Annotated in this window: 129 protein-coding genes, 4 pseudogenes and 2 riboswitches (2 of these 135 cut by a window edge); of the genes and pseudogenes, 22 read left to right on the forward strand and 111 right to left on the reverse strand. The window is 42.8% G+C overall.

All coding sequences use genetic code 11. The features are described 5' to 3' along the window. The 18 genes from aroB to AAHT65_RS18750 form a co-directional block, all read right to left on the reverse strand. Positions 1-605, reverse strand: partial view of a 3-dehydroquinate synthase gene (gene aroB, locus AAHT65_RS18665; protein WP_343310666.1) — the 5' portion only. 484 nt of this gene lie to the left of the window's left edge; 605 of the gene's 1,089 nt are visible here — the first part of the coding sequence; its start codon is at positions 603-605; the stop codon falls past the left edge of the window. Continuing rightward, positions 605-1,777: a chorismate synthase gene (aroC, locus tag AAHT65_RS18670; RefSeq protein ID WP_151290494.1), complete on the reverse strand. Its 1,173-nt coding sequence runs from the start codon at positions 1,775-1,777 to the stop codon at positions 605-607. Before aroC ends, aroB begins: the two co-directional genes overlap by 1 nt. 71 nt (positions 1,778-1,848) lie before the next feature. After that, positions 1,849-2,619, reverse strand: a complete 771-nt coding sequence (locus tag AAHT65_RS18675; protein WP_094232285.1) for a protein-glutamate O-methyltransferase — start codon at positions 2,617-2,619, stop codon at positions 1,849-1,851. A 223-nt stretch (positions 2,620-2,842) separates the two neighbouring features. Next, complete coding sequence (gene ndk / locus AAHT65_RS18680; protein WP_004429759.1) at positions 2,843-3,289, reverse strand: nucleoside-diphosphate kinase; 447 nt, start codon at positions 3,287-3,289, stop codon at positions 2,843-2,845. A 122-nt stretch (positions 3,290-3,411) separates the two neighbouring features. Beyond that, the gene (hepT, locus tag AAHT65_RS18685) at positions 3,412-4,374 is read right to left on the reverse strand and encodes a heptaprenyl diphosphate synthase component II (RefSeq protein ID WP_010789066.1); all 963 of its coding nucleotides are present in this window, start codon (positions 4,372-4,374) and stop codon (positions 3,412-3,414) included. A gap of 28 nt (positions 4,375-4,402) precedes the next feature. Further along, a complete protein-coding gene (gene menG / locus AAHT65_RS18690) occupies positions 4,403-5,104 on the reverse strand; it encodes a demethylmenaquinone methyltransferase (protein WP_094232287.1) in 702 nt (233 codons plus the stop codon). A gap of 5 nt (positions 5,105-5,109) precedes the next feature. Continuing rightward, positions 5,110-5,865 carry a heptaprenyl diphosphate synthase component 1 gene (gene hepS / locus AAHT65_RS18695; RefSeq protein WP_004429753.1) on the reverse strand — a complete coding sequence of 252 codons (756 nt, stop codon included), beginning with the start codon at positions 5,863-5,865 and terminating at the stop codon, positions 5,110-5,112. Between the two features lie 165 nt (positions 5,866-6,030). After that, positions 6,031-6,258, reverse strand: a complete 228-nt coding sequence (gene mtrB / locus AAHT65_RS18700) for a trp RNA-binding attenuation protein MtrB (RefSeq protein WP_003230576.1) — start codon at positions 6,256-6,258, stop codon at positions 6,031-6,033. 22 nt (positions 6,259-6,280) lie between these two features. Beyond that, positions 6,281-6,853, reverse strand: a complete 573-nt coding sequence (folE, locus tag AAHT65_RS18705) for a GTP cyclohydrolase I FolE (RefSeq protein ID WP_004429751.1) — start codon at positions 6,851-6,853, stop codon at positions 6,281-6,283. Between the two features lie 197 nt (positions 6,854-7,050). Then, entirely contained in the window at positions 7,051-7,329 is a 279-nt protein-coding gene (hbs, locus tag AAHT65_RS18710) for a non-specific DNA-binding protein Hbs (RefSeq protein WP_003153447.1), read from the reverse strand. Between the two features lie 363 nt (positions 7,330-7,692). Next, positions 7,693-9,171: a stage IV sporulation protein A gene (gene spoIVA / locus AAHT65_RS18715; RefSeq protein ID WP_010789069.1), complete on the reverse strand. Its 1,479-nt coding sequence runs from the start codon at positions 9,169-9,171 to the stop codon at positions 7,693-7,695. A gap of 194 nt (positions 9,172-9,365) precedes the next feature. Further along, a complete protein-coding gene (locus AAHT65_RS18720) occupies positions 9,366-10,097 on the reverse strand; it encodes a hypothetical protein (RefSeq protein ID WP_343310667.1) in 732 nt (243 codons plus the stop codon). Between the two features lie 21 nt (positions 10,098-10,118). After that, positions 10,119-10,322, reverse strand: coding sequence for a DUF2768 domain-containing protein (locus tag AAHT65_RS18725; protein WP_004429748.1), 204 nt, complete (start codon positions 10,320-10,322; stop codon positions 10,119-10,121). Between the two features lie 339 nt (positions 10,323-10,661). Continuing rightward, positions 10,662-11,699 (reverse strand): NAD(P)H-dependent glycerol-3-phosphate dehydrogenase, encoded by a 1,038-nt coding sequence (locus AAHT65_RS18730; protein WP_061670085.1) that lies wholly within the window; start codon positions 11,697-11,699, stop codon positions 10,662-10,664. A gap of 17 nt (positions 11,700-11,716) precedes the next feature. Next, on the reverse strand, positions 11,717-13,027 hold the full coding sequence (gene der, locus AAHT65_RS18735) for a ribosome biogenesis GTPase Der (protein ID WP_004429746.1): 1,311 nt from the start codon (positions 13,025-13,027) through the stop codon (positions 11,717-11,719). Between the two features lie 157 nt (positions 13,028-13,184). Then, on the reverse strand, positions 13,185-13,379 hold the full coding sequence (locus tag AAHT65_RS18740) for a capping complex subunit for YIEGIA (protein WP_199680781.1): 195 nt from the start codon (positions 13,377-13,379) through the stop codon (positions 13,185-13,187). Further along, positions 13,376-14,269 carry a YIEGIA family protein gene (locus AAHT65_RS18745; protein ID WP_004429744.1) on the reverse strand — a complete coding sequence of 298 codons (894 nt, stop codon included), beginning with the start codon at positions 14,267-14,269 and terminating at the stop codon, positions 13,376-13,378. The genes AAHT65_RS18740 and AAHT65_RS18745 overlap by 4 nt, the downstream gene beginning before the upstream one ends. Continuing rightward, the gene (locus AAHT65_RS18750) at positions 14,266-14,868 is read right to left on the reverse strand and encodes a YphA family membrane protein (protein ID WP_216413578.1); all 603 of its coding nucleotides are present in this window, start codon (positions 14,866-14,868) and stop codon (positions 14,266-14,268) included. The genes AAHT65_RS18745 and AAHT65_RS18750 overlap by 4 nt, the downstream gene beginning before the upstream one ends. A gap of 80 nt (positions 14,869-14,948) precedes the next feature. Between AAHT65_RS18750 and AAHT65_RS18755 the strand changes: the two genes are divergently transcribed. After that, the gene (locus tag AAHT65_RS18755; RefSeq protein ID WP_004429742.1) at positions 14,949-15,080 is read left to right on the forward strand and encodes a YpzI family protein; all 132 of its coding nucleotides are present in this window, start codon (positions 14,949-14,951) and stop codon (positions 15,078-15,080) included. Positions 15,081-15,132: 52 nt separating this feature from the next. Here AAHT65_RS18755 and fni read toward each other — a convergent pair whose 3' ends face one another. The 17 genes from fni to AAHT65_RS18840 all read right to left on the reverse strand — a co-directional run bounded on the left by fni (position 15,133) and on the right by AAHT65_RS18840 (position 31,144). Then, positions 15,133-16,182 carry a type 2 isopentenyl-diphosphate Delta-isomerase gene (gene fni, locus AAHT65_RS18760; RefSeq protein WP_343310668.1) on the reverse strand — a complete coding sequence of 350 codons (1,050 nt, stop codon included), beginning with the start codon at positions 16,180-16,182 and terminating at the stop codon, positions 15,133-15,135. A 12-nt stretch (positions 16,183-16,194) separates the two neighbouring features. Next, positions 16,195-17,343 carry a 30S ribosomal protein S1 gene (rpsA, locus tag AAHT65_RS18765; protein ID WP_004429740.1) on the reverse strand — a complete coding sequence of 383 codons (1,149 nt, stop codon included), beginning with the start codon at positions 17,341-17,343 and terminating at the stop codon, positions 16,195-16,197. 220 nt (positions 17,344-17,563) lie between these two features. Further along, positions 17,564-18,250, reverse strand: a complete 687-nt coding sequence (cmk, locus tag AAHT65_RS18770; RefSeq protein WP_004429739.1) for a (d)CMP kinase — start codon at positions 18,248-18,250, stop codon at positions 17,564-17,566. 78 nt (positions 18,251-18,328) lie between these two features. Continuing rightward, on the reverse strand, positions 18,329-18,505 hold the full coding sequence (locus AAHT65_RS18775) for a YpfB family protein (protein WP_010789076.1): 177 nt from the start codon (positions 18,503-18,505) through the stop codon (positions 18,329-18,331). A gap of 46 nt (positions 18,506-18,551) precedes the next feature. Continuing rightward, complete coding sequence (locus tag AAHT65_RS18780; RefSeq protein WP_094232291.1) at positions 18,552-19,208, reverse strand: flagellar brake protein; 657 nt, start codon at positions 19,206-19,208, stop codon at positions 18,552-18,554. A gap of 95 nt (positions 19,209-19,303) precedes the next feature. Further along, positions 19,304-20,653 (reverse strand): germination protein YpeB, encoded by a 1,350-nt coding sequence (gene ypeB / locus AAHT65_RS18785; protein ID WP_094232292.1) that lies wholly within the window; start codon positions 20,651-20,653, stop codon positions 19,304-19,306. Positions 20,654-20,688: 35 nt separating this feature from the next. Continuing rightward, entirely contained in the window at positions 20,689-21,618 is a 930-nt protein-coding gene (gene sleB / locus AAHT65_RS18790; RefSeq protein ID WP_010789078.1) for a spore cortex-lytic enzyme, read from the reverse strand. A 144-nt stretch (positions 21,619-21,762) separates the two neighbouring features. Beyond that, on the reverse strand, positions 21,763-22,419 hold the full coding sequence (gene prsW, locus AAHT65_RS18795) for a glutamic-type intramembrane protease PrsW (protein WP_088117482.1): 657 nt from the start codon (positions 22,417-22,419) through the stop codon (positions 21,763-21,765). Between the two features lie 131 nt (positions 22,420-22,550). Then, positions 22,551-23,525, reverse strand: coding sequence for a YpdA family putative bacillithiol disulfide reductase (locus tag AAHT65_RS18800; RefSeq protein ID WP_010789079.1), 975 nt, complete (start codon positions 23,523-23,525; stop codon positions 22,551-22,553). Between the two features lie 107 nt (positions 23,526-23,632). After that, positions 23,633-24,907: an NAD-specific glutamate dehydrogenase gene (gene gudB, locus AAHT65_RS18805; RefSeq protein ID WP_004429726.1), complete on the reverse strand. Its 1,275-nt coding sequence runs from the start codon at positions 24,905-24,907 to the stop codon at positions 23,633-23,635. Between the two features lie 167 nt (positions 24,908-25,074). After that, positions 25,075-25,659 (reverse strand): genetic competence negative regulator, encoded by a 585-nt coding sequence (locus AAHT65_RS18810; RefSeq protein WP_004429724.1) that lies wholly within the window; start codon positions 25,657-25,659, stop codon positions 25,075-25,077. A gap of 167 nt (positions 25,660-25,826) precedes the next feature. Next, entirely contained in the window at positions 25,827-26,615 is a 789-nt protein-coding gene (locus tag AAHT65_RS18815; protein ID WP_063638485.1) for a metallophosphoesterase, read from the reverse strand. A gap of 83 nt (positions 26,616-26,698) precedes the next feature. Then, on the reverse strand, positions 26,699-27,157 hold the full coding sequence (locus AAHT65_RS18820; protein ID WP_061670078.1) for a YpbF family protein: 459 nt from the start codon (positions 27,155-27,157) through the stop codon (positions 26,699-26,701). Positions 27,158-27,222: 65 nt separating this feature from the next. Beyond that, positions 27,223-28,023, reverse strand: a complete 801-nt coding sequence (locus AAHT65_RS18825) for a LysM peptidoglycan-binding domain-containing protein (protein ID WP_343310669.1) — start codon at positions 28,021-28,023, stop codon at positions 27,223-27,225. Next, positions 27,983-28,588: a CPBP family intramembrane glutamic endopeptidase gene (locus tag AAHT65_RS18830; RefSeq protein WP_285977918.1), complete on the reverse strand. Its 606-nt coding sequence runs from the start codon at positions 28,586-28,588 to the stop codon at positions 27,983-27,985. The genes AAHT65_RS18825 and AAHT65_RS18830 overlap by 41 nt, the downstream gene beginning before the upstream one ends. 14 nt (positions 28,589-28,602) lie before the next feature. Then, positions 28,603-30,093, reverse strand: coding sequence for a RecQ family ATP-dependent DNA helicase (locus AAHT65_RS18835; protein WP_094232297.1), 1,491 nt, complete (start codon positions 30,091-30,093; stop codon positions 28,603-28,605). Then, complete coding sequence (locus AAHT65_RS18840) at positions 30,086-31,144, reverse strand: helix-turn-helix domain-containing protein (RefSeq protein ID WP_343310670.1); 1,059 nt, start codon at positions 31,142-31,144, stop codon at positions 30,086-30,088. The genes AAHT65_RS18835 and AAHT65_RS18840 overlap by 8 nt, the downstream gene beginning before the upstream one ends. Positions 31,145-31,411: 267 nt before the next feature. Between AAHT65_RS18840 and AAHT65_RS18845 the strand changes: the two genes are divergently transcribed. Next, a complete protein-coding gene (locus AAHT65_RS18845; protein ID WP_004429710.1) occupies positions 31,412-31,660 on the forward strand; it encodes a ferredoxin in 249 nt (82 codons plus the stop codon). A 71-nt stretch (positions 31,661-31,731) separates the two neighbouring features. Here the strand turns inward: AAHT65_RS18845 and AAHT65_RS18850 are convergent, their stop codons facing one another. After that, positions 31,732-32,310: an ECF transporter S component gene (locus tag AAHT65_RS18850; RefSeq protein ID WP_004429709.1), complete on the reverse strand. Its 579-nt coding sequence runs from the start codon at positions 32,308-32,310 to the stop codon at positions 31,732-31,734. 152 nt (positions 32,311-32,462) lie between these two features. Next, positions 32,463-32,598: riboswitch (FMN riboswitch) on the reverse strand. Positions 32,599-32,820: 222 nt separating this feature from the next. Between AAHT65_RS18850 and serA the strand changes: the two genes are divergently transcribed. Beyond that, the gene (gene serA, locus AAHT65_RS18855) at positions 32,821-34,398 is read left to right on the forward strand and encodes a phosphoglycerate dehydrogenase (RefSeq protein WP_094232298.1); all 1,578 of its coding nucleotides are present in this window, start codon (positions 32,821-32,823) and stop codon (positions 34,396-34,398) included. Positions 34,399-34,447: 49 nt separating this feature from the next. Here the strand turns inward: serA and aroD are convergent, their stop codons facing one another. From aroD to AAHT65_RS18930, 15 genes are all read right to left on the reverse strand, one after another. Continuing rightward, positions 34,448-35,203: a type I 3-dehydroquinate dehydratase gene (aroD, locus tag AAHT65_RS18860; protein WP_010789086.1), complete on the reverse strand. Its 756-nt coding sequence runs from the start codon at positions 35,201-35,203 to the stop codon at positions 34,448-34,450. 138 nt (positions 35,204-35,341) lie between these two features. Further along, positions 35,342-36,442: a sigma-X negative effector gene (locus AAHT65_RS18865; protein ID WP_088117489.1), complete on the reverse strand. Its 1,101-nt coding sequence runs from the start codon at positions 36,440-36,442 to the stop codon at positions 35,342-35,344. After that, positions 36,378-36,962 (reverse strand): RNA polymerase sigma factor SigX, encoded by a 585-nt coding sequence (gene sigX / locus AAHT65_RS18870; protein ID WP_004429700.1) that lies wholly within the window; start codon positions 36,960-36,962, stop codon positions 36,378-36,380. Before sigX ends, AAHT65_RS18865 begins: the two co-directional genes overlap by 65 nt. A gap of 183 nt (positions 36,963-37,145) precedes the next feature. After that, positions 37,146-38,933, reverse strand: coding sequence for an ATP-binding protein (locus AAHT65_RS18875; RefSeq protein WP_004429699.1), 1,788 nt, complete (start codon positions 38,931-38,933; stop codon positions 37,146-37,148). Beyond that, positions 38,930-39,652, reverse strand: coding sequence for a DNA-binding response regulator ResD (resD, locus tag AAHT65_RS18880; RefSeq protein WP_004429698.1), 723 nt, complete (start codon positions 39,650-39,652; stop codon positions 38,930-38,932). Before resD ends, AAHT65_RS18875 begins: the two co-directional genes overlap by 4 nt. Before the next feature lie 82 nt (positions 39,653-39,734). Further along, entirely contained in the window at positions 39,735-40,910 is a 1,176-nt protein-coding gene (gene ccsB / locus AAHT65_RS18885; protein WP_094232301.1) for a c-type cytochrome biogenesis protein CcsB, read from the reverse strand. A 21-nt stretch (positions 40,911-40,931) separates the two neighbouring features. Continuing rightward, entirely contained in the window at positions 40,932-42,560 is a 1,629-nt protein-coding gene (resB, locus tag AAHT65_RS18890) for a cytochrome c biogenesis protein ResB (protein WP_258729431.1), read from the reverse strand. Next, positions 42,557-43,096, reverse strand: coding sequence for a thiol-disulfide oxidoreductase ResA (resA, locus tag AAHT65_RS18895; RefSeq protein ID WP_010789090.1), 540 nt, complete (start codon positions 43,094-43,096; stop codon positions 42,557-42,559). The genes resB and resA overlap by 4 nt, the downstream gene beginning before the upstream one ends. An 89-nt stretch (positions 43,097-43,185) precedes the next feature. After that, entirely contained in the window at positions 43,186-43,920 is a 735-nt protein-coding gene (gene rluB, locus AAHT65_RS18900) for a 23S rRNA pseudouridine(2605) synthase RluB (RefSeq protein ID WP_004429689.1), read from the reverse strand. A gap of 92 nt (positions 43,921-44,012) precedes the next feature. Next, the gene (spmB, locus tag AAHT65_RS18905) at positions 44,013-44,549 is read right to left on the reverse strand and encodes a spore maturation protein SpmB (RefSeq protein WP_004429687.1); all 537 of its coding nucleotides are present in this window, start codon (positions 44,547-44,549) and stop codon (positions 44,013-44,015) included. Between the two features lie 4 nt (positions 44,550-44,553). Further along, on the reverse strand, positions 44,554-45,144 hold the full coding sequence (spmA, locus tag AAHT65_RS18910; RefSeq protein WP_088117491.1) for a spore maturation protein SpmA: 591 nt from the start codon (positions 45,142-45,144) through the stop codon (positions 44,554-44,556). Further along, positions 45,132-46,283: a D-alanyl-D-alanine carboxypeptidase family protein gene (locus AAHT65_RS18915; RefSeq protein WP_343310671.1), complete on the reverse strand. Its 1,152-nt coding sequence runs from the start codon at positions 46,281-46,283 to the stop codon at positions 45,132-45,134. The genes spmA and AAHT65_RS18915 overlap by 13 nt, the downstream gene beginning before the upstream one ends. Positions 46,284-46,407: 124 nt before the next feature. Then, complete coding sequence (locus AAHT65_RS18920) at positions 46,408-46,947, reverse strand: YpuI family protein (protein ID WP_063638488.1); 540 nt, start codon at positions 46,945-46,947, stop codon at positions 46,408-46,410. A 49-nt stretch (positions 46,948-46,996) separates the two neighbouring features. Further along, a complete protein-coding gene (gene scpB, locus AAHT65_RS18925) occupies positions 46,997-47,590 on the reverse strand; it encodes an SMC-Scp complex subunit ScpB (RefSeq protein WP_061572939.1) in 594 nt (197 codons plus the stop codon). After that, the gene (locus AAHT65_RS18930; RefSeq protein ID WP_004429676.1) at positions 47,580-48,335 is read right to left on the reverse strand and encodes a segregation/condensation protein A; all 756 of its coding nucleotides are present in this window, start codon (positions 48,333-48,335) and stop codon (positions 47,580-47,582) included. The genes scpB and AAHT65_RS18930 overlap by 11 nt, the downstream gene beginning before the upstream one ends. A 207-nt stretch (positions 48,336-48,542) precedes the next feature. Between AAHT65_RS18930 and AAHT65_RS18935 the strand changes: the two genes are divergently transcribed. Next, positions 48,543-48,638, forward strand: a complete 96-nt coding sequence (locus AAHT65_RS18935; protein WP_088117493.1) for a YjcZ family sporulation protein — start codon at positions 48,543-48,545, stop codon at positions 48,636-48,638. A gap of 91 nt (positions 48,639-48,729) precedes the next feature. Beyond that, complete coding sequence (locus tag AAHT65_RS18940; protein WP_088117494.1) at positions 48,730-49,254, forward strand: DUF309 domain-containing protein; 525 nt, start codon at positions 48,730-48,732, stop codon at positions 49,252-49,254. A 15-nt stretch (positions 49,255-49,269) separates the two neighbouring features. Here AAHT65_RS18940 and ribT read toward each other — a convergent pair whose 3' ends face one another. The 13 genes from ribT to AAHT65_RS19005 all read right to left on the reverse strand — a co-directional run bounded on the left by ribT (position 49,270) and on the right by AAHT65_RS19005 (position 60,298). Continuing rightward, positions 49,270-49,644 carry a GNAT family N-acetyltransferase RibT gene (gene ribT / locus AAHT65_RS18945; protein WP_004429673.1) on the reverse strand — a complete coding sequence of 125 codons (375 nt, stop codon included), beginning with the start codon at positions 49,642-49,644 and terminating at the stop codon, positions 49,270-49,272. A gap of 115 nt (positions 49,645-49,759) precedes the next feature. Next, positions 49,760-50,224, reverse strand: a complete 465-nt coding sequence (ribH, locus tag AAHT65_RS18950; protein WP_004429671.1) for a 6,7-dimethyl-8-ribityllumazine synthase — start codon at positions 50,222-50,224, stop codon at positions 49,760-49,762. A 30-nt stretch (positions 50,225-50,254) separates the two neighbouring features. Beyond that, positions 50,255-51,451 (reverse strand): bifunctional 3,4-dihydroxy-2-butanone-4-phosphate synthase/GTP cyclohydrolase II, encoded by a 1,197-nt coding sequence (locus AAHT65_RS18955; protein WP_088117495.1) that lies wholly within the window; start codon positions 51,449-51,451, stop codon positions 50,255-50,257. Between the two features lie 14 nt (positions 51,452-51,465). Next, the gene (gene ribE, locus AAHT65_RS18960) at positions 51,466-52,113 is read right to left on the reverse strand and encodes a riboflavin synthase (protein WP_343310672.1); all 648 of its coding nucleotides are present in this window, start codon (positions 52,111-52,113) and stop codon (positions 51,466-51,468) included. 10 nt (positions 52,114-52,123) lie between these two features. Beyond that, positions 52,124-53,215 (reverse strand): bifunctional diaminohydroxyphosphoribosylaminopyrimidine deaminase/5-amino-6-(5-phosphoribosylamino)uracil reductase RibD, encoded by a 1,092-nt coding sequence (gene ribD, locus AAHT65_RS18965; RefSeq protein WP_343310673.1) that lies wholly within the window; start codon positions 53,213-53,215, stop codon positions 52,124-52,126. 133 nt (positions 53,216-53,348) lie between these two features. Further along, positions 53,349-53,494, reverse strand: a riboswitch (FMN riboswitch). Between the two features lie 120 nt (positions 53,495-53,614). Further along, positions 53,615-53,959, reverse strand: a complete 345-nt coding sequence (locus AAHT65_RS18970; RefSeq protein WP_268364723.1) for a hypothetical protein — start codon at positions 53,957-53,959, stop codon at positions 53,615-53,617. A 242-nt stretch (positions 53,960-54,201) separates the two neighbouring features. Further along, positions 54,202-54,756 carry a signal peptidase I sipS gene (gene sipS, locus AAHT65_RS18975; protein ID WP_061670061.1) on the reverse strand — a complete coding sequence of 185 codons (555 nt, stop codon included), beginning with the start codon at positions 54,754-54,756 and terminating at the stop codon, positions 54,202-54,204. Between the two features lie 113 nt (positions 54,757-54,869). Further along, positions 54,870-55,076, reverse strand: a complete 207-nt coding sequence (locus tag AAHT65_RS18980) for a zinc ribbon domain-containing protein (protein ID WP_004429659.1) — start codon at positions 55,074-55,076, stop codon at positions 54,870-54,872. A gap of 567 nt (positions 55,077-55,643) precedes the next feature. Further along, the gene (locus AAHT65_RS18985; RefSeq protein ID WP_004429658.1) at positions 55,644-55,844 is read right to left on the reverse strand and encodes a cold-shock protein; all 201 of its coding nucleotides are present in this window, start codon (positions 55,842-55,844) and stop codon (positions 55,644-55,646) included. Positions 55,845-56,103: 259 nt separating this feature from the next. Further along, a complete protein-coding gene (locus AAHT65_RS18990) occupies positions 56,104-57,072 on the reverse strand; it encodes a sugar phosphate isomerase/epimerase family protein (RefSeq protein WP_088117500.1) in 969 nt (322 codons plus the stop codon). After that, entirely contained in the window at positions 57,069-58,097 is a 1,029-nt protein-coding gene (locus tag AAHT65_RS18995) for a Gfo/Idh/MocA family protein (protein ID WP_088117501.1), read from the reverse strand. Before AAHT65_RS18995 ends, AAHT65_RS18990 begins: the two co-directional genes overlap by 4 nt. 48 nt (positions 58,098-58,145) lie before the next feature. After that, positions 58,146-59,174, reverse strand: coding sequence for a Gfo/Idh/MocA family protein (locus AAHT65_RS19000; protein ID WP_151290481.1), 1,029 nt, complete (start codon positions 59,172-59,174; stop codon positions 58,146-58,148). A 134-nt stretch (positions 59,175-59,308) separates the two neighbouring features. Then, positions 59,309-60,298 (reverse strand): LacI family DNA-binding transcriptional regulator, encoded by a 990-nt coding sequence (locus AAHT65_RS19005; RefSeq protein WP_240515883.1) that lies wholly within the window; start codon positions 60,296-60,298, stop codon positions 59,309-59,311. Positions 60,299-60,647: 349 nt separating this feature from the next. On the opposite strand from AAHT65_RS19005, the gene AAHT65_RS19010 reads away from it, so the two are divergent. The 4 genes from AAHT65_RS19010 to AAHT65_RS19025 all read left to right on the forward strand — a co-directional run bounded on the left by AAHT65_RS19010 (position 60,648) and on the right by AAHT65_RS19025 (position 65,980). After that, entirely contained in the window at positions 60,648-62,402 is a 1,755-nt protein-coding gene (locus AAHT65_RS19010; protein ID WP_094232311.1) for a glycoside hydrolase family 13 protein, read from the forward strand. Positions 62,403-62,469: 67 nt separating this feature from the next. Further along, positions 62,470-63,777: a maltose ABC transporter substrate-binding protein gene (locus AAHT65_RS19015; protein WP_343310674.1), complete on the forward strand. Its 1,308-nt coding sequence runs from the start codon at positions 62,470-62,472 to the stop codon at positions 63,775-63,777. Between the two features lie 23 nt (positions 63,778-63,800). Then, positions 63,801-65,144, forward strand: a complete 1,344-nt coding sequence (locus tag AAHT65_RS19020; RefSeq protein WP_106271151.1) for a carbohydrate ABC transporter permease — start codon at positions 63,801-63,803, stop codon at positions 65,142-65,144. After that, complete coding sequence (locus AAHT65_RS19025) at positions 65,141-65,980, forward strand: sugar ABC transporter permease (RefSeq protein WP_151290479.1); 840 nt, start codon at positions 65,141-65,143, stop codon at positions 65,978-65,980. Before AAHT65_RS19020 ends, AAHT65_RS19025 begins: the two co-directional genes overlap by 4 nt. Before the next feature lie 126 nt (positions 65,981-66,106). Here the strand turns inward: AAHT65_RS19025 and AAHT65_RS19030 are convergent. Beyond that, a pseudogene (locus tag AAHT65_RS19030) lies at positions 66,107-66,380 on the reverse strand (peptidylprolyl isomerase); the annotation flags it as partial. A gap of 316 nt (positions 66,381-66,696) precedes the next feature. Here AAHT65_RS19030 and AAHT65_RS19035 point away from each other — a divergent pair. Beyond that, positions 66,697-67,137, forward strand: a complete 441-nt coding sequence (locus AAHT65_RS19035) for a YfmQ family protein (RefSeq protein WP_094232315.1) — start codon at positions 66,697-66,699, stop codon at positions 67,135-67,137. Between the two features lie 111 nt (positions 67,138-67,248). Here AAHT65_RS19035 and AAHT65_RS19040 read toward each other — a convergent pair. The 4 genes and pseudogenes from AAHT65_RS19040 to AAHT65_RS19055 form a co-directional block, all read right to left on the reverse strand. After that, a pseudogene (locus AAHT65_RS19040) lies at positions 67,249-67,427 on the reverse strand (family 1 glycosylhydrolase); the annotation flags it as partial. 59 nt (positions 67,428-67,486) lie between these two features. Further along, entirely contained in the window at positions 67,487-68,893 is a 1,407-nt protein-coding gene (locus AAHT65_RS19045) for a right-handed parallel beta-helix repeat-containing protein (protein ID WP_343310676.1), read from the reverse strand. 351 nt (positions 68,894-69,244) lie between these two features. Further along, positions 69,245-69,742, reverse strand: coding sequence for a hypothetical protein (locus AAHT65_RS19050; RefSeq protein WP_425524834.1), 498 nt, complete (start codon positions 69,740-69,742; stop codon positions 69,245-69,247). Between the two features lie 213 nt (positions 69,743-69,955). Further along, positions 69,956-70,387, reverse strand: coding sequence for a peptidylprolyl isomerase (locus AAHT65_RS19055; RefSeq protein WP_010789102.1), 432 nt, complete (start codon positions 70,385-70,387; stop codon positions 69,956-69,958). Positions 70,388-70,646: 259 nt separating this feature from the next. On the opposite strand from AAHT65_RS19055, the gene AAHT65_RS19060 reads away from it, so the two are divergent. Next, positions 70,647-71,546, forward strand: coding sequence for a DUF1002 domain-containing protein (locus AAHT65_RS19060; RefSeq protein WP_343310677.1), 900 nt, complete (start codon positions 70,647-70,649; stop codon positions 71,544-71,546). 31 nt (positions 71,547-71,577) lie between these two features. Here AAHT65_RS19060 and lysA read toward each other — a convergent pair whose 3' ends face one another. From lysA to AAHT65_RS19175, 23 genes are all read right to left on the reverse strand, one after another. After that, a complete protein-coding gene (gene lysA / locus AAHT65_RS19065; RefSeq protein WP_088117513.1) occupies positions 71,578-72,897 on the reverse strand; it encodes a diaminopimelate decarboxylase in 1,320 nt (439 codons plus the stop codon). A gap of 122 nt (positions 72,898-73,019) precedes the next feature. Further along, positions 73,020-74,501 carry a spore germination protein gene (locus tag AAHT65_RS19070; protein WP_003325581.1) on the reverse strand — a complete coding sequence of 494 codons (1,482 nt, stop codon included), beginning with the start codon at positions 74,499-74,501 and terminating at the stop codon, positions 73,020-73,022. Further along, complete coding sequence (locus tag AAHT65_RS19075) at positions 74,446-75,063, reverse strand: stage V sporulation protein AE (protein WP_088117515.1); 618 nt, start codon at positions 75,061-75,063, stop codon at positions 74,446-74,448. The genes AAHT65_RS19070 and AAHT65_RS19075 overlap by 56 nt, the downstream gene beginning before the upstream one ends. Before the next feature lie 7 nt (positions 75,064-75,070). Further along, complete coding sequence (gene spoVAE / locus AAHT65_RS19080) at positions 75,071-75,421, reverse strand: stage V sporulation protein AE (protein WP_003325579.1); 351 nt, start codon at positions 75,419-75,421, stop codon at positions 75,071-75,073. Next, the gene (spoVAD, locus tag AAHT65_RS19085) at positions 75,421-76,437 is read right to left on the reverse strand and encodes a stage V sporulation protein AD (RefSeq protein ID WP_088117516.1); all 1,017 of its coding nucleotides are present in this window, start codon (positions 76,435-76,437) and stop codon (positions 75,421-75,423) included. Before spoVAD ends, spoVAE begins: the two co-directional genes overlap by 1 nt. 12 nt (positions 76,438-76,449) lie before the next feature. Next, positions 76,450-76,902 carry a stage V sporulation protein AC gene (spoVAC, locus tag AAHT65_RS19090; RefSeq protein ID WP_003325577.1) on the reverse strand — a complete coding sequence of 151 codons (453 nt, stop codon included), beginning with the start codon at positions 76,900-76,902 and terminating at the stop codon, positions 76,450-76,452. A 12-nt stretch (positions 76,903-76,914) separates the two neighbouring features. After that, complete coding sequence (locus AAHT65_RS19095) at positions 76,915-77,340, reverse strand: stage V sporulation protein AB (protein ID WP_003325576.1); 426 nt, start codon at positions 77,338-77,340, stop codon at positions 76,915-76,917. After that, positions 77,330-77,950, reverse strand: coding sequence for a stage V sporulation protein AA (locus tag AAHT65_RS19100; RefSeq protein WP_003325575.1), 621 nt, complete (start codon positions 77,948-77,950; stop codon positions 77,330-77,332). Before AAHT65_RS19100 ends, AAHT65_RS19095 begins: the two co-directional genes overlap by 11 nt. A 126-nt stretch (positions 77,951-78,076) precedes the next feature. Continuing rightward, positions 78,077-78,844, reverse strand: a complete 768-nt coding sequence (sigF, locus tag AAHT65_RS19105; RefSeq protein WP_003325574.1) for an RNA polymerase sporulation sigma factor SigF — start codon at positions 78,842-78,844, stop codon at positions 78,077-78,079. A gap of 11 nt (positions 78,845-78,855) precedes the next feature. Beyond that, positions 78,856-79,296, reverse strand: a complete 441-nt coding sequence (spoIIAB, locus tag AAHT65_RS19110) for an anti-sigma F factor (protein ID WP_003325573.1) — start codon at positions 79,294-79,296, stop codon at positions 78,856-78,858. Next, positions 79,293-79,646: an anti-sigma F factor antagonist gene (gene spoIIAA / locus AAHT65_RS19115; RefSeq protein WP_010789112.1), complete on the reverse strand. Its 354-nt coding sequence runs from the start codon at positions 79,644-79,646 to the stop codon at positions 79,293-79,295. The genes spoIIAB and spoIIAA overlap by 4 nt, the downstream gene beginning before the upstream one ends. A 94-nt stretch (positions 79,647-79,740) precedes the next feature. Next, entirely contained in the window at positions 79,741-80,910 is a 1,170-nt protein-coding gene (locus tag AAHT65_RS19120; protein WP_003325571.1) for a D-alanyl-D-alanine carboxypeptidase family protein, read from the reverse strand. Positions 80,911-81,050: 140 nt separating this feature from the next. Next, positions 81,051-81,866, reverse strand: coding sequence for a purine nucleoside phosphorylase I, inosine and guanosine-specific (locus AAHT65_RS19125; RefSeq protein ID WP_061670055.1), 816 nt, complete (start codon positions 81,864-81,866; stop codon positions 81,051-81,053). 12 nt (positions 81,867-81,878) lie between these two features. Continuing rightward, entirely contained in the window at positions 81,879-83,063 is a 1,185-nt protein-coding gene (deoB, locus tag AAHT65_RS19130) for a phosphopentomutase (RefSeq protein WP_035175196.1), read from the reverse strand. 161 nt (positions 83,064-83,224) lie between these two features. Continuing rightward, positions 83,225-84,115 (reverse strand): site-specific tyrosine recombinase XerD, encoded by an 891-nt coding sequence (xerD, locus tag AAHT65_RS19135; protein ID WP_003325568.1) that lies wholly within the window; start codon positions 84,113-84,115, stop codon positions 83,225-83,227. 6 nt (positions 84,116-84,121) lie between these two features. Beyond that, a complete protein-coding gene (locus AAHT65_RS19140) occupies positions 84,122-84,349 on the reverse strand; it encodes a YqzK family protein (protein WP_003325567.1) in 228 nt (75 codons plus the stop codon). A 120-nt stretch (positions 84,350-84,469) separates the two neighbouring features. After that, positions 84,470-84,919 (reverse strand): ferric iron uptake transcriptional regulator, encoded by a 450-nt coding sequence (gene fur, locus AAHT65_RS19145; protein WP_003325565.1) that lies wholly within the window; start codon positions 84,917-84,919, stop codon positions 84,470-84,472. Positions 84,920-85,046: 127 nt separating this feature from the next. Beyond that, on the reverse strand, positions 85,047-85,688 hold the full coding sequence (spoIIM, locus tag AAHT65_RS19150) for a stage II sporulation protein M (protein WP_106033494.1): 642 nt from the start codon (positions 85,686-85,688) through the stop codon (positions 85,047-85,049). A gap of 176 nt (positions 85,689-85,864) precedes the next feature. Next, positions 85,865-86,074 (reverse strand): hypothetical protein, encoded by a 210-nt coding sequence (locus AAHT65_RS19155; RefSeq protein ID WP_343310678.1) that lies wholly within the window; start codon positions 86,072-86,074, stop codon positions 85,865-85,867. A 193-nt stretch (positions 86,075-86,267) separates the two neighbouring features. Then, positions 86,268-87,587 carry an NAD-dependent malic enzyme gene (locus tag AAHT65_RS19160; RefSeq protein WP_106033493.1) on the reverse strand — a complete coding sequence of 440 codons (1,320 nt, stop codon included), beginning with the start codon at positions 87,585-87,587 and terminating at the stop codon, positions 86,268-86,270. Positions 87,588-87,604: 17 nt separating this feature from the next. After that, positions 87,605-89,011, reverse strand: coding sequence for a Na+/H+ antiporter NhaC (gene nhaC, locus AAHT65_RS19165; RefSeq protein WP_343310679.1), 1,407 nt, complete (start codon positions 89,009-89,011; stop codon positions 87,605-87,607). Positions 89,012-89,146: 135 nt separating this feature from the next. Then, positions 89,147-90,577 carry an aspartate ammonia-lyase gene (gene aspA / locus AAHT65_RS19170; RefSeq protein WP_003325560.1) on the reverse strand — a complete coding sequence of 477 codons (1,431 nt, stop codon included), beginning with the start codon at positions 90,575-90,577 and terminating at the stop codon, positions 89,147-89,149. 43 nt (positions 90,578-90,620) lie between these two features. Continuing rightward, on the reverse strand, positions 90,621-91,607 hold the full coding sequence (locus AAHT65_RS19175; protein ID WP_061670053.1) for a type I asparaginase: 987 nt from the start codon (positions 91,605-91,607) through the stop codon (positions 90,621-90,623). Between the two features lie 190 nt (positions 91,608-91,797). On the opposite strand from AAHT65_RS19175, the gene AAHT65_RS19180 reads away from it, so the two are divergent. Beyond that, positions 91,798-92,151: a helix-turn-helix domain-containing protein gene (locus AAHT65_RS19180; RefSeq protein ID WP_010789122.1), complete on the forward strand. Its 354-nt coding sequence runs from the start codon at positions 91,798-91,800 to the stop codon at positions 92,149-92,151. A 54-nt stretch (positions 92,152-92,205) separates the two neighbouring features. On the opposite strand, the gene AAHT65_RS19185 is transcribed toward AAHT65_RS19180, so the two are convergent. Next, positions 92,206-93,369, reverse strand: coding sequence for a TIGR00375 family protein (locus AAHT65_RS19185; RefSeq protein ID WP_088117521.1), 1,164 nt, complete (start codon positions 93,367-93,369; stop codon positions 92,206-92,208). Beyond that, positions 93,366-93,923 carry an NUDIX hydrolase gene (locus AAHT65_RS19190; RefSeq protein WP_010789124.1) on the reverse strand — a complete coding sequence of 186 codons (558 nt, stop codon included), beginning with the start codon at positions 93,921-93,923 and terminating at the stop codon, positions 93,366-93,368. Before AAHT65_RS19190 ends, AAHT65_RS19185 begins: the two co-directional genes overlap by 4 nt. A gap of 72 nt (positions 93,924-93,995) precedes the next feature. Here AAHT65_RS19190 and mciZ point away from each other — a divergent pair, with 72 nt between their 5' ends. Beyond that, a complete protein-coding gene (gene mciZ, locus AAHT65_RS19195) occupies positions 93,996-94,118 on the forward strand; it encodes a Z-ring formation inhibitor MciZ (protein WP_003325554.1) in 123 nt (40 codons plus the stop codon). Between the two features lie 61 nt (positions 94,119-94,179). Then, positions 94,180-95,100: an aldo/keto reductase gene (locus AAHT65_RS19200; protein ID WP_343310680.1), complete on the forward strand. Its 921-nt coding sequence runs from the start codon at positions 94,180-94,182 to the stop codon at positions 95,098-95,100. A gap of 35 nt (positions 95,101-95,135) precedes the next feature. Here the strand turns inward: AAHT65_RS19200 and AAHT65_RS19205 are convergent, their stop codons facing one another. Continuing rightward, positions 95,136-95,363 carry a YqkE family protein gene (locus AAHT65_RS19205; RefSeq protein ID WP_010789126.1) on the reverse strand — a complete coding sequence of 76 codons (228 nt, stop codon included), beginning with the start codon at positions 95,361-95,363 and terminating at the stop codon, positions 95,136-95,138. A gap of 194 nt (positions 95,364-95,557) precedes the next feature. Between AAHT65_RS19205 and AAHT65_RS19210 the strand changes: the two genes are divergently transcribed. Continuing rightward, a complete protein-coding gene (locus AAHT65_RS19210; protein ID WP_343310681.1) occupies positions 95,558-96,469 on the forward strand; it encodes an alpha/beta hydrolase in 912 nt (303 codons plus the stop codon). Positions 96,470-96,514: 45 nt separating this feature from the next. Here AAHT65_RS19210 and AAHT65_RS19215 read toward each other — a convergent pair whose 3' ends face one another. From AAHT65_RS19215 to AAHT65_RS19245, 7 genes are all read right to left on the reverse strand, one after another. Beyond that, positions 96,515-96,754 carry a DUF2552 family protein gene (locus AAHT65_RS19215; RefSeq protein ID WP_003325550.1) on the reverse strand — a complete coding sequence of 80 codons (240 nt, stop codon included), beginning with the start codon at positions 96,752-96,754 and terminating at the stop codon, positions 96,515-96,517. A 14-nt stretch (positions 96,755-96,768) separates the two neighbouring features. Continuing rightward, the gene (locus tag AAHT65_RS19220) at positions 96,769-97,092 is read right to left on the reverse strand and encodes an iron-sulfur cluster biosynthesis family protein (RefSeq protein ID WP_010789128.1); all 324 of its coding nucleotides are present in this window, start codon (positions 97,090-97,092) and stop codon (positions 96,769-96,771) included. 77 nt (positions 97,093-97,169) lie between these two features. Further along, the gene (locus AAHT65_RS19225; RefSeq protein WP_088117525.1) at positions 97,170-98,129 is read right to left on the reverse strand and encodes a GNAT family N-acetyltransferase; all 960 of its coding nucleotides are present in this window, start codon (positions 98,127-98,129) and stop codon (positions 97,170-97,172) included. Continuing rightward, the gene (locus tag AAHT65_RS19230) at positions 98,126-98,470 is read right to left on the reverse strand and encodes an antibiotic biosynthesis monooxygenase family protein (protein WP_088117526.1); all 345 of its coding nucleotides are present in this window, start codon (positions 98,468-98,470) and stop codon (positions 98,126-98,128) included. The genes AAHT65_RS19225 and AAHT65_RS19230 overlap by 4 nt, the downstream gene beginning before the upstream one ends. A 12-nt stretch (positions 98,471-98,482) precedes the next feature. Further along, a complete protein-coding gene (locus AAHT65_RS19235; RefSeq protein ID WP_010789131.1) occupies positions 98,483-98,953 on the reverse strand; it encodes a GNAT family N-acetyltransferase in 471 nt (156 codons plus the stop codon). A gap of 268 nt (positions 98,954-99,221) precedes the next feature. Continuing rightward, positions 99,222-99,566, reverse strand: a complete 345-nt coding sequence (locus AAHT65_RS19240; RefSeq protein WP_061572903.1) for a YolD-like family protein — start codon at positions 99,564-99,566, stop codon at positions 99,222-99,224. Continuing rightward, on the reverse strand, positions 99,563-100,801 hold the full coding sequence (locus AAHT65_RS19245) for a DNA polymerase IV (protein WP_088117527.1): 1,239 nt from the start codon (positions 100,799-100,801) through the stop codon (positions 99,563-99,565). The genes AAHT65_RS19240 and AAHT65_RS19245 overlap by 4 nt, the downstream gene beginning before the upstream one ends. 167 nt (positions 100,802-100,968) lie before the next feature. On the opposite strand from AAHT65_RS19245, the gene AAHT65_RS19250 reads away from it, so the two are divergent. The 4 genes and pseudogenes from AAHT65_RS19250 (at position 100,969) to AAHT65_RS19265 (ending at position 103,548) form a co-directional block, all read left to right on the forward strand. Next, positions 100,969-101,175: a YqzH family protein gene (locus tag AAHT65_RS19250; protein WP_343310682.1), complete on the forward strand. Its 207-nt coding sequence runs from the start codon at positions 100,969-100,971 to the stop codon at positions 101,173-101,175. A gap of 79 nt (positions 101,176-101,254) precedes the next feature. Then, on the forward strand, positions 101,255-102,349 hold the full coding sequence (locus tag AAHT65_RS19255; RefSeq protein WP_063638501.1) for an AI-2E family transporter: 1,095 nt from the start codon (positions 101,255-101,257) through the stop codon (positions 102,347-102,349). 651 nt (positions 102,350-103,000) lie between these two features. Continuing rightward, positions 103,001-103,329: pseudogene (locus tag AAHT65_RS19260) on the forward strand (MDR family MFS transporter); the annotation flags it as partial. Between the two features lie 51 nt (positions 103,330-103,380). Then, entirely contained in the window at positions 103,381-103,548 is a 168-nt protein-coding gene (locus AAHT65_RS19265; protein ID WP_343310683.1) for a hypothetical protein, read from the forward strand. Here AAHT65_RS19265 and AAHT65_RS19270 read toward each other — a convergent pair. The 6 genes and pseudogenes from AAHT65_RS19270 to AAHT65_RS19295 all read right to left on the reverse strand — a co-directional run bounded on the left by AAHT65_RS19270 (position 103,543) and on the right by AAHT65_RS19295 (position 107,245). Further along, positions 103,543-103,926: a VOC family protein gene (locus AAHT65_RS19270; protein WP_219947819.1), complete on the reverse strand. Its 384-nt coding sequence runs from the start codon at positions 103,924-103,926 to the stop codon at positions 103,543-103,545. The genes AAHT65_RS19265 and AAHT65_RS19270 overlap by 6 nt on opposite strands. A 27-nt stretch (positions 103,927-103,953) precedes the next feature. Then, positions 103,954-104,913, reverse strand: a complete 960-nt coding sequence (gene coaA / locus AAHT65_RS19275) for a type I pantothenate kinase (protein ID WP_003325537.1) — start codon at positions 104,911-104,913, stop codon at positions 103,954-103,956. 84 nt (positions 104,914-104,997) lie between these two features. Then, positions 104,998-105,324: pseudogene (locus AAHT65_RS19280) on the reverse strand (D-serine ammonia-lyase); the annotation flags it as partial. Then, positions 105,308-105,436, reverse strand: a complete 129-nt coding sequence (locus AAHT65_RS19285; protein WP_343310684.1) for a hypothetical protein — start codon at positions 105,434-105,436, stop codon at positions 105,308-105,310. The pseudogene AAHT65_RS19280 and the gene AAHT65_RS19285, both read right to left, overlap by 17 nt. Before the next feature lie 61 nt (positions 105,437-105,497). Continuing rightward, the gene (locus AAHT65_RS19290) at positions 105,498-106,277 is read right to left on the reverse strand and encodes an SDR family oxidoreductase (protein ID WP_315915302.1); all 780 of its coding nucleotides are present in this window, start codon (positions 106,275-106,277) and stop codon (positions 105,498-105,500) included. A 14-nt stretch (positions 106,278-106,291) separates the two neighbouring features. Then, positions 106,292-107,245, reverse strand: a complete 954-nt coding sequence (locus tag AAHT65_RS19295) for an MBL fold metallo-hydrolase (protein WP_010789140.1) — start codon at positions 107,243-107,245, stop codon at positions 106,292-106,294. Positions 107,246-107,663: 418 nt separating this feature from the next. On the opposite strand from AAHT65_RS19295, the gene proC reads away from it, so the two are divergent. After that, positions 107,664-108,497 (forward strand): pyrroline-5-carboxylate reductase, encoded by an 834-nt coding sequence (gene proC, locus AAHT65_RS19300; protein WP_343310685.1) that lies wholly within the window; start codon positions 107,664-107,666, stop codon positions 108,495-108,497. 94 nt (positions 108,498-108,591) lie between these two features. On the opposite strand, the gene AAHT65_RS19305 is transcribed toward proC, so the two are convergent. Continuing rightward, positions 108,592-110,208 carry a M20/M25/M40 family metallo-hydrolase gene (locus AAHT65_RS19305; RefSeq protein WP_327853767.1) on the reverse strand — a complete coding sequence of 539 codons (1,617 nt, stop codon included), beginning with the start codon at positions 110,206-110,208 and terminating at the stop codon, positions 108,592-108,594. Between the two features lie 175 nt (positions 110,209-110,383). Between AAHT65_RS19305 and namA the strand changes: the two genes are divergently transcribed. Together namA and AAHT65_RS19315 are read left to right on the forward strand one after the other, a co-directional pair. Further along, the gene (namA, locus tag AAHT65_RS19310; RefSeq protein ID WP_003325529.1) at positions 110,384-111,400 is read left to right on the forward strand and encodes an NADPH dehydrogenase NamA; all 1,017 of its coding nucleotides are present in this window, start codon (positions 110,384-110,386) and stop codon (positions 111,398-111,400) included. A gap of 121 nt (positions 111,401-111,521) precedes the next feature. After that, the gene (locus AAHT65_RS19315; protein WP_343310686.1) at positions 111,522-112,295 is read left to right on the forward strand and encodes an alpha/beta fold hydrolase; all 774 of its coding nucleotides are present in this window, start codon (positions 111,522-111,524) and stop codon (positions 112,293-112,295) included. A 332-nt stretch (positions 112,296-112,627) separates the two neighbouring features. Here AAHT65_RS19315 and rpmG read toward each other — a convergent pair whose 3' ends face one another. After that, the gene (gene rpmG, locus AAHT65_RS19320) at positions 112,628-112,777 is read right to left on the reverse strand and encodes a 50S ribosomal protein L33 (protein WP_003325527.1); all 150 of its coding nucleotides are present in this window, start codon (positions 112,775-112,777) and stop codon (positions 112,628-112,630) included. Between the two features lie 80 nt (positions 112,778-112,857). Further along, on the reverse strand, positions 112,858-112,888 hold the final stretch of the coding sequence (gene rnz / locus AAHT65_RS19325) for a ribonuclease Z (RefSeq protein WP_003325526.1). The gene runs 896 nt beyond the window's last position; only the last 31 of its 927 coding nucleotides appear in the window; its start codon lies off the right edge, out of view; its stop codon occupies positions 112,858-112,860.

A 112,888-nucleotide genomic window follows, 5' to 3' on the forward strand; every position in this document is an offset into this window, starting at 1 on the left:
CTCAATAGCTCCTCTAAAAACGCTTTATCATAAATAAAAGCGTGCTTAATGACCTCTGCCATCCCTGATCTCAGCTCTTTTTGAGGAAGTGTGTGTAATAATTCTGTATCGTATAGCACGGCTTTCGGCTGATAAAAAGCACCGATCAAATTTTTCCCCATCGGATGGTTAACGGCTACTTTTCCTCCTACCGCGCTGTCATGGGCCAAAAGCGTCGTCGGCATTTGAATGAAGTCGATCCCCCGCATGAACGTGGCTGCCACAAATCCGGCTAGATCTCCTACAACCCCGCCGCCAAAAGCGATGATACAGGAGGAGCGATCCATGTGAAATGAAATGGCTTCCGTCTGAAGCCGGGTATACACCTCTAAGGATTTAGCCTGCTCGCCGCTTGGCACCGTCACTTTTTTCACGGACCATTTCTCCTCTAATATACGACACATTTCCTCACCGTACAGGCGGTCCACTTCTTCATCCGTAATGAGCAAAATACTGGTCAACGGCCTGTTCAATGAAGACAAAAGCGCGGAAGCCTGTTTTCTAATGCCTTCGCCGATAAAAACAGGATATGAAGAGGAAGCTGTTTCCACATGCAGTGTTCTCATTAAAATTCCCTCGACAGCTTTTTCATGTTCTCCACATTTTCTTTAATTCGGTCAATCTGATCCAAGCCGAATTGTTCAACGACGGCATTCGCAATTTCCCATGCCACAGCTGCTTCAGCCACTACGCTTGCTGCCGGCACCGCACAGCTGTCTGACCGTTCGATACTTGCAGAAAACGGCTCTTTTGTTTCGATATCTACGCTCTTCAGCGGTTTATACAATGTAGGGATTGGCTTCATCACACCGCGGACGACAATCGGCATTCCTGTCGTCATACCGCCTTCGAGTCCTCCAAGTCTGTTGGTTGCGCGTGTATAGCCTTTTTCCTCATCCCAAATGATTTCGTCATGCACTTCACTTCCGTTTTTGCCTGCCGCCTCAAAACCGATGCCAAACTCTACACCTTTGAAAGCGTTGATTGATAATACAGCGGCAGCAAGTTTGCTGTCGAGTTTCCGGTCATAGTGAACATAGCTGCCGACACCTACAGGCATGCCTTCGACAATAACTTCTACAATACCGCCGATTGAATCTCCATTGGCTTTCGCTTCATCAATGGCATCCATCATTTTACGGCCGGCTTCTTCGTCATAGCATCTGACTGGCGATTCCTCAGTAACTCGCTTCAGGTCTTCAATAGAGGTATAATCGGTTTTTTCAGCTTTTACGCCTCCAATTTCCAATACGTGGCCCGCCACTTTAATGCCGAGCGCTGAAAGAATTTGTTTCGCTACGGCACCAGCAGCCACTCTTACCGTCGTTTCTCTCGCAGAAGAACGTTCAAGCACATTTCTCATATCACGATGATTATATTTAATCGCACCGTTCAAATCGGCATGCCCCGGTCTCGGTCTTGAGATCTGCCGTTTCATTTCATTTTCTTCTTCCTCAGTAATGGGAGCAGCCCCCATAATCTTTGTCCAGTGGGTCCAATCCTTGTTTTCTACAACAAGCGCGATTGGTGAACCTAGTGTGCGTGCGTGACGTACACCGCTCATAATTTTCGCCTGGTCTTTTTCAATCTGCATCCGGCGGCCCCGTCCATGGCCTTTTTGGCGTCTTGCAAGCTCAAAATTGATGTCTTCTTCTGTTATGTAAAGCCCCGCAGGCACACCTTCTATAATGGTTGTCAATTGCGGACCGTGTGATTCTCCAGCTGTTAAATATCTCATGACCTCTTCTCCCTTCATCACATTAACGCTTTTAAGTAAAACTATAACATATTTTTTAGTGAAAAGTCATTCTATCTTTTTTGATAAAAGAATGTATCAGCAGAAACCAGACCGTATTTCTCAGGGTTGAAGATTTGCTCTGTGCTGCCGACGAATAAAATTCCGTTCTTTTTCAGGCTTTGCGCCATTTTTAAGTACAGCTCTTCCTTCGCCTGTTCTGTAAAATAAATAAAAACGTTTCGGCAGACAATTAAGTCAAAATCCTGTTCATAGCGATCAGCGAGCAGGTTGTGCTTTTTGAACCTGATATTTTTTTTAATATCCGCTTTCACTTGATAGCTTCTGTCATCATTCTGTTTAAAAAACCTGTCTTTTACCGACGCGGGAACCTCCTGTAATGAACGTTCCTGATATATTCCTGTTTTTGCTTTTTCGAGCGCTTTCTCATCAATATCTGTCGCCAAAATCTGAAAACCGGACAGCCCTTTTTGCTGCTCGAGAATCATGGCCAGCGTATACGGTTCCTCTCCCGTGGAACATGCCGCACTCCATATGTTTAACGGTTTTTTATGTTTTATTAATGGTAAAATCGAGGTTTCAAGAACCTCCCACCTTTTATAATTACGGTAAAATTCTGAAACATTAATCGTCATCCTGTCTAATGTTTCATTTAAAAGCCGCTGATCCTTCTCAAGAGCCTCAGCAAATTCCTTAAAGTTCTGATAACCCTTTTTTTCATATAATGAGGTAAGCCTTCTCTTCATTTGTGCTTCTTTGTATAAAGTAAGATCTACTCCAGTTAATTGTTTCCATTTGCTGATGAATATATTGTATGCTTCCATTGATTCTCTCCCAGCCTTGCTTTCTTTTGTCCTAGTATAGCTTTTTTTCTAGGGGAATTGTATCGTTTCAACAAAAAAATCAGCCTTTCAGCTGATTTCAAACGGGAAATGGCAGGGTTTTGCAAACCCTGCCATTTGTTAACACATTATTGAAAACCCTTACAATCGAGAGAAAGCTGAAACCAATAAAATTGTCTTAAAGCATGAGCCTTTCAGCTGATGTTTAATAAATCCAATTGGTCATGAGTTTTTGATAAGGCACTAATTCCTCTTGTTTAAAGAAAATATTAATCTCGCGCTCTGCGCTTTCTAAAGAATCAGATCCATGGATAATATTTTTTCCTACAAACATTCCGAAGTCTCCGCGAATCGTGCCCGGCAATGCTTCTTGCGGATTTGTTTTTCCGATCAGCTGCCTTGTCACTTCAATTACGTTCTCACCTTCCCATACCATCGCAAATACGGGACCTGAAGTGATAAATTCCACGAGTTCTCCGAAGAATGGTTTACCTTTATGTTCTGCATAATGATTTTCTGCCATTTGCTCAGAAACGGCCATCAATTTGGCTCCGGCCAATTGTAAGCCCTTACGTTCAAATCTAGACAAAATTTCACCGACTAGCTGGCGTTCTACACCGTCAGGTTTTACCATGATAAACGTCTTTTCCATAAGATTCTCCACCCCATCATTATGTATGTATAGGCTTTCACGTTGTACAACGAAATCGTAACATCTTTCTGACAATTAATCAATCAGGGGAGGAGAAAATTCACATCTTGTTCGAAAAAAACTTAAAATTTTCGTTTTCCGATATATTTTGCGATGGAAGCAAGGGATGAGCGCGCGCGCCCTCTCGGCAAAGTATTTAGTTTTTGGAAAGCCTTCTCCAAATACATTTCACTGACGGCCATTGATTTTTTGATCGCATTTGTTTTCTTAATTTCTTCAATAATAGGATTAAGCTGTTCCTGTGTCGTCTCGCTATTTATCAATTTAAGCTGATTTCGCAATCCGGGATGCTCCAATGCATATAAAACCGGGAGTGTGATATTTCCTTGCAGCAAATCTCCTCCGACCGGTTTCCCAAGCTCTTCTTCTGTTGAAGTGAAATCTAAAATATCATCGATAATCTGATAAGACATCCCCACATAATAGCCAAACCAATACAACGCTTTATGAACCTTTTCATCCGCACCGGAAGCAATGGCTCCCAGCTGACAGCTGACGGCAATGAGGATAGCGGTTTTTCTTTTTATACGCCGCAAATACGTTCTTAGGTTTTGTTCCATGTTGTATTTATCTTTAATCTGCTCGATTTCACCGAGGCATACTTCAACAATTGTTTGAGACAGAATACGGTGAGCTTTCGGTTCGTTAATTCTTGTCATCATCTCAAGAGAGCCGGCAAGCATATAATCGCCCGTATACATTGCGATACGATTGTCCCACTTTGCTTTGATCGTAGGCTTCCCTCTTCTAAGCTCAGCATCGTCTATCACATCATCATGAACAAGAGACGCCATGTGAATCATTTCTAATGTGACGGCGACATATTTGATCTTGTTAATGTCGTAGTTTCCAAACATTCCGGAAAGCAAAACAAAAACCGGGCGGATTCGTTTGCCTCCCGCTTGGAGCAGATGAAGCCCCGCTTCACTTAATAACGGATAGTCGGAACGTACGGTTTGTTCAAGTTCTTTTTCGATTATATCAATATCGTCATTTAAAAAAGAATAGGCCATTTTAAATTTCATATCATTCACCCAAACATCTGTGTATTCGTTATTTCCATCCGATATGCGTGGCAGCGACACCGCCAGTAAACGAATGATACTTGACACTTTTAAGGCCCGCCTCTTCAAACAGGCGCGCAAGTTCCTTCATACCGGGAAATTCTCTTGCTGATTCTTGAAGCCAAGAGTATTCTTTATAGCTTTTCGCAAACAGCTTGCCGAAAAACGGCATAATATATTTAAAGTACATAAAATAGGCTTGCTTAAAACCAAACATTTCAGGCTGGGACGTTTCAAGGCAAACGACCTGTCCGCCTGGCTTTACCACACGCTTCATCTCTTTCAAAACCGTTAAATAGTCCGGAACGTTGCGAAGTCCGAAACCTATTGTGACATAATCAAATGAATCATCATCAAAAGGAAGTTCCATCGCATTTCCGTGCAGCAGTTCGATTTGGCTGTATCCGCCGTCTTTTACTTTTTTTTCGCCGATGCTCAGCATATTTTTGCTGAAATCCAAGCCTTTTACCTCGCCTGTTTTTCCGGCAGCTTCCGCAAGCGCGATGGTCCAGTCCGCTGTTCCGCAGCACACATCCAGTGCTTTGGCGCCTTCTTTCACATCCATAATGCGCATTGTTTTCTCACGCCATTTTTTATGCTGCTGAAAACTGATGACAGAGTTCATCTGGTCATAATTTTTATATATTTTCTCAAATACGCCGTGTACTCGCTGTTCTTTAGACTCCTGCATAATGGTTACCCTTCTTCCACTTTCTGATGATAAGTTTTGTCTTGGCTGATTGTTTTCAGACGATTTAATAACATATTTTGAATAGGTGAATTCACAGGCAGGATCGTTTCAATGCTGTGCTGTGCTTTTTTGCGGCTGTCTTCCAATATCTCTGCCATTGTTTTGCCTGAATGAACGAAACCGCCGATCACATCAAGAAATGTATCATGCCCGTTCATAAGCCGTTTATATACAAAAAAGTCACTTGATAGTATTTTCCAGCGAGGAAGGTTGAAGTGTTCCGATACTCTATGGAATAATGCCGCCTCCACAATAGCAACACTCTCAAAAAAATGGTTTGCATCCCGTACAGAACGGTCGTACAGACGTATTTTATGCTCATTGATCTCTTTAATTGCTGTAGCAAGCGTCCGGATCATGTATATATCCTTCATTTCTGACAGGAGAGAATAGTACAGCCCGCTGAAATAGTCGCCGGCAAGGACGGTCAATTGCCGATTTTTATTTTCGTCTCGCTTTATTGCTCTGGCAGTTGTCACTTCATCGTGGGTATCAAGGGCGCTTTGGACAAGCATCGCTGTTACAATATAATTTTCTTTGTCTTCAGGCTTAATGTCCGCCTCTTCAAATAACGCATGAAAAAGAAGAAGCTTATCCTCATCAATTTTAGGCGCGGAAATATGTTTCGCTAAATAAGGATGTGACAGCTTTTGTTTTAATTTCGTATTCAGATTCGCTAAAGTTCCGTAGATGTCTTGCAAAAATATCACCCTTGTCCCCAAATTCACATTTATTCTAAATCATATATGTAATACATTCTTTTTTGTCATTTTTATACGCAGATATCATTATAGCATAAAAAAAAGAAATTAGCTGTATCATCCCGCTGTTTGCGAGCATTTGCGGCAACAGCGGGGACAGCCAGTTTATTTTTTCTCGCTTTTCATTTCTCCATACGCGGTTTGAATGAGGGCCTCGCCTCTGACTTTAATCGCAGATGTATGCTCAGTAAACTGAGCAATGATCACTTCGCCTTTGTCCAGCTTTTCGGAATGATGAAACTTTGTATCTGTTCCTCTTGTCAGGCCGATTACATTCACTCCGTCCTCAACCGCTTTAATGACGACAAAATCGCTTGAATGCTTTTGGTTCATATAAGAGCACCCTCTATCTTATTTAGTCATGTCGTTTAATATGATCTAACACTTCAGAACGGGCAGCAGCATCGTTTTTGAAAATGCCTCGCACAGCAGAAGTGACTGTTTTTGCCCCCGGCTTTCTGACGCCTCTCATTGTCATGCACATGTGCTCCGCCTCAACAACGACCATCACGCCGTGCGGATCGAGTGTTTCCACAATGCTTTCTGCAATCGTTGATGTAATGCGCTCCTGAAGCTGAGGACGCTTTGCTACGGCTTCGACGGCACGAGCCAATTTACTGAGGCCTGTGACCTTTCCGCCGCGCGGTATATAAGCAATGTGCGCTTTTCCGTAAAAAGGAACAAGATGATGCTCACACATAGAATGAAAAGCGATATCCTTCACAAGAACAAGCTCTTCATGGTCCTCACCGAAGACGGTTTGAAAATGTTCTTTTGGATCTTCATTCAGTCCGGAAAAAACTTCGGCGTACATTTTTGCGACTCTTTTCGGAGTATCCAACAGCCCTTCCCGGTTTGGGTCTTCTCCAATCGCTTCTAAAATTTGGCGAACCGCTTGTTCAATCTGTTCTTTATTAACTTCTTTCATCTTCTATGTCCTCCACCAATGAATACATTTAATTTCGATTCTAGCACACATATCACGCCAAAAGCAAAACGAAAGCCCTAAATGGGTCACGAAAAGATCGGGGCGTTTTAAAAAATGAAAAGCCCCTTAAAAAGGGGCTTTTCTGTGAAGAAATAAAGTGTATGTAAGCTAGATGCATACACGATCTATATTCACAATTATTTTCCTGCAACAGCGTCTTTAAGAGCTTTACCTGGTTTGAAAGCAGGTACCTTGCTTGCCGGAATTTCGATTTCTTCACCTGTTTGCGGGTTACGTCCTTTACGTGCTGAACGCTCACGCACCTCAAAGTTACCAAAACCGATCAGTTGGATTTTATCACCATTTTTAAGTGCATCTAAAATCGTATCAAAAACAGAGTCAACTGCTTTTGTAGCGTCTTTTTTAGACAATTCGCTTGCTTCCGCAACTGCATTGATTAGTTCTGTCTTGTTCATGCCTTTCACCTCCTCCCAAAAGTAATAAATTCAGGTAGATTATTATCATTTCTTCACAGTTCAGCCTGATTCTAAACCTCTCTGAAAAAAATTCAGAGGAAGGGCACATACGGCTTCTTATAGAGAAATCTGCGCTCTGAGGAATGTTTGTCCAACAGAGTGAAGATTTTCTGTATGTAGAGTAACACATATAAAAAGCCATATCAAGCATTTTAAAGCTTCAATCCCTTGCTCGTCAAGGATTTAGGGTGATAAACCGAACAAATATTCCTTTTTTTACTTATATCATCCTATTCCTTGATCTATTTCCATTATCTGCGGACAATAAAAAAAGACCTCCCATTTCTAAAGAGGTCTTCCATATTACAGGATAATCGCTATCAAACCGCCGGAGCCTTCGTTAATGATTCTTTCCAGCGTTTCTTTCAGTTTATACCTCGCATTCTCAGGCATGAGAGATAATTTGGCCTGTATGCCTTCCCTCACGATGGAGCTTAACGATCTTCCGAAAATATCTGAATTCCAAATGGAAAGCGGATCATCCTCAAAGTCCTGCATTAAGTAGCGGACAAGTTCTTCGCTTTGTTTTTCAGTCCCGATGATCGGAGCGAATTCGCTTTCTACATCAACTTTGATCATATGAATGGATGGCGCGACCGCTTTCAGCCTGACACCGAATCTGGAGCCCTGCCGTATGATTTCAGGTTCATCTAAACTCATATCCGACAATGCCGGCGCAGCGATCCCGTATCCGGTCTGTTTCACCATTTTCAAAGCGTCGGAGACCTGATCATACTCTGTTTTCGCATGGGCAAAATCCTGCATAAGCTCAAGCAAGTGGTCTCTTCCTCTGATTTCAACACCGACTACTTCTTTTAAAATCTGATCGTATAGGTGATCCGGCGCATACAAGTCAATTTCAGCTATCCCCTGCCCCATTTCAATCCCGGCGAGTCCTGCACTTTCAATAAAGTCGAACTCGCTGAATTGACCGACAACCCGATCAACATCCCGCAGCCGTTTGATATCTTTTACCGTTTCCTTGACAGAGTCTTGATAGCTTTCCCGCAGCCAATGGTTCTCTTTCAGCACCATGACCCAGCTTGGGAGATTCACATTCACTTCAAGCACCGGAAACTCGTAAAGCGCTTCTCTGAGCACGCTGAGTACATCTGTTTCTCTCATGCTTTCAACACTCATCGCCAGTACCGGGATATCATACTTTTCCATTAAACTGTGGCGCAGCGCCTCTGTTTCAGGATGATACGGCTTCACCGAGTTAATGACCATAATGAAAGGTTTGCCGACTTCTTTCAGCTCGTCAATGACTCGTTCTTCTGCTTCGACATAGTCGTTTCTGGCGATATCGCCGATAGAACCGTCTGTGGTAATGACTACCCCGATTGTCGAGTGTTCTTGAATCACTTTTCTCGTACCGATTTCAGCAGCCTCATGGAATGGAATCGGCTCTTCGTACCAAGGCGTGTTAATCATTCTCGGTCCGTTTTCATCCTCATAGCCTTTAGCTCCGGGCACGGTGTACCCTACGCAATCTACCAGCCTTATATTGACATCAAGTCCGTCTGATACATGGACAGACATCGCCTGATTAGGAACAAACTTAGGCTCTGTTGTCATAATCGTTTTTCCGGCAGCGCTTTGCGGCAGCTCATCCTGTGCACGTGCACGGTCAGCTTCGTTGCTGATATTCGGGAGCACCACAAGCTCCATAAATTTCTTAATAAACGTAGATTTCCCTGTACGGACAGCTCCAACGACCCCTAAATATATATCGCCTCCTGTTCGTTCAGCGATATCCTTGAAAATATCGACCTTTTCCAAGTGATCCCCTCCCGGACTTCCTATCCTAATCATTTTTATTCACCATTCATTTCACCTTCATCAATCAAATACAGGACACTATATGTGTATGACGTTGTCCTATTTCAATATGACACCTTTAGAAAATTTTCAATCCTCATTCTAGTAAAGTATGAAAAAACCTTTCTCCCTATTTGTATGCGAGGGAGAAAGGTTCATTCCTGTTTCATATCATTTTCTAAAAAAACGGGTTCTTGTTTTTCATTAACGGTATACTTGACGGAAAACGCGGGTACAAAGGGTGTCTCTTCCCAAATGATATCCTGGATTTCAGCGCCGGGCTTGAGGTCTTTTTTGCTTTGTTTCATACAATCGGCCAAATCAATCCTGTAATCAGCATAGATGTCTCCATCGCCTCCGATCATAAGCGGCAGAGAGGCTCCCGATATGGGGCTTGTGACGGTGAGCGCATGCTTCACACCCAATTTCTTCTCGTCTAAGGTGAATAAATCACGGGATAATACATCCTCATAAGGGGGATAGCCTTGCTGTTCCTTGTACATTTTTACCCGAAGTTTGATATCACGGATTTTTTCAGCCATCTTTAAATCTATCAGCTTTACGGAAGGATTGTTCTCCACATCCACGAGCACATATTGGTAGTCTCCTCCGCTTTCAAAAGCTGAGCTTGGCGGTTCAGCGATATATCTCGGGGCCAAGCGATTAAAATCAATCGGATACTTTTGATAAATCGGTGTTTTCATATCCTTTGTCTGAATCGGAAGAAGCCCTCCATTCGCCTCTTTAAACTTGTCAACCGCAGACTGAACCTGTTTTAATTGCTCCTCATAAGGAATGGCATTTTCAACTTTGCGCTCCTCCGGGTATAAGCACCCTGATAAAAGAATCGCAGAAAAGAAAATGAAGGCGCATTTCAGTTTGACCATACCACACTTCCTTTTGCACATTTATTCATTGACAGGGCCGCTGAAAACGACAATGATCACGATCAATCCCGATATCAGCATACAAGCGTAGGCAAGTGAAGACACGCCAGCTTTCAAAAAAGCATTTTTACATTTGTATCGGCTCATATAAATAGCTGCAACGGCGATGAACATTAAACCCATGGCTCCAAGTGCAAACCACATTTTCATTAATGCCAGACTCAAACGATCCGCCCCTTCCCCTGTATATATGTTATGTAAGCGTTATATTTCATTTTAATATACAAAGGTTGAAAAGATCAACAGATTTTCCAACCTTTGAAAGCACAAAAAAACTGAAGCAAAGGGGGGTCTTCGCTTCAGTCATATGACTATATTTACCTACACGTTTTAGATCCAGCTCTCTTGGACTTCGATGCTATAGTATGCAAGTGTCCGTACAGATGCATCCTCTCCTGCCTAAATCGCCAAAATGTTTCAAGCGATTCCGGGCCGGGAAGCTCCATTTTTTCGTGATAATCGTTCAACCCAGAATATGCAGGCTGTCAGCGGATTGTCACTTTTTTACTTCACTTGATTTTCAAACGTATTCACTAAATCCTCCATTTCGTGGGTTTTCACCCGCGCCATTAGAGATTCGACTGCTGTTTCTACTGTTTGCCCGTTAAAAAGAACCTGATGAAGAGCTTCTGTAATCGGCATTTTCACCTGATACTTTTCAGACAGCTGATAAGCCGCTTTTGTGGTGCGGACCCCTTCAACCACCATTCCCATTTCTTCAAGAACAGCTTCGAGTTTGTAACCTTTTCCAAGCATATTGCCGGCGCGCCAGTTTCTTGAATGAACGCTTGTACACGTCACAATCAGGTCCCCTACACCCGCTAAGCCTGAAAAAGTCAGCGGATTGCCGCCCATTTTCGTTCCGAGTCTGGCGATTTCGGCAAGTCCCCGCGTAATCAGGGCCGCCTTTGCATTATCTCCGTACCCTAAGCCGTCAGTGATCCCTGCTGCAAGGGCGATAATGTTTTTCAAAGCACCGCCGATTTCCACGCCGATAATATCCGGGTTTGTGTATACGCGGAAATTATGATTCATAAATAAATCCTGTACCTCTTCCGCCGACTGTATGCTTTTTGAAGAAGAAGTCACCGTAGTCGGGTGCCGCAGGCCGACTTCCTCTGCATGACTCGGTCCGGAAAGCACGACGATATCTTTTCTGATATCGGCAGGCAGCTCTTCTTCCATAATTTCAGAAATACGAAGAAGCGTGTCCGGTTCAATCCCTTTGCTGACGTGGACAAAGACAGCCTTTTTAGTAATATAAGGGACAGCTTGGCTTAATACTTCACGGATTGCTTTTGTCGGGACAGCGACAATAATAAAATCAGCATCCTTCAATGATTCCTGCAAATCTGTTGTTCCTGTAATTTCTTCAGGAAGCTTTACATCCGGCAAATAATCCTTGTTTTCATGACGTTCATTAATTTGACTGATAAGCTCAGGGCGGTGACCCCACATACACACTTGATGTCCGTTATCTGCAAGGACCAAAGCGAGTGCGGTTCCCCAGCTCCCAGCTCCGAGCATCGTCACTTTTTTCATAGTTGAATCACACCTTTTTATTTTCTCGCTCTTGCAAATATTTTAATTGGTGTCCCTTCAAAATCAAACGCATCTCTGATCCGATTTTCTAAAAACCTTTCGTAAGAGAAGTGCATAAGCTCCGGATCATTTACGAAAACGACAAAACTCGGCGGCTTTACAGCGACCTGTGTCGCATAGTAAATTTTCAGGCGCTGCCCATTATGCGTCGGTGTCGGATTCATCGCTACCGCGTCCATGATGATATCATTTAAAACATTGGTCTGCACACGGAGCGAATGATTTTCGCTCGCCTTAATTATAGCAGGCATCAGCGTATGAATGCGTTTTGTTGTTAAAGCCGACATGAATAGTATCGGCGCATAATCAAGAAATTGAAAATGATCGCGGATATTTTGCTCGAATTCTTTCATCGTCCGCTCATCTTTATCAACAGCATCCCATTTGTTCACAACAATGACTACAGCCTTGCCCGCTTCATGGGCATAGCCTGCAATACGCTTGTCCTGCTCAATGATGCCTTCTTCCCCATCAAGCACAACGGCAACCACTTCTGAGCGGTCAATCGCTTTTAGCGCACGCAGCACACTGTATTTTTCGGTTGTTTCGTATACTTTTCCTTTTTTTCTCATACCTGCAGTATCGACAATCACAAAATCCTGCTGATTGTAGCTGAACATTGTGTCCACTGCGTCTCTTGTTGTTCCGGCCACGTTGCTTACAATGACCCGCTCTTCTCCGAGCATAGCGTTAACAAGAGAAGATTTTCCGACATTCGGGCGTCCGATAAGGCAAAATTGCACAACTTCTTCGTTGTACTTTGTCTCCGGAATGTTTTTGAAATGTTCCGCTGCAGCGTCAAGCAAATCACCTAACCCCAGTCCATGGGTGCCTGAAATCGGATATGGCTCTCCAAAACCAAGCGAGTAAAAATCATAAACATTCGCTCTCATTTCAGTATTATCCAATTTATTCACCGCAAGAACAACCGGCTTTTTCGTCCGGTACAGAATTTTAGCGACCTCTTCATCGGCTGCCGTCACTCCTTCACGGCCATTCACCATAAAAATGATGACATCCGCTTCATCCATGGCGATTTCAGCCTGCTGGCGAATCTGTGTCATAAACGGTTCATCACCGATATCAATACCGCCCGTATCAATCAGGTTAAAATCATAGTTCAGCCATTCAGCTGAGCTGTATATCCGGTCCCTGGTCACTCCAGGGGTATCTTCTACTATTGAAATTCTTTCACCCGCAATCCTATTAAAGATTGTGGACTTCCCTACATTCGGTCTCCCGACTATGGCTACGACAGGTTTACCCATTGTACCCTTCCTTTCAATCCAGCCGCTTTCATTTTTTACATAAATTTTCAACCGGTTATTAGAATTCTTATTTTTACTTTTTATGAAAAGAAACCCTTCACACTGAAGGGCTTAACTCATTTATTATATCAGTTTTCAGTAAGATCACAACGTATTCTTAAAAATGTTTCACAATCAAATATAAGTCGTCCCCAATACGATGGGCAATTCCGTCAAGAATGGCTTCAAGATTTGTAGCGTAAAGCTCCATTTCCTTTTGATCTTCACAAAAAAAGATGGTTGTCCCGCCGCTCGCCCGGTTTCGGTTGGTCGTTATGACAGCCAATACAAAATTCGTTAAGGAATCGCTCATTTTATCACCTTATCTTGCTTTTTAATAAATTCAGTCGGCATTCTGATCGCATTCTCAAGGGTCGGAACATTGCTGATAATCTGAAGCGCGGTATCCGGATGATGCACTTGCGGCAGAACGAAGATGCCGACTCGGCCGTCATTGAGATCCCGTTTTGCCAGCGGCGTAAGTGACGGTTCCCCTGAATCGCGATAGACGCCGAGCACATTGGAAACATCGAATAAAATAGCCTGCCGCTGTCCTAAGTTGGCAATTGTAGTAGCTGAATTAAAGTTTTTCGGTGTTAAAATAAATCCCATTCCATGCTTTAAAATCAGCTCTTGTTTCTCAGGCAGCCCGATATTCATAATATAAATATTATCAACATACAAACCCGGTCCTTCAAAACGGGGCTTTATGTATTCAATATCCACTATATCTTTCAATACACTTCCAGACATGAATTTCATCGCGAGCAAGAAGCAAACAACCGCCGCAATTACAGCTGCCCATAAAGAGAAAAACACATAAGCTGAAGTTGTGAGAAGCGCGGTGAATATAACAATATAATTTCTGCTTTCAAACGCGATCGCAATCCCCTCGATATATGTGCTGCCTCTGGACACAAGCTCATAAGAATCCATTTGGGTCAGCGTGTTCCGCTCCATATTCCGTACATCTCGAAATTGCGTTGCCGCTAATGTCAGAAAGGTAATCGCGGTAAATTCTTCTTCCAACAAAGCCGGCATAATAATTGCACCGAGGCCAGCAGCAATTAACCCAAGCGCGATATGAATCACTTTTCCATGGATATAGGTAGGATATTGGCGGTAATCAGTTTTCAGCATATAAAGCCTTGTCAGCACTCCTGCAATGACTCCCGCAATAATGGGATATACATAATTACTCATGACATTTTTGTGGCTCCTTTGTTGGATCTTTTACCTTTTTGACTTAGTTGGCCGGCAAGCTGTTCACATTTTGAGATACCAAACAGCAAAATCGTGCCTGCTGAGCATGCATACAGCCATTGAAAATCACCAATGTTGACTGCACCCGCAAATCTTTGAATGATGAAAGAGTACAAAAGCTCCCCCTGGCACATTCCAAGAACAAATAATGCAAGCCGCTCGCGAAAGTTCCTTTCAACCGCGGCTGTCACGACCGTAAAAACCATCACAACAACCCACTCAGGTTCTATGATGAACCAAACCGGATCATATAATGCAAAAAGAAAGACAAAAGCATACGCAAACACCAATGTCATATGCAAAACGATGTAACGGAGCCGTTTATACATACCCAAATAACCGCCAAAGGCACATGCAGCTATATAAAACATCACGTATGCCGCATTCAGCGTAAAATAAAAAGTAAAGTGATGTATGCTTAAGATGATATTTGTCAAAATAAAAACAGATACGATAAACCGGCTTTTTGTCTTTTCGAGGATAAAAGTCGTCAGTATCCACAAAAACCACATTGACCAATAATAATAAAATGGTTCCATTTCGCGTTCCTCCATCTACACACAGTATGGGGCCGGAGAACGTTTTTTAAACCAGCTGATAAACGAAAAGGAGAATGATGATGGGAAGAGACAGACAGGAAAGAAAACTCAAAGCTTCTCACCGAGTGGAGTCAGACAGAGATCAGTCCATTCACCATAACGGCGCGACAGCCCTTGAGAAAAACGGGGAATTCAAAAAGAGGAAATCATAGGCATTAAAAAAAAGCATACGAAAAGGATGACAAAGATTTTTTTGTCATCCTTTTAACGTACGCTAAAAGCGGATGTATTCACGCCTCTCTCCTTCAGCCAATGGTGGGTATCTCCTTGTATGACGAGAGGAGCCTGCTGTAATTCAGGGATGGTTTTGACCCCTAGCACAGTCATGATCACCTTTAGTTCTTGCAGAAGTTCACGGATCTCATCAATTAATCCGTCTTCCCCTTTAGCGGTAAGCGCCTTTAAGAAGTAGCCTGCCATTCCGGCAAAGGAAGCGCCGAGAGCGATCGCTTTGGCCACATCAAGCGCATGCTGCAGACCGCCGGAAGCGATAACAGCCTTATCTTGAAACTGTGATGTGATTTCAGCTAAGCTTGCAGCTGTTGAAATGCCCCACGAGTTAAAAAAGTTCAGTTGCTTATCTCTGCGGAGATTTTCAATTTTTGAGAAATTCGTGCCGCCGTAACCGCCGATATCAACGGCTGCCGCACCCGACTCATACAGCCTGGCAGCCGATTCTTTACTCATTCCAAATCCGACTTCCTTTACAATGACAGGCACTTCGAGCTCCTTGCACATCTGCTCAATTCGTCCAAGCGCACCGCTGAAGCTTCTGTCCCCTTCCGGCATGACAATTTCCTGAATGACGTTCAGATGGATTTGCAGAGCATCCGCCTCAAGCATTGAAACAGCCCGTTTCGCCTGTTCTGCTGTCGCTTCACTGCCTAAATTAGCAAAAATAAGCCCATTAGGATTTTCTTTTCTCGCAATTTCATAAGAAAAGCGTTCAGAAGGGTCTTTAAGAGCCGACATTTGCGAACCCACAGCAAGAGGAATATCCGCCTCCCGCGCCGCTCTCGCCAGCGATTTATTAATTTCATATGTATGTTGTCCGCCGCCGCCTGTCATTGCATTGATAAAAATCGGCGAACTGCTCGTAAGTTCGCCGATTTTTGTTGTTATATCCACTTGTTCTAATGCAAGATCGGGAAGACTGACATGAACAAACGTTATATCGTCAAGACCTGTCTCTCGTTTTTGTCCGGTAGACAGCGCGTGATCTATATGTTGTCTTTTTCGTTCTGCTCGTGTCACGTTCATCACCAATTATTTTAGTTTATTAAGTTTATCACCAATTAGATCTCCAAGCTGGAAACCGGAGCTTTGTTCTTCTTTGGCCTGATACTGGCGATAGTCTTCTTGACCGCCTTGAGGCGCTTCTTCCAGTTCACGCATGCTAAGTGAGATGCGTTCCTCGCCTTCATTCACATCAAGGACTTTCACTTTTACATCTTGCCCTTCTTCCAAAACTTCATGCGGTGTGCCGATATGTTTATTGGAAATTTGTGAAATGTGCACAAGGCCTTCCACTCCGGGGAGAATCTCGACAAACGCACCGAAGCTTACGAGGCGCTGAACCTTTCCTTCAAGAACATCGCCTTTTTTGACTTTTTCGCCAATCTGGCTCCAAGGTCCCGGAAGCGTCTCTTTAATAGATAAAGAAATACGCTCATTATCGCGGTCTACAGAAAGGACTTTCACCTTCACTTCCTGGCCTTCTTCCACCACATCAGATGGCTTTTCCACATGAGAATGGGAAAGCTGCGAAATGTGGACAAGACCGTCGATCCCGCCAATATCTACAAACGCTCCGAAGTCAGTCAAACGCTGCACTTTACCTTCAAGCACACTTCCGACTTCTAGAGTTTGCAGAAATTCTTGTTTTTTATTTGTTTGCTCTTTTTCTACGACAGCACGATGTGACAGGATGACTCTGTTTTTATCCCTGTCAAGCTCCACTACGATTAAAGTAAGCGTTCTTCCTTTATAATCAGTGAAATCCTCGACAAAGTGAGCCTCAACAAGCGACGCAGGAATAAAACCGCGAACGCCGATATCAACCACGAGCCCGCCTTTTACCACATCTTTCACTTCAGCTTCAAACACTTCTTTTGTTTCAAATTTTTCCTCAAGGTCTTCCCAAGCGCGGTCTGCATCAACAGCACGTTTAGATAAAATCAAAGCATCGTCTTCCACTTTCGTCACTTTCAGGTCAAGCTCGTCGTCAGCCTTTACGACATCCGATGCTTTCTCTACATGAAGACTTGATAATTCACTGATTGGAATAATGCCGGACTGCTTGACGTTGATAATCTCAACATCTACATGCTTGTCCTCCACTTTTGTAACAATTCCTTTTACTACATCTCCAACCTCTGGCACTTGAACATCAATTTGATTCATTTCCTCTGTCATTTGAATAACCTCCTTGGTCCAAACCTACACAGCTTAATTAAAACGGTTTGAAAGCTGAACATGCAACATGCCCGCTTTTAGCCGAATATGTATTAAAGAATCATTCAAAAAAAGATTTTGAATGACCAATAAAAAGTTTTATTAGTATTAACTTCTAATAAAAGGACAGGTTTGTCAAGCAATAACATCTTGTCTTTGTTGAAAAATTTCAAAAAAGAAGTTACTTATCGGCTGGACGGGACTTTTGATCTGCAATCTCGAGTATTCTGCCCGCCACTTCGTCAATTGAGAGTGATGTCGTATCAATTTCGACCGCATCATCCGCTTTGCGAAGGGGCGAAACTTCCCGCTCGGAATCCAGCTTATCTCTTCTGGCGATTTCTTCAATCAACGTTTCGTAATTTACGTCATAGCCCTTTTTTACGTTTTCTTCAAAACGGCGATTGGCCCTCTCTTCAACAGACGCCAAGAGAAAGATTTTCACTTCCGCATTCGGCAGCACATGAGTGCCGATGTCACGCCCGTCCATGACAACGCCGCCTTTGTCTCCCAGCAGCTGCTGTCTTCTGACCATTTCTTCTCTGACTGATCTGTGCTTGGCTACGATAGAAACTTGATTGCTGACTTCATCTTTTCTGATATCTTCTGTCACATCATTTCCGTTTACTAATACTTTTTGTCCTTCTTTTGATGTGATCAATTCAATAGTTGTTTTCTTCAGCAGCTCTGACAGCATTTTTTCATCCGTTAAATCTGCTGATTCCTTGAGCGCTACATATGTAATAGCCCGGTACATCGCTCCTGTATCAATATAAACATATGACCTTTTTTCAGCTACAATTTTTGCTACAGTGCTTTTCCCCGCAGCTGCCGGTCCATCAATAGCAATTGATAATTTCTTCTCCATAATCTCTCTCCTTGCTCTTTTCTCCTCTATGGATTGTATCATGAACTATACAAAAAAGGGTGAAAAAATTGACGATACTTACGGCTTTAATGTCTCTATCCATTCTTCAATTTCCATTTTATCGACCCCTTCATATCGAACGGCTTTTGATACATATGGTTCAATATGTTGATAATGAAAAAGACACTGGACACCGATCAATATCACTGCCTGGACGAGCAATAATTTAACCAGCAGGCGTTCAAAAGTTTTCATTACGGCGCACCTCCAATACAAATAGTATGGAAATGTTTACCCCTGTTTATTCCGCGAGCCCCTTTCTTCTATTTTCAAGCTGGCGCCGAAAGCAGTATTGCAGTACGAGCTGCTGCTGATCTGAGGCAATATTAGAGTATTCCAGCGTCATTTTATATTTTGTTGATTTGGTATCATAAAAGACGCGTTTGACGATTGCGTCTGTGTCGACCTGAAGCGTTTTTTTCTCTTCAGGAAGGCAGATTCGCAAATGCAGCTCTTCCTCAGGCATAAAGGACAGGTTTTCCGGCAATAGAAGCGCAATTCCTCCGGCACTGATATTGTATGAAAAAGTTTGAAACGTTTTTTGATCGCTGTTCCTTTGAACATATACATCTAATATGGCGCTGATCCGCAGATATTGCCGCCTTTGTATTCTTTTTATCTGTTCTTGGCTGGGAAGCGACAGGCAAATCATCGGAATTTTGTCCTTCTTTCTTCCTTTCACGCTGCTTTTAAACTGATACGGCATTTCATCTTTTCCGACAAATTCCACCATCACCTCAGTGCCGTTATGTAAAAATGCCGTCCGGCCTGTATGCTGATCGACTGGGTATGCAATAAACAGCTCACCGTTTTCCACACTCACGGCTTTACTTTTTACTGTTTTCAATTGGTTTTCTTCTTTATATTCAATTGTTACACTATCCCCGACATCTATCATGAAATTCACTCTTTCATTTTCATTATGCTTCACTTTTTTATTAAAGCATGTTATGTAAAAAAGGAAAAGACATTTAGTCCTTTCCTCCTTGTTTTTTATAGGTCTTTGTATATAGGTTCAGCATTTTTTAGTTTTTCGACATTTTCTTCTGTTCCGTCATCGGCATTAATAAACATCCTGTACGTATCGTTTTCAATCGTACCGAGCATCTCGTAGCAAAGCACTTCCTTCCCGAGCTCGTTTGTGATAATTGCAAGCCTTGTTTCTTTCACATCCACGTTTTTGTTCAGTTTTTCTTTTGCTTCGTCAACAGAAAGAGCCGGCTTAGGAATATCTCTTGTGCGGTGTGCCGCTAAAAAGTCACGCGCTGAAAAACCGACGACCTCACCATCATCAAGCGCCACTTTCATACGAATGGCTTCCGGATAAAGCCGCACATTCTTTTCAACCGGGACATATGAAAATACACCGATTTTGTCATACTGGGCACTTTCATCTATTTCAAGGTCCTTTGTCTCATATCCATTTTTCTTCAAGAACGCAAGCGCTTTGTTTGAGGCTTCATTCAAACTGATTTTCTGTTTGTTTACTTCTCTGTTTTGAATGAGATAAACAGGATGTCCGCCTTTTTGGGTAATGTCCATGTAGATTGCTGCTTTTTGGTCCGGGTCTTTCATACTGACGCTATAAACGTCCCGATTTGTTTTTTTGCCGCTTTTATTCACTTTAATTGAATAGTTATCGTCCGGAGCAAAGCGCTGAGCGATGTTCTTTGCTTCTTGTTCAGTTATTTGTTTTCCTTTCAGATGGGTGAATCCTTTGTCTTCTTTTTTCGTGCTTGTGAAGGTCGGGCCGAACTCGGATTCAGAGAATGACCCTACGTTTTTTTCAACTGTTTTAAAGCTGTTTATGATCGTATTGTCACTCTGTTTTTCATCGGACGCTAGCGCCATCTCAACATCCATCCAGCGTAAGTTTTTGCTCATAACGAGATGCTGGACATGGCGCAATTCATTTTGAATATCCTCTGACTTCTGATACAACTTATTGAGGGATGAATATTCTTTTTCATCGAGCGGTTTTTGATCTAAATCCCTGATAGATGCTTTGTAACTGAAATCCCCGATATTGGATAAAAACTCTTCCGTTTTATTAAACGGCATTAAGGTAAGCGGAAGCTGGCTCACATTGTTGTGGGCTTCCGCGGTAATCCGCCATACGTCTACCAAAGCGGGAGACAGTGATTTTTTGCTGTTCATGGCCAATGTCGTTCCGATTTTATCATGAAGCTGGTCAACTTGATACGTCAGGTCATGGAATGCTCTCTGGTAGTTATTTTCAGCATGGAGAAGCACAGCGTCTTTTTCTTGGTGCTCTTTATATCCCCAGTAGCTTGTGCCGACGATGGCGATTCCCAGTACGGCGATTAAAATTCCTCTAATCATTTGTCACACCTCTTTTTTATGCTTTTTTCATGCTCTTACTCACAGAAAATGTGTTTTCCGATTCTTTTAATCTGCGGTCGTCCCCAAATCCATGCGCTTGTCGCTGTATCCGGATTAAAATAGTAAAGGGCTTCTTCAGTTGGGTCCCAGCCATTAATCGCATCAAGCACTGCTTCTTTGGCCCGTTCATTCGGCTGCATATAAATCTGGCCGTCGGCAACCGCTGTAAAGGCGAGCGGTTCAAAAATAACTCCCGCTACCGTATTCGGGAACAATGGACTGTTAATACGGTTTAAAATAACGGCTGCGATCGCCACCTGCCCCTCGTATGGCTCGCCCCTTGCTTCACCATATACTGCTTGAGAGAGAAGCTGAATATCATTATTTGAAAACCCTCCCGGCATATTTGCCGCAACAGCATCCGGTTTTTTTTCCGGTGTCTTTTGTGCCGGTGCGTTATTTTGTGCTTGCTGATTGCCAGCTGATTTGTTCTGCGCTTTTTGGTTTTGGTCAGGCTGGGTTTGCCGTGCCTCCGCCTTCTGCCTTGCTTGTTGGGTAGCTGCTTTAGACGGCTTTGTTTGATACTTTAACGGAATTTTTCCGTAGTGTGTAAATGTATTTCCTTTTTGAAGCTGCTCAACCACATATTCCCGATAATATTTGGATTTTGAAATTAAGATTTGTTTTGTTTGTGCTCCGACAAGACCGTCAATTTCTTTTAAACCGAACTGGTTTTGAAAGTTCCGTACCGCCCAGTACGTTCCCCATCCATAGACCCCGTCTATCTTGCCATTATAGTATCCGTTGTATTGAAGACGCGCTTGTAATTCAATAACGTCATCTCCCGTCGCCCCTCTTTGAATCACTTGATTTGAAAAGGCATAAATCTTCTCGCAATTTGAAAAAGCGGTTATTGTAAAGGAAAAAAGGATGAGACATACCATGATCGCACCTTTGGACTTCATCTTTTCAAGCCTCCTACAGCAAATTTTTAGTGTAGTCGTATTTTCTGTAGCAAGGTTATTTTTATACACTCTTTCCTTCTTATCCCTCTTAACATTCTTCCTGCAGGCATAAAAAAAAGCTGCACGAGTGGGCAGCTTCCAACATTATAATTGCATCATATTGACGGTGCGGGCTTTCTTCGCTTTCCTTAAACCAAACCACCATAAAAAAAGCATAAAGGGGATCATGTAATAGCCCCAATTATGAAGGGCTGTCAGAATAAAATCATACGACCCGTGAAGAGTTGAAGGAATTACCAATGAGAGAAGCAGCCATTTCAAGCGGGCTTTCTGATCCGAAAAACGTGCTTTTCCAAGGTAAAATCCCATAATAACACCAAGGAGAGCATGACATGAAACAGGTAAAAGCGCTCTCACAAAAGCATGTTCCACTCCATGGCCGACTAAATAGAGAATATTTTCAAGGGTTGCGAATCCAAGGGAGACGCTGGCTCCGTATACAATCCCGTCATAATGTTCATCAAAATGGGCGTGAGGATATACACTTACCATCAGGATAAACCATTTTAACGATTCCTCTAAAACACCTGACGATAAGAAAGAAACAAACAAATTTCCGGATCCCACATTTTCTTTTTCTAATACATATTGGATAAACATGGTAGGGAATACTAGTACAACACCCAGAAAAAAAGAACGCAGTACCATGTGTACAGGTTCATTGTCATACTGATCTTTTAGATAAAAATAGCTTAACAGCGCGATGCCTGGAGCTATTCCTGCAGAGATGATTGCAAACATCAGGCAACCTCTTTCCTTTAAATTCCTATAACTATCGTATCATGTTGTTTATCATTTTACATCTGCCTTTTATGAAAAACCGCAAAAAGAGCATATGAATCTTTTTCATATGCCCCAATCTTACAACCTGTTTAATGATGATTTCTTTTTGAGATTTCAGATGCGATTAATCCGCCGTGGAAACGCCCGTTTTCAATAAAAATCTCATTGGCATTATTGCCGGCAGCGATAACCCCTGCAATAAAAACACCTTCCACATTTGTTTCCATCGTTTCTTCGTTAAAATAAGGGCGGCCTGATTCTTCGTCTATCTTCACGCCGATTTTTTTAAGAAAACCGTGATCCGGATGGTAGCCTGTCATGGCAAATACAACATCATTTTTTATGCTCACCAATTCGTTTTGTCCGGTACGGAACATTACTTTATCTTCCGTGATTTCTTCAACACATGCACCAAACTCCATACGGATTGTTCCGTTTCTCACAAGTGCTTCAAACTCCGGCAGTATCCAAGGCTTAATGCTTGATGAGTACTCTTTCCCTCTGTACAATACCGTAACCCGCGCTCCGCATTTCACTAACTCCAGCGCGGCGTCAACACTTGAGTTTTTCCCGCCGATGACCACAACATCTTTATCAAAGTATGGATGGCCTTCTTTGAAATAATGAAAAACTTTAGGCAACTGTTCCCCCGGAAGGTTCATATAATTCGGATTGTCATAATAGCCTGTTGCGATAATGCAGTACGGTGTCACATAAGTTCCTTTCGATGTCTCGATCAGAAATTTGTTTCCGTCTGTTTTCGTAACGGTCTGCACCGTTTCAAATGCATTTACGCGTATGTCTTTGCGTCTGACAACTTCCCGGTAATAAGACAATGCTTGAATTCTAACGGGTTTTCTGTTTTCAGTGATAAACGCCACATCACCGATTTCAAGCTTTTCACTTGAGCTGAAAAAGGTTTGATGGGTCGGATAATTGTATATACTGTTGACCACATTTCCTTTTTCGATAACAAGTGCATCAATGCCAATTTGTTTTAGGTGAATGGCTGCTGATAACCCGCATGGCCCCCCGCCAATAACTATTGCTTTTTCTTCAATCATTTCCTTCAACTCCTGCGATTGGCAATTCCATCAAGATATTCCGTTCATAAATAAAAAATCTCCTATATCATCATAGGAGATTTTTTATTTTTATGCAAATGATTGACTTAGATCCAGCCTCTGAAACGAGAAGCTTCAGCCATTTTTCGAACACCGACCATGTAGGCTGCAAGCCTCATGTCAATTCTCCGGTTCTGCGCCATATCATAGATATTATTAAATGATTTGACCATCATTTTTTCAAGTTTTTCTTCAACTTCTTCTTCGCTCCAGTAAAAGCCTTGATTATTTTGCACCCATTCAAAATAGGAAACCGTAACGCCGCCTGCGCTTGCAAGCACGTCAGGAACAAGCAGAATATCCCTGCCTGAAAGGATTTTCGTCCCTTCCAGCGTTGTCGGACCATTAGCCGCTTCGACAACGATTTTAGCTTGAATGTTATGGGCGTTTTCTTCTGTAATTTGATTTTCAATCGCAGCGGGAACGAGAATGTCACATTCTAATTCAAGCAGCTCTTGGTTCGTAATCGTATCATTAAACAGTTTCGTTACTGTTCCAAAGCTGTCCCGGCGGTCTAGCAAATAATCAATGTCAAGTCCGGACGGATCATAAAGTCCGCCGTATGCATCGGAAATCCCGACGACCTTGGCTCCCGCATCATGCATGAATTTCGCCAAATAGCTTCCCGCGTTTCCGAAGCCCTGAACGACTACACGCGCACCTTGAATGTCAATGCCTTTTTTCTTAGCCGCTTCTTTTATGCAGATGGTTACGCCTTTTGCAGTTGCTGATTCTCTTCCGTGAGAACCTCCAAGCACAAGCGGCTTACCTGTAATAAAACCTGGTGAATTAAATTCATCAATTCTTGAATACTCATCCATCATCCAAGCCATAATTTGAGAATTGGTAAACACGTCTGGTGCAGGCACATCCTTTGTCGGCCCTACAATCTGGCTGATCGCTCTGACATAGCCTCTGCTCAGTCTTTCCAGTTCTCTGAATGACATATCCCTTGGATCACAAATAATTCCGCCTTTACCCCCGCCATAAGGAAGATCAATGATTCCGCATTTTAAACTCATCCAAATTGAAAGCGCCTTCACTTCTTTTTCTGTCACATTCGGGTGAAAACGAATTCCGCCTTTTGTCGGACCGACTGAATCATTGTGCTGGGCGCGATAACCAGTAAAAATCTTCACAGACCCGTCGTCCATGCGAACGGGTATTTTCACCGTTAATAATCTCATCGGTTCTTTTAATAATTCATAAACTTCCTCTGGATACCCCAATTTTTCAAGAGCCTTATGTATTACGGTTTGGGTTGATAATAATACATCAAGTTTGTCTTCTTCATTATGACCGGTGTTTCGATCGGCTACCATTAAGTTAACCTCCTAGAATCTTCTGTTTCTCACATGCTCCCTTTCAGAGAATAGTATACACCTTCATATCAGCTATGCATAGGTTAAACGTTAGTTTTTTGATGATTTTTACCTAAATTATCTAATAAAAAAAACCGCTGTCATAAACAGCAGTTTTTTTATATGTTTTATGAGAAATGAGTCCGGATCGTTTCAACAGCATTTCCGTCCATAATGACTTTCCCGTACTCTTGCAAGCGATAGATCGTTAAAGTGGTCGGGCTTCCGTATTCAGCCAATACTGCGACAACCCCTTCGGATGAACGGGAACCGAGATCGTCAAGGCTTAAAAAGTACTGGCCTTCATAATGGTAAACGGTCCCTCCCAAAATGCCGATGCGCTGCAGGCTTTCAGAAAGCTGGATAATATCTTCAAATGAATGGAATTGATAAATAATATCTGCACTTTCATCCAGCTTCACCTGCATCTCAATGTAATCGTCATCGTACTCCTCGTCCTCTGAATCCGCTTCCTGATTCTTTGTTACGATGACAACCATGCCTTGTGCTTGGAGAGAATACACTTCGACTGCGATAGGTCCATTCGCTTCAAATCCGAGCTCTGTATTTGCTTCATTCATCATATCTTTAAATAACTGGTGGACTTTAAATGAGTCCTTCCAGAGATCTTCTTTTGTCAGCCCTCGATCTGTCAAGTCATCGAGTGTCAAAAAGATTTTTATCTTATTATAATTCAGACGCTCAAGCCGCATAACGTTCCCTCCTGCCTCTTCTTGCACACAAATCATATAACACATTATATGAGATGATGAGTCATAGGTTCTTAATTTGTTATCAGTTTACACTGTGTTCACTGGTAAGACAAGCACAATGCAGTCTTTTCTTGAAGTGTCCGGCTGTTTTTAGTAAAAATTGCATTTTATACAGAAGGATCTGGCGGTGCGGCAAGTGTCACAATGTGCGTTTCCGGCTTAGCTCCGAACCGAAGCGGCACCTTCGTTGTGCCATAGCCGTTGCTGATGAGATAGCGCGCATTTTTCACATGGCCGGTCGTCCCCAATTCATAAGGCCCGAACTTGCCAAACCGAATCTGTCCGCCATGTGTGTGTCCGCTGAAAATGACATCTATGCCGTCAGATTCGTTTACTTGTTCATGAATCGCAGGGTTGTGAGAAACAAGTATATTAAGCTGCTGTTTATCAACGTCCTTAATGGCAGCGGCATAATCGTCCATTTCCATCCTGATATCATCCACACCTGCAATTGTTACGGTATGCCCATTATAGAAATACGGTACCGATTCATTGCGTAAAGGAGTGACTTTGTATTTTTCACAGATCAAAAGAAGCTTTTGCTGGCTGACCTCATAATCATTATTTCCCCATACCAGCATGACAGGAGCAAGATCCGCAAGCCGTTTTATATTTTCTTCGATTCTTGCATAAGGGACGCCCCCCTCCGCTAAATCACCGCCAATAATGACAAGGTCAGGATGATGGCTTTCAGCTTCATGTAACAAGCCTCTGTCAACCATACGTTTATGAATGTCAGAAATAAAAAAGATCGTAAGCGGGGTCATGCCTTTCATTTTTGGTAAAGCAAATGTGTGGGTTTTAAGGTGGTTACCTTTAGCAAGAGTATACATTTTCACCGTCATTGCCGCTGCTGCTGCAGTCAGCGCGCCGGCCATTGCAACTGTAAGCTTCATAAAAACTCTCCATTCTTTATGACTTATCAATAAGACGGCCAATAAAAAAAAGACGTTTCTATCGTTTGAGAAAACGCCGCAATTTATTTACTTTCAAAATATAGATTGATGTCATATTGGTGCTTCATCATTTGAAAAACAGATTCTCTCGCCTTCCATTTTTCAGGCTGAGGCCACAGATCAGTGCTTTTTTGTATGATTTCACATCTCAGCTTGTGATACTCTCCCTCGGCTTTTTCTTCCTTCTTTTTAAAATAGTAAGACGTACAATATGCAAAAGCGGCCGCCATCATCCAAAATAAATAAACCGTATGGTTCAGAAACTCTTCAAGCATGATCTGAGGCGCTTGCTGATTTAGGCTGAAACCTTTAAAAATGAAAAATAAGCATAACAAACCAAAACAGATAAGCGAGGTCCACTGCCACCTTCGGCATTGCTTGGCGTAATTTTCATACTTTACTTTCCGTTTCACCAGCGCTTGAAGCATCTGTTTTGTCGGAGCGTCAGTAAAACGGTCTAATTGATCCCATATTCGTTCCATGCGCTTCACACCTTGTCCATCATTCATTGGTACAATATATGAGAGGCCTGCAAAATACATGCCTGTTAATTGGTCAAGGGAATGTTAAGAACTTGGCCGGTGTACACTTCATTGCCGTTTAGGTTATTATAATTGCGGATTTTATCTTCGCCGGCTCTGCTTTTATAATACTTCATGGAAATACGATATAAGGTTTCTTTCTTTTTGACCGTATGTTTCACAACTCGAGTTGCATCTTCTTTAGTCTGCGCTTGCTGAGTATCCTTTTGCACCGTCTTTGTTTCCTCTGGGGCAGCGGCAGCAGAAGCCTTGCTTTCTGACTTCTCATTGGCCTTGGTATCAACTTTTTTATGTATAGAGGACTCTTTCTCCTCTGTTGGTTCTTTTTTATTCTCCGAAGGCTTATTGCCCTTCACTTGTTCTTTTTTACTCACAGAGGATTCGAGATCCTCTGTTTTTTTATCTGTTTCTTGATCTTTTGTCTTTTTTGCGGAATCCTGCAATGCAACAGTATCTTCTGTTTCTTGTTGTTTTGCAGCCTTGGGCAGAGATTCATACTTGCTTTGGCTGCTGTCGATAAAGACATCTTCATAATCTTTATTCGGATTAAACGGATCGCTTTTTGTGAAATACAGCAGACTGACAAACACGATAATCGGAACAAATACAAACAGTACGGCAAGAACCGTAAATAACGGTGTTTTGGTTTTGGCCTTTTCCTGCTTCTTTTTTCTCTGATCTTTTACTGACTGTCTTGACGGAAGAGTTTCATCCTGTTGGTCAACATGCTCTTCTTCAAAAACGTCTTTTTGCTGTTCATAAAGATTATGGGCTTTTCTTCTCTCTACTCTTGACATTTTCGTCATGCATTTCCCTCCTAACCTGTTGAAAACGAATCTGACAGGCAAACACTACATCAATGATAAAATGCGCCATAACCGGTACAAATAAATTACCGGTCCATTCATAGATAAGGCCAAGCAAAAAGCTGATCGCCGTCACCATGATAAAAAGCAGCCATTTTGTCAAATATCGAAAATGAAGAACGGCAAACACCAGACTTGCAGTCCATAAACCGATATGTGTCTGCAATACGCCCCTAAATAAGATTTCCTCTGTAAAGGCAATCAGAAGCGTTAAAAATATAATATGAGGGACTGACCTCTTACTGAATAACTTTTTATTTATCCCGCCATCATCATATAAGTGAGGCGGACACCATTTCATCACTGCCAGATCCAATATAATAACAATAACAGCAAGCGAAACACCATACCATATAATACGGGGGTCCCAAATATTCCAAAGCTTAAAAAAGGCATTTGCATGCTGAAATAAAAACAGTCCTGCTACAGCCGACACAATTATAACAATTAACTGTGTCATATATAATTGCTTTAGCATATCCCCATCTGACAGCTGGTCAATCAAATCTTTTTGTTGTTTCAGCACAGCTCACCTTCAGACTGCAGGCCGAATATTCGATTCAATTCTGATCGCCAGTTGTCAAACTGTTCCATTTTGTTACCTTCTCCTTTTTGTTCATAGGCGGTAAGATCGATACCGCAGCGGCTGCAGCATTGATTTTGCGTATGCTCAGGCTTGTAAGCTTCGGAAAAATAAGAAAGCAGCGACTCCCTTAAACAGCTCTTTTGTTCCAGCAGTGCAGAAAGATGATACATTTTATCCAGCTTCAATTCCATGCGGTGCGACAATTCCTGAGTCATAAGCTCTATAGACGTCTTTCCGCTTAAAAAAAGGTGGATGATGGTACGGGCTTGAGTCTCTGAAACGCCATGGCTGATTAGGAGTTCCCTCAGCTTTTTTTCATCCCGCTCTTCAGTTGCTGTCAAAATGCTTAAGATCGAACTGATTTCATGATCAGCCAAATATTCCATCTGGATGATTTGCTGCTGCAGCTCAATATCTCCCGGCGCTCTTAATAAAATGCTGATGCTCGGCTTCCCGTCCCGCCCTGCTCTGCCGATCTCCTGCATAAAGGCTTCAGCAGTCTGAGGCTGGTGAAAATGAATAACAAATCTGATATCCGCTTTATCTACGCCCATCCCAAAAGCGTTCGTACTGCAAATCACGTCCAGCTGATGATTGATAAATTGCTGCTGTATTAAAATTCTGTCGCCGGACTCCATTCCGCCGTGGTAAAAATCCGCTCTGCTGTTGGTTTTCGCTTTGATTTCAGCCGATAATTCTTCAGCCCACTTCCTTGTCGGACAATATACAATACCAGGACCCTGAAGCTGTTCGACGAGCTGGATCGTCCTGTGTATTTTTTCGGCAGTATCCGCCGCATTTTCAACCTTTAAAGCAATATTGGGGCGATTCACTGAATAGAGATGGCGGTCAGCATGCTGCAGGTCAAGCAAATTCATGACATCTAGCAAAGTATTCTTTGTGGCCGTAGCCGTTAGCGCAAGTACCGGCGGATGGCCAAGTGTCTTCCTGAGCTGTCCGAGCTTCGAATAATCCGGTCTGAAATCATGGCCCCATTCGGATATACAGTGGGCTTCATCAATAACGAAAAGACTGATCGGCACTCTTTTCAGCCTGTCTAAAACGTAATCTGACTGAAGAGTCTCAGGGGATAAATATAAAAATTTATAACGTCCAATGTTCTCCAAAATAGCATTTCTCTCATTCCGGCTCAGCATGCTGTTGAGAGCGGCTGCCCGTTTTTCTCCCAGCGCTTTCAGCTGCTGTACCTGGTCTTCCATTAAAGAAAGCAAAGGTGAAATGATAAGAACCATTCCGTCCAGCAAATACCCCGGCAGTTGATAGCAGAGCGATTTCCCTCCGCCAGTCGGCAGCATAGCAATCGTATCTTTTCCATTCAGCACACTTTGGATGATTTCCTCTTGCCCTTTTTTAAAGGTATGAAAACCAAAATTTTGATATAAGGCTTGTTGTAATTTATTCATATTGACTCACCGTTTTTGCCAGTGCCAGTCTAATTTGAAAGTAGCTAAACTGCTGATGCAACCCTTCCCAAATTCGTTTCATTTTATTGGTCTGCATATTCTTTGCAAACTCAACGATTCGCTGCTGTTCCTCTTTAGAAATATACTGTTCAATAAAAAATGAGGGCTGATGCAAAGAAATTTCCACGATATGATCTTCAATTGTCGCTGTTTTCAGGTTTCTTATATCCGCTATCCGTTCAATCGGAAAACCTTTTTGAACCAGATGCAGCGTTTTTCTTGCCGACTGTGTAAGGGCGCTCTCAAGCACCGTATCAGAAAGAAGATCCGCTAAAACAGAATGTTCACAATGCGGGATGGATTGAATAAAATAATGTACAGCACCCCAAAACAGAATATAAACATACCGCTCATCCTCACGAAGTGAATCGGCAAGCTGCCTGTTTGTATAACCTATTCTTTCATATGAAGTTAATGAGTACACAAAGATAAGCGCCTGTTTTTCACTGAGTTTGTTCAAATGATCTGTTATCATGCCCCACACGCTGGCACTAAGGGCGTTATGGTCGGGATGGCGGCGCAAATAGCGTTTCACCCATTGCAAAATTTGAGTGTCTTTTGTAATGGGTGTATATCGCTGGCAATGATGCTGCTTATTTGATAACACCTGAACAAGAAGGGAGAACCTTTTCCAAAATATTTTTGCAGCCTGCTGGTGATAAGCCCCGTGGCAATGAGCGGGCCAAGGTCTGGCAAAAAGCGCCCGCTTCAATTCTTGTGTTCCCTCCGCTGTCACCCTGTATGTATCTCTTTCATTCATCGCTTTCACGAATGCGAGCTGTTTAAGCTTTTTCAGTGATGCTGTGATGTCACTCCTTGAACAGTCCGGAACCATTCCAAAATATTTTGCGATCTGAAATAATCCGGCATCTTGTATCGTTTGAGACGATCTTTTTCCTTTTAACAAATGAAAAACAGCGCTTTGAGACCGTTCTGCATCTATTTTTTCCAGACAGTCAAGTACCATAATATCGAAGTAATTTAATGACAACTGCCTCACCCACATTCTTTCTGACAAAAATCGATGTTTTCTTCTTTTTATTTTAACAGATTTTAAAGATAAATCGATGTTTAAAGTCGACATTCAAGGGGAGGTTATGTAGATAACCCCTTATGTGATAAGCATTCTCATTCATTTTTCTGTTGAAATGTAGCATCAACATCATTACAATAGGTAAAGGGAATAGGTGTTATATTAAAAAAATATAAAAGATTAATCCATTTGTTCCAATAAGAACAATCTGGGAGGTTTATTTTTATGGCAAAGTACACAATTGTAGACAAAGATACGTGCATTGCATGCGGAGCTTGCGGTGCTGCTGCACCAGACATTTATGATTATGATGATGAGGGCATTGCATTCGTCACGCTTGATGAAAATAAAGGTGTTGTCGAAGTTCCGGATGTGCTTGAAGAAGATATGATCGATGCATTTGAAGGATGCCCGACTGATTCCATCAAAGTTGCGGATGAGCCGTTCGAAGGCGACCCGCTTAAGTTCGAATAGAAAAAGCTCCCTGTCATTGGGAGCTTTTTTAATATGTTGCGCCAGGTCTTTTAACAGACCTGGCGCATTTTTTATGAATCAATGGTTTGAAGGTTTCTTTGCTGTTCAATCCAAGGTTTAAGCTTCGTAAAGATTAAAGTGAAGACGATCGTGATAATGATCCCTTTTACAATATTAAACGGCAATATTCCCGCGACAACCGCTGTTTTCAAAGCGCTGTCTGATAATGCCGGCGAATGTAAAAACCATGTGTAAGCAGGTAGAATGAGAACATAATTCAAAATACTCATTAAGGCCGTCATGGCTGCAGTTCCCGCAAGCAGGCTCACAGCCAGTCCCTTTGCCGAATTTAACCTTTTAAATAAGAAAGCAGTCGGCAGAATAAACAGCGTTCCTGCAATAAAGTTTGCAACCTGCCCCACAGGTACGCCGGCCATGCTTCCCTGAATCATATATTGAAGAACATTTTTTATCCCTTCAACGGCAATGCCCGCTGCCGGTCCGTATAGAAGAATGGCGATAATGGCAGGAACATCACTGAAATCAATTTTTAAATAATCAGGAAGACCCGGAAACGGGAAATTTAACAGCATTAATACAAACGCGATGCTGCTAAGCATACTGATAACCACTAATTTTTTCACTTTCATTTTGAGCTCTCTCCTTTTCGATCATATCTCTCGAAAAGTGGAAAGGTTCGTTCTGTCCAGCCCAATAAAAAAACCGCTTTATGATAAGCGGGGTTTAGATTTGGACTCGGCAAAGAAACGTTTGAAAATCTTATTTCAAAACGCTGCTGAACCTCCATCTTCTCCCATCCAGACTATACTGTCGGCTTCGGAATCACACCGAATCCTGCTGTAAAAACAGCTCGCGGGCTTAGAGCACTTAGACTCATCACCGCCGGTAGGGAATTACACCCTGCCCCGAAGATTGATCATATGAATTTATTCACATTATAAATGATATAAATCGTAATGTATAGATAAGAGCTTAAAATCTTTATTTTTAAATAAATATTTATACTCCTCAATGTGATAAACAGCGCATTTATAAGCTTTACTTTCGCCCTTTACTGCGGCAATACACGTTGACACTCTATTAAGAATATGATAAATTATCAGATATTTATGTTAGTAAATTTAGGAGGAAATCTTACGATGTTTCGAGTATTGGTCTCAGACAAAATGAGCAACGACGGCTTACAGCCGCTAATTGAATCAGACTTTATTGAAATTGTTCAGAAAAACGTGACAGAAGCAGAAGATGAATTACATACTTTTGATGCTCTTTTGGTGCGCAGCGCGACAAAAGTAACGGAAGACCTTTTTAAAAAAATGACTTCCTTAAAAATTGTCGGCAGAGCCGGTGTCGGTGTCGACAACATTGACATTGATGAGGCCACAAAGCATGGGGTGATCGTCATTAATGCTCCGAACGGAAATACCATTTCCACAGCAGAGCATACATTTGCGATGATCTCTTCTTTAATGAGACACATTCCTCAGGCCAATATTTCTGTGAAATCCAGAGAGTGGAACCGCACAGCTTATGTCGGTTCTGAGCTTTACGGAAAAACACTTGGAATCGTAGGATTGGGCCGAATCGGAAGCGAAATTGCACAGCGTGCGAGAGCCTTCGGTATGACCGTGCATGTTTTTGATCCCTTCCTAACAGAAGACAGAGCAAAGAAAATCGGTGTAAACAGCCGTACATTTGAAGAAGTTCTCGAAAGCGCGGATATTATCACAGTTCATACGCCTTTAACGAAAGAAACAAAGGGCTTACTGAACAAAGAAACCATTGCGAAAACGAAAAAGGGTGTTCGCCTGATTAACTGTGCAAGAGGCGGCATTATTGATGAAGCTGCGCTTTTAGAAGCTTTGGAAAACGGCCATGTCGCAGGTGCGGCACTTGATGTATTCGAGGTTGAACCGCCTGTTGAATCAAAGCTTCCTGATCATCCTTTAGTAATTGCCACTCCTCACTTGGGTGCATCAACAAAAGAAGCCCAGCTGAATGTTGCAGCTCAGGTATCTGAAGAGGTATTGCAGTTTGCAAAAGGCCTTCCTGTTATGTCAGCGATCAACCTGCCGGCGATGACAAAGGATGAGTTCAAAAAAATTCAGCCTTACCACCAAATCGCAGATAAAATCGGAAGTCTCGTTTCACAATGTATGAAGGAACCTGTAAAAGATGTGGCGATTCAATACGAAGGAACCATTTCTAAACTTGAAACATCGTTTATCACTAAAAGTTTGCTGTCAGGCTTTTTAAAACCGCGCGTTGATTCAACCGTCAACGAGGTAAATGCCGGCGGAGTTGCTAAGGAACGCGGAATCAGCTTCAGCGAGAAAATTTCATCTAATGAGTCTGGTTACGATAACTGCATCAGTGTTAAAGTTACGGGAGACCGCAGCACATTTACGGTAACAGCTACGTATATCCCTCATTTCGGAGAGCGTATTGTTGAATTAAACGGATTTAATATTGACTTCTACCCAACCGGACATCTGGTATACATCCAGCATCAAGATACAACCGGTGTTATCGGCCGCGTTGGACGTATTCTCGGCGACAATGATATCAATATCGCCACAATGCAGGTTGGCCGTAAAGAAAAAGGCGGAGAAGCTATTATGATGCTCTCCTTTGACAGACATTTAGAAGAAAAGGTTGTTACTGAACTATCAGACGTTGCTGACATTGTTTCTGTCAAACTGATTGATCTTCCTTAATCAATACACAAAAAACTCAAGCCATTGAAGGCTTGAGTTTTTTTGATCATTACGCGTTTTTATGTAAAATGTCTAAAACACTTCTCAATTCTTGGACTGGGATCTGTCCTGGTGCAGACGCTTCTTCTCCTGCGCCAAATGTGCAGGCTGAACCAAAAACTTCTCCTGCAAGACGGCTGACAAGTCCTGTTGCTGCCATTGACATTGTAATGATTGGACGATCTGCATATTTTGTTTTCATGGTGAGCGTGGCATCGAGCAGAGTCAATACATCTTCAGCGCTATTCGGCATTACCGCGATTTTAGGGATATGAGCTCCGTACTCTTGCATTTGGCGCAAACGTGAAATGATTTCTTCTTTTGCTGGTGTTTTGCGAAAATCATGATTAGACATCACGACATACACACCATTTTCTTCCGCACACGCAACTAGTGCTTTTGCTTGTCCTGAAAACAGTTCAACGTCCGCCAGATCAATTTTTTTTGTCCTAATAGCCGTTTCCAGCAGTTGCGCATAGTAACGATCTTCAACTTGTAAGCTGCCGCCCTCTTTATGGCTTCGGAATGTAAAAAGAAAAAGGGTGTCTGCCAACGTCTTTCTCAGCTTTGAAATCATGTCTTTTACCGCTTCTAAATCTTCAGCCTTTTGGTAAACATCCACTCGCCATTCCACAATGTCCGGCTTTAAGGCTTTTATAGCTTCTGATTCTTGAAGAATTTGTTTTTCTGTCGTCCCCATTAAAGGAATAATAATCTTAGGAATCCCTTCTCCTATTGAAACATTTTTGATAGTTAATGTATTCATAGACTTTCAACCCTTTCTTCAATCGTCTTATTATTATATAACACTTACAAGGCGAAAGCGGCAGTCCCTTTTCAAAAACCGGCGGCTGTCCGCATAAAAAAGAACTCTTCCCTTACTGCCCGAAAAGAGTTCTTTGTCTTAATTTATATGAATCGGGTTTGGAGCAGACGGAACCGATACGGGTTCTGTTACATCATACTTCCCAACCTGATGTGTTTTCGTATTTTTAAAGGTCACTTTGGTAAAACCAAAATCTTTCGCTGTCAAAAGCAATCCTTCAAGCATTAAAATACTGCTTATCGAATTCTCAACAACCGACTTTTCTGAGAAATATATCAATAAGGAATCGTTTTTTTCTGTTACAGATTTGACCGTTCCGCTTTTAATAATAGGTCTCGTATCTGAATTGCTGCTGTTTTCCATTCCCTTTATTGCGTCACTTATATTATGATAGGTTTTTTCAGAAGGGACGAGGAAATAATGCCCTTCTTCATCCTGATAGGCATAGTAACCCCTTTGGGTCTGTTTGTGAACGGGAAGTTCCGTTAAAGTGCCGTAGGATCCTATGTCTGCACCTGAATCGCCTTGGTCTGTCGTGAATTTGATGCGGTCATAGGGGCTCCATTTCATTGTTTCGTTCAGCATTTTTTCCAATAACTTTGCCTCTTTAGAAGAATCGACCGTGATTTGTTGTTTGACCTGTATCAACAGCTCCTTCTGATTTTCCGTGACTTTCACGTCATCAATAAATGATGGGACAGATATGCCGGTATCAAATAAATCTGAGTGGTCGTAGGCAAACAGCATGTCCTGAATGTTTTCGCCTGAGTTTGTTTTTTCGATGCTTACGGGTATGATCGTGGACGTTTTTGCATTGGCAAATGCTACGGTTATGTACTTGTTTTGATCTTTGTCAGAAACGACAAACGTTTTTTGAATGCGGGCTGCTTCTGATTTTTGGCTGTCTGCCAGCTTCATTTCAGCGGCAGCACTGTCATCAGCCGTTTCTTTGTTCTCAAACTGTGATTTGGGAAATAAATGAGGAGAAATAATGAAAGCAATATATACAACAATCGCTGTTGCAACTGCGGGACCAATCCAGCTTACAGGCAGTTTTTTCTTATGCTTTGCCTTCAGCAGACACGCGTAAATGTCGTTTGCCGAGCGTTGGTCTTTAACTATGGGAAGTTGATTTAACAACTCCTTTATCCGTTCTTCGTTCCAATCTGACTTCATCATCCATTAGCTCCTCCCTCAAAAGCTCCATATGTTTCCGAAGTACTTTGAGCGCCCTGTGCTGGGTCGTTTTCACTTTACTTTCCGAGAAGCGCAGAGCTTTGGCTGTTTCCTGAATAGAATATCCTTGAATAAATCTTAAGATAATAACAGCTCTTTGATCTATCGTGCATTGATCCAGCGCGGCATAGATTTCCCGGACATTTTCATGCTGAACGGCGAGTTCATCCGGAAGCAAATGCTGATCTCTGACATCCTGTGTATCCCAATCAAATGTCCCCATTATCCGCTGTCTGATCGTCTGCTGCTTTCGGAACCAATCAATTGCGACATGGCGGGCTATTGACAGCAGCCATGTTTTTTTACTGCTTCTTCCTTCAAATGTATGATATGAATTCAGCACACGGATATAAACCTCTTGAAGAAGGTCCTCTGCTTGGCTTTTGTCTTTTACCATATAAAATAAGAATTGGTACAAATCTTGATGATATGTATCATACAATATCTGAAAGGTTTCTTCCATGGGAAACCCCTCCGTTCACTTTTTTGTCGTAAGAATAGGTAGAAAAGTTACATTACAACTATATTACGAGAAACTGGAATTTGGAAGGGAATTTATATTAACTTATTCTTAAATTTTGTAAGCGTAAAAGGAAAAAAACACCCGCATAAACAGCGGGTGTTTCGTATGGAACAAGATTCTTCGTCAAATTTGGACTTCATCCAACGGTTTTGTCGGAATGTAAAACGTAAATGTCGTTCCTTTATCAATACGGCTGTGCACTGTGATAGAGCCATTGTGTGCTTCTACGATATTTTTCACAATCGCAAGTCCGAGCCCTGTGCCCGCCCGGCCCCTTGTACGTGCTTTATCCGCTTTGTAGAAACGCTCGAAGATAAACGGCAAATCTTCTTCCGGTATTCCTGAACCAGAGTCCTTCACGTCAATTTTCAATCCGTCTTTGACAGATTGGACCGCAATATGGACGGTTCCGCCCGATTGAGTATGACGCAGCGCATTGTCAATTAAATTTGTAAATACCTGCTCCATTTTGTCCTCATCAAATGCAAACTCTGTTTCATTAAGAGAAATGTCGTCCGTTAAAGAGATGTTTTTCTCTTTTGCAACTCCGGAAAATTTTCTGAAGATCTTTTCTAAAAATTCATCGAGATTTACTTTTACGTAATGTAATGCGGTATGGCCGGATTCCATTCTCGCTAAATCCAACAAATCATTGACAAGACGGCCCATTCGTAATGACTCGTCGTAAATGATCTGCGCAATTTCTTTTCGGTCGTCCTCTGAGCTTGCGATATCGTCAACGATGGCTTCACTATAGCCTTGAAGCATAGAGATCGGCGTTCTGAGCTCATGGCTCACATTGGCGATAAAATCTTCCCGCAATTTATCAAGCCGGCGCTCTTCCGTCATGTCACGCAGCACGGCAACGGCGCCCCGCACATGAGACTGCGCGTAAAGCGGCGACATTAAAAGCACCCACGACCGCCCTTGCAGCGTCATTTCGATCATTTGTTCTTTTTCTGTATTGACCGTGTTTTGGAAAAGTTCTTTCGCCTCCGGCGGAAGGTGATCGTCTGCCTGTACATTCATGTTCTGCTCATAATACCACGCTTGCAGAAAACGCTCCGCCGGCGGGTTTGTGACCAGAATTGTTCCGTCTATATTAATTGTAATGACCCCGTCGGCCATACTGCTCAATATGTTGGAAAGCTGTTCTTTTTCCTGATTCAGCGCGTTAATATGGAAGTTGAGCTGTCTCCCCATTTGATTAAAGGCAGTCGCAAGTTCACCGATTTCGTCATGCGTCAGAATCGGAATCTTTGTGTCGAACTTTCCTTTCGCCAGATCCTGAGCACCTTCCCTCATTTTTCGAAGCGGATAGGTTACCCGGCTTGACAGAAAGAAGGCGAAAAATGTTGTCAGCACGATCGCAATGCCTGCAGCCAGAAAAATATAGCGGGTCGTGTGTTTTGTTGTATCCTTCACGGCTAAAAGAGACTGCGATAAAAATACCATCCCTTTTTTTCCGTCTTTTTCATAAGGGACTCCGACGACGAGCCGCTCATTATTCGTATTGGTGTCGTTGACTCCGGTGCGTTTACTCACTTTTTGGTAGTTCGACAGCGCCTTATCTAACTCTGGGTCACGCTTAATTTGTTCCAGCGTAATCGAGGATAATTGATTTTTGTCATTAGGCGAATACCAGTGTTTCTTCTCATCCTGCACAATCGCAATGCTTGTTAAGTTATCTGCCAGCTCCCATGTGATGGATCTAGCCAGTGCTTGATCCTCATGGTTTTCTAAAATAACCGCTACTTTGTTGGCGAGCTGGGTTAAGTCATTTTCCGCTTCTTCTACGTGATAATTTTCGATAAATTCCAGCAGCAGGACCGTTAAAATAAATAAAACGATCAGAACAAGCGAAAGGATTGTGAACCATAGCTTGCCTACTACGCTTTTCCAAAATTTCATTCAGCGCCTACCTCAAATTTATAGCCGACGCCCCAAACTGTAACGATTTTCTTTGCCGCGCCCGGTGATACTTTGTTTAGCTTTTCCCGCAGCCGTTTGACATGTGTATCGACCGTTCTGAGGTCTCCGAAAAATTCGTACTGCCATACTTCTTTCAGAAGCTTTTCCCTGTCATAGACTTTGTCCGGCGTTTTCGCCAAGAAGTAAAGAAGCTCATACTCTTTTGGGGTTAAGCTCACTTCAGTTCCATCGGCGGTCACGCGGTGTGCGTCATGGTCAATGGACAGATGCGAGAACACGAGCACATCCTTCGTTGTCGTATTGGCATTGAAGTAAGATGTTTGTGATGCTCTGCGCAGCAGCGCTTTTACACGCAGCACGACTTCCCTTGGGCTGAAAGGCTTGACGATATAGTCATCTGTTCCCGCTTCAAAGCCCTGCACGCGGTTTGCTTCTTCTCCTTTTGCCGTCAGCATAATGATCGGTGTAGCCTTTTTTTCCCGAATTTGGCGGCAGACTTCGATTCCGTCTGTGCCTGGCATCATTAAATCGAGTAAGATCAGATCGTAATCGGTTTCAAGCCCCTTGACGATTGCTTCGTCTCCATTTTCCGCTTCCTCAATTTCATATTCTTCCCGTTCAAGATACATTTTTAAAAGGCGGCGAATTCTGGCTTCGTCATCTACTACTAATATTTTTGTTTCTTTAGATTGATCCATCGTTTTCCCCCTGCTTTCCTTCTGTTACTTTCATTTTATCAAAACCTGTGAAAGATTGAGAACTGAATAGGTTTTTAGGAACTTATGCGTAGGAGTGCAGTCCGGCAAGCACAAGATTCACGAAAATTAAGTTGAACATAATGATGGCAAATCCGATGACGGCAAGCCATGCTGATTTCTCGCCATGCCATCCTCTTGAAAGCCTTAAATGCAAATAAGCGGCGTAGAACAAAAACGTAATCAGCGCCCATACTTCCTTCGGGTCCCAGCCCCAGAATCTTGTCCAAGCGAGCTGAGCCCAAATCATCGCAAAGATCAGCGCCCCAAGTGTAAATACGGGGAATCCGATGGAAACAGCTCTGTAGCCGACTTCATCCACCAGATCAAGATTCGCACTTTTCACCAGCGGCTGTAAAAACGCACTGATCCTTTTTCTGATGATCAGACGCAACGCGCCATATAGGAGAAGCCCGGCGCCAAATGACCAGATGACTGTATTTACTTTTCTGCCTGAAAAGATTGCCGGAAGTTCTATGAATGGCTCCATTTTGCCGTTTGTCACCAGCTCGCCTTGATGCGGTCCGGCAAGCGCAGGCATTTCATACACCATTACGCTTTTTTCCTTGTTTTTATCCACCCAATTGAATTCCGCTTTGTAATCTGCGAAGCGGAATGCTGACGTGACAGCAATAAACGCGATGGTTGTCACCAGTATAAACATGATCATTTCCAGCCAAAAGGTTTTTTTGCCCGGCTTTGTCTGATCCACATCTTTCAGCAGAAAAATAACGCCCGCCACAAAGCTGATCGCAAGTATAGCCTGCCCAAGCGCAGCGGTTGTGACGTGGATATACAGCCAATTACTCTGCAATGAAGGAATTAATGGCGAAATATCCGTCGGAAACATGCTCGCATATGCAATGAGAAGCAAAGCGATCGGCAGCGTAAACAGCCCTAATGAAGGCAGCTTATAAATAAAATAAATAATGATAAAGGCTAGAACCAGCATCATGCCAAAGGCTGTGGTGAATTCAAACAGATTGCTGACAGGCGCGTGACCGCTCGCAGCCCACCTTGTGATGAAATATCCGAGATGGCAAAGAAAACCGACACAAGAAAGGGCAATTCCGATCGCAGCCCAACGGTTTTTACCGTCCTTCCTGTCTCTTTTCCCGCGAATAGCCCCGCCGAAAAACGCGACGGCTATTAAATATACAAGAAAGGCCGCATAAAGAAAATTTCCGCTCAGCTCCGCCATTACAACACTCCCTTTTTATAACTATTCCTGCGATTTCACTAATTCTTTTTGATCTGCCGGCTCAGCCAGCCCTGTATCAGTCAGGACATATTTCAAATCCTGCTTAAGTCCGTACCAGTTTTTGTTGGTATGCCCGGCTATAAGCACCTTACCATCCTGCGTGTGCAGCCAGATTCTCCGATGCTGCCAGTACATGCCCTGAATAACACCGATCATAAAAATAGCTCCGCCTAAAGCTAGCACCCATAGCGTCAAATCTTTTCTGACGGTAAGACCGGAGATGTTTTTCGTTTCGACATGATCAAATTTCATTTTATATTTGTTGCTGTCTGATCCTTCTATCGTCTCCTGGATCGCCACGAAGCTTTTTTCACCTTTTGGCTTGTCTGGTGTAATCATATTAAAGACAAATGCAGGATTGTTAGGGATTTTTGTTTTGGTGCTCGGCTCTCCGTCTTTATTAAAATAAAAATCCGGCAGGTAGCTTGCTACTTCAACCTTGTAACCGTTACCAAGATCATAGTCCGCATCTGGATCCAGAAGATTAATCTTAATACTTCCAAAGGATTTTTCGGTTTTTTTATCAATCAGCTGAAATACCATCTGATCGAGCTGATTCTCTTTATAGTCTAATTGATAAACCGAATAGGAATCAAAACGCAGAGGTTCATTGACAATGATGTTGTCCTCTTTTATTTTCTTCAGCTTCGGTTTTTCTCCGTAAACAATCTTGCCTTCGCGTTTGAAAAGCTCTGCCTTTGTCTGAAAGCTTTTGGCAACTTTTCCGTTTCCGACCCGGTCAATGGCTTCCGCAAAGACTTTTTTTTCATTTTTGCTATTGTAGGTTTCCACACTGAATTGATTGTTTTTCAAATAATATTTGCCGCCAGTTCCCGGGATCGTCGCTGTCTCGCCTTCACGAATCCACAGAGTTTCGTCAACGTACATTCCGGGGACAAATCTTAGCATCGCGCCGATGAGAAAGATAATCAGACCGATATGGTTGACATATGGACCCCATCTGGAAAAACGGCCTTTTTCAGCTAAAAGGCTTCCCTCTTTTTCTCTTATTCTATAACGCTTCTTTTTTAAATGAGTGATGATTTTTTCCTTTGTTTGTCCTGTCAGCTCTGTCTCTGATTGGCTGAACAGCCGCTGCCTTCTCAAAAAAACAGGATTCCGTTTGACACCTTGGTTCTTCAAAGCCTTATAAAGCGGGATTACCCGATCAAGACTGCAAATCACAAGAGAGATGCCGATGGAAGCGATCAGAAGCAAAAACCACCAAGACCCGTAAAGGTGATGAAGGCCTAACAGATAATAGATATGGCCGAATGTGCCGTATTGATCTTTATAATATGTATCAGCTTGAGCCCCTGGAGGCAAGTAGGCTTCCTGCGGAAAAATAGTGCCGAATGCAGAGGCAGCCAGTGTAATGATGATAAGCCATATCCCTACCTTGACCGAAGAAAAGAAGTTCCAAATTTTATCGATGATGGTCTTGTTATAGGTTTGGGAGCGCCTAGCACTGCCGTCATACCTCATATCAGCAAGCGCCGGCTGTTTTTCCTGAAGCGTTCTGCCGCACGATTCACATAAGACGGTTCCGATTGGATTGATATGTCCGCACTCGCATTTTACCCGCTTCATCCTGAAGACTCCCCGGGTTTAATCAGATTCATATAATCATGAATCATGCTTTCTGTCATTGTGCCGGTCACCACCTTGACAATTTTCCCCTCCGGATTAATTAAAAATGTTGTTGGGATCGGACTCACGCCATACGCATTAAGCACTTGTCTGTCACTATCCAGCACAACTGGAAAATTGACTCCGTAGGAATTCATAAAATTATGTACTGCTAATCTTGACTCGCCTACATTCACTGCAATAATTTCGACTCCCTGGTCTTTAAAGTGTTTGTATTGGTTCGCCATATAGGGAAACTCTTTTTTGCACGGTTCACACCATGTTCCCCAAAAATTCAAAAAAACACCTTTGCCTTTCAACCCATTCAGTTCAATACGGTTCCCTTCCGCATCTTTCAGCACAAAATTCGGTGCTTGGGACCCTTCAGATATACTTTCTTTGTCTGCAAATACGGCATTGTAAATCGTATATCCCAGCGCACAGATTAATATGAGAAGGATGCCGGTCCGAATGAATAAACGCCTTTTTTTCTTCATTGCACAGCCCCCTTCCCCTATTGCATACCATTCCATTATACCATTGCCAATTCTATTCACATTTGTTTTTTTTGAAGGTTATGTGAAAATTAGAAAGCGTTTTTACCGTGTTCAGCCAATGCCCTGAGTCTTTTTACCTCATGCGGCGTCAGTTCTCTCGCATCTCCGGTATGAAGTCCGCGCAGGTCTAAAAATGCGTATTCTTCCCTCTTCAGCTTCAGCACCTCATGGCCGATTGCTTCAAACATGCGGCGAACTTGTCTGTTTCTGCCTTCATGAATGGTCAGCTGAATAATGCTTGTCTGTTTTCTCTTATCTAAAGAGAGCAGCTTCGCTTTGGCGGGCGCTGTTTTGCCTTCTTCCAGCTGTACGCCCCGTTCGAGTTTTCTGACCAGCTCTTTTGACGGAATTCCTTTTACCTTCGCCACATATGTTTTATCAATTTGATATTTAGGATGCATAAGCTTGTTGGCAAAATCGCCGTCATTCGTCAAAAGCAATAATCCGCTTGTATCATAGTCAAGGCGTCCGATCGGATAAATGCGCTGCGGAATTTCTTTAAAAAAGTCAGTTACCACTTTTCGCCCTTTATCATCGTCAGCAGCAGAAATGACGCCTCTCGGCTTGTAGAGCAGAAAATATACGGGCTCTTCGCGTTCTATCTTCATCCCATTTACTTCAATTTGATCAGAACCGGTCACCTTTACACCCAGCTCTGTTATAATTTTGCCGTTCACCTTTACTTTTCCTTCTTTAATCAGCTCTTCTGCCTTTCTGCGTGACGCAACTCCGGCGTGAGCAATAACTTTTTGCAGTCTTTCCATGTCTTTCACCTCAAGTATTATCTTACTTTTTTCAACCTGAACAAACAAGCTTTTTCAAGAGCTTACTGTTTCGAAACAAAAAAGCGCCATTTTCAGGCGCTTCCAAATAATAACGTAACGATGATGATGGATGCAACTACTCCGATCAAATCAGCGAGAAGTCCTACCTTTAAAGCATCACCCATTTTTTTAATTCCAACCGCCCCAAAATAGACAGTTAAAACGTAAAGTGTCGTATCGGTCGAGCCTTGCATAACCGACGCGAGCCTGCCGATAAAGGAATCCGGTCCGTAAACGGCAATTAAATCTGTTGTCATGCCAAGCGCCGCCGTTCCTGAAATCGGCCGGATCAGAGCGAGCGGCACTACCTCAGCGGGCATGCCAAGCGCGGAGAAGACGGGTTTTAAAAGTCCCATAAAAAAATCGAGCGCGCCTGAAGCCCGAAAAACGGTAATAGCGACAAGCATCCCGACTAAATACGGAATAATGGAGAACGCAATCTCTATTCCTTCTTTTCCGCCTTCTACGAAAGATTCATATGTCGGAACGTTCTTGAAGGTTCCGTAAAGAAGTATTCCGGCAATAATAATCGGAATCATTGCCAAAGACAGCCAATTGATGATTTCCATGCGCTCATCTCCCCTTCTTTTTCCGGCGATAATAAAAATAACGGTCGATCATGATGGCGCCGATGCCTGAGATAAGAGTCGCCAAAATAGTGGGGCCGACAATATCAGTCGGCGACTTTGAAGAATAAGCCATTCGGACTGCAATCACTGTTGTCGGAATGAGCGTAATACTCGATGTATTAACGGCCAGAAACGTGATCATTGAGCGGCTTGCTTCAGAACGGTTGCCATTCAGCTTTTTCATTTGTTCCATCGCTTTTATGCCAAGCGGTGTCGCCGCATTGCCCAGACCGAAAAAGTTGGCCATGAGATTTGATAAGATGTAGCCCATTGCGGGATGATCCGGCGGAATATCTGGAAACAGCTTTGATATAAACGGCCTGCACATACGGCTGAAGATATCAAGCAGCCCGGACTGTTCAGCTATCTTCATCAAGCCGAGCCAGAAGACAAGGACGCTCATGAGCCCGAGTGAGATCGTAACGGCCTCTTTTGCCCCTTTAAAAACAGCTTCATTCACCTCTTGAAGGGTCCCGTTGCACATTGCGAACACAAGCCCGATCACAGTTAAGCCGACCCAAATTAAATTGACCATTCTGACCCGCCAGCCGCATTCGAGAAAATTGCTTTGAAGGTTTCAAAGAAGCGTTTTTTCGGTTTTTTATTCCGTTCATTTTCATAATAGATCGGCAATTTCACTATGGTTTCGTCATTAACGGTGACCGTCATTTGTCCGACAACATCAGGAATGGCTGAGCGATCCTTTTTCCATGCTTTTTTCGGCTTGAGCAGGGTTGTATTAATTTTCACTTCGTCTTTTTCAGCTTCATTGAGTAAATAAGTAACATCTCGTTTTATAAAAGCGCGGCTGCCATAAAAGGTTTCTTTGAGCTTTGGAATGTCTCCTTTTTTTGCGACAATGTAGGTTTTATAATGGTTAAATACATACTCAAACATATTCATATGATCATCCCAATCGTTAGGGTCATTAATGGTGACGGCAATTAAGTCTGTGCCGTCTTTTGATGCGGTCGAGACCAGCGTCCGTTTCGCAAGCTTCGTATAGCCTGTTTTACCGCCTGTGCTGTATTGGTAAAGTCCTGTCAGAAGCTTGTTTTTATTCTTCCATACACTTTCCATCGTTTCCGCTTTATACACTTTAGTGCCTGAAATGGTTTGATAGTCTTTCAGATTCATGGCGTATTTGGTTAAAATCGCCATGTCATAGGCTGTTGAGTAATGATTCTCATGGTCATCGAGTCCGTGAGGGTTTTGAAAACGTGTATTTTCCATGCCGATCTGCTCAGCTTTTTGGTTCATCATATACACAAATCCACCTAGGCTTCCTCCGACATGTTCGGCAATGGCCGCAGCCGCATCATTTCCTGAACGCAGCATCAGCCCATATACAAGATCTTTCAGCTTTACCTTTTGTCCTTCTTTTAAATAGATGGCTGAACCTTCCGTTCTGACCGCGTTTGCCGACACTGTCACAGTCTCTTCCATTTTTCCTGATTCTATAGCGAGAACGGCCGTCATGATCTTTGTTATGCTCGCAATTCGCCGTTTTTCGTGCTCGTCTTTAGCAAATAACACTCTGCCTGACGCACCGTCAATGACAATAGCGCTTTTTGCGCTGACATTTATTGCTGCATATGCTTTATGCTCTTTAATAAAGGTGAGTAGAAAAGCAGTGACCAGAATGATTACGGCAGCTTTTTTCAGAAAGCGCATGTTTGCTCACGTCCTTGTTGTGGTTTGTACAAGTTTATGCGCATGTCCACCAGTTATGAATACCAATTGTTTGTTAGGCCCTTTTCAACAATAAAAAAACTCTCCCTTTAAGGGAGAGTTCATCTTATCTGATTTGCGCCATGTTTGATCCTGACGTTTCATAGTGCGCCAATTCTTCCCGCATATGCAGGAAATCGGGGCTGAGAGCCGTCAATAATTCCTGCAGAGAGGCAGGCACAGCCTGATAAAATTGGATCGCGCTATTACCGGTGTAGGCTGCCCGGCTATTTTCAAACCATGTATCTTTTTTCGGCATAAAAAATTCTTCAATACACTGATGATACACTTTGTACAGCGTGTTTTCCGCTCTTTTATCCTGAAATGGCTCATGCTGAAGAAGCAGGCGGCATGCTTCAGCGCCTCCTTCACAAAATACTGACATCCTTCTCAGCGTACTGAGCACATCTCGGCAATATTCCTCCTCAAGAGGCAAATCGGCCTGCATAGATGATAAAGTGGTTTGATTTAAATAATTGTTGACGGTTGTGACAACCTTTGATAAGAATTCGCCGGTTTCCTTAGTCTGGGTTTTCACCATCGAATTTCCCATTCCGTTCGTTACCTTCCCCTCATATCTTTGTGCATCTTGTACTGCTTCTTTCATCACTGGCCTTTTCTTTACTATCGTATGATGAAAAAGCAAAAATAATCTTCTATTTTATATCCTCGAATGTTTGGTTAAAGTTTTCAAAAAACAAATCAGCTTCTTCTTGGAACACGTCTTCTTCCGCATTTTCAGGCAGCGGAGGAAGCTCGTCCAGCGTTTTCAAGCCGAATTGTTCCAAAAAAGTCGCCGTTGTGCCGTACAAAATCGCACGCCCGGGTCCATCGGCCCGTCCGACTTCACATAAAAGCGCCTTTGAGACTAGGCTGTGCAGAATCCGTTCTGATTTCACACCTCTGATATCTTCAATCTCCGCTCTCGTAATCGGCTGTTTATACGATACAATCGCCAATACCTCCAGAGAAGCTTGAGAAAGGCCTTTTGACGGTACCTCGATAAGCTTTTTTAAATACGCCGCAAACTCTTTCTTAGTAGAAAGCATATACGTATCCGCAAATTCAATTAATTCGATTCCTCTATCGTCCTTACGATATTCGCCGGCCACGTCCGCCATAATATCTTGCAGCTCTGCTTCCTCTATATCAAGCACAGTCAACAGCTGCTTTTTAGTCAGTCCTTCATCACCCGCCGCATACAGCAGGGCTTCTACTATTGCTTTCCATTTCACGATGTCAAGCTCCATGAATGGATTCACTCCCCGTAATGTAAATATCTGAAAAATTTTGCTCCTGTTCAATCAGGATCAGCTGATTTTTCATCAGCTCGAGAACTGCTAAAAAAGTAACGACTAAGTGTTCTTTTTGTTCATACGGAAAAAGCGCCATAAAATTGATTCTTGTTCCGGTTGTTTTCAAGCTTTTCATTATTTCGTTCATTCTGTCTTCTATCGGTATTTCTTGTCTTGTAATGGTCGTTTCCGTTGGCCTTGCTATTTTTTTTCGGTTTAACACTTTTTGAAAAGCGCCGAGCATATCATAAACGGTGACTGACAGCTTTTGTTCTGTTTGTTTCACTTCTTTTGCATATTCGCTCAAGTCACTCGGCGGTTTTGTAAAGGATTTTTGTCTCTCTTCTTCCCGTTCCTTTAAATCCTTCGCCGCATCTTTGTATTTTCTATACTCAATTAGCTTTTCAATCAGTTCCTCACGCGGATCTTCTTCTTCAAGTAATTCATCTTCAAACAGCTCTTCCTCTTGTTTCGGAAGCAGCATCCTGCTTTTGATGCTGAGCAGCGTTGCGGCCATGACTAAATACTCGCTGGCAATATCAAGCTCAAGCTCGCGCATCGTATGTACATATAATAAATATTGTTCAGTGATTTTTGCCACAGGTATATCGTATATGTCAATTTCAAGACGATTTATTAAATGAAGCAGCAGGTCCAAAGGCCCTTCAAACGAATCAATTTTCACTTGATATTCTAACATCATCTCACCATTTTCAGTATCACTTTCATTGCCGGAAAAACTGGCTACCCTTTAGTATAAGCCACCCAAAAGCTCTCGTCCAATACTATTTATTACGTGATTTCCAAACAATTTGTACAGAAAATACTGAAAGATAAGATAATCGCCTATACACAAGAAGGCGAATACACATAAGATACCCATGTATAAAGAAGAAAGGGAGGCTGAATGCCCATGGGAGAAAAAGGATTCAGCGGCAGCTTTGCATTAATTGTCGTCTTGTTCATTTTGCTGATTATCGTAGGAGCTGCCTGGATTTGCTAGAACACAGGACTACGAGCGTTCGAGTGAGGACGCTCCTTTTTCCTTTTATTTTTCCTATGGTACACTGAGGAGAGAGAAAGGGGGAGACGTCTTGTATCCAAAAGCATATATTGATTTCCTCATTGAATTTCACGCTACACGCGATTATTTTGAGTGCCATGAAATATTAGAAGAATACTGGAAAGAAGACCCTCCGGAAAAACGGAAGCAATATTGGGTAGGGTTTATTCAGCTTGCCGTTGCCTTGTATCATCAGCGGAGGTCTAATATGCGTGGGGCAAAGCGCCTTCTTGCAAACAGCATCCGTATTCTCCAGGCAGAAAAGCAGGCGGTGGAAGCTCTTGGGCTTGACTATACGCGCTTAATGGAGCTCATGCAGTCATTGTATGAACGGATCAACACGGGAGCTTCATACGAGAGCATCATGCTGCCGATGAAGGACAAGCACTTGGCAGAAGCTTGCCGCAAGCAGTGTCAGCACAAGTCTTACACATGGGGCCAGCCCAGCGTACTTACCGATACCTATCTTGTAAATAAGCACCGCTTGCGTGACCGGACAGATGTCATTCTTGAACGAGAACAAGAAATCGAACGCAGAAAAAAAAGCAGAGGCTAACACTGCAGCCTCTGCTTAATTATTATATGTGATGTCTTGATCTTTTTGATGTTGACAGCGTTCAAAAAAGCTCTGCGTTAATTCATTCGGAACCAGTACTTGTGTTTTAAACAAATGCTTTAATGCATCCATCATTTGTTTTCCGATTCCTTGATGGCGATGAGAAGGATTTACACTGATATGCCGGATTTCGACTTCAGAATCTTTTTTTTCGACTCCGATTGCTCCGACAATGTCCTCATCCTCTTTCCAAAGAAAGAGCTGGCGGTCAGTATCCGTTTCGTAGGCCTTAATTGTCTGCTGAAGCTGCTTAAGATCTTTTTCATTCGGCATGAATGAAAGAAGCCCCATCGCAATCTTTTCAAACGATTTCTTATAACGAATTAACATAAAAACCCCTCTATATCCAAAATATCCAGTCTTGTCTGTCAAACGGATGAATAAAGGTGATCCGCTTTCTCACATTATATCATTTTCGCCATGTTTTTAAACTCTTTTCAACAAATTATTCAAATGAGCGGTTTAAATTTGCCATTTCTATGGCAGATACGGCGCAATCAGAACCTTTATTCCCTGCTTTTGTGCCAGCGCGTTCAATCGCCTGCTCAATGGTCTCCGTAGTGACAATTCCAAAAATGACCGGCACTCCTGTTGTATTTCCTGCTTGCGCGATGCCTTTGGCGGCTTCGTTGCAAACATAATCATAATGAGTCGTAGCGCCCCGGATAACGGTTCCGAGTGTGATAATCGCATCGTATTTTTTTGTTTCCGCCATTTTTTTTGCTGCAAACGGAATTTCAAATGCACCCGGCACCCAAGCCACATCGATATCATTTGTATCTACTCCGTGTCTCAGTAAAGTGTCCTCCGCACCGCTTAACAGCTTGCTTGTGATAAAATCATTAAATCTTCCTACGACGATTCCGATTTTAAGACCTGTGCCAACTAAATTTCCTTGTATAATATTCATATGATTCCCATCCTTTTTTGTGAGTTTGTTTTAGAAATGAAGTAAATGTCCTAGTTTATCCATTTTTGTTTCCAAATATTTTTTATTATGCTCTTTTGCCTCCATTTGCAATGGCACTCTTTCAGCAATTTGCAAGCCATAGCCTTCAAGCCCGGCAATTTTCCGGGGGTTATTTGTCAGCAGTTTCATTTCACGGACCCCCAGATCGCGTAATATTTGCGCACCGATACCATAGTTGCGCAAGTCAGGCAAGAAGCCGAGCGCTTCGTTGGCTTCGACTGTATCATAGCCTTCTTCCTGAAGCTTGTACGCTTTTAATTTATTGATTAAGCCGATTCCCCGTCCTTCTTGGCGCAGGTATAGCAGAACGCCGCGCCCCGCTTCAGAAATCTGTGCAAGCGCTGCATGAAGCTGCGGACCGCAATCACATCGGTGTGAGGCAAACACGTCTCCTGTGAGACATTCAGAATGCACCCTGACCAGCACAGGCTCTTTATCAAACGGCTCTTCTCCCATGACGAGCGCCACGTGCTCTTTGCCGTCTATTTCGTTTGTATACCCGTATACTTTAAATATGCCGAAATCTGTCGGCAGACTGATTTGCACTTCCCGCTCTACGAGTGTTGTTAAGTTGTAGCGGTACTCGATCAATGCCTTGATTGTAATCATTTTCAGCTGATGCTGCTTGGCAATTTCAATCAGTTCGGGCACTCTCGCCATTGTTCCGTCTTCATTCATAATTTCGCAAATGACGCCTGCTCCTTGTGAACCGCAGGCTTTTGCTAAATCAACCGCTGCTTCTGTGTGACCCGCTCTTTTGAGCACGCCGCCCTTTTTCGCAATTAAGGGAAAAATATGACCAGGGCGCTGAAAGTCAGTCGGAACCGCTTGGCTGTCAAGGAGCGCTTTAACAGTAAGCGATCTTTCCTGCGCGCTGATTCCCGTTTTTGTAAGACGGTGGTCAATACTTACCGTAAAAGCTGTATGGTGTGAATCTGTATTGTGGTCAACCATCGGGTGTAGATCAAGCTTATTGGCGATGTCTTCTTCCAAAGGCGTGCAGATCAGCCCTCTCCCGTGGGTTGCCATGAAATTAATGACTTCCGGTGTGGCATGCTCGGCCAGCGCCACAAAATCACCTTCGTTTTCTCTGTCTTCATCATCTACTACAATAATGACTTCGCCCTTTTTTAAAGCGTCTAATGCTTCTTCTATCGGATGAAACATGTTAATCTTCCTCTCTAAAAACCATTCTCGCTTAAGAACGCTTTTGTAATGGATTGGTCATTCATTTTTTGATCAGCTTTGTGTAAAAAGCGGTACATATATTTTCCGATCATATCGCATTCGATATTCACCGTGCTGCCGATCGTCTTTGTTGAAAAAATCGTCTCGCTGATGGTATGCGGGATAATCGACACTGTCACTTGGTCTTCCGTCAACCCGAAAATTGTTAAACTGACGCCGTCAACAGTGATGGAGCCTTTTAATACAAGAGTCTTCGTTAAAGAAGGGTCCATCTTCAGATCATAATATACAGCGTTGCTTTTTTCTTCGATACGCGTGATTTCCGCCGTTCCGTCCACATGTCCGGAAACAAAATGTCCGCCGAAGCGCCCGTTTGCCGCCATTGCTCTTTCCAGATTGACTTTGCTTCCTTTAGATAAACCGTTTAAAGAGGTAGATTTTACCGTTTCCGGCATCACATCGACCGTAAATTGTGTTTTCGTAAACGCAGTGACGGTGAGACAAATGCCGTTAACCGCAATGCTGTCGCCGAGTTTTACATCATCTAATATGTGTGAACACTTAATCGTCAGAGCCATAGAAAGGCCTGCCTTTTTCATGGACTCAATTGTGCCTGTTTCTTCAATTATTCCTGTGAACATTGTCACCATCCTACTCATGTACAGGTTTTGGTTTTGCTTCCAGTTTTATATCTTGACCAATATGGGTAATTGCAGTGAATTGTAATAAGGGGACATCTTTCATCGATTGAAAGCCTTCACCGGAGATCAAGCTGGGAGCATGCGTTCCTCCGATTAGTTTAGGGGCAATATAGAAGATGATTTCTTGGTAACAGCCTTCCTTGACAAAGCTTCCGTGAACAGCGGCTCCGCCTTCAACATAAACCGACATAATACCTTCTTCTGCGAGAATCTTCAGCACATCGGGAATATGGATATGTCCGTTTTCCAGTGTGAATATTTTCACTCCGAAATCAGAAAGGCGTTTTTTCTTTTCCGCGTCCGCTTGCGACGTTGTAAAAATCCATGTCGGTGCCGCTTGGTCTAGGATTACATTTGCTTCTTCAGGAATAGTAAGGCTCGTATCCAGAATGACTCTGACCGGCTGTTTTACTGTGTTCGGAAGCCTGCAGGTTAAGCTTGGATTATCTGCTTTCACTGTACCAACTCCGACAAGAATGCTTTGATGTGTTTTCCGGTATTGCTGGGCATCCTGTCTGGCCGCCTCTGAGGTAATCCATTTGCTGTCGCCTGTACTTGTGGCTGTCTTTCCATCAAGGCTTGCAGCTGCTTTTAACGTAACGTACGGAAGTCCGGTACGCATGTAGTGAAGAAATTTTTCGTTCAGCTTTTCTGCCTGATCTGTCAGAATGCCTTCTTTCACTTCAATGCCCGCAGCCTTTATCATGCAGATTCCCTTTCCCGCCACAAGGGGGTTTGGATCTCTCATCGCAACAAAGACTCTTTTAATGCCTGATGTTATAATCAGCTCGGCGCAAGGAGGCGTTTTTCCGTAATGGCTGCATGGTTCCAGAGTGACATAGATGTCAGCATCTTTTACGTGTTTTCCCGCCATTTTTATGGCATGGACTTCCGCATGCGCTTCACCGTACTTTAAATGAGCGCCCATCCCGATGATTTCGCCGTTTTTTACAACGACAGCGCCAACAAGCGGATTAGAACCGGTTTGGCCTTCGCCTTGCTTTGCAAGCTCTAACGCCGTATTCATGTAATACTCTTCCATTCATTTTCCCTCCTTTCTCTATTGTGAATTTGGCCGTCAAAAAGCCCCGAATTTTAAAATAAATTCGGGGCTGTCCATTTTTTAACCATACGAAATAACACTATGCGTTTTTCATTCTTTTGCATAGCTGTCTTTCATCCTTCTCCCATCCAGACTTTCACTGTCGGCTTCAGCTTATAACTGAATCCACCGTATGCATATGCACACGGGTCACGGGCTCTAAAGCGCATTGGCTTTACTACCGCCGGTCGGGATTTCCACCCAGCCCCGAAGGATACAATCGATATTTTTTTGTCCTTAGTGGCTATTATAACGATCCTTCCGAGAGTACGCAATGAAATAAACTTACAATTTGAGAAAACAAAGAAACACCTTTTGTAAAAAAAGGTGTTTTCTTCGTTAATCATTCACTTTTGCAACCTTGATTAAACCGTCAATCCGTTTTGATTTACTGAAATATGCTTTGACCTTGTCCCCTTTTTTAATATCCGATAAGTCTTGGTCCAGTTTTTTTCCGTTGAATATAATTTTTGTTCCATTATCCGCTTCACCATAATATTCCGTTCCCTCAATTTTTATAATTTTATATTCATGGATCGTATATTCTTCTTCTTCAGAGGAAAGGGTTTGTCCGATCGCCGTCGGCACATCCTTCAATTCAATGTCATTTATGTACATATAACCGCCTGCAAGTAAGATCAGCAGCACTAATAGAATGGTAATCTTCGTTTTTATTCTCCCCATCTTCACAACCTCCAGCACATATGAATCTATTCATTCTTATGAGTTATTCCTCTTTTTCATGAATAAAAAACCGCTATTTCTCGTAAATTATTAATATAACGATACATAACGGGGATATGTTTCACATTCTGCAAAATTTTCTTTTCAATAGATATACGAATTTATGTTCTGTTTTACGGGTGTAGGTTTCAGAAAAGGAAATAAAAAAATCAGCTTTCTTATTTTGAAAGCTGATTGTCATTCTACTTCGTTTGACGGATTTCGTTGAAAGGAAAGAAGACAAATTGTGATGTTCCGGCAATTTGTTTTTTCGTAAAGAGACCGAGTCCGTTTCGGCTGTCCATGGAGTCTAAGCGATTATCCCCCATTACGAAATACTTATCATCAGGCACTTTGACCGGACCGAAATCAGCGGTTAAATTCGCCGCCCCTTCTTGTTTTGCTTTCTTTTTATTGGCGGCAAGATAAGGCTCGGCTGCTTTTTTCCCATTGATATAAAGCTGGTCGTCTTTCATCTCTACTGTGTCCCCCGGCAGCCCGATCAGCCGCTTGACGTAGTGGACATGATCTCCATTAAGAACGATGATATCACCGCGCTTAAATTCGCCGATGTATTTGACCGTCATATTGACAAAAACCCTTTCACGGTTATGCAGTGTCGGGTCCATTGATTTCCCGTCAACTACATACGGAGCAAATAAAAAATTTCGAATAAGAAGCGCTAATACAACAGCAATAATGATGGCTTTTGCCCATTCTAATACTGAATTTTTTCTAGATTTTTTTTCTGTTTTCAACTGCTTTCCTCCAATAAACTCGCGGTGTCATCCCGTCTTATTTTAACATGAGCCGCAAAAGAATTCATGCCCAGACTTCCCCATTAGAAAGACATAGAATGTGGGCAGCATGCTTATCCGCCGAAAAACAAATCAAGAATATTTCCGGCTTTTGAAGATGCTTTATTGTACAGTTCTGAATATCCGCAGTTTTTGCAGTAAACGACCAGAAAGCGATTATTCTGTACATCGAATAATTTTGAGAACCCGGTTCCCGTTGTTGCTATTTCTTTTTGTCCAGCCTCGGTGCTTCCGCATTTTAAACAACCTTTTTTGTCCATCTTGTAAAACTCCTTTTCTTTATTCTATAACAATTTTTCTTTATACATAAGGGAATTTTTACTATTTCCTAGAAAATTCATAACACTGCCGAATCGCTATAGATAACAAAGCGCAGTTGCATTGTTTCTGCAAAGTCTTTTGCGAACACAAGTATTCACCTTACTGTTCATCTAGGGGTTACTTGAGCTTTGAATTTACCTCTACTTAAATGTTATATCAATTTACGCCGATAACGCAAAAAAATGATGTCGAGATATCCTTCTAAAGCGTATACGGCTTCTCTGCGTTAACAATTCCCGATGGGTTCACCGTTATTTTCCTCTATCCATCTGACGCGGATAAGAATCGGTCTAAAATGAAACATCATTCTAACAGAATTCTTCACCCCACATATTTATCAATTATTTTTTTGCATTCATCCAAAAGTATGTTATGATGAATGCAACCATTTTAGTTTGTCTTCTAGCCCCCTTGCTCAGAAATTGTGAGCAAGGGTTTTTTTATGCCTTTATTTGTGCAAATAAAAAAGCAGGCTCTATTGAGCCTGCTTTTTATATGAACACGGATTATGCTTTTTGGACGTTTGAAGCTTGTGGTCCACGTTGGCCTTGTTCAACATCAAATGAAACAGATTCGCCTTCTTCTAAAGACTTGAATCCTTCTCCTTGAATAGCTGAGAAATGAACGAATACGTCGTCTCCAGCTTCGCGTTCGATAAATCCAAATCCTTTTTCTGCGTTAAACCATTTTACTTTACCTTGTTCCATTTTTGTTGCCTCCCAGTGTGCAAAGCACACATTATAATACTATCCCTGCTCTTTATACCCAGAAGTTAAGTTATTATACTCTGTCTGTCATTAGATACCGAACAAAAATAATTCACCTTTATAATACCATTAAAGAAAATAAAAAGCAAGCGCATATCTTTAACTTTTCATGTTATGGATTATCTAATGCCCAAAAGGGGTTTACATCCTTTTCATAATAGATGGAACAAAATAACAAACATTAAATGATTTTTGTATTTTATGTCCACCACATTTGAGAGGGTGACTCCTCTATCAATATGGTTTTTAAATTCTTAACAGCACGTTTAAACCCTTCATCAATTGACATAATCGGATCCTCATGCTCAATACTTATTACATAATCATAACCATAAGTACGTAAAGTACTCATCATATCCGACCACTCTTTAAGATCGTGCCCACACCCAACTGAACGAAATGTCCAAGCACGCGTCTGCACGTTCCTATAAGGCTGCATATCTGTAAGTCCGTACATGTTTATATTCTCTTGATCTAAATACGTGTCTTTTGCATGAAAATGATGAATTGCATTTTCTTTGGCTAAAATTTTTATAGCGGCAACAGGATCAATTCCTTGCCACCATAGATGACTTGGATCCAAATTTGCCCCAATTGCATCGCAGGTTTGTTCACGAAGCTTTAACAGCGTGTAAGGTGTATGCACCAAAAAGCCTCCGTGTAGTTCTAAGCCGATTTTCACTTTATGCTTTTGAGCGTACATCCCCAGCTCTTTCCAATAAGGAATGAGCTTTTTTTCCCATTGCCATTTTAAGACGTCTCCATATTCATTCGGCCATGAAGCAACCGGCCAGTTTGGGTGTTTAGCATCTTCATGATCACCCGCTGTTCCTGAAAAACAATTGACAACTGGAACACCAAGAAAAGATGCCAGTTTTATGGTTTTTCGTAATGTCTCATTGGATTCTTTTGCAAAGCTGTCCTCTGGTGAAATAGGATTGCCATGACAGCTAAATGCACTAATGGTTATTCCTCGGTCAGTTACCTTTTTTTTATAACTTTCACGCGCCTCCGCACTTTCTAATAACTCATCTAATGGACAATGATGATTGTTTGGATAGCAGCCTGTTCCAATTTCAACTGCATGTAAACCAGCTTCTTGAACTTTATCTAACATCTCTTCAAATGTATAATCTGCAAATAATACTGTGAATACCCCTAATTTCATATTATTTCCCCCTTTATTTTAGCATTTTCATTATTTTTATAAATGTCATCAATAATTGAAGATACCTGAAGAGCTTCTTCTGGCTTAACGACAAGTTCGTCAGTTCCCTTACAAGCATCAATAAAATTTCTTGCTTGTGCTCGGCTGAAGTCATTATCCCCAACCATCCAGGCTGCATTGCTATTCAGTAAAACACCATTTTTTGTTGTGTAAAATTCTAAAGGGAAAAGTTTCATTCCGCCATCAACTCCAGAAATGCTCACTTCTTCTTCATCTTCTTTTATATTCGCGGCCCAAGAAGTCTCAAGCAAAAGTGATGAACCATTGTTAAATTTAATGTATGCCGTTACATGATCATCTACATTAAATGTTTGGTGATCAAAAGTTCCCCATTCATTTAATTGATTTGGTGTTTTACTTAGTTCATTATAAGTGGTCCCCACTACTTGAATATGTTGCGGATTGCCCATTAACCATAGAGCCAGATCTAGCAAATGACAGCCATAATCAATTAAACTGCCGCCGCCTTGAAGGGCTTTATTGGTAAATCCCCCCCAACTAGGCACTTTTCGGCGACGTAAAGCTTTTACACGGACAACAAGAGGACATCCTACTTCTACTATCATTCGTTTCGCTGCTTGTGCTTCTTTCATAAAACGATAATGATAAGCGATTGCCAGTATTTTATTTGCTTGTTTAGAAGCAGCTAACATTGCTTCACATTCCTTTTTAGAAAGTGCCATCGGTTTTTCGCATAAGACGTGAACACCAGCTTGTAATGCTTCGATTGTATATTCAGCATGAAACTTATTTGGCGTACAAATACACACTGCGTCTATCTCTTTAAACATATCTTTATAGTCTAAAAACACGTGACAAATGTTATGCTCGTTCGCGACTTCAGTCGCACGTTTACTATTGATATCACTTATTGCCCAAATGACACACTCGTCACCAAATTGCATGAATGCAGGAATATGACGTGCTACAGCAATACCTCCCGCGCCAATAATACCAATTTTCAAACAACTCACCTCAATTTTTAATTGGCTTCTGAGCAAACAGAAGATAGCTTATAGTAATGAAACGATTTGTTTTGTTTTATTTGATTCTAATGCTGCTAAAATAACAGATAGAGATTTTAACCCTTCTTCTCCTGAAACAGCAGGTTTTTTGTCCTCCACAATGGCATTGATAAATTGATTAATGGTCTGTGAATTAAATTGGCCGTCATCATCGTTCGATTGAATCTTGCCAAGCTCATAATTTGTCACTTCTCCTGTTGCGTATTGTGCAATTAAGGAATACGTTGAATGATCTTCTAAGCGAAGAATCCCCTTTTCCCCATAGATAATCGTGGAGTTATCTTCCTTACCTTTATAATTCCAGCTAGCTGCAAGTGTACCTATAATACCGCTTTCAGTTTTCAACACACACACTGCGTTGTCATCAACATTCGCAAAATCCTTTGCACTTGTTTCTACAAATGCACCTACTTCAATAATTTCCTCGCCAAGAATGTGGCGAATGACATCCGTTTTATGTACGCCTAAGTCTCCCAATGCTCCAATAAACGCTTTATCTTTTTTAAAGAACCAGCTCTCCTTTCCGTCTGCACTCCACCCTTCTGGTCCGCTATGGCCAAATGTCGAGCGGAAGCTATATATCTTTCCGATTTCGCCGCTTTTGATCAGTTGACGTGCTTTTTGATGGGATGATACAAACCGCTGATTGTGACCGATCATTAACTTTTTACCGGTTTCCTTTGAAGCTTCTATCATGGCTTCTGCTTCTTCTTTGGACGTGGCCATTGGTTTTTCACATAATACATGCAAACCGCTCTTTAATGCAGCAATAGAAATGGGGGCGTGTAAATAGTTAGGAGTACAGACGCTTACTGCATCTATGGCTCCGCTTGCTAATAATTCTTTATAGTTCACATAGGCTTTTGCCCCAAATTGCCCGGCAACTTTATTCGCCCGTTGTTGGTTGCTATCACAAACTGCTATAATCTCTGCTTGTTTATTCATATGATATTCTGGCAAATGACGATATTGGGCGATACTTCCGCAACCAATCACGCCTACTTTTATTTTTTTCATCTTCATTTTCCCCCTTGTCTTCACTCAAACTTCCATAATATTTGTCATCAAAAATTAAGAACGCAAACGTTTGCGTAAAAGTGAAGAAGTGAAAGTCATCACTCCTTAGCTTCCGCCCTGTTTTATAACATTTCTTACTGACTAAATGAACGGACTGTCTCACGCTCGACGATATGATGAGGATACAAATTTTCTATTTTTGCCGAAGAACTCAGCAAAAGATCAATTGATGCTCTCCCCATGTCGTATAATGGTTGAGCTAACGTCGTTAGAGGCGGAACAGTCTTTTCAGCCATTGCAGTATTATCATAACCAACCACTGATATCTCAGATGGAATTTTTATACCCTTTTTGTGCAAAAGCGACAATGCGCCTGCAGCCATTTCATCACTTGCACAGAAAACAGCTGTAATTGTCGGTTCATTTTTTAACAATTGAGACATTGCTTCAATCCCGCTTTTAAAATCAAAATATCCGTAAGCAATCATTTGATCGGTTACAGTTATTCCAGCGTCACTTAAAGCTTCTTTAAAGCCTTCTACACGGGGAACTGTCGAGATGACATCCCCTTTTGTTCCGGCAATCATACCAACCTTGGAATGACCTTTTTGTACTAAATAGGAGGCAGCATCATAAGCCGCTTGATAATCATTTACCTTTATAAACGGGAGCGGAAAATCTGATTGTGTTGCCACTAAAGCAACTGGCACATCCATTTTTTCAATCTTTTTGTAGCACTCTGATGTAATTCCTTGACTGACAATAACAATTCCATCAACACGTTTTTCAGAAAGGGTTTGCAGATAGTTTATCGTACGCACCCCATCAAAATTCGTTTTGCAAACCATCACACTGTAATCTAAATCATGCGCTGAATCCTCAATTCCTGCTAATACTTCACTTGCAAATAAATCTGATACTTTAGGAACCAGCACGCCAATTGTTTTTGTTTTACGATTAATCAAACCTCTTGCTACAGCGTTAGGCTGATAACCAATCTCTTTAATCACTTTTTCAACTCGTTTTTTTGTTTCTTCAGAATAACCCGGTAAGTTATTCATAATGCGAGAAACAGTTGAAACAGACACTTCTGCTCGCTTTGCTACATCTTTAATTGTAACCAATATCTTTTCCCAACTTTCTGCGCAAACGTTTTCTTAAAAACATTAGCACAAGTTTAAAGCGCTTTCAATATATTTTAAAAAGATTCAAAATTTTTGATTTCACTTGATCTTTTACACTTATATTCTGTTATAAAGACTTTAATACAATTTTGCGAGTTAAAATTTTCTGAAAATTTTTTAAATAATATGTTGACTTTGGAATTTATAGAGATATAAAATGCAATTAATAATGTAAGCGTTTTATTAAATGCCATGTCTTAATATCTTATATCTTTTACGCAAACGTTTGCTCTAAAGGAAAACGTTTGCGTAAAAGAATACTTCATATCAAAAGAAGGCGGGGATAGATTTGTTTAAAGAAGCAATTTTCCACAGACCTAAAAATAATTTTGCCTATATTTATGAAAAAGATCTGATTCATATTAGATTTCGGGCTCAAAAGGGTGATATAAAATCTGCTGAAGTAATATATGGTGATCCATACGAATGGAATGAAGAGAGCTGGATGTTTTTGACTGCACCAATGAAATTAGAAGGTTCTGACGATCTGTTTGACTATTGGTTTACTGAATTAAAGCCTCCCTATCGCAGGTTGCGTTATGGTTTTAAGGTAGATGATGGTCAACAAACTCTTATTTATGGGGAAAATGGATTTTTAAATGAAGTTCCTAAAGATACGGCATTTTACTTTTGTTTTCCTTTCTTAAACGACATTGATATGTTCAAAGCACCAAGTTGGGTAAAAAATACAGTCTGGTATCAAATTTTCCCTGAACGCTTTGCCAATGGCGATTCAACAAATGATCCGCCATCGACATTACCGTGGGGAAGTGAATCTCCAAAAGTAAATAGCTTCTTTGGCGGAGACTTTCAAGGTATTATTGACCATTTTGATTATCTTGTCGACCTTGGCATTAACGGAATTTATTTCACGCCTATTTTTAAAGCAGAATCAAATCATAAATATGACACAATTGACTATTTTGAAATAGACCCTCAGTTCGGAGACAAGGAAACATTCAAAAGATTTGTAGATACTTGTCATGAAAAAGGCATCCGTGTAATGTTAGACGCCGTGTTTAATCATAGCGGTTATTATTTTGAAGCGTTTCAAGATGTATTAAAAAATCAGGAAAGATCAGTTTATAAAGATTGGTTTCATTTAAGAGAATTTCCTGTCACCCCCCTGCCGAAACCTAATTATGATACGTTTGCATTTACTCCATTCATGCCTAAATTAAACACTGAAAATCCCGAGGTGAAAGATTATTTATTAAGAGTGGGAGCTTACTGGATTGAAGAATTTAATATTGACGGCTGGCGGCTTGACGTAGCGAACGAAGTGGATCATCAGTTTTGGAGAGAGTTTAGACAAATGGTTAAAAGAATTAAACCCGACGCCTATATTTTGGGAGAAATTTGGCATGATGCAATGCCATGGCTTCAAGGCGATCAATTTGATGCAGTAATGAACTATCAATTTAGAGAAGCTGCGCTAAACTTCATAGCCAAAAATGAAACCAATGCTGAAGAATTTGCCCAACTGCTGACAAAGGTAATGACCTCTTATCCAAAAAATACAAATAAAGTAGCTTTTAATTTGTTAGGAAGCCATGATACTCCTAGAATTGCGACGATTAGCCAAGAAAACCGGGATAAATTAAAACTTCTTTTCTTGCTTCAATTGACGTATACAGGGACTCCTTGTATTTATTACGGAGATGAAATTGCCATGACAGGAGAAAATGATCCAGATTGCCGAAAATGTATGGTATGGGATAAAAGTAAACAAGATCAGGAACTGCTTGGCTTTGTGAAAAAAGTCATTAGTCTTCGGAAAAATAATTCTCTTCTTGCCAATGAAGGTACATTTCAATTTTTAGAAGCAAACTCGACTTCCAATTATGTTATGTATGTGAGAGAAAATGCGAAACAAGCAGTCATCACAATTATCAATAATTCTCATTTAAAGCTCCATCTGTACATTCCATATGAACTTACAGGAAAACAAGCAACTAATTTATGGACAGACGAGTCAGTTTTAACGAATAGTGTAGAAATAAAACCCTGCGGCTTTTGTTTGATACGAGTGAATAAGCAGTAAGCAAACGTTTTCGCATGTGATGAAGATGTATCCAATCATTATATTAAAAGCTAAGGTGGGAAAATGTATGAGAAAAACAGCTTGGGTTGTACTTGTTATCACGTTACTCGTGATTATGGCAGCTTGTAACAAACCCTCCGGAACAAAGCAGGGAACTGAAACAACTGCTAATGCAGAAGCTATTACAGACCATAACGAAATTAAACCGGAAAAAGGCGCCTCCCTCCTCCTATGGGATAATAAAGACGAAGAAGGTGAATGGGCAACTTATGTAGCAAAAGAATTCACAAAAAAATACGGTGTCCCTGTTAAGTATGAACATGTCAATCATACTGACGTTCCTGAGAAATTAAAAGTGGATGGACCTGCAGGGCTTGCAGCCGACGTGTTCAATGCACCCCATGATCATACAGGCAGCTTGGCAAAATCCGGTTTACTGTTTGAAAATATGGTGGCCGAAGATTATCAAAAAGATTTTATGAAAACAGCAATTGATGCTACATCTGTCATTGAGAGAGGAAAAAGAGTGCTATACGGATTCCCTATTGCCATTGAAACATATGCCCTCTACTACAACAAAGATTTAGTTGATAAACCGGCAAAAACGTGGGAAGAGCTGTTTGCACAAGTAAAAGAGTTTAATAAAGGAGCGACCAAAGCTAACCCCAAATATGGATTTATGATGGACCCAGGCAATTTCTATTATACTCATGCCTTTTTAGCTGGATATGGAGGGTATGTGTTTGGAAATAAAAATACAAATCCCAACCTGCTTGGATTAAATAACAATGGCGCAGTGAAGTCAGGTGAATTTGTACGTCGGATTCATAAAGAGCTGTTGTCGTTGAAAATAGAAGACATTTCTCAAGATATAATTAGTACTTTCTTTAATGAAGGAAAACTAATGTATCATGTATCAGGACCCTGGGATGTTAAAAATCATTTGGATGCAGGAATTAACCTGGGTGTTTCTCCTTTGCCTAAACTGGATAACGGAAAATCACCGAAAAGTTTTGCCGGTATCAAATCTTACTTCGTAAACCCTTACACTAAATATCCAAAAGCAGCCACTCTGCTCGCACAATTTGCAACATCCGAAAAAATGCTGGAAAAGCGCTATGAATTGACGGGACAAATTCCACCTCATAATGGGTTAGTGAAAACTGATGTATTTACAAAAGACGCGATTTCAATGGCCTTTTTAGAACAAGTCCAAAAAGCTGTTCCAATGCCAAACATTCCAGAAATGGAAACAGTTTGGGAACCGATGGGAACTGCTTATTCAACGATTTGGAATAACAATCAGGACCCTCAAAAAGCGTTTGAAAAAGCTGTCAAGCAAATTAAAGAAACCATTAAAATACATAAACAATAATAACAAACGGAAGGTGGGAAAAGATGAAAATTCAATCAGATATTCAAAGAAAAATAAAGCTTAATTCGTCTTCGCATACAAAAGTTGGCGTAATGCTATCACTATTATTCATGGGACTGGGGCAGCTTTATCATAAACAAATTGTCAAAGGAATTCTTTTTATTACATTAGAAATTTATTTGATTGTATTTTGGACATTACCTTTCAGATGGGCAATGTGGGGACTTACAACATTAGGAGATACGCCGTTAACGCGAAAAGGGTTTGACGTGGTCCAAGGAGATCATTCCATTTTTTTAATGATTGAAGGGATTATCTTTTTGATCCTCTTCCTCCTTTTTGTTTGGTTATACTATTTAAACATACTTGATGCTTATAAAGTAGGAAAGCTTAGGGATCAAGGAATTGATGCAAACAGCTTTAAACAAACGGCTCTCTATGTGTGGGAAAAAGGATTTCCTTACCTCCTATTAACGCCCTCTATTCTATTCACAGCTTTTTTAACCATTTTACCGCTATTATTCGGTGCTTTGATTGCGTTCACAAACTATTCTGGGCCTAACCATCTGCCACCCAAAAGTTTAGTGAACTGGGTGGGGATTCAAACATTCACCGATTTATTTCAATTATCAATGTGGAGTCATACGTTTTACGGGGTATTCAGCTGGACGGTTATTTGGGCAATTTTATCGACAGTTACTACTTTCTTTTTAGGATTATTTTTTGCGATATTAATTAATCGAAAAGGAATTCGTTTCAAAAGATTTTGGAGAGGCATATTTATCTTGCCTTGGGCCATACCGGCATTTGTCACCATATTAATTATGCGTAACCTTTTTAATGGTGAATTTGGCCCTTTAAATCAATATTTACAAGCAATCGGCCTCCATGCAATCCCCTGGTTATCAGACCCGGTGTGGGCGAAAATCACATTAGTAACCGTTAATATGTGGATTGGATTCCCTTTTTGGATGGTCTTAATGAGCGGCGTTATGACATCCATTGATAAAGAAATATATGAAGCAGCGGATGTAGACGGAGCGACACCCCTTCAGCGGTTCTGGAAGATTACGATGCCGCTTATCATGTTTTCAACAGCACCCCTTTTCATTATGAGTTTTGCTGGCAACTTCAATAATTTTAATATTATTTATTTGTTAACTCAAGGAAAACCAGTGAACGATACTTATAGTTATGCAGGTTCAACCGATATTTTAATCAGCTGGATTTATAAAATGACACTTGAACAAAATCAATTCGCAATGGCTTCAGTCGTATCAATTTTAATTTTTATTGTTATTGCCGCATTGTCAGTTTGGAACTTCAGAAAAACCAAAGCCTTTAAAGAAGAGGATTTGATGTCATGATACTTAAAAAGTTCCGCGGAAACCTTATGATAACGCTTATTTATATGATTCTTGCCATTACCGCCATACTCATCTTGTATCCAGTTTATTGGATTATAATCGGTTCTCTTAATCCAGGTGATTCACTTTTTTCAACAAAATTACTTCCTGATTCTCTAACACTTGATCATTTTAATTATTTATTCAAAGAAACAAATTACTTAATTTGGTATAAAAACACGTTTAAGATTGCGTTTTTCAATATGATTATTTCCACATTCTTAATTGTGACAGCTGCTTATGCTTTTTCTAGATTTCGTTTTCCAGGAAGAAAACAAGGTTTAATGGCCATGCTCGTTCTGCAAATGTTCCCTAGTTTTATGGGGATGATTGCAATATATATTTTACTTTTGCAAATAGGTTTATTAGACAATCACTGGGGGTTAATTTTAGTCTATGCAGGAGGATCAATTCCTTTTGGAACTTGGTTAGTGAAAAGTTACTTTGATGGTCTGCCAAGAAGTTTAGAAGAAGCAGCTAAAATTGATGGTGCCAGTAATATCACTATCTTCTTTAAAATCATGCTGCCCCTATCGCGTCCCATTTTAGTATTTATTGCGGTAAATAACTTTATTGGACCTTGGATGGACTTTATCTTTGCAAGACTTGTTTTACGTTCAAGTGAAAACAAGACGCTTGCTATTGGTCTGTTTGAATTCGTAACCGGTCGGGGAAATACAGAATTTACAACGTTTGCTGCAGGCGCTGTCCTTATTGCTATCCCTATTACTGTTTTATTTATTACTTTTCAAAAAAGTATTGTGGAGGGATTAAAAGCTGGAGCAAACAAAGGATAAATAAAAAAAACTGATTGCAGAGAGGCCTGTCGGACTTAATAATAAATGAAGAAGCCCAAATGAGGGCTTTTTTAAAGGAAATTATTATCGTAGTGAAATTCAGGCACACAACATACAGTTAGTTTGTTAGTAATAAAAAAGTTTATCCTGTTTAGCATAAGCTTCATGGTTTATTAACTTGTACAGTACTTCCTTCATCATGCCATTAGTCTTATCTTTTGCAAATTTAAAACCTCTTGTCACTTTGCCAAAAACAGTGTGAACATCGTTTAGATGCGGCTGAAGTTGTGAAGGCTTTAAACCTGTGTCTTTTCCTGCTTTAGCCATTGATAATGTGGCGCTTCATTTGTATGCGGATTCCTTCTGTTTCACATCTAATTGTGCAGCCTGGACCGCCTGTTCGGCGGAAAAAGGGTCAATCTTGACATTATTACTACTACGCCTTGGTTTCACCACCATATGGTGATTCAATTTCCAGCTTCATTTTTAACGGTTTTTCAATTAAACCAAGAAGGCGCCGCTTATATCGACAAAGCCGCCGTTATAGAGACCAACATGACAATAAAGTTGCAAACCTTGAAGTAAAAGAAATTTCTCGATTATCAAGTTTCACATGATGTACAAAAAGTTTCACATAATGTACAAAACCAAAAGCCCGTCCTAATGCTAGTATAAAATTAGAAACGAATATTTAAAATGTAACGGAGTGGATAAACATGTCATGGGCGATTGTGCTGTTAATTCTCATGAGTCTTGTTAAAATATTATTGACGTCTCTTCCAACAGGTGTTGTGGAATGGCTTCTCAGCAAATTTGCAGTGCATTCAAAACTTAGTGACGCGAATGCCACCTTATCTATCAATGGCAAACGCTTGGAAGGTGAAGAGAAAAGTCAAATTCTTGATTTTTTTAACGAGGCTATATTTATGGAAAAATATTATATATATCCAGGTGACGAAAAGCGTTATTTACATCCAGAAAACAACGGGACTCCATTGGTCATTGATACCAAAAAAGGTAAAAACGATGTTAGGTTATTTGTGTACAGTTACAACGATCACGTTGATGTAGTCAAACAGTACAAGAAGAAAGTAATCGCGTATTGTCTGCATTCTGATAACCTTCAAAAACGTTCTATGTCAGCAACCGGGTTTTAGTTTAAAGGATCATAAAAGAAAAGGTCTTTTTTATAATACCGTTTTAGACTTCAAAAAAGCTTGCCGGCAAATCCATTAATGGACTTCGCCGGCAGGCTTTCATTCTTTCGATTACCAGTTAAAGCTTTTCTTTGGTTTTCTTGCTAAGATGCCGTTTCCCATTTCTGAAGAAAAGTAACTGATCAGGTCAATCATTCCCCAACCATTAATTCAACCCCATCCTCGATTGCTTCCAGCATTTGTTTTAGAAGTTTCTCATGGTAACTAATACGGTAATCATCTTGAATACTGGCACACCTTTTCTATTTTGCCATAGTCCCACCTTTTTCTGCTGACAAATGTCCTTAGCTTACTCGATAATAGAATGTGCTGGTGAACCCGGCTTTAGCGTAAAATCATAAGAAGCTTCGTCACTATACATCGGATCGGCATAAATAGAATCCAGATCGTTTTTCGTTGCTTTTTGATACGTTGAAAACGAGTCATATTCATGCTTTTTCCAAATCCATATGCCGTCTTTATCAGCTTCCTTGTGGTAGACGTTGTAATTCACCACATTACCTTCGTTTGTCGTAAAATCGTTTGCGATAAATACCCTCGAATCACTTGCAGTCACAATGTTCTTTTCGATCTTGTTATCTTTTGTATCATGCTGTAAGAGCAGCTGTCCGCCATAAAGCCCTTTTGTGTCATTGCGGTAAATAACGTTGTGAGCAATCACAGAATTAATGGTGCCGCCCCGCTGTTTATCGTATCCTCCGATTGAAATACCAGTGTAAGCATTATCGTACACCTTGTTTTCGGTTATTTGAATATCCTCAGCATATTTTCCTTTGTGTTCAGAGGTTGCTTCAATTCCGATATCGTTGTTGTAAACCGTGTTTTTCTTGATCTCAATATGTTGTCCTCCATCGACGTATATTCCGCCTGCGGAGTAATCATCTCCATAAGCAGGATTTCCGTAAGTCGAGTTATGGTAAACTGTATTGTTTTCTACGACGCCGTTTCGCACATAATCGTTTTGATCCGCTGTTCCTTCATATCCAATCAGATCGATACCAATATTGTTATTGTCACGGACCACATTGCCAGCAATCGTGAAGCCGTCAATGTTTCCGTTTAGCACAACCGCTTCACTCGCTCCGAGCGTCAGCTTTTCAACCGTATTATCCGTGATCTTAATGTCTTTCATGCTGCCCGTTCCATAGACCGCAATTCCGTGAGCATTACCTTCATCCGCTGTCGTCTTTATGTTCCGAACATGGTTATTCTGAATGGTGATATGGCTGCTGGAGCCAGTAACAAAAATCCCCATAGCGGTTGCTTCCTCCGATGAAACAGAAAGATTCTCAAACCTCAAACCGCTGATTGTGATGTAATTCTTATTGTTAATCTGAATTAATGGTATTTCATATTCTTCATCCGCGGCGGATTCTCCGCTGATAACGACCTGTTCATTTTGATAGTTTCGGAACGTGATGGGCTTTCCATTGGTACCGCTATGCTTCACTTCGAGTGTTTCTTTATACGTACCTTTCCGAATAAGTACGGTTGTTCCGGCCACAGCCTTTTCAGCCGCGTGCTTCAGTGTGCGAAACGGCTTTGTTTTCGTTCCTTCATTCTGATCATTTCCATCAGAAGAAACGTATAAGCTGTTTACTGGTTCTTGTTCATTGGCCCCCGTCTTATCATAAGCTAAGGCGGTGATCACAGAAGTTAAAACAACTACAGAAAAAATAAAAAATATCACTCTCATATTGGATTCTCATTTCTATTTAGGATGAATTGCTTTATTCATTATACATTATCCATTTATGGAAAAACATAGCTTGAAAGACTATATTCATAATCTCAACTTCTTGCTCAAAGCTTCTATCAGCCTACCCATTTAAAAGTTCAAATGATTAAAATGATTATTTTGTTTTGATTTAATAAAACTTACGAATGTATAGAGAATCGAAAATGGAATTATACCGTCAAAAACATAGAGCTGCCAAGTTCGTCTCCTCCTAAATCAAACGTCTTTATATGTATGATAAAGGAGATCTTAATATTCTTCTGCTTTAAAATACGGAAAAGGACTGTCGATTTGACAGCCCGCTTTCAATTAATTAACACCATTTTCAGTGAATCTAAAGGTTTCTTTTAAATCTCTGCCTTCTTGCCCCTTCTGAGTCCATATAATATCCACTTCTAATTCTGTTGCTTCCTCCGCTAGCATAAAGTTGAGATATTGAACAGGATTTCCGTTATTCAAGCTCCTGGCAAGAGATTGTGCATCCTCAATTTGTTTTTTACACTTGCCATCAGGACAGCCAAAAAGTGAGAGCCTTGTAGTTGAATCTGGTTCATTTCTATACATTTGGATTTCAGCGGTTGCTGCATCGTTACCAACGTTTTTGATTTCCATTGAATAAGTATTATATTTCCCTTTTTCAGGCCATGATACATTCTTATCTACTTTAGCTTTACTAATCTCAACTGACCATTGCTTTGTAACTTGTTTGATTGGTAAGACGTTAAAAGTTAAAGCTTTCGTATCTAATGCGGGTATCATGATGCTCACGGCAAGTATCACACACGAAATAAACCTCATTTTTTTCATCTCAATTACCTCCCTTCTATGTTTATCAAAAGTATTTTGTCCCTAAATGAAATTTACTTTGCATTTATTTATTTTTTTACATTAGAGTCCATAAATCAAAAAAAGGACTCCCAAAGGAATCCGGTTAATTAGATCACATGCTGAAAATTCAGTACACGATACAGTTAGTTCTTATAAAAAAGCTTATCCTGTATAGGATAAGCTCATGATTTATTAACCTTGTACACGTACTTCCTTCATTACATCGCCATTAGACATGCCTTTAGCAAATTCTAAACCGCTTGTCACTTTGCCAAAAACAGTGTGTACGCCGTTTAGATGCGGCTGCGGCTCATGGACGATGAAGAATTGGCTTCCGCCTGTGTCTTTTCCTGCGTGAGCCATAGATAGTGCGCCCGCTTCATGTGTGTGCGGATTTCCTTCTGTTTCACATTTGATGGTGTATCCTGGGCCGCCTGCTCCTGTTCCTGTTGGGTCACCGCCCTGGCTTACGAAACCTGGAATGACTCGGTGAAAAGTCACACCGTCATAAAATCCTTCGTTTGCAAGCTTCTCAAAGTTTGCAACAGTTCCCGGCGCTTCTTCCGGATATAGTTCAAATTCGATTTTATTGCCGTCTTCTAATAAAAAGTAACCTGTTTTCAATTGTATGCCCACTTTCTTTATTTTAAGATTTTTAAAGGAGATCTTTATGTATTTATTTGCTGCAAGTTCTCTCCTTTTCGCGGCTATTATACCATACCTCTCGACTTAAAACGAATCTATCGCCCATAATTGCAATAAAATGAAACTTGAATGTTATTTGAGCCGTCTATACTTTCGTAGCTGCATTTATTATAATGGATGCAGCTTCTCACAAAAGGAGATATTATGCCGTTTGTGAAATGAAGGAGGTCAAACTGCTTTGAAGAAAATTTGGATTGGAATGCTTGCAGCGTCTGTTTTGCTGCTGACGATTCCGAAAGTCAGTCTCGCCGATGCGGCGGTAGGAGATGTAATTGTCACGCTTGGAGCGGATTTATCGAATGAAAATCGGCAAAAAGTCCTTGATGAAATGAATGCTCCTGATAACGCGACAAAAGTAACCGTGACTAATAAAGAAGAGCACGAATACTTAGGAAAATATATACCAAGGGCGCAAATCGGCACAAGAGCGATTTCTTCATCTTCCATTACCATCGCGAAAAAAGGTTCCGGGTTAAACGTTGAGACGCACAATATCGATACAATTACGGATGAAATGTACTTAAATGCGCTTATGACAGCCGGTGTTAAGGATGCCAAAGTTTATGTAACGGCTCCTTTTGAAGTGTCTGGCACAGCCGCTTTAACCGGCCTGATTAAAGCTTATGAAGTCTCTTCTGATGAAGCAATTTCTGAGGATGTTAAACAAGTGGCAAATGAAGAGCTTGTAACGACGTCAGAACTTGGCAATGACATTGGTGATAAGAATGCTTCTGCCCTTATCGCAAAAATAAAAGAAGATTTCGCTAAAAACGGCGTACCCGATAATAAAGCTGACATCGAAAAGAAAGTGGATGACGCGGCATCTGAATTGAACGTCACGCTGACAGATGCCCAGAAAAATCAATTGGTTTCCCTGTTTAATAAGATGAAAAATGTCAATATTGACTGGGGCCAGGTCGGCGATCAGCTTGATAAAGCAAAAGATAAGATCACAAAGTTCCTTGATTCAGATGAAGGAAAAGGTTTTATTCAGAAAGTGATTGATTTCTTTGTATCCATCTGGAATGCGATTGTCTCCATCTTCACCGGCGGCAGCGAGTCAAACTCCAACGGATAAAGAAAAAAGCGCCGAAATTCCGGCGCTTTTTTTATTGCTTTACTTTCGTTTTAAAGGGCAAATCTAATTTGACAATGTCTTCATATGTTTCTCTTTTAATGACAAGATGGGCTTCCCCGTCTTCTACAAACACAACAGCGGGCCTTGGAATACGATTGTAATTGTTCGCCATACTGTAGCCGTATGCACCTGTACAAAATACCGCGAGAAGGTCGCCCGCTTTTACTTCAGGAAGATCAATGTCCCAGATCAGCATATCTCCGCTCTCACAGCACTTTCCGGCGATGGAAACCGTTGTATTATGCTCTTCTTCAATCCGATTGGCTGAAATCGCTTCATACTTCGCCTGATAAAGCGCGGGGCGGATATTGTCGCTCATGCCTCCGTCGACCGCTGCGTACCGGCGGGTTCCGGGTACTTCTTTTTGTGCCCCTACTGTATAAAGTGTTGTTCCCGCGTCTCCGACAAGTGAACGTCCCGGTTCAATCCAGATTTCAGGAATGGAAAAAGAATACCGCTCAGCGTTTGCTTTTACAGCTTCGATAATTTTCTCCACGTATACTGTTGCCGGCAGCGGCTCATCCTCTTCTGTATAACGGATTCCGAATCCGCCGCCTAAGTTCAGCACTTTCGAGATAAAGGAGTATGATTCTCTCCATTCATCCAGTTTCGTGAAGATTTTTTCCGCGGCCAATACAAAACCGGCTGTGTCAAAAATTTGCGAACCGATATGGCAATGCACACCAAGCAAACGGATGTGGTTTGAAGGCAGAATCTGTTCAATCGCCCGTTCTGTCTGGCCATTATTCAGATCAAAACCGAATTTTGAATCTTCTTGGCCTGTCGTGATGTAATCATGTGTATGCGCTTCTACACCGGGGGTAATCCGGAGCAGAACATCAACAGTGTAACCAGACTCTTTGCACAGTTCTTCAATTAATGATATTTCATAAAAGTTGTCAACGACAATACAGCCGATATGATGCTCAAGTGCCATTTGCAGCTCTTCCCTGCTCTTATTGTTCCCGTGAAAATGTATGCGTTCCGCCGGAAATCCAGCCGAAATCGCGGTATACAGCTCTCCGCCGGAAACCACATCTAATGACAGCCCTTCTTCCTGCGCCAGCTGAATCATCGCGACTGAAGAAAATGCCTTGCTCGCATAAGCGACCTGCGCTTTTAACCCGGCAGCAGTAAACGCCTGTTGAAAGCTTTTAGCGCGCTCACGTATTAAAGCCACATCATATACATAAAGAGGAGTGCCGTAATTTTCCGCTAAATGAAGCGCGTCCACGCCTCCGATTTCCAAATGACCGTGCTGATTTTGTCTGCATGTCCCATGTAAAAACAATGTCATTCCCTCTTTCTGGTCCGCCTATGGGTGAAAAGGACCGTTTTGAAAGGCCCTTCCCTAGTAGTTCTCATATAAGTTAAGACATACAATATCATAATCTTCAGTCGGTTTCAATGTGATTATGAATTGTCAGGCTGCCTTTCACGATTTTTAGGGTGGACAATGCTCGGCCGGACTTTTTCACCAGGGACAGCCGTGCGGACAAGCACCTGCCATAATGCCTTTCCATTAAAAGGAATGAACGGCCATAAATAAGGGGTTTGAAGGGATTTGATGTTTGCCATTGAAATAATGAGCAATGTCAATCCGATTACAAATCCTTTCACATGAAATAAAGCAACAAATACCAACAGCAATAGGCGAGCCATTTTGTTCGCCACGCTCAATTCATAGCTCGGTGTTGTAAAAGTGCCGATAGCGGCAAGCGAGACATACAAAATAACTTCCGATGAAAAGAGGCCGACGTCAATCGCAATCTGACCGATCAGGACTGCCGCAATCAGCCCCATGGCTGTAGACAAAGCGGTCGGAGTATGAATGGCTGCCATTCTGAGAAATTCAACACCTAAGTCCGCTAAGAAAATTTGAAGGACAATCGGGATATGAGTATTTTTGTTTAATCCGATAAAATCAAGTCTCTCGGGCAGAAGCCATGGATCGAGGACAAACAAGAACCAAAGCGGCAGCAATACGGTCGATGATAAAATGCCAAAAAATCTGACCCATCTGAGAAACGTGCCGACAGAGGGAGCTTGTCTGTATTCCTCGGCATGCTGTACATGGTGGAAAATGGTCGTCGGGGTAATAATAACGCTTGGTGACGTATCCACCATTACAATGACATGCCCTTCAAGTATATGATTGGCAGCTACATCTGGCCTTTCCGTATAACGGACAAGCGGAAACGGATTATAGCGCTGTTTCACCATAAATTCCTCTACTGTTTTATCCGCCATCGTTAAACCGTCAATCTCAATAGATTCAACTTCTTTTTCGACGATGCTGACCAAATCGGGGTCTGCAATATCCTCAATATAGCAAATGCTGATATCGGTTTTTGACCGTTCACCGACTTTTGTCATTTTAATACGAAGACGCTCATCCCTGATCCGTCTTCTGATCAAAGCCGTGTTGACGACGATATTTTCGACGAATCCGTCTCTGGCGCCCCGAACAACCTTCTCTGTATCAGGCTCTTCCGGCATCCGCCCGGGATAACTCCTTACATCAATGATAAATGCAAAGCCCGCATCTTCAACAATAACGGCAATCAATCCGGATAAGACTTGATCTGTTGCTTCGTCCAATGTTTCAACTTTTTCTACCTGTGCATTCAGCAATCTGTTTTCCACAATGTTTATTAACTCATCTGAATCCTCTTTACGATTATTAATGGCTAAAAGTTCTCTCATCAAATGAATAATATAAGCTGTATCACATAGTCCATTCAGATAATAAAGCTGAACTTCCCGGTCTAATATATTAAGTTTGCGGACACCGACATCATAGCTTGTTCCCATGCCGACCCTGTTTTTATAATACGCTTCATTTTTTGAAGGATCCCGGTATACTCTTATTTTCTCTTTCGATTTGTCCGCCATGATACCCGCTCCTTTCTAAAATATACTCGACAGCCTTCATGGTAATCGGCGATCCTTTGCTGATATCGTCTTTTCTGCCCATTTTTCCTATATCGCCGATACCGACAATAAGAGGGACATCGAGTTTATCAAGACAATAGACGGTGTCTCCGCTCATTCTGTGCTCATCAAATTCCCTCATCCCGATTTTATCCACTCCAAATTCGGTTAATTCTCCATCCCGGTCAATACTTACATCGACCTTTGTCCACTCAGCCTGATGGGTCTTAGACGCAACCGCTATCACACCGAGCACTTCTATTGAGGGATGAGAGGCAACATATTTCAGAGCGGTTTCCCCCGGTCCTTCTCCTTGCAGACCGGAGTCATCAAACATGACAAACACCGGGTCATACGGGGCCGAATGAATCATTTTCACTAGTTCCGCCCCGCTCCTGACCGAAGGATTGCCCTTTGATTGCGAAATGCAGCGCCCTCCCACTTGCGCGGCTGCATATTCGATGGTTTTAGCAGCATAGATATCCCCGTCAGTAACAAGTATGACCTTCCGTTTTGTCGTCATGTCGGCATTATCCTTTCGGTTTGAAAATAACGGCTACAAGAAAAGCGAATAAAATGGCGGCTGAGATTCCCGCAGATGTCAGTTCGAAAATCCCCATTCCGATGCCGATAAAGCCGTGTACATGCGCCTGATGCATAGCGCCATGCAGAAGGCTGTGGCCAAAGCTGACGATAGGAACAGTAGCGCCCCCTCCTGCAAATTCAATAAATTTATCATAAATTCCAAATCCGTCCAATATGGCGCCGGCTACAACAAAGGATGTCATCACGTGAGCCGGCGTTAATTTGAAAACATCTAATAAGATCTGGCCGATAATGCAGATTGCGCCTCCGCATACAAAAGCAAGAAGATAGTCCATTAAGATGCACCTCCTGCACGCTCAAATACAACACCATGGGCAATCGTCGGGATAGATTCTTTTTGCTGTATCATCGTCGGACTTAACAGCGCACCGGTCGCTACAACCAAAACGCGGTTGAGTTCTCCCGCTTTTAGCTGATTAAAAATGTAGGTGTACGTGACTACAGCGGAGCAGGCGCAGCCGCTTCCACCCGCAAACACCTGCTGGTCCGGCGTATAAATGAGAAGCCCGCAATCATCATGTTTTGTCCCGAGAGAAAACCCCTCATCTTTTAACAAATCTTTGACAATAGGCGAACCGACGCCTGAGAGGTCGCCTGTCAGAATAAGATCATAATCATCAGCAGTCCGGTTCATATCCTTCAAGTGCTGTTTGATCGTGTCGGCTGCGGCAGGTGCCATAGCCGATCCCATATCAAACGGATCGGTAATGCCAAGGTCGCTTACTTTTCCGACGGTGGCACTTGTGATTTGGATCTCACTCGGCGTCTGGCTGATAACCACAGCCCCGCTTCCTGTAACTGTCGAAGTTGCCGTATCCGGTTTTTGGCCGCCGTACTCCGTAGGATACCGGAATTGCCGTTCTGCGGTTGCATTATGGCTGCTTGTCGCAGCAATCGCTCTGTTCGCAAACCCTCCATCAATCAGGGCAGATGCAACAGCGACGGTTTCCATGGATGTTGAGCACGCTCCAAACATACAAAGGAACGGGATTTTCAGATGTCTCGCCACATAATTCGCCGTAACATTCTGATTGAGGAGATCTCCTGCGAGAAACAGGTCGATATCGTCTTTTTGCAAATTGTTTTTTTGCAAAGCAGAGCTGACCGCATCCTCCATTAACTGCCGTTCTGCCATTTCCCAGTTTTTTTGATTACAATGCATTTCATCATAGGTTTTATCAAATAAAGATCCAAGCGGGCCGTCTTTTTCCTTAGGCCCCACTGCCGTTCCTTCTGAATTCACAAATATGGGATGTTCAAACACCCAGGTTTGCTTTCCAGTTAATTTCATTTCCTTCTCCTCCTATGAAAACATTCTTTCAAAAGCAAACCGAATCATTCCGACAATATAAGCTGCCACAACTCCAAACACAATGACGTTTCCGGCGAGTTTAAACATGTTTGTCCCAACACCCAGCACAAGCCCTTCGCTTCTATGTTCAAGCGCGGCGCTTGCCATACTGTTGGCGAAGCCTGTGACCGGAACAGCAGATCCCGCTCCGGCAAACTGTCCGATTCTATCATAAATGCCAAAACCGGTAAGTAAGGCGGAAAGTAAGATCAATGTTGCCGCAGTTGGATTACCCGCGGTTTTTTCATTAAAATCAAAAAAGTGGATGTAGAAATTCTGCAAGGCTTGACCAATCATGCAAATCAAACCGCCGACTAGAAAGGCTTTTACGCAGTTCCATATGTACGGCGGCTTCGGCTGATAGGTTTTAACTTTTGATTTGTAATTTTCCTTTAAATTAGACATGAAGGAACCTCCTTAAAAATGATGGATAAAATACAGCCAATGAAACAAAGATCCCGCTATTTTGCCAAATACTATGGCCATGATAAGAATGATGATTTTGCTGCCTAGGCCGATTCGTTTTGCTAAAATAGGCAAAACGTTTAACACTTCTGTCAGGGCGGCCGCAAGCATACCGATAAATACACCGGCAAGCAGCCCGACCGGGACCGCGAGCCATTTTGACAAAAAGAGATGATTCATGTGCAGCGTTTCCCAGCCTCCATAAACAGCGCCTAATATAACAGCACCTTCATAGGCCTGAATAAATCGCATGGTTTTGGTCAGCTGCATGAGTCGCGGAATAATCCCCATAACGGTGAGAAATGCGACAAACCCAGCCCCCACTGTTAAGCCGCCCCCAAGCCCGACAAACATAACGAACAAAATACTAACGATCATGCAAGTCCTTTGTCGTTTCTTGATTTTCATTCATCGCCACATATTCATCGAGATCAAGCTGATAATTAAACATCTCAACTTCAAGCGGGCTTGGCTCTTCGTTAAGGCGCTTTTTAAAAACATGATTAAAAAAGATGATCATGCCCAAACCAAGACCGATGCTGTACGGGATCTGTAGAAGATACGGATATTCATTCCGCTCTCCGGTAATCATTTCATATAACGCAATATGAACATCTCTCATGCTCACATCTTCATGAAAATTCATAATCGCAAGACAAGACCCGATGAATAGAAGCATCCAAACGCCAATAAAGAGAACGCCGGATAATCGCCTTTTTTTATATTGAATCTCGACAATGGTCTCCGCTCCTCCAACCGTTTGGACATCGAGCGTCGGATCAGCTTTATGGATGGCTTTCAGCACTTTTATGATATCCAGGATCACGATGTTTTTATCTTTTTTGCTCACCTGGTAAAGGGGCAAGGCTGACAGCCGCTTTTTCAGCTGGTGCTGTCCTTCAATTTGTGCGGCATGTCCGACTGTGATGATATCACCCGGATGTGCCAGCACCCGGTGGCGGAGTCTGATAAATATGCGTCGTTCCATCATGGGTCACCATCTTTCGGGTGGTTATATATGTAGTATGTGGTTTGATTGTTTTATCATTCATCCGCACCGAAAGACCATAAATTACCACCAATCTAACATAAAAAAGCTAGCCTTATGAAAAGGCTAGCTTTCTGTATGGTCCATCTGAACTTTAATCTGCTTTAAGATTTTCTTTTCAAGCCTTGATACTTGCACTTGCGATATCCCAAGCCGTTCAGCAACCTCTGATTGGGTTTGGTCTTTATAATACCTGAGATAAACGATGAGCTTTTCCCGTTCTTCCAAATCACTGATCGCTTCTTTGAGCGCGATTTTATCAAACCACTTTTCTTCCGAGTGATCGGCGATTTGATCGAGCAGCGTGATGGGATCTCCATCGTTTTCATACACTGTTTCATGAATGGATGAAGGGGCGCGCACGGCTTCTTGAGCGAGTACGACATCCTCCGCATCAATCTCCAAGTGCTCCGCGATCTCTTGAACGGTCGGCACTCTTCCGTATGTTTTAGACAGTTCATCTTTCGCACGCCGAATTTTATTTCCGAGCTCTTTTAAAGATCTAGACACTTTTACGGTTCCGTCATCTCTGATAAAACGCTGAATTTCACCGATGATCATGGGGACGGCATATGTGGAAAAACGGACATCATACGATAAATCGAATTTATCAACTGATTTTAATAACCCGATACATCCGATTTGAAAAAGGTCATCAGGCTCATAGCCTCTGTTTAAAAATCGCTGAACAACTGACCATACAAGACGCATGTTTTTTTCTATGAGGAGGTCTCTTGCCTGCTGGTCGCCGTCTTGGCTTCTTTTAATTAAATCCTTGACTTCGTGGTCCTTCAGCTGCGCGTTTTTACTGTTTTTCTTAACCTCCACATCCATAACAAATCTCCTTAATTACAAAGCGCTTTGCTTTTTGATAAGTGCTTTGTTAAGCGTATCGTCGTCCCCATTTCAGGTGATGAATCAACACTGACATCGTCCATAAAGTTTTCCATAATCGTAAAGCCCATTCCTGAACGCTCGAGCTCAGGCTTTGTCGTAAATAACGGCTGGCGTGCTTCGTCGAGATCTGTAATACCGAGCCCTTCATCACGAATGGTTAAGTACACCACATGATCATCTAACGTCACCGAAATGTAGACTTTTCCGTTGCAATTTTCCTCGTAACCGTGAATGATCGCGTTTGTCACCGCTTCTGATACCACGGTTTTAATTTCAGTCAATTCATCCATTGTCGGATCGAGCTGGGCTATAAATGAGGCGACTGTCACCCGGGCGAACGACTCGTTTTGGCTGAGGGCGGAAAATTCAATGTTCATCTCGTTTTTCATGAAGCCACCCCCAGTGTGAGCAGCGCCTGCTGTTCAGATTGTTCAAATCTGATAATTTTAAAAAGGCCCGACATATCAAACAGCCGTTTCACTGCAGGTGAGATCGCACAGACAACCATCTCCCCGCCAATCTGCTTGATTTGTTTGTATCTGCCTAAAATAACGCCAAGACCCGAGCTGTCCATAAAAGAAAGATCCTCTAGATTCAGCACAATATGACGGATGTCTTCAGCTTCCAATGACTTGGCGACCTTTTGTTTAAGGGACTCTGCCGTATGATGATCGAGCTCGCCTGTTAATCGAATACAAAGCACGGTTTCTTTGACATGGAAGTCAATTCCAAGGCTCATGCTCATTCCTCCTTGATTAATCGGATAATGAGTGTTTCGATTTTATCAGGGGCAATTCCTTCACCGTGACAAAACTAGTGGCGATTCGGCATAATTACTTAAATTTTGTCCAATCTCCCATTGTGCGTTTGAGAAATGTCAAAAATCCGGCTTTTTCCATATCGTCTTTAGCTGTCACCGGGCTTTCAGCCAACACTTCCCCGTCTTTTTTCAGGATAAGTGTCCCAAGCACATCGCCTTTTTTAATAGGAGCGGTGATCTGTTCTTTCATTTTAATTTCTTTTTTTACATGTTTGGTATCCTCGCCTTTTTTCGTTAAGAGCGAGATCGGTTCAGATGTAGAGAGTTCGATCGTTTTCTGCTTGCCTTTTTTGACCTTTGCTTTAGCAACGGTTTCATTTCGTTTATACATAGGGTGTGTTTCATATTGGCTGAAAGCATAATCAAGCATTTTGGTGACTTGTGCGTTCCGGTCCTTCGGTGTGCTCGCGCCGAAAACGACCGCGATCGCCCGCATATTTCCTTTTTTAGCAGAAGCGGTAAGGCAATATTTCGCTTCTCCTGTATAGCCGGTTTTTACGCCGTCAACGCCCGGGTAAAATTTGATCAGCCTGTTTGTGTTGACGAGCCAAAACTTTTTATCTGTATCTTCCCGCAAGTAATCTTCATACGTTCCTGTAAAAGCGGTGATTTTATCGTATTTCAATAGCTCTTTGGACATCATTGCCATGTCATACGCTGAGCTGTAATGTCCTTTTTCAGGCAGTCCGGTCGGGTTTTTAAAGGTTGTATCTTTTAAACCAAGCTCTTTGGCTTTTTTGTTCATCTTCTGAACAAATTCCTCTTCAGAGCCAGATATATATTCTGCCATCGCAACGGAAGAATCGTTTCCTGAAGCAATGGCTATGCCTTTCAGCATTTCTTTTACGGTCATTTCTTCGCCGGGTTCGAGGAAAATTTGCGACCCTCCCATTGAAGCGGCGTATTCACTTGTTCTGACCTTATCGCTCATCTTGATCTTGCCTTTGTCTAACGCTTCCATAATTAAGAGCATCGTCATAATTTTGGTCATGCTTGCAGGCGCTAACCTTTCGTGGCTGTTCTTATTGTAAAGAACCTTGCCTGTGTCACGCTCAATCAGTACAGCAGACTTCGCTTCATGAGCAAGTTCTGATGTATGTTTTCCGTCTTTTTCGGCAAGAGCGGACGGTGTTAGGGTAAGCAAAATAATACCAATCAATAAAGTGGATATCAGACGTTTCATCTCCAAAGCCCTCCATTTCATAATCTCTTTTATTTTTTCCAAGAGGCATGGTTTTATACACCATGAATGGAAAATCATTCACAATCCGAACATAAAAAAGACAGCTGCTTCCTTTGAAACAGCTGTCTTACTTATTGAACTTATTTATATTTTGCGATAACCGCTTTTACGAGCTGTAAAAATCCGGCTTTCACCTTTTCTGTCACTTCCATTACTTCATCATGCGACAAAGGCTGATCCAGTATTCCGGCAGCTGCATTGGAGATGCAGGAAATGCCGAGGACCCGAAGCCCCGCATGTTTTGCCACAATCACCTCTGGGACTGTTGACATGCCGACAGCATCTGAACCGAGCGTTCTTAAAAAGCGCACTTCCGCAGGTGTTTCGTAGGAAGGCCCGGTCACAGCCGTGTATACGCCTTTTTGAACGGGAATCTGAAGCTCTTGCGCCATTTTTTCAGCCAGTTGTGAAAGGTCTTTATCATAAGCAGATGACATATCGGGAAATCTGACGCCAAAGTCAGCTTCATTCGGCCCGATAAGAGGGTTGGTACCCATGAAGTTAATATGATCTGTAATAATCATTAAATCTCCCGCGCGGAATGCTGTATTAATGCCTCCGGCCGCATTGGTCACGATGAGCGCTTCCACTCCAAGCTCCTTCATGACGCGCACCGGGAAGGTCACTTTATCCATTGAATATCCTTCGTAAAAATGGAAGCGGCCCTGCATCGCAACAACCGAAACGCCTTCAAGGGTTCCGAACACAAGCTGTCCGGCATGCCCTTCAACTGTGGAAACCGGAAAATCCGGTATGTCCTCATATTTTAGTTTGACAGCCCCCTCAATTTCGTCGGCCAAAATGCCAAGGCCGGACCCTAAAATCAGACCGATCTTAGGAGATTGCGGAGCATGTTGTTTAATAAAAGCGGCAGCTTGTTCGATCTTTTGTTTCAAGAAGACGTCCCCCTACTGTAATAATGATAAAAAGCTTTTTCCGTATTTCGGTTTTTTCGTGTGAAAATTATCGGCAATTGTTGCGCCGATATCTGCAAATGTATCTGCTAGCGGCAGCTTTTGCGCTTTTTGATGCTTTTTGCTGTATACGAGCAGCGGCACATATTCCCGCGTATGATCTGTTCCGTGATGAACCGGATCATTCCCGTGGTCGGCTGTGATGATCAGCACATCGTCTTCTTTCATTTTTTCAAAAACTTCAGGAAGACGGGCGTCAAACTCTTCCAAAGCGCGTCCGTAGCCTTCAGGGTCGCGGCGGTGTCCGTACAAAGCATCAAAGTCAACAAGGTTCGCAAAACTGATTCCGGTGAATTCTTCGTCAAGTGTTTCAATCACCTTGTCCATGCCATCCATATTAGACACTGTTCTTCTGGATGAAGTAATTCCTTCGCCATCATAAATATCAGAAATTTTGCCGATGGAGATCACATCTAACCCGCTGTCTTTCAGTTCGTTCATAACAGTTCTCTCAAACGGTTTAAGCGCATAGTCATGGCGGTTTGGCGTGCGTTTAAAGTTTCCGGGTTCGCCGACAAACGGTCTAGCGATAATCCGGCCGACCATGTATTTTGGATCAAGCGTCAGCTCTCTTGCCGTTTCACAAATGCTGTACAGCTCATCCAGCGGCACAACCTCTTCATGGGCGGCAATTTGCAGCACAGAGTCCGCTGAAGTATAGACAATAAGTGCGCCGGTTTCAACATGCTCTTTGCCGAGCTCATCTAAAATTTCAGTGCCGGACGCCGGCTTGTTTCCAATGATTTTGCGTCCTGATCTCTTTTCAAGCTCCTGAATCAATTCATCAGGAAAGCCTTCCGGAAAAACTTTAAACGGTTTATCAATGTAAAGACCCATAATTTCCCAATGACCTGTCATTGTATCTTTGCCGTTTGAAGCTTCTTTCATCTTGCCGTAATACGCCAGCGGACTCTCCGTTTTTTCAACGCCCTGAATGTCGCCGATAAGACCGAGCCCGAGGTTTGCCATATGAGGCATATGTAAGCCATTCATGTGCTCGGCAATATGTCCGAGCGTATTTGCTCCTTTATCATCAAAATCAGCGGCATCCGGAGCTTCGCCGATTCCGACAGAATCCATTACGATTAAAAACACACGATTATAATTGTATGCAGGCATCATAAAGCCTCCTTTTTTTCTATACGTCCATTGTATCGTTTAGAGGTCTGACAACTCAAGTATAAACCGTTTACATTCCCATTTGCAATGCAAAGCAAAATAGTGAGAAACTTTATTATTTTCAGTTTCCCTTAAAGGAAAAAGCCGCAGTCATCCTGCGGCTAGGCGCGCGGATGATACTGCTTGTACACATCCTTCAGCCTCGTTTTTGTTACATGCGTATAAATCTGGGTTGTAGAGATATCCGCATGCCCAAGCATCTCCTGCACCGCTCTTAGGTCTGCTCCGTTTTCCAGCAAATGAGTCGCAAAGGAGTGTCTGAGGGTATGCGGTGTCAGTTCTTTTTTTATTCCGGCTTCCAGCGCGATTTTTTTAAGGTTTTTCCAAAATCCCTGACGGCTGATTTGTTTGCCGTGATGATTCAGAAAAAGAGCGTCTGACACATTTTTCTTCAGCAGTTTTCCACGGGCTTTTGCCAAATATTCTTCAATGGCGTGCGCCGCGGTTTCGCCAATCGGCACGATCCGCTCTTTTCTCCCTTTTCCGAAACAGCGGACAAATCCCATTGACAGATGCACATCCGAAGTCTTCAAATCAATCATTTCGCTGACCCGTATTCCCGTGGCATACAGCAGTTCAAGCATCGCTTTGTCCCGATAGCCGAACGGACTGGTCAGCTTTGGCGTGTCCAGCAGCAGTTCAACTTCTTTCAGCGACAGGACCTTCGGCAGCGTCCGCTCTGTTTTCTGTGTTTCTATATGTACGGAAGGGTCTTTGTCCGTCACCTTTTCTCTAAGAAGGAATTGATGAAAAGAACGAATGGACGCCAAGTGCCGCGCCGATGTCTTTCCGGACTTTCCCGAATCCTTCAAATGCTTTAAGTATTGAATAATATGAATCCGTGTCACTTCATTCCAAGAGGTGACCTGAAGGGTTTCCGTTAAAAATAGAGAATAGCTTTTCAAGTCACGCTCATATGACATCATCGTATTTTGAGAAAGCCCTCTTTCAACCATTACATAGTGGATGAAATCCTTCAATTGATCCTTCACACAGATCTACTCCCCGTTTTGGTAAAAAAACATTAACCGGCCGAGCCACCCGTCTGTCTCTTTGTCTTCCATTCCAATGACTTTCACAGCGGAGCCTTCCGGTTTATCATACCGATGATAGTTTTCATACTCTGAATTCACCCATATCATAGCATAATAGAACAAAGCGGTAAAACCGGTAAATAGAATAAAGACCTTTACAGTATCCGCTGCCGCTTTAAAGAATCTTGACATGTCCCAATCGACCCTTTCTCTGTTGATCCGATTATTTAACCATATGCCAAATCAGAAAGGGTTTATACATTCAAACAGCAAAAAACCCTTTCTCCAGGAGAAAAGGTTCAGCAATGTTCTTTATTTTGTTTCGTTTCCGTGACAGCGATGGCAGATGCCGTGAAATGTCAATCTATGATCTTTAATTTTAAAATTCCAATCACGTTCAATCACTTCTTCTACGTCTCCAAGCAAATCTTCTTCAATTTCGTCCACGGCTCCGCACTCCATGCACACCAGATGGTGGTGAAAGTGAGCTGCCCCTTCTTTGCGAAGGTCGTAACGGGATACGCCGTCTCCGAAGTTAATTTTATCAACGACTTTTAATTCTGTTAATAATTCAAGCGTACGGTACACTGTTGCGAGACCAATCTCAGGAGATTTCTCTTTTACGAGGAGGTATACATCTTCTGCGCTTAAATGGTCTTCTTCGTTTTCAAGCAGCACCCTGACTGTAGCTTCACGCTGTGGCGTAAGCTTGTAGCTGGATGAGTGCAGCTGCTTCTTAATTCGATCGATACGGTTTTCCATGTCTTTCCCTCCTACGCCGCATTCCATGACTCATTATAACAAAATACGCGCGGAGTTCCAACTATAATTATTATAAACTGATAAATAAAATGATTTTCTTTTAATAATTATTTTAAAAATTTCCCCTTTAAAAATACGCCGCCAGTTTTTCCATGAGCAAAGGAGAGACAAAGGCCTCGAAAACAGAGGACAAAAGCGACAATATCAAAATGAGAATGAATACGAGGGCATACCTTCCAAACCACTGAATCGGCGCTTCATTGATACTCCGCTTGACAAACAGTTGCCTGATCAGTCTTAATGAAAAAGCGATCGCAACTGTTCCCATGATGATATAAGCAGGAATCAGCAGCACATTTTGCGGCAATACGGCAATGAAAGACAAGAAAAAGCCGTTCATCCCCATTTGATTCACGAGGAATCCCACTGTAAAGCCGACCACAATCCCTTTCAAAAATACCATAATAAAAATGACCGGCATTCCGATGACCGAAATCCCCAAAATCCACATCAAGCCTAAGTATTTTACATTATGGAAGACGCTTTGCCAAAACATGTCCGAGCCACTCGCCTGTTTACCGTCCGAAAGCTGTCCAAAAAACCGGCTTAAGTAATAATACAGATCCTCTTTTTGAGTCATTGTCATGCTGTTGACAATAATCGCCCCGAATATGACTCCAATGAGAAATAAAACAAAGACAAATACGTAAATAGACAGATGATCCTTCACGTGCCGCAGAAAGATTTCCTTGTAAGATGTTTTTCGCATGTTTTTCCTCCTACGCTCTATTGATTTGATTTAATAGATTGTATGAAAGAAAAGAGAAAACATGCCTGTTACCTTTTATAAAAATCATAAAAGAAGCGATGCGGCCATGATTTTTTTAATAGATTCGCATCAGAAATGCCGTCAGAACCTCCTTGCGTGGGCGTGCATCAGACACGTTACGCACATAAAAAATCCTTATGATTGTCTAAATAACGATCATAAGGATTCCTTCCTTTATACCTGCTTCTTTCAAGCCTGTCTTTTTTACTTTTTGTTTTCCTTACATGTGTGCTGAAGGATGGGGCCAGCCCTCTTGACAATGAGGCGTCTTGTCCGCCGTTTCTAAGCAGATGCGCCCGTTTTTTCTTTGCGCTGCTTTTTGACATGCCGATCACTCTCCTTATATGTTTGCTCTATTATACACAGGTTTAGGCATTTTTGACATGAGAAATCAGCAGAGTTTTGTCTGAGACCGGCCTCTTCTCTTATATGTAACGTTCATGCTTTGTTCTGAGGCGGCTCAGCTGCCGATAGATAAAAAAACAGCGCCATTCTTGCTTGGCGCTGTTTCACTTAACCTTACAAACTATTGCGTACTGCAACATGTTCAACCGCTGCAGATACCGCCTCATGAACTCTCTGATCAAGAGGCTGCGGCACCACGTCGCCTTGCTTCGTACAAGCAGCGATGGCTTCTGCCGCCGCAACTAGCATGTCATGGTTGATGACCTTACTTTTTGCATTAAGCGCCCCTCGGAAAATTCCCGGAAAGCCCAGTACATTATTAACAGAACGGCCGTCAGCTGCATAGGCGGCTCCTGCCTGTAATGCTTCCTCAGGCTCGATTTCCGGTTTAGGGTTTGATAAGGCTAAAATAACCTGTCCAGGCCGTACAAATTCTTTTTTGATTAATCCCGGCACGCCTGTTGTGGCAATAATGATATCGCATGTTTCCATCAATTCTTCAATGTTGGCTGCTGTTTTCCCGCCGTATTGCTGAAGGCGGTTCATTGCATCCTCTGATTTATCTGTCCCGAAAACAGCTTTGACACCGTACGCCATAAACATCCTGCAAATGGCGACGCCTGCCGCTCCAAGACCGATTTGTCCCACTTTCGCTTCCTTCAGATCCACACCCGCGCTTTTACATGCGGAGATTGCCGCGGCCAAAGTAACGACAGCCGTCCCGTGCTGATCATCGTGCATAACAGGGATATTCAACTCTTCTTTCAGGCGGTCTTCTATTTCAAAGCAATGCGGTGATCCGATATCTTCAAGCAAAATACCGTTAAACCCCGGTGAAATGTGTTTAACCGTATTGATGATTTCCTCAGGATCTGTTGTATCCAGTAAAATTGGAATACCGCTGATATCAGCAAGCTGGTCAAACAGCGCCGCTTTTCCTTCCATCACAGGCATACCCGCAACCGAACCAATGTTTCCGAGGCCGAGAATCGCCGTTCCGTCTGTAACAATAGCGACTGAGTTGCTGATGGTCGTATAAATATCGGCTTTCTCAGGTTCTTTCTCAATCAGTCTGCACACATCTGCAACGCCCGGTGTATACACACGTCCAAGCTCTGCCAATGATCGGATCGGCATTTTGCTTTTCATTTGAATTTTGCCGCCTTCATGGGCGGACAGCACTTCATCTGATACCGTGTGAAGCCTGATTCCTTCACCCAGTGCCTCAATGGCGTCAATAACCTCTTGAAGCTGTTCTTCATTCTCTACCTGTACGGTAATGTTCCGCATTGTATAATTGGGTCCGACCTTTACTGTTTCAACCTCGCCGATATCTCCGCCTAAAAGGCCTATGGCAGTTGCCACTTTTCCTAGATTCCCCGGAACGGTAGGTGTTTCTATCATTAGTGTCCGAATCATATGTTTAGTAATCATTTACTATCGCCTCTCCCTTATACTACTTCTTCAGTTTGAGCAGATGTGTTTTTGGTATACCAAATGAACTTTCCTGTATAGCCGTAAATAATTGCGAGTCCTATTGAAACGAAGCTCAGCCACATAAAAGGCAAGTAAGAAAAAGTAGAAACGCCGAGAATACCAGCCATATAGATTCCGTTATCAGACCAAGGCACCATTCCAGATGTCAATGTGCCGCCTACCTCTGCGTTTCGGGATAAAACTCTTCGGTCAATGTTCAGTTTGTCATAACTGTCTTCCATAATTTTCGGTGTCAAAATCAATGACACGTACATCGCACAGCCTAATATATTTCCCAAAAACGCGACGATTAGAGTTGTTAAGGTGACATTTCCCGCTGAAGTCAATTTCTTTTCAAACAAAGATACAATGACCCGCAATACGCCGAGTTTTTCCAACAATCCGCCGAAGCCGAGACCGAATAAGATGACGACGAGCGTGTCCAACATTCCCATAATGCCACCGCGATTCAGGATCCCATCTATAAACTTCATGCCAGTGTCAATGTGAAATCCATTGTAGGCTGTTCCGATGGCTTCTGCAAAGTTCATCCCTTGGAATACGGAAGCCCAGATGGCCCCAAGTAAAGCCCCGACCACAATCACAGGCATTGAAGGTTTTTTCAGTGCTAGTAATACAACAACGATAACAGCCGGTATCAGCATCCAAATCTGAATATCGAAGTTTTGGTGTAATGCGGACTTTAAAGAATCGACTTTCTTTAAATCTACATTTTTTCCGCCATAGATAAACCCAGTAATCGTAAATAAAATAGCCGTAATAATATAAGCCGGTATGGCTAAAACCATCATAGCACGAACATGCTTGAGGACATCCACTTTTGAAAGCGAGGATGCAAGCACAGTGCTGTCAGACAGCGGTGACAGCTTGTCTCCAAAGTAAGCTCCGGATAAGACAGCGCCGGCTACGAGCGGCAGCGGCATACCGAGACCTTCCCCTATGGCAATCATGGCAATTCCGGCTGTTCCAACAGTTCCCCATGAAGTGCCTGTTGCTACTGACATAATCGAACAAATAATTAAAGTTGCTAATAAAAAGATACTCGGATGAATAAATTCCAGACCGTAGTAAATCAGGGTAGGCACAACGCCGCCCGCAATCCACGTTCCGATTAAGGCGCCTACAGATACAAGAATCAGGACAGCTTCAAGGCCGTTTGATATTCCGTTAATAATAGATTTTTGCAAATCTTGAAATGTGTGGCCAAGCCGAATTCCAATTATGATGACTAAAAACCAGGAAATGAAAAGCGCCAATTGTATCGATAAGTTTAAAAAAACTGTAAATGACAGTACTAACGCGAGGAATCCCCCTAATATAATGATAATTTCAAATAATGTTGGCAATCTAACATCCTTCATCCTAAATCCCCCTTAAAGAAAAAAGCTAAAACGCTTACAATAAATAGTGCAACAAAGTATACTATACTGCCTCATCCCAAAGCATGCAACATTTAGTTCACCCGGCTGGAGCCGAATGAACTAAATGTTCATTTCTTATTGTCTGTCAAAGAGCTCTTTTCCCGCTATTCCCGGTTTAGTCATCTCATACGGGTTTAAAATGATATCCAATTCTTCCTCTGTTAAGACATCATATTGTAAGCAAAGGTCACGGACCGATTTACCGGACATAATCGCTTCTCTCGCAATTCTGGCTGCCGCTTCATAGCCAAGATGCGGGTTAACCGCTGTAATAACTCCGGCGCTTTTCTCTACATATTCCTGCAAGCGTTTTTCATTTGCTTCAATGCCTGTCAGACAATAGTCAGTAAATGAGCGGAATCCGTTGTTCATCACGCTGATTGACTGCAGGAGGTTAAATACGAGCACAGGCTCCATCACGTTCAGCTCAAGCTGGCCGGCTTCGGAAGCCAAGCAGATCGTATGGTCGTTTCCGATTACCTGGAAGGCGATCTGGTTGATGAGCTCTGCCATGACCGGGTTCACTTTTCCCGGCATGATGGATGATCCCGGCTGACGTGCAGGAAGGGAAATTTCCGCAAGTCCGGCGCGCGGCCCAGATGCCATCAAACGAAGATCGTTGGCGATTTTGGACATATTCATCATACAAACTTTTAACGCCGCTGATACTTCTGTGTATGCGTCAGTATTTTGTGTCGCATCAACAAGATGGTCAGCGCCGACTAACGGCAGACCGCTGATATCAGCCAGATGTTTAACGACCTGCTCAATGTAGCGCGGGTCCGCATTAAGGCCTGTTCCTACCGCAGTTGCTCCCATATTTACTTCATACAGATGCTGCCGTGATTGTTTAATTCTTTTTATATCCCGCTCCAGCACGCGGCTGTAAGCTTCAAATTCTTGTCCTAAACGAATCGGAACTGCGTCTTGAAGATGCGTCCGCCCCATTTTAATAACCGAATCAAAGTCCTGCGCTTTTTTCTTAAACACCTTATGCATATTTTCCATCGTACCCAGAAGTTTTTCGAGAAGCTTCAAAGTGGAAATATGAATCGCTGTCGGAAAGACATCGTTTGTTGACTGTGACATGTTGACGTGTGTATTCGGGCTGAGATGAATATACTCGCCTTTGTTATGCCCCATCAGTTCAAGCGCCCGGTTTCCGATCACTTCATTTGCATTCATGTTCATGGATGTGCCGGCGCCGCCTTGAATCGGATCGACGATAAACTGGTCATGCCATTTGCCTTCCAAAATTTCGTCTGCTGCTTGGACAATCGCATTTCCAATTCCTTCATACAGGCGTTTTACGTCCATATTGGCAAGCGCAGCCGCTTTTTTAACGATCGCTAACGCATTGATCATTTCCTCATGGATTTTATAGCCTGTAATTGGGAAATTCTCTGCTGCACGAAGTGTTTGGATACCGTAGTATACATCTGCTTCGATATTTTTTTCTCCAAGAAAATCTTTTTCCTGACGATATTCTTTTTGGCCGTTTAACATGATTTAAAACCTACTTTCTCTGTGGTAATTATTTTGAGAACGTTTACAATACGACATCATCGGCGATCGGTGTTTCCATGATCTTTTTCACTTCCACCAGATCAGAGGATTTACCCAGGGCCCACATTAATTTCGGCACGATCGCTTCGGTATTCATATTTCTTGAACGGATGATTAAATCTTGATTCACTCTCCGCCCGACTTCATATATGCTCATATCCTCGCCCTCTTCCAAACATTGAGTCGTAATCACAACAACGATTCCGCTCTCGATCAGTTCGTTTATCTTGGTGAGGAGGTCTCTTTCTTCAAATGGAATGCCACCGCTTCCATAACTCTCAATGACAATGCCTTTGTACATGCTTTTCAGCGCGTCCAGCATTTCCGGTTTTAAGCCCGGGTGCAGCTTAAGCAGGCAAACATCCGTGCACAAAGACGTATCAACTGCAAACGGCTCTCGCTCCGGGGTCATTTGTTTATTGTATTCAATGCCGTCTTCATTGATAAAAGCGATGTACGGATAATTGATGCTTTCGAAGGCATCATAGCTTTTCGTTCTTAATTTAATCGCTCGGGTTCCTTGAATGACTCTGCCGTCAAATACCACGTAAACGCCGCCTACGCCTTCACAGGCAAACCGGATCGCATCGGTGATATTTTTTTTAGCATCTGTTTTCTTAAACGTGATAGGTATTTGCGATCCCGTAATCACGATCGGCTTCGTTGCGTGCTGCAGCATATATGACAATGCAGCAGACGTATAGGCCATTGTATCCGTTCCGTGAGTAATAACAAACCCGTCATACGCTTCGTAATTCTCTTCCACCGCCTTGGCGATTTTCACCCAATATTCAGGCTGCATATTGGTGCTGTCTAAATTCATTAACGATTGAGTTTCCATCGTGTAATCGTTATCAAGCTGTGAGACATAACTTAATAATTCATCCGCTTTGACAGCGGGTGCAAGTCCATTTTCTCCTTCAACTGAAGCAATTGTTCCTCCTGTTGTCAACAACAGCAATTTTTTCATAACCTACACCTCTTCAACTAAAAATGACTGTATCTTAAGATGATTTGCGAGAAAACATTCGCTTTCCGCATACTTTTAATGCAATTATAGACACGGAAAATGAAATTAGCAAGTAAATATTATTCGATTCGCGTACACTTCTTCAGACCTATATGATATAATCAGCTCAGTGAAAAGGAGCGGAAGATACATGAATCTAGATCGTTTAACAGAATTAAGAAAAAAGAAAAATTGGTCTCTTCAATATACGGCAGACCGGCTCGGTATCGCCAAAAGCACATACGCCGGATATGAATCAGGATACCGTCGTCCTTCTCTTGAAGCTCTGGCGCTATTAGCCGATCTCTTCAATACCACATGCGACGATTTGCTGGGCCGCACCGAGCCAAAAAAACAGTCTGCGCCTTCATCAATCGAATTGACAGAGTTGAGCAGCCTGAATCTTAACATGACCGTTGACGGAAAACCTCTGACTGAAGAAGAGATTATTCAGCTGATTGCTTTTATTAGGGCGAAGAAAAAGATAGAAGAAGAGCTTATCTAAAACGGCAGTACATGCCTTCTTTGAGCATGTCTATTTTTGCGTTCAGCCGTTCCCCTATGCTTTTACTCTTCCGTACGCGCCTCCCCCTCCTGCCTCAACGTTCAGCTTTCCAGATCTTGCTTTTACTATTAAAGCTGCGGTTTTAGGAGATACAACCTTAGCCAATTGCTCTTCGCTTGCCTGATGGAGAATCGACATTTCCGTTCCGAAGGCGCTCTTTAGTTTTTCCAGCGTTTTCGGTCCGACTCCCGGGACAAATTGCAGCGGAATTTGATGAACATACGGCGGGCGCATAGTAAGATTTTCCGGCTGGTCACTCAGCTCACTGAGCCTTTCACTGACGCCTTTTGTAAATCTTCTTCCTCCGCATGACGCGCACGATTCCCCATCTTTTACAGCAGGCTCTCCGCACGCTTCGCAAGCAGTTCGATAATATTTTCCAAGCAATGGATTTAACCCGTAATTGGCCGCAATCCCTCTGTTTTCCCGGCCTTTTAAAGCCAACGCAAATTCTGAAAAATTCGCTTCAGACATGATCAATTTATTATATTCTCTCCCGATTTTTCCTAAAGAATGTGCATCAGAATTTGTCAGAAATGAATAATTATTCAGCTCGGATACCTGCGATGCCATATACGAATCACAGCTTAATCCAAGCTCAACTGCATCAATCAGCTCAGGATCGAAAATTTCAGCCAATGAGGTTTTAACGCCTTTTCCGTACAAGCTTTTGTGCGGCGTAAAAATATGGGCGGGAATAAATAATCCGCCCAATTCCTTTACTTTTCTCTGGAGATTCAGCCCCGTTTCATATATGCGCTGTGAGCTGAGATGAATATTTTTGAGCCGGGCAGAAAGCCACACAGAAAACTCTTTCATCTTGGCGATTGTCGGCAAAAAGGCAAGTACATGAACCGGGCCTTTGCAAGACTCATCGTATATTTCCAATTCACTTCCTAATAAAAGCGTGGTGCGGCGATATCGAATCCCGCCTTCCTCAAGCTCTCGATATCTGCCCGAAGAAATGCCCTCTTCAAGCTCAAGAATCACTTCCGGTGAATGGCAGTCAATAATCCCCAAAAGCTCGATTCCTTTAGATTCACTGGCTTCAATTAAAATGTTGTCAAGTGTCAGTGTTTTTGCGCCGGTTATTTTCACGGCCCGGCCAGTGAAGGTTCTGCCGATATGGATGTGTAAGTCAGCATATATGTTTTTCATTTTTGTGCTTGCTGCGCCTCTTTCAGCTGAAGGTATTGGATGGCATAAGCTGTTTTCGCATCATATACCTCACGTGTTTCCACCAGCTTCAATGCGTCTTCAAGCGTCACCTCCATTACCTCTACAAATTCGTCCTCATCCAGCTCCCTTTTCTCTTCAAGCACAGACAGATCTTCAGCGAGAAACAAATGCACGATTTCGTCCGCAAAGCCCGGCGAGGTATAAAACGCTGTGATTTTGGTCAATTTTTTTGCTGTATAACCTGTTTCTTCTTCAAGCTCTCTTAACGCGGTATATTCAGGTTCTTCCCCTTTTTCAAGCTTTCCGGCCGGAATCTCGACGATCGTGCGCTCGAGCGGCTTTCTGTACTGGTTAACCAAAATGATTTTATTGCTGTCTGTAACAGCTAATACCGCAACCGCTCCCGGATGCTTGACGATTTCCCGTTTGCTGGTTTTTCCGTTTGGAAGCTCCACATCCTCCACATAAAGATCTATGACCTTGCCTGAAAAAAGCTTTTCTTTTTCAATGGTTTTTTCTTCTAAATGTTTCATATCTTCATCTCCCGTTCTGTCTCTCTATCATGCCCCATACATTTTATCATACATGCAAAAGGAGGTCCTTTGATGAGAGTTTATCGCCTGCAAAATGGTATCGTCTTAGTCGGAAAAGCACGGGAGGTGCGGGCAAAGCTGAGAGAATGCGGACAAACATTCCGGTATGTGAGAGAGTTGATATCCAGAGCTTAAAAGTTGAAAACTCCGCTCCTTTATATTACGGTCATTAAAAAGACGAAAAGGAAGTGGAACCATGAAGAAACGGAAACTAGGCGCTTCTGATTTGGCAGTAAGCGAAGTCGGGCTCGGCTGCATGTCACTTGGAACGGAGAAAAACAAAGCATTGTCCCTCCTCGATGAAGCAATCGAGCTTGGCATTAATTATCTGGACACCGCTGACCTTTATGATTTCGGCCGTAATGAAGAAATCGTCGGTGAAGCGATTCAAAACAGGCGCCATGATATTATTTTGGCAACAAAAGCGGGAAACCGCTGGGAAGAGGGAAAAGAAGGCTGGTATTGGGACCCTTCAAAAGCCTACATAAAAGAAGCCGTCAAAAAGAGCTTAACGCGGCTGAAAACTGACTATATCGACTTGTATCAGCTTCACGGCGGCACGATGGAAGACAATATAGATGAGACAATCGAAGCGTTTGAGGAGCTAAAGCAAGAAGGCGTCATCCTCTATTACGGAATTTCATCCATTCGGCCCAACGTGATTAAAGAATATGTACGAAAGTCAAACATCACCAGCATTATGATGCAATTCAGTTTATTGGACAGACGGCCTGAGGAGTGGCTGTCTCTTTTAGAAGAACATCAAATCAGCGTGGTCGCAAGAGGGCCGCTTGCCAAAGGGCTGCTGACCGAAAAACCGCTTGAAAAAGCCGGAGACCGCGTAAAGCAAAACGGTTATTTATCTTATTCTTATGATGAATTGGCACACGTTCGAAAGTCTGTCTCCGACATCGCTCCTGATCTCAGCATGACAGAACTGTCGCTGCAATACTTGTTGGCGCAGCCCGCTGTCACATCGGTTATCGCGGGAGCAAGCAAGATCGAACAGCTGAAGGAAAACATCAAGGCTGCAGGCGCCCGGAGTTTGAGCGGACAAGAAATCAAAGCGCTCCAATTCCATACGAAACGGGATATTTACGAAGCTCACCGCTCATAAACAAATAAAACCGGCACCTGAAACTCGGTGCCGGTTTATTTTTTATACTGATGCCAGTCGAGATTGCTTTCATTCAGCAGCTCTTCAAAGCTTTTATTCTTTTCAATTTCTTTTCTTTTTCTGATCTGCTCCGCTTTTTCTCTTTCTTGCTTCTTCTCATCCTCTGCCTTCAGCTCACTTTTCATTTGTTGAAGTTTTGCTTTGATATCGGATTGAAGATCGTCTTGTAAGCGGTGTTTTTCTGCTGATTTTTGTTTTTTCATCCTTGCTCCCCCATTTTCTTTGTGGTGTCAGTTTATCATGCGGGATGGAGAGTGAACAAGTGTGACGTTTATGATGTTTTTCCGGTGTTAAAAATGGATGCTGACGAATGAAAATCGCTTCTTTTAAAGGATTTTTTGATCATTTGTCATACTATTTAAGATATAATGCTGTTGTCTTGGAAAGGAGCGGACACATGAAAAAGTGGCTGACTGCCATCGGAGCCGCAGTTGGAATTATCGCAGCTATCGGCATATGCTTTACAAATATCATCATGTTCATGAAGAAAAAAACAGATGAAGAGATTATTAAAAGAGAGATGGAGGACGGGCATGACGTTTTTGATGCGTTTGACCGTATGGAGAAAACGGCTTTTGTCATCCCGTCTTCCTATGGATACGATCTGAAAGGCTACTATATCGCGCCCCACGATACACAAAATACGATGATCATCTGTCACGGTGTAACAATGAATTTGTTTAATTCACTTAAATACATGCACTTGTTTCTTGATTTAGGATGGAATGTCTTGGTTTATGATCACCGCCGGCACGGCCAGAGCGGCGGCAAAACAACGAGCTATGGTTATTACGAAAAGGATGATTTGAAAGAGGTGGTTTCCTGGCTGAGAGAGAGGGTCGGACAGCGGGGATTGGTCGGAATTCACGGGGAATCCATGGGAGCAGTCACCGCGCTTTTGTATGCGGGCGCCCATCCTGACGATGGCGCTGATTTTTATATCGCCGATTGTCCGTTCGCAAGCTTTGATGAACAGCTGGCCTATAGGCTTAAAATGGAGTACCGGCTGCCGGCGCGGCCGATTCTTCCCCTCGCTAACCTTTTTTTGCGGTGGAGAGACGGCTACCGCACACGCGATGTGTCACCGCTCTCAGTCATTGGACGCATATCTCAGCCGGTGCTGTTTATTCACAGTAAAGACGATGATTATATCCCCGTTGAAGCGAGCGAGCTTCTTTATGAAAAGAAAAACGGACCGAAATCGTTATATATTGCGGAAGCCGGAGAGCATGCCATGTCCTATACGAAAAACCGTGACAGTTACCGCAATGCCGTGAAAACGTTTTTGGACCGTGTTGCTAAACCATAATATTAAAAAAAAGCGAAAGAACACTGCAGTTCTTTCGCTTTCTCATTATAAAACGTCTGTAATTCCGTCCATGTTCTCGCCAATCCAGTTGATGGCAAGATCAATCGTTGTGAACTCCTGTGTGTCAAAAGTCATCTCGTCCTGCAGAAGCCATACATCTTTTTGGATGGATTCTGCTCCTCCGATCGACCAATGCAGCAGGCTGTACGGGTGATTTTTATTCAGGAAGGATACCCACGTTTTATGCTGAGCTGTTTGTTTAATTGATTTCAGCTTTTGATCCACGTTTTGCTGTCTCCCTACTTTACTAATATGCTCATTCTTGGGCTTAGCATTTGCGCCGGGCTTTTCAGCGCCAGCGTATTGGCTTTTTCATTGTAATCTATCGTCATTTGATCGTCAAAAAACACTTTTTGTGATGATTGAATATACAATGGGACTCCATTTGTTTCGAGCTGTTCACATTCGCCTGTCAACTGTTCCGAAAGCCATATTGTAGGCACGCCGCTGACTGCGCAGCCGCAGCCTTCAGCATCAAAACGGAGCTGTGCTTTTTTGCCCGGGTTGGCAACCATCGCTTGCTGCAGCGTTTGTTTTGCCGTATCTGTCAAATGAATTTGCATCAGATTGATCCCCCGTTTTTGTTATTTTCGCTATTGTAGCACACAATACGGCTGTCTGCATTGTTTGCGCCTCCGGCTTAGTTTTTCCAGCGGTTCGCTTTTTCTTCTGTATCCTTGATCCACTCATTTTTCCCTTCTATATATTGTTTGATGTCATCCGGATATCTTGCAGCCAGCTGTTTTTTTAGCGTTGCGTATTCAGCCGCCTTTTCAGGATGGGCGATGAGGTAGTCCCTGAATAACGTATGCCTCACGATCTCCCTATTTCCATTTTCATAAATATGAACGTGGTGTGTGCGCTTGTTCCCGCCTTTTCGAAAAAAACACCTTCCTTTCAGGCCGTTTTCCCCTTTCGCTTCATAGCCAAGCGCCTCCATTTGCAAGTTATATTGATTTATCGCCTCAATATCTTTTACCTCTATCAGGATATCTATCACCGGCTTTGCGCTCATTCCGGGAATGGACGTGCTTCCGATGTGGCTGATTGCAATGATTTCAGGACCAAGGATACGCTCAAGCTGTATCTTTTCCTTTGCGAACATGCGCTTCCACTCTTCTCGGTATGGAACTACCTCCACTTTCCTTTTCGGATATAAATGAAAGACAGACAGAAAAATCCCCTCTGCCGCTTTGATCCTTGCCGCCTTTGTAAATCCCGCTTTTGTATACAGCGATATCGCCGGGGTATTGTTTTCAGCGGTTGTGACTTCTATTTTTTCGGCGTCTTCATTTTCTGCGATCACAAATTTCGTCAAGGCTTGTCCGATTCCTTTTCTGAAGCCGTCCGGATGTACCGCCAGCCTGCAAATGGTCAGCTCGCCGGCATTCTTTTCATAGGAAATCACGCCGAGGAGCCTCTCTCGTTCTTTATAGCCGGCAAACCGCTCTTGTGATTTGATGATATCGATTGCTTTCTCTTTCAATGCGGGAATGCCGAAAAAACCGATCAGCTCCGCTTCTTTTCGATAAGCCTCCTGCTGAAGCGCCGCGATCTCCTGTGCAATTGGTTCATGGCTGTGCCAAAGATATTCAATCAATCTTTTGTCTCCTTCGGTTGAAATAAGCGCTGCGTTTCCACTTTTGTCACACGAACCGCGTACGCTTCATACCAAACGCTTTTCCCTTTTTCTTTTGCCGATTGATGCTCGGTATGGATTTTCCAGTTTTGGATCGCCTCCAGACTATCCCAATAGGAAACCGTAATCCCGTTTCCGTTATTCTCCCGAACGCTCTCCACGCCTAAAAAACCAGGCTGGTTTTCCGCAAGTAACATCATATGTTCTGCTGTTTTCTCATAGTCGATATCGTATTCTCGTTTTATCGAAGTAAAAATCACGGCATAGTAAGGCGGTGTAGGTGTTTGAGATAGAAAATTCATAGATTCCCCCTCCTAAATCTGTTTTACAAACAGCACCCGGTCTTGGCCGGGCCCGTTGTAGTCCGCAAAAACTGAGATGCCGTTCACTGTTTTATCGCCTTTCTCAATTGTAAAGCCCAATCTGGCGTGGTAAGCGACGGATACTTTGTTTACAGGCGATGTCACGCACTTTACTTGGGTGCAGCCTCTCTTTTTGACCGTTTCAATAAAAACCTCGTATAATTGTTTTCCAATTTGCATTTTTCTGAAATCTGGATGGACACCTGAGAAATGGATGTATGCGGTTTTCGGATCTGACTGTGATTGAAAACCAATTAAAAACCCGGTCATCGCTCCGTTTTCATACGTGATAAAACTTGTGTCCTGAAAATGTTCAAAAAATAATCTGGGCAGCTTCTCTTTCAGCTGTCTTCCGCCCCACCATTCATTTATTACAGACGTAACCATTTCATAATCTGAAGACGTGATTGTCCGTATATCCATTTCGATTTTGATCTCCCTCCGTCTGGCAAAAACGAATGTCATTCTCTTATGCAATATAAAAATTATATTTTGCCTGAGTGCAATTGTAAATGGATTCTTTCTGTTACTATACGTTTTCAGACAGCCAAAGGAACTATGTACACGTGTGCGGATAGAAAAAATCCAAAAAAAATCAGCCCAAACGGCTGTCTGCGGCTGATTTTCCTTTTATTTTCATGCTGTTCTCATGGATCGCAGAATGATCCGTTGCCTGCGCTCTTTTTTCAGCTCAAACAGATAGAGAAATATCGAGCACATGCTCAAGCTTTAATCTATGCGGCTGATCAGCGGCTCCCTTTATCCATAGCATATTTTGCAGTTCCTCATAACGGCAGATTTTCCCGCTGTAATAGATAAGCGCTCCGTCTTCGAAGTAGCTGACCATTACCTCTTGCGCATATTCCATCGCCTCACAGACCGTCTGATTCATCTCTTCCAGCTTATCAGGGTCAAGGATCGGCTTCTTCAGCTTCTGTTTATGGCGTTTTCTCGCCAGCAGACTTTCTTTATGTTCCGGCAAAAACATTCGGCTTCCTTCCCATAATAAGTTGCCTCTTTTTAAATGATCGCTCATTTGTAATGCCCTCCTATTTTAGCCGCGCGTTCAAACGCCTGGCCAGCGGCTGTTAACGATGAGGCTCTGACAATCGCTGTGTCGCCGAACCTGCTTTTAATGCCGTCCATTACGTACCCGAGGCTCATGTTCTTCGCATAGTCATGAAACAAATTGAGCTGCCATACGTCATCAGAAGAGAGCTGAGAAAGACTGACGCCGAGGCGGCGCACAGGTTTCCCATCCCAAAACGCAAGAAACAATCTGCATACCGCCCGGTACACATCCTGTGTGCGGTTGGTCGGCTCAGACAGCTTCACTTGCCGGTGAAAGCCCGTCGGAATATCAAAATCAGCGCCCCGGCAGCTCACCGACACCGTCTGCCCCATCGCCCCTGATCTTCTGCTTCGCCTGCACACCTCTTCACATAGCTCCAGCAGCACGACCTTAATCTCCCTGTCAAAATGTTCGTAGTCTTTCGGGAGCGTCATTCCGTGTCCGATCGCTTTTTGGCCATCCAAAGACGCAGTCGTCACGGGCGAATAGTCAATGCCGTTTGCGGTCATCCACAGCACGTGTCCGTTAATGCCCCACTTCTTTTTTAAAAGCTCCACCGGAAAGGCCGCAAGCCCGCCGATGGTGCTGATCCCCATCCGGCGTAAATGATGCTTCATCCGGCTTCCGACGCCAAACAAGCAGCCGACAGGGAGAGGCCACATATGTGTTTTCATATTGTTTTCAGTTAAATAAAATATCCCGCTCGCATTCTTTTTTGCAAAGTTGTCACAGGCGATTTTCGCGAGAGCTTTATTCGGTCCGATGCCCACCCGCGCATAAACACCCATCTCCCGCATCACTCTGTCTTGAATGCTTCTGGCTATATCCTCCGGCCGTCCAAACAGCTTCTGGCTGCCGGTGACGTCCATAAACTGCTCATCAATGGAATAAGGCTCGACCATATCTGTGTATTCCTCGAGAATCGCGGTAATTTGCAAAGACACATCAATATAACGCTGCATGCGGGGACGAAGCACCACAGCCTCGGGACACTTTTCCTGGGCTTCCCAAAGCCGCGAAGCATTAGCAACCCCCTTTTTCTTTGCAAGAGGGCAAGCAGCCAGCACCACCCCGCTCCTTCTCTTCGGATCACCGGAAACAATAACCGGCCGATTCTTCAAATGGGGGTTCTCCGCTTTTTCCACGGATGCATAAAACGATTGCATATCAACGAGAAAAATCACTTTTTCTTTCATCATATACACCTCTAAAAAGAACTTATGTTCGCTCTTGCTATTATATGCGAAAATACGTTCGGTTTATACTGGTAAATGATTCTTGCCTGCCAGAAAATATGATCTGACGGTTTGAGAGCGGCAAAACATTTAGTAGAATAAAAGCGACAATAAAGATAGGAGAATAAACGATGGATCAATTCCTGGAAAAAATGTTAGGACAGGCGCTTCGCCAATATGGCCGGAATATCGCCACGGACCCGTTAAGCCCGTATGAAAAACAGAGCTTGAAAGCCGCCTTGAAAGAAAGACAAAACGAAGAGCCTGATGAGGATCTGCATGCGCATATAGAGGATGTTATTTATGACTATGTCACAAATCAAGGGCTATTTTCCTGATAAAACGTTTATACGGCACACAGAATGGGAATGGAACGCAGGAGGAATGTTTCAAATCTTTTGATTGCGTGGTGTGCCTATGCCTGTCGGTAAATATTTTAAAATCGGATATGGGATTCTTTTGTTGTTTCTCATCATCTATCTCGGAACGTTGATTGACTTTTTGTTCCGTCCCTTCATTATTTTCTGCCAAACCTTATTCGGGCCGATCATACTGTCGGGTGTGCTTTACTATTTGTTTCGTCCGCTCGTTAAACTGCTGCATACAAAAGCCAAACTGCCAAAGGGTATTGCGATCTTGCTGATCTATCTAACCGCCGGCGGACTCTTCACCCTCTTCATTTATACAGCAGGACCTGAGATTCAGAAACAGTTCAACAGCTTTGTCAGCAACTTCCCGAAACTGCTTGATCAGGCAAGAGATTGGATTGAAACCATACAGCACAACAAGTGGTTTTCCCGCCTGCAAGAGCAAAGTTCGCTTAATCAAATCACAGATAAAGTCACAAACTACTCTAACAGCTTCATCTCTTCGCTGGGAGACAACATAAAAAGTATGGCAGGAGCTGTGACCAATGCGGTCATTACCATTGTCATTATTCCTTTTGTGCTGTATTACATGTTAAAAGAGGGCGAAAAAGCGCCCCGGTACTTGTTGCATTTTCTCCCTAAAAAACAGCAAAAAGAAGGAAAACGGATTCTCGAAGACATGGATCAGACGCTCAGCGCTTACATACAGGGTCAGATTATCGTCAGTTGCTGTGTCGGCGTGCTTGTGACAATCGGTTATTTTATCATCGGATTGGATTACCCGCTAATGCTGGGTGTTGTCGCCATGGTGACCAATGTCATCCCCTTTATCGGCCCGTGGATCGGCACGTTTCCCGGCGTTGTCGTCGGTCTGTTTGATTCGCCGACAACCGCCATACTGGTCATCGTGGTCGTTGTCATCGCCCAGCAAATCGAAAGCCAAATCATTTCCCCGCAGGTGATGGGGCGAAAACTTTCGATCCATCCGCTGACCATTATTTTTCTCTTGCTCGCCGTCGGAAATTTTGCAGGCATTGTCGGCATGCTGCTGGCGATACCGGGGTATGCTGTCGCGAAGGTGATCGTGAGTCATATATGGAGACTTGTGCTGCTGAGAAAAAAACATACAGATCACTCTTCATAAAACAACAGAGATGTTTTCACATCTCTGTTTTTCCTTGCAGCTTTTTTATCCGCTGATGCGGGCTTCCTTGAAAAACACCGCCATGATAACAAACCACCGGACTTATGTCATAGTCTAAAAATTCCTTATCCTATAATCCAATGTCTCCTCTCCAACAGGCCGGTGTAAAGCGCCACCAGTCTTAACCAATGCATCTGCGGCAATGAGAAGTTTCTTTTCCTCCATATAAAGGCTGACCACTGTATAAAAATCACGCGGATTCCGCCGCAAAACGGAAGCAATTGCCCATCCTCTATGGTTTCCTGCACTTTTCTCTTCGGAGGGTTTTAGACAGCTGCCTTATTTCCTCCGGAAGAGATGCTGCTTTCTCCTTGGTCATACGGCTGATATCGGTTTTAATAAGCGGAAGCCCCCCTTCTATATAAGGGCGTTCCAATTCATGGGCATAGATTGTAATCTCGTGTCCGGTCTCCTGGGTAAGAGCGGGCGCTCCTCCGATGTGTTCTACCCTGATGGGTCAAAATCACCGCCTTTAAATTTTCAAACGGCGATTTCTTTCAGCGAAGGTCAATACCTCTATAGAGAATTGTTTTTAGAATTGCTGTTGGATAAGGAAAATTTTTCATGTATGATAAAAAAAGAACGCGTACAGGAGAGAACAGCAGCTGGACCATCATTATTACCTTTACAATTGGGGAAGTGCTTTGTTTTCTGTGATGGATTTGTTCGCAGACCAGATCGCAAAGCCTGAATTGAAAGGCACTTATTTTGAAGCAATAGGCTTTTCACAGCTGGGAAATGTAATAGGCCCTTAGGCCGGAGGCACGTGTATTGATGTATTTGGACCGGGCAGACCCGGCTTCATTTTTTCTATTCTTGCCGGCATCACGCTGATCGGACTGCCGTTTTTAGCATTTGCATACCGGCAGATGACGGCCGGAACAGCTCTAGCTCGGCCTGGAGTGGATAAATCGCTGTAAAAATACTCGGGAGAGATGAAAACCCCCTCTCCCTAAAAAGGAGGCAAGCAAATGAATATCGGAGACATGATCTTTCAATTGGCGCCATTATTATTAGTAGCAGTGATCATTTTTACAGCTGTTGCGGGTCTAAGAACTCTGAAAAAACGCAAAGCACAGTTAGAACGAATTGAAAAAAAGCTGGATACGCTCAGTAAAGAGGAGAAAAAGAATTTATAGACCCGGAGCAACCAGCTCGACCTTTATCCGGTCCGGGTCCTCTGCGTATACGGCATAATGCGCGCCGCCCGCATACGGATGCCTGTCTCTGTATAACACATGATAACCTCTTTCCAACAGCTTTTCTGTCATCATATCAACTTGCTCTCTTGATTCAGCATGAAAAGCCAGATGATTCAGTCCGATCCGGCGTCTGTGAAATCCTTGCTCCAGGAACCGTTCTTCTGCTTGCACAAACACCAGATAAAAATCGTCCTTTTTCCAGCTGATGCCGGAGTCCCACTTTTGGAATGGTTCATAGCCAAGCTCACCTAAAAACCATCCCCAAAATCGCTTTGAGGCTTCCAAATCTGAGACATACAATTCAATATGGTGTATCATTTGTCTCACCCCCAAGCTCTTTCTTCACACTCTTCTGACTAAAACTTCTTCCACCTTATGCCGGTCACCTTTTCGCAGAATCAGATCCGAGCGGAACTTTGTCGGCAAAATGTTTTCATATAAATTAGGGCGGTTGACGCTTTCCCAGATTGAAGTCGCCATCTCGTCCGCTTCCTTGTCAGAGAGGTCTTTAAATTTATGAAAATAGGACGCCGGATTTTGAAACGCCGTTTCCCTGAGAAGCCGGAAGCGCTCCAGATACCATGTAAGGATGCGGTGTTCCTCAGCATCGACATAAATGGAAAAATCAAAGAAATCAGAAACAAAAATACGGGGATCCTCTCTGTCATCTTCCAATGTCGGAGACTGAAGAACGTTAATGCCTTCAATAATGACAATATCAGCCTGCTCCACAACTTCAAAGACGCCCTCCTCCCTGTCATAGGTAAGGTGGGAATACACGGGCGCCTCCACCCTGTCTTTTCCTGACTTGAGATCATTTAAAAATTCAAGCAGCGCTTTTACGTCATAGCTGTCGGGAAATCCTTTTCTGGACAGCAGGTTTCTTTTTTTCAGCTCCGCTGTAGGGAACAAAAAGCCGTCGGTTGTCACAAGACTCACCTTGGGGCGGTCAGGCAAACGCGAAAGCAGCTTCTGTAAAATTCTCGCAGTCGTGCTTTTCCCGACTGCGACGCTGCCGGCAATCCCGATAATGAACGGGATCTTGGCCGAATGCGGGTGCTTCAAAAAAACATTCACATGCTTATTTCGCTGAGCGGCAGATGCAACATGTAAATGAAGCAGGCGGACAAGCGGAATATAAATCGTTTCAACCTCTTCTACCGATAAATGATCATTCAGCCCCTCCACCGCCTTGGCTTCCGCTTCAGAAACCGCTATTGACAGGTGGCCGCCAAATCCCGACCAAGACTTGCGGTCATGCTGTGTGTATAAGGTATGTAAATTAAGTTCTTTCTTTTTCAATATTCACACCAATCTCTCTATATAGCTTCCGTTACTAAACTCATGCCTACAAAGATTGTAACGGAAAACGCTCTCACTGTCTGCTCATTTTTTGGAATTTATCAATGCAGACCCGATACGATGATACGTTTCCATTTCTCCCCGGGGAACCATACTGCCTACGGTTCCCCAAATGATATGCACGGCGTTTTTCATTTTCGATTGCAGTTGATTGTCTTGAAGATAACGCTTCCCCTCTTCCGTTGTAAATAGCTGAACAGGTCCGAACATCCCGGCTAGCGCCGAGGGTTCTAAATACTTGTTTTCAGAATCGGCCAGCATATACAGTAACTCGTACAGCATGTTATCTTCTGCGGTATAGCATCCGCTCAGCAGCGGCTCCATCATTTTCCCTTCAAATCCAGCGGTCCGGAGCAAAGACATCGGTTTTTTTAGGATTTAAAAAGACCGGACGCGTTTTTACGAGCTTTTGGATCAGCGGGTCTTTACGGAGTGAGTCCAATGCTTTCTGACTTTTAGACATGTAAAACATCTCTCCCTTTTTTCGAGTGTAAAACCAGCCTAAGATTTAGCTGGGACTTTATCTACTTCTTCATCATAGCCCGCCCGGCCAGCTTTTCCACTAGCGAAGGGAATAGCTGATACAGTTTTGTGCCGGCGTTCATCCAGCGCGGGAGGTTGATTTCGCGCTTTCCGGTCAGGATGGCTGCCGTGATTTGGGCTGCGACATCATCAGGATCAAGCATCCATTTCCTCACATTTTTCACATAGTCCCCGCCCTTATCGGCAATCGAGAAGAAGTCTGTTTCAATGGGCCCCGGATTCACGGTTGTCACATATATGCCGGTTTCCGTCAGCTCCATTCTCAATGCGTTTGAATAACCTAAGACAGCGTGTTTGGTTGCTGAGTAAAGGCTTGATTTCGGTGTTGCCAGCTTTCCGGCTTGAGATGCGATATTGATGATATGGCCGCTTTTTTGCTCGAGCATCCCCGGAAGAACCGCTTTTGTGCAGGCAATCAGGCCAAAGACGTTCACTTCAAACATCTGCTTCATGTCATCCAGTGATGAGTCCGAAACCGTGTCAAATACACCAAACCCCGCATTGTTAATCAAGACATCAACAGAACCGATCCTGCGATGCACGCTGGCGATCTCTTCAAGGCTTCCGACATCCAGCGGAAAGATATCACACAGCCCGCTCCATTCCTCTGCTATTTTTCTTTTGATCTCTTGCAAACGGTCCTCCCGCCTAGCCGATAGCAAGACGCGGGCTCCCTCGGCGGCGCATAAATAAGCAATTCGTTCGCCGAGACCGCCAGAAGCACCGGTAATCCAAATGCGCTTTCCTGCTAACTTCTTCATATTAAATTCACCTCTTATACGGCTTTAAAATATTGAGTTGCTCCGTCCCGCTCTGTTGTAATTCTTTTATTGTGCGCTAAGACATCCAGTTGTCCGACGGTTTCTGACATCGTTAAAAACAATTCTTTTTGATAGAACTCCGGAAATAGCCGCTGACAGATTTGAAAAGCGGTATGCGGCCTTTCAGACAGCATGCGCCACACGTCCTCCGTCCGCTTCCGCTGTTTATCCAGTCGTTTCGTAATAAGTGTTTGTACATTTTTGACGGCATCTCCATGGCCGGGATACATGATGGCAGGATTTAAGTCATACAGCCGTTTTAATGACTGCTGATAGTCTAATAAAGGCGCCGTTCTCTCGCTTCCTGTTTTTGGCGCTTCGATAATCGGATTAGATGAGCTGTTTTGCAACAGCAGGTCCCCTCCAATCATTCTCCCTTCCTGTTCGTGGAACAGAACGATATGTGATTCCGCATGGCCGGGCATCTCTAAGACAGTCCAGCCCTTTAATCCGTCAATTTCCATTCCTTCTCCGACTGTTTTTGTCAAAGAACGTGTACAGGAAAATTTGTACGCAGACCGGAGGAGCCTTTCTGCCTGTTTATGTTCTAGCGGTGCGCCTAATTCAGAGAACAGCTGTTGAAAATAGGTTCCTTGCCACTCAAAAAATGCTTTATCTCGACTGATATAAGGTTCATTATAAGCATGTCCGATCAATTCTGTCAGGTCAGAGAATAGATCAAGCAGCCCTGCGTGATCCGCGTGGTGATGGGTAAGCACCACCTGCTCAATATCTGATATCGCTACACCTTGAGCTGCAAGCTGATGCTCAAGAGCAGAAGCCGCCTCTTTTGTTTTCGGTCCGGCATCTATGAGCGTCAGCGCATCGCCTTTCACTAAATAAACGATCACATCACCGACTGCAAATGGCGTCGGCACGCAGATCGGAATAATCTCTGTAGTTGTCATCTTTAAACTCCTTGTCCAAGTCTGTTTCTTTTGTTATTCATATTTTAGCTTTTTCTCTCTCCGGTGTCATTCATGCTTTCTCTTTAAGCCTCCCTTTTTTAAAAAGCTATTGACATAAACTTGTCCTCCATTGCATAATGAACAACAAACTAAAATACGAACATGGAACGCTATGACGAGGAATAGTATACAAACAATGGCCAAAGAGAGCGATGATCCTCAGGCTGAAAGATATCGCGGCCCTCTTGTTTGCAGAACCTGCCCTTAGAGCGGTTAGGAAAACCTAAACGTTTCCCGCGTTACGGGATATGAGCTGAGCACAGCTTTGTGCTAATTTAGGGTGGTACCGCGAACCTTTTCGTCCTTTACTTGACGAAAAGGTTTTTTGTGTTTCCGGATAGAATGAAGGAGGATTTAAATGAAAACAATTGGATTTATAGGGGCCGGCTCTATGGCTGAAGCAATGATCAACGGCTTATTGAAGAGCGGAATGATGAAACCCGATCACATACTCGTCACCAACAGGTCAAATGATGCGCGGCTGAAGGAGTTAAAAGACACATACGGCGTGCTGCCATGCAGAGATAAAACTGCTTTTTTTGAGAAAACGGATATCATCGTCCTTGCGATAAAGCCGAAAGATGCAGCAAAAAGCATCGCCGGCATTCGTTCTCACATCAAAAATCAGCTTGTTATATCGGTGCTTGCCGGCATTACAATAGAGACGATCCAGTGTTATTTTGAAAGAAATCTGACCGTCATACGGGCGATGCCAAATACATCCGCGGCAATCGGAAAATCGGCAACTGCGTTTTCCGCAAGTCCTGAAGCAGGCGCGGACGCGATCAAAACTGCAAAAACGTTGTTAGAAACGATCGGTGAGGCGTCTCTCGTGGAAGAAAAGCACATGGATGCAGTAACGGCGATTGCGGGAAGCGGCCCTGCGTACCTTTATCATTATGCAGAGGCAATGGAGACGGCGGCACATAAAGTCGGCCTTGAAGAAGGCTTTGCAAAACGATTGATTCTGCAAACGATGGCCGGCGCCATAGAAATGCTTCAACAAAGCGGAAAACAGCCAGCACAGCTGAGAACGGAGATTACAAGCGCAGGCGGCACAACAGAAGCCGGACTGCGCGTCTTAAAGGAACGGTGTTTTGAAGACGCCATTGTACACTGCATTGAAGAAACGGCCAAACGGTCCGGGGAAATAAAAGAAGAGTTTGCCGGCACTGTTTTAAAACATATGTAATTAAAAAAGCATGAGCGAATAACCGTTCATGCTTTTTTGATAAGCAGTAATATTATGTTATACAGATGAAAAGCCGTATATCCCATGGTAAAACTTATTTATGGCTTTTTAATAAAGCTGTAATGGTAAATGAAAGCAGGTCAGGAAGAATTTCAAATGAAAACGGCATATTCAGTCTTTCTGTCCACTTATGGGGGTCTTTCCCCGCCGGACCGACATTCAGCACAGGCACAAACAAAGCTTGTTCTTTGCCTGACGGAAGTGAATATCCTCTGTTATACAGCGGCATATTGCTTGTATAAGCATCAACCTCCTGCTTTTCAAGCTGAAGGTAGCTTAAATCAGAGAGTCCCGGAAAATACTGAACTTCTTTTAAGGGAAGTCCGTGTTTTTCACTCGCATAATCTGTAAGCTGTTCTACCGCTTTTTTTATGATCCGGTCTTCCTTTGAGGTGACTGCGGGATAAAAAGGCGGACTATAGAACAAAACAATCAGCGGGGCGTCCTCCTTACATAGTGCGGCAAGTTCAGATACAATTTTTGTTGAAAAATCCCGGTCGCCGAGGCTCCCTTTGTTAGCAAATGTATAGTTCAGCACCCGTTCTGCCTCCGAGCTTCCGACACGCTGCCTGGCACGATCCAGAAGTTCTTCAAAGGTCAGGACAGAAACATTTCGGTCAATCGGCTGAAACGATTCGAACCGCTGAAAATCAAGTGTTTTATGCTGGATATTGGCTGCTATATTAATAGCTGCTTTTTTTGCGGTATCAAGCAGCATCCGGTGAAGCTCACTGGCAGAGCGCTTCATCGTCAGCACATTAAATAAAGTGACAGCGGTATGAGGCGTCTGGACTGAATAGGCTTCCTTCAAATCCTTTTGCATTAAATTGGCCGGCGGCGGTGTAATCTCCCCGTCAGCCTCTTCGCAATAACTGACATTCAGTTCAAGAAGACGGTTAATTTCAGAAACCATCAAATTGGCATTCAAGCCTGAAAATGGCTCTCCGACATGCGTTTCAATTCCTTTGCAAAAAAATCCCGCCAGCACTTTCCCGATGCTTCCAGAGTATATATATTGGTTTGAATCACCGGGGAATTTTTCAAACATCGGTTCACAATTTACACAAGCGGTATAGCGCAAACCATGTTTTTTTTCCCACTCTTTTAATACCGGAACGGCTTCAAGCATGCCTTGGGAATTCACTTCCTCGTCCGGCACCGTCACAAGCAGAAGATTACCGTCAAATTGGCCCTCCATCGCCCTCTCAAGCATGGAAAGCTGAACAGTGAGGCCGGCCTTCATGTCCATCGCGCCTCTCCCAAACAGCCAATCCCCGCTCTCTGCGTCCTGCCTCACATGCTCAGGCAGCAAATCTTTTTTCTCTAGAAAAGAGTCCAGAAGTTCATTCGGCTTGCATGCCATATGTTTGAATTCCCCATAGTCTTCAATGTCTACAACATCAAAATGGCTCAGCAGGAGGACGGCCTGCGCTATGTCCTCTTTCTTCACTAGCGCCGTCAAAAAATACCTTCCGTCATTCATCGGATGGAGAGTAAGATGCTCGGGATTCCTTTCAAAATAGGGTCTGTCTTTTAATAAGTAATAAAGATATTCAGCGAGGGCTACCTCTCCCGTTGAACCGGTAATACTGTCGTACTGAACGAGAGAAACTAAAAGTTCCCGCAATTCTTCCTTCGTCTGCCAATTCATAAGACATCTGCTCCTCATATGTATAAAATCATTTAAGTTCTTCAAAATAAAAAGAATTCCCTGTCTATTATACAGAAAATTCTAATATTCGTAACGCGTTTGAGCAGTTTATATGACGGGAAAGAAATGACTTGTTATAATCAATCTCTAAAAACATATCGGGAGGCGAAAGATATTGAGCAGAAAATTATTTACTCCGTGGAGTGTAAAAGATGTAACCATAAAAAACCGGATTGTGATGTCTCCAATGTGCATGTACTCCTCTCATAATAAAGATGGGAAACTGCAGCCGTTCCACATGGCCCATTACATAACCCGCGCAATCGGACAGGTGGGGCTGATTATCGTTGAAGCGACAGCCGTTACCCCTCAAGGCCGGATTTCGGATCAAGATTTGGGAATCTGGAGCGATGATCATATTGAAGAGCTTTCAAAGCTGACAGAACAGGTGAAAGCCCAAGGTTCAAAAATCGGCATTCAGCTCGCGCACGCCGGCCGAAAAGCTGAGCTTGAAGGAGATATTTACGCTCCGTCAGCCATTGCGTTTGATGAACATTCAAACACGCCGGTTGAAATGACAGAGGAAAAAATTAAAGAGACGATTCAGGAGTTTAAACAGGCTGCTGTCCGCGCAAAAGAAGCCGGCTTTGATATTATTGAATTGCATGCAGCGCACGGATACTTAATTCATGAGTTCTTATCTCCGCTTTCCAATCATCGCACAGATGAATACGGGGGTTCACCGGAAAATCGCTACCGCTTTTTAAGAGAAACAATTGATGAAGTCAAACAAGTATGGGACGGTCCTTTATTTGTTCGCGTTTCTGCTTCTGACTACACACCAAAAGGGTTAGACATCGCGGATCACATCGGGTTTGCCAAATGGATGAAGGAGCAGGGCGTCGATCTAATCGATTGCAGCTCAGGAGCTCTTGTTCATGCCGATATTAACGTGTTCCCCGGCTACCAGGTGAGTTTCGCCGATAAGATCCGCGAACAGGCTGACATACCGACCGGGGCAGTAGGAATGATTACAAATGGTTTAGCAGCTGAAGAAATTTTGCAAAACGGCCGCGCTGATCTTATTTTTATTGCCAGAGAGCTTTTGCGGGACCCATTTTTCGCAAGAACCGCTGCTCAACAGCTGAATACAAACATTCCGGCGCCCGTACAATACGATAGAGCGTGGTAACACCAACTCCCCCGAGATATCCGCGGAAACACCGCCGGATATCTCTTTTTTTATTTTTCGAGAAACGATTGCCCGACGTTCTGCGTCTCCCTATTAGAACCAATTAGAGGAGATGACTCCAATGAATACAGCATGGGAAGAAAAGACATATACAGTTGACGGATGCCCTTTTCATACGAAACACCGCAAAGGAACTAGTGATGTTACGGTTGTCTTTGAAGCCGGCTACGGCACATCTTCTGAGACATGGAACCCATTACTGGCTAACATTGATGAAGAACTTGGAATTTTCACATACGATAGAGCCGGACTCGGCAAAAGCGGACGAAGCGCGCACAGCAGAACGGCAGACCGCATGGTAAAGGAATTGAAAGCATTGCTTCATCGAGCAGGTGTAAAGCCGCCATATCTTGTTGTCTCGCATTCATACGGTGCAATTATCAGCAGATTATGGGCCAGCCAGAACCGCCGGGATATTATAGGAATGGTGCTGCTTGATCCGGCTTCTGAAGATCAAGAAAACAATGTGCTCCCCTTTATGCCTGAAGACATGCAAGCCGCGTATTACAGACAGTTTATATTAGAAGGTTCACACGCAGAATTTCTTACAAGCCTCCGCCAGATCAAAAAACAGCAAATCCACTTAGGTGATATGCCGCTTTTGATTTTATCTTCTGGAGAGCGAAACGAACGCTTAAAAAAGCCGCACAAAGAATGGCAAAAACTGCATAGCAGCATCCTGTCCTTATCTAATCAAAGCGGCTGGATTCAGGCTGAAAACAGCTCTCACGACATTCACCACGATGAACCGCATATCGTTCATCTTGCTCTTTACGATGTATGGTGCGCAGCCCGCCAGCAAATGGGCGCTCCAGTCTATCAAGCGGTGAACTGACCGGCGTAAAACCAATTTAAATACAGACCAGTGATAATGATCCCCAATCATGTAAAAGAGTCCGCGGATTCAGGATGAAACACTTTTACTTGGAGGGGATTTTTTATTGCTGAAAGAACAGCGTACACATAATAATCAGTAGAACCGTAAGCCATTGGTTTCGATTCCTTGTAAGGAGATGTTCCCTAAGAGAATTCAGCTAAAAGGAAATTGCCTTTCTCCTCTAAAATAAGATCTAAAAAAATACAGCCTTTGTTCTCCGATAAAAATCGAAACACAAAGGCTGTACAAGATCTGCTCAAGGAACCGGGCAGATTCGGTCTTTTTACCAATTACTTTGTTTCACGGTGAATCGTGTATTTCTTTAAACGCGGTGAGTATTTTTTAAGCTCCAGACGATCTGGATTCGTGCGTTTATTTTTTGTTGTGATGTAGTTTCTGTCCCCTGTTTCAGTGCATGCTAAAGTAACATTGACTCTCACTTTTAAAATCCCCCTCTTAAAACGTAATTATTACGCTTTATTATACAATATGAGCATATCCTGTCAACCATAAACCTTTTTTAGCTCCGGTGTACATCAATTTCCAGAAAA

The sequence above is a fragment of the Bacillus atrophaeus genome (assembly GCF_039519175.1).
GTDB classification, from domain to species: domain Bacteria; phylum Bacillota; class Bacilli; order Bacillales; family Bacillaceae; genus Bacillus; species Bacillus atrophaeus.

Excerpts from the sequence above, each read along its gene's own strand:
- aroC (WP_151290494.1), bottom strand. The coding sequence starts at position 1,777 with ATGAGATATTTAACAGCTGGAGAATCACACGGTCCGCAATTGACAACC.
- AAHT65_RS18675 (WP_094232285.1), bottom strand. The coding sequence starts at position 2,619 with ATGGAAGCATACAATATATTCATCAGCAAATGGAAACAATTAACTGGA.
- ndk (WP_004429759.1), bottom strand. The coding sequence starts at position 3,289 with ATGGAAAAGACGTTTATCATGGTAAAACCTGACGGTGTAGAACGCCAG.
- hepT (WP_010789066.1), bottom strand. The coding sequence starts at position 4,374 with ATGAAATTTAAAATGGCCTATTCTTTTTTAAATGACGATATTGATATA.
- menG (WP_094232287.1), bottom strand. The coding sequence starts at position 5,104 with ATGCAGGAGTCTAAAGAACAGCGAGTACACGGCGTATTTGAGAAAATA.
- mtrB (WP_003230576.1), bottom strand. The coding sequence starts at position 6,258 with ATGAACCAAAAGCATTCAAGCGATTTTGTCGTCATTAAAGCGGTTGAG.
- folE (WP_004429751.1), bottom strand. The coding sequence starts at position 6,853 with ATGAAAGAAGTTAATAAAGAACAGATTGAACAAGCGGTTCGCCAAATT.
- hbs (WP_003153447.1), bottom strand. The coding sequence starts at position 7,329 with ATGAACAAGACAGAACTAATCAATGCAGTTGCGGAAGCAAGCGAATTG.
- AAHT65_RS18720 (WP_343310667.1), bottom strand. The coding sequence starts at position 10,097 with ATGGTCAAACTGAAATGCGCCTTCATTTTCTTTTCTGCGATTCTTTTA.
- AAHT65_RS18730 (WP_061670085.1), bottom strand. The coding sequence starts at position 11,699 with ATGAAAAAAGTGACGATGCTCGGAGCTGGGAGCTGGGGAACCGCACTC.
- der (WP_004429746.1), bottom strand. The coding sequence starts at position 13,027 with ATGGGTAAACCTGTCGTAGCCATAGTCGGGAGACCGAATGTAGGGAAG.
- AAHT65_RS18740 (WP_199680781.1), bottom strand. The coding sequence starts at position 13,379 with ATGAGCGATTCCTTAACGAATTTTGTATTGGCTGTCATAACGACCAAC.
- AAHT65_RS18745 (WP_004429744.1), bottom strand. The coding sequence starts at position 14,269 with ATGAGTAATTATGTATATCCCATTATTGCGGGAGTCATTGCAGGAGTG.
- AAHT65_RS18750 (WP_216413578.1), bottom strand. The coding sequence starts at position 14,868 with ATGGAACCATTTTATTATTATTGGTCAATGTGGTTTTTGTGGATACTG.
- AAHT65_RS18755 (WP_004429742.1), top strand. The coding sequence starts at position 14,949 with ATGGGAAGAGACAGACAGGAAAGAAAACTCAAAGCTTCTCACCGAGTG.
- rpsA (WP_004429740.1), bottom strand. The coding sequence starts at position 17,343 with ATGACAGAGGAAATGAATCAAATTGATGTTCAAGTGCCAGAGGTTGGA.
- cmk (WP_004429739.1), bottom strand. The coding sequence starts at position 18,250 with ATGGAGAAGAAATTATCAATTGCTATTGATGGACCGGCAGCTGCGGGG.
- AAHT65_RS18775 (WP_010789076.1), bottom strand. The coding sequence starts at position 18,505 with ATGAAAACTTTTGAACGCCTGCTGGTTAAATTATTGCTCGTCCAGGCA.
- AAHT65_RS18780 (WP_094232291.1), bottom strand. The coding sequence starts at position 19,208 with ATGATAGATGTCGGGGATAGTGTAACAATTGAATATAAAGAAGAAAAC.
- ypeB (WP_094232292.1), bottom strand. The coding sequence starts at position 20,653 with ATGATTAGAGGAATTTTAATCGCCGTACTGGGAATCGCCATCGTCGGC.
- sleB (WP_010789078.1), bottom strand. The coding sequence starts at position 21,618 with ATGAAGTCCAAAGGTGCGATCATGGTATGTCTCATCCTTTTTTCCTTT.
- prsW (WP_088117482.1), bottom strand. The coding sequence starts at position 22,419 with ATGTTTGCAATCATCTCTGCAGGAATAGCTCCAGGCATCGCGCTGTTA.
- AAHT65_RS18800 (WP_010789079.1), bottom strand. The coding sequence starts at position 23,525 with ATGATTGAAGAAAAAGCAATAGTTATTGGCGGGGGGCCATGCGGGTTA.
- gudB (WP_004429726.1), bottom strand. The coding sequence starts at position 24,907 with ATGGTAGCCGATCGAAACACCGGTCATAATGAAGAAGACAAACTTGAT.
- AAHT65_RS18810 (WP_004429724.1), bottom strand. The coding sequence starts at position 25,659 with ATGCGGCTTGAGCGTCTGAATTATAATAAGATAAAAATCTTTTTGACA.
- AAHT65_RS18815 (WP_063638485.1), bottom strand. The coding sequence starts at position 26,615 with ATGAAGCTTACAGTTGCAATGGCCGGCGCGCTGACTGCAGCAGCAGCG.
- AAHT65_RS18820 (WP_061670078.1), bottom strand. The coding sequence starts at position 27,157 with ATGGAACGAATATGGGATCAATTAGACCGTTTTACTGACGCTCCGACA.
- AAHT65_RS18825 (WP_343310669.1), bottom strand. The coding sequence starts at position 28,023 with ATGACGAAAATGTCAAGAGTAGAGAGAAGAAAAGCCCATAATCTTTAT.
- AAHT65_RS18835 (WP_094232297.1), bottom strand. The coding sequence starts at position 30,093 with ATGAATAAATTACAACAAGCCTTATATCAAAATTTTGGTTTTCATACC.
- AAHT65_RS18845 (WP_004429710.1), top strand. The coding sequence starts at position 31,412 with ATGGCAAAGTACACAATTGTAGACAAAGATACGTGCATTGCATGCGGA.
- AAHT65_RS18850 (WP_004429709.1), bottom strand. The coding sequence starts at position 32,310 with ATGAAAGTGAAAAAATTAGTGGTTATCAGTATGCTTAGCAGCATCGCG.
- serA (WP_094232298.1), top strand. The coding sequence starts at position 32,821 with ATGTTTCGAGTATTGGTCTCAGACAAAATGAGCAACGACGGCTTACAG.
- aroD (WP_010789086.1), bottom strand. The coding sequence starts at position 35,203 with ATGAATACATTAACTATCAAAAATGTTTCAATAGGAGAAGGGATTCCT.
- AAHT65_RS18865 (WP_088117489.1), bottom strand. The coding sequence starts at position 36,442 with ATGATGAAGTCAGATTGGAACGAAGAACGGATAAAGGAGTTGTTAAAT.
- sigX (WP_004429700.1), bottom strand. The coding sequence starts at position 36,962 with ATGGAAGAAACCTTTCAGATATTGTATGATACATATCATCAAGATTTG.
- AAHT65_RS18875 (WP_004429699.1), bottom strand. The coding sequence starts at position 38,933 with ATGAAATTTTGGAAAAGCGTAGTAGGCAAGCTATGGTTCACAATCCTT.
- resD (WP_004429698.1), bottom strand. The coding sequence starts at position 39,652 with ATGGATCAATCTAAAGAAACAAAAATATTAGTAGTAGATGACGAAGCC.
- ccsB (WP_094232301.1), bottom strand. The coding sequence starts at position 40,910 with ATGGCGGAGCTGAGCGGAAATTTTCTTTATGCGGCCTTTCTTGTATAT.
- resB (WP_258729431.1), bottom strand. The coding sequence starts at position 42,560 with ATGAAGCGGGTAAAATGCGAGTGCGGACATATCAATCCAATCGGAACC.
- resA (WP_010789090.1), bottom strand. The coding sequence starts at position 43,096 with ATGAAGAAAAAAAGGCGTTTATTCATTCGGACCGGCATCCTTCTCATA.
- rluB (WP_004429689.1), bottom strand. The coding sequence starts at position 43,920 with ATGGAAAGACTGCAAAAAGTTATTGCTCACGCCGGAGTTGCGTCACGC.
- spmB (WP_004429687.1), bottom strand. The coding sequence starts at position 44,549 with ATGGAAATCATCAATTGGCTGTCTTTGGCAATGATTCCGATTATTATT.
- spmA (WP_088117491.1), bottom strand. The coding sequence starts at position 45,144 with ATGGTCAATTTAATTTGGGTCGGCTTAACTGTGATCGGGCTTGTGTTC.
- AAHT65_RS18915 (WP_343310671.1), bottom strand. The coding sequence starts at position 46,283 with ATGCGCTTTCTGAAAAAAGCTGCCGTAATCATTCTGGTCACTGCTTTT.
- AAHT65_RS18920 (WP_063638488.1), bottom strand. The coding sequence starts at position 46,947 with ATGAAAGAAGCAGTACAAGATGCACAAAGATATGAGGGGAAGGTAACG.
- scpB (WP_061572939.1), bottom strand. The coding sequence starts at position 47,590 with ATGGAGCTTGACATCGTGAAATGGAAAGCAATAGTAGAAGCCCTGCTG.
- AAHT65_RS18930 (WP_004429676.1), bottom strand. The coding sequence starts at position 48,335 with ATGTTAGAATATCAAGTGAAAATTGATTCGTTTGAAGGGCCTTTGGAC.
- AAHT65_RS18935 (WP_088117493.1), top strand. The coding sequence starts at position 48,543 with ATGCCCATGGGAGAAAAAGGATTCAGCGGCAGCTTTGCATTAATTGTC.
- ribT (WP_004429673.1), bottom strand. The coding sequence starts at position 49,644 with ATGTTAATTCGTTATAAGAAATCGTTTGAAAAGATTGCGATGGGGCTT.
- ribH (WP_004429671.1), bottom strand. The coding sequence starts at position 50,224 with ATGAATATTATACAAGGAAATTTAGTTGGCACAGGTCTTAAAATCGGA.
- AAHT65_RS18955 (WP_088117495.1), bottom strand. The coding sequence starts at position 51,451 with ATGTTTCATCCGATAGAAGAAGCATTAGACGCTTTAAAAAAGGGCGAA.
- ribE (WP_343310672.1), bottom strand. The coding sequence starts at position 52,113 with ATGTTCACAGGAATAATTGAAGAAACAGGCACAATTGAGTCCATGAAA.
- ribD (WP_343310673.1), bottom strand. The coding sequence starts at position 53,215 with ATGGAAGAGTATTACATGAATACGGCGTTAGAGCTTGCAAAGCAAGGC.
- AAHT65_RS18970 (WP_268364723.1), bottom strand. The coding sequence starts at position 53,959 with ATGGGGAGAATAAAAACGAAGATTACCATTCTATTAGTGCTGCTGATC.
- AAHT65_RS18980 (WP_004429659.1), bottom strand. The coding sequence starts at position 55,076 with ATGGACAAAAAAGGTTGTTTAAAATGCGGAAGCACCGAGGCTGGACAA.
- AAHT65_RS18985 (WP_004429658.1), bottom strand. The coding sequence starts at position 55,844 with ATGGAACAAGGTAAAGTAAAATGGTTTAACGCAGAAAAAGGATTTGGA.
- AAHT65_RS18990 (WP_088117500.1), bottom strand. The coding sequence starts at position 57,072 with ATGAAATTAGGGGTATTCACAGTATTATTTGCAGATTATACATTTGAA.
- AAHT65_RS19000 (WP_151290481.1), bottom strand. The coding sequence starts at position 59,174 with ATGAAAAAAATAAAAGTAGGCGTGATTGGTTGCGGAAGTATCGCCCAA.
- AAHT65_RS19015 (WP_343310674.1), top strand. The coding sequence starts at position 62,470 with ATGAGAAAAACAGCTTGGGTTGTACTTGTTATCACGTTACTCGTGATT.
- AAHT65_RS19020 (WP_106271151.1), top strand. The coding sequence starts at position 63,801 with ATGAAAATTCAATCAGATATTCAAAGAAAAATAAAGCTTAATTCGTCT.
- AAHT65_RS19025 (WP_151290479.1), top strand. The coding sequence starts at position 65,141 with ATGATACTTAAAAAGTTCCGCGGAAACCTTATGATAACGCTTATTTAT.
- AAHT65_RS19035 (WP_094232315.1), top strand. The coding sequence starts at position 66,697 with ATGTCATGGGCGATTGTGCTGTTAATTCTCATGAGTCTTGTTAAAATA.
- AAHT65_RS19045 (WP_343310676.1), bottom strand. The coding sequence starts at position 68,893 with ATGAGAGTGATATTTTTTATTTTTTCTGTAGTTGTTTTAACTTCTGTG.
- AAHT65_RS19050 (WP_425524834.1), bottom strand. The coding sequence starts at position 69,742 with ATGAAAAAAATGAGGTTTATTTCGTGTGTGATACTTGCCGTGAGCATC.
- AAHT65_RS19070 (WP_003325581.1), bottom strand. The coding sequence starts at position 74,501 with ATGGCGGACAAATCGAAAGAGAAAATAAGAGTATACCGGGATCCTTCA.
- AAHT65_RS19075 (WP_088117515.1), bottom strand. The coding sequence starts at position 75,063 with ATGACGACAAAACGGAAGGTCATACTTGTTACTGACGGGGATATCTAT.
- spoVAE (WP_003325579.1), bottom strand. The coding sequence starts at position 75,421 with ATGGACTATCTTCTTGCTTTTGTATGCGGAGGCGCAATCTGCATTATC.
- spoVAD (WP_088117516.1), bottom strand. The coding sequence starts at position 76,437 with ATGAAATTAACTGGAAAGCAAACCTGGGTGTTTGAACATCCCATATTT.
- spoVAC (WP_003325577.1), bottom strand. The coding sequence starts at position 76,902 with ATGTCTAATTTAAAGGAAAATTACAAATCAAAAGTTAAAACCTATCAG.
- AAHT65_RS19095 (WP_003325576.1), bottom strand. The coding sequence starts at position 77,340 with ATGATCGTTAGTATTTTGTTCGTTATGTTTGTCGGGCTTGGGGGCGGC.
- AAHT65_RS19100 (WP_003325575.1), bottom strand. The coding sequence starts at position 77,950 with ATGGAACGACGCATATTTATCAGACTCCGCCACCGGGTGCTGGCACAT.
- sigF (WP_003325574.1), bottom strand. The coding sequence starts at position 78,844 with ATGGATGTGGAGGTTAAGAAAAACAGTAAAAACGCGCAGCTGAAGGAC.
- spoIIAB (WP_003325573.1), bottom strand. The coding sequence starts at position 79,296 with ATGAAAAACGAGATGAACATTGAATTTTCCGCCCTCAGCCAAAACGAG.
- spoIIAA (WP_010789112.1), bottom strand. The coding sequence starts at position 79,646 with ATGAGCCTTGGAATTGACTTCCATGTCAAAGAAACCGTGCTTTGTATT.
- AAHT65_RS19120 (WP_003325571.1), bottom strand. The coding sequence starts at position 80,910 with ATGAAACGTCTGATATCCACTTTATTGATTGGTATTATTTTGCTTACC.
- deoB (WP_035175196.1), bottom strand. The coding sequence starts at position 83,063 with ATGCCTGCATACAATTATAATCGTGTGTTTTTAATCGTAATGGATTCT.
- AAHT65_RS19140 (WP_003325567.1), bottom strand. The coding sequence starts at position 84,349 with ATGTCAAGATTCTTTAAAGCGGCAGCGGATACTGTAAAGGTCTTTATT.
- fur (WP_003325565.1), bottom strand. The coding sequence starts at position 84,919 with ATGGAAAACCGTATCGATCGAATTAAGAAGCAGCTGCACTCATCCAGC.
- spoIIM (WP_106033494.1), bottom strand. The coding sequence starts at position 85,688 with ATGCGAAAAACATCTTACAAGGAAATCTTTCTGCGGCACGTGAAGGAT.
- AAHT65_RS19155 (WP_343310678.1), bottom strand. The coding sequence starts at position 86,074 with ATGTCAAAAAGCAGCGCAAAGAAAAAACGGGCGCATCTGCTTAGAAAC.
- AAHT65_RS19160 (WP_106033493.1), bottom strand. The coding sequence starts at position 87,587 with ATGATTACTAAACATATGATTCGGACACTAATGATAGAAACACCTACC.
- nhaC (WP_343310679.1), bottom strand. The coding sequence starts at position 89,011 with ATGAAGGATGTTAGATTGCCAACATTATTTGAAATTATCATTATATTA.
- aspA (WP_003325560.1), bottom strand. The coding sequence starts at position 90,577 with ATGTTAAACGGCCAAAAAGAATATCGTCAGGAAAAAGATTTTCTTGGA.
- AAHT65_RS19175 (WP_061670053.1), bottom strand. The coding sequence starts at position 91,607 with ATGAAAAAATTGCTGTTGTTGACAACAGGAGGAACAATTGCTTCAGTT.
- AAHT65_RS19180 (WP_010789122.1), top strand. The coding sequence starts at position 91,798 with ATGAATCTAGATCGTTTAACAGAATTAAGAAAAAAGAAAAATTGGTCT.
- AAHT65_RS19185 (WP_088117521.1), bottom strand. The coding sequence starts at position 93,369 with ATGAAAAACATATATGCTGACTTACACATCCATATCGGCAGAACCTTC.
- AAHT65_RS19190 (WP_010789124.1), bottom strand. The coding sequence starts at position 93,923 with ATGAAACATTTAGAAGAAAAAACCATTGAAAAAGAAAAGCTTTTTTCA.
- mciZ (WP_003325554.1), top strand. The coding sequence starts at position 93,996 with ATGAGAGTTTATCGCCTGCAAAATGGTATCGTCTTAGTCGGAAAAGCA.
- AAHT65_RS19200 (WP_343310680.1), top strand. The coding sequence starts at position 94,180 with ATGAAGAAACGGAAACTAGGCGCTTCTGATTTGGCAGTAAGCGAAGTC.
- AAHT65_RS19205 (WP_010789126.1), bottom strand. The coding sequence starts at position 95,363 with ATGAAAAAACAAAAATCAGCAGAAAAACACCGCTTACAAGACGATCTT.
- AAHT65_RS19210 (WP_343310681.1), top strand. The coding sequence starts at position 95,558 with ATGAAAAAGTGGCTGACTGCCATCGGAGCCGCAGTTGGAATTATCGCA.
- AAHT65_RS19220 (WP_010789128.1), bottom strand. The coding sequence starts at position 97,092 with ATGCAAATTCATTTGACAGATACGGCAAAACAAACGCTGCAGCAAGCG.
- AAHT65_RS19230 (WP_088117526.1), bottom strand. The coding sequence starts at position 98,470 with ATGAATTTTCTATCTCAAACACCTACACCGCCTTACTATGCCGTGATT.
- AAHT65_RS19235 (WP_010789131.1), bottom strand. The coding sequence starts at position 98,953 with ATGGATATACGGACAATCACGTCTTCAGATTATGAAATGGTTACGTCT.
- AAHT65_RS19240 (WP_061572903.1), bottom strand. The coding sequence starts at position 99,566 with ATGAGCGATCATTTAAAAAGAGGCAACTTATTATGGGAAGGAAGCCGA.
- AAHT65_RS19245 (WP_088117527.1), bottom strand. The coding sequence starts at position 100,801 with ATGATGAAAGAAAAAGTGATTTTTCTCGTTGATATGCAATCGTTTTAT.
- AAHT65_RS19250 (WP_343310682.1), top strand. The coding sequence starts at position 100,969 with ATGGATCAATTCCTGGAAAAAATGTTAGGACAGGCGCTTCGCCAATAT.
- AAHT65_RS19255 (WP_063638501.1), top strand. The coding sequence starts at position 101,255 with ATGCCTGTCGGTAAATATTTTAAAATCGGATATGGGATTCTTTTGTTG.
- AAHT65_RS19265 (WP_343310683.1), top strand. The coding sequence starts at position 103,381 with ATGAATATCGGAGACATGATCTTTCAATTGGCGCCATTATTATTAGTA.
- AAHT65_RS19285 (WP_343310684.1), bottom strand. The coding sequence starts at position 105,436 with ATGTCTAAAAGTCAGAAAGCATTGGACTCACTCCGTAAAGACCCGCTG.
- AAHT65_RS19290 (WP_315915302.1), bottom strand. The coding sequence starts at position 106,277 with ATGAAGAAGTTAGCAGGAAAGCGCATTTGGATTACCGGTGCTTCTGGC.
- AAHT65_RS19295 (WP_010789140.1), bottom strand. The coding sequence starts at position 107,245 with ATGACAACTACAGAGATTATTCCGATCTGCGTGCCGACGCCATTTGCA.
- proC (WP_343310685.1), top strand. The coding sequence starts at position 107,664 with ATGAAAACAATTGGATTTATAGGGGCCGGCTCTATGGCTGAAGCAATG.
- AAHT65_RS19305 (WP_327853767.1), bottom strand. The coding sequence starts at position 110,208 with ATGAATTGGCAGACGAAGGAAGAATTGCGGGAACTTTTAGTTTCTCTC.
- AAHT65_RS19315 (WP_343310686.1), top strand. The coding sequence starts at position 111,522 with ATGAATACAGCATGGGAAGAAAAGACATATACAGTTGACGGATGCCCT.